This window comes from Mesonia algae (genome assembly GCF_003253545.1).
Lineage (GTDB): Bacteria > Bacteroidota > Bacteroidia > Flavobacteriales > Flavobacteriaceae > Mesonia > Mesonia algae.
The window spans coordinates 1-115,343 of the sequence record NZ_QKYV01000004.1; the positions used below are offsets into that span (position 1 = coordinate 1).

The 115,343-nt window shown below is 33.8% G+C and carries 94 protein-coding genes and 3 tRNA genes (1 of these 97 running past the window's edge); 39 read left to right on the forward strand and 58 right to left on the reverse strand.

The genetic code is table 11. From position 1 onward, the window contains the following. Positions 1-260 (forward strand): T9SS type B sorting domain-containing protein (locus LX95_RS07435; protein ID WP_146240762.1); only part of this gene is annotated, 260 nt, incomplete at its 5' end. A gap of 580 nt (positions 261-840) precedes the next feature. Here LX95_RS07435 and LX95_RS07440 read toward each other — a convergent pair. The 3 genes from LX95_RS07440 to LX95_RS07450 form a co-directional block, all read right to left on the reverse strand. Continuing rightward, positions 841-924: transfer RNA gene (locus LX95_RS07440), tRNA-Leu, on the reverse strand. Between the two features lie 26 nt (positions 925-950). Continuing rightward, positions 951-1,023, reverse strand: a tRNA-Lys gene (locus LX95_RS07445). 37 nt (positions 1,024-1,060) lie between these two features. Then, positions 1,061-1,133 (reverse strand) — tRNA-Lys (locus LX95_RS07450). Between the two features lie 122 nt (positions 1,134-1,255). On the opposite strand from LX95_RS07450, the gene LX95_RS07455 reads away from it, so the two are divergent. After that, on the forward strand, positions 1,256-1,774 hold the full coding sequence (locus tag LX95_RS07455) for a shikimate kinase (protein ID WP_111540826.1): 519 nt from the start codon (positions 1,256-1,258) through the stop codon (positions 1,772-1,774). On the opposite strand, the gene LX95_RS07460 is transcribed toward LX95_RS07455, so the two are convergent. Together LX95_RS07460 and LX95_RS07465 are read right to left on the reverse strand one after the other, a co-directional pair. Further along, on the reverse strand, positions 1,769-2,269 hold the full coding sequence (locus LX95_RS07460) for a phosphoribosyltransferase family protein (protein ID WP_111540827.1): 501 nt from the start codon (positions 2,267-2,269) through the stop codon (positions 1,769-1,771). The two genes, LX95_RS07455 and LX95_RS07460, sit on opposite strands and share 6 nt — an antisense overlap. 3 nt (positions 2,270-2,272) lie before the next feature. Then, positions 2,273-2,665 (reverse strand): RNA-binding S4 domain-containing protein, encoded by a 393-nt coding sequence (locus LX95_RS07465; RefSeq protein ID WP_111540828.1) that lies wholly within the window; start codon positions 2,663-2,665, stop codon positions 2,273-2,275. A 77-nt stretch (positions 2,666-2,742) separates the two neighbouring features. On the opposite strand from LX95_RS07465, the gene LX95_RS07470 reads away from it, so the two are divergent. Together LX95_RS07470 and porQ are read left to right on the forward strand one after the other, a co-directional pair. Further along, positions 2,743-3,684, forward strand: a complete 942-nt coding sequence (locus LX95_RS07470) for an FKBP-type peptidyl-prolyl cis-trans isomerase (RefSeq protein WP_245924737.1) — start codon at positions 2,743-2,745, stop codon at positions 3,682-3,684. Between the two features lie 112 nt (positions 3,685-3,796). Continuing rightward, positions 3,797-4,816 (forward strand): type IX secretion system protein PorQ, encoded by a 1,020-nt coding sequence (gene porQ, locus LX95_RS07475; RefSeq protein WP_111541146.1) that lies wholly within the window; start codon positions 3,797-3,799, stop codon positions 4,814-4,816. 24 nt (positions 4,817-4,840) lie between these two features. On the opposite strand, the gene LX95_RS07480 is transcribed toward porQ, so the two are convergent. Together LX95_RS07480 and LX95_RS07485 are read right to left on the reverse strand one after the other, a co-directional pair. Beyond that, positions 4,841-5,068 (reverse strand): PLDc N-terminal domain-containing protein, encoded by a 228-nt coding sequence (locus LX95_RS07480; RefSeq protein WP_111540830.1) that lies wholly within the window; start codon positions 5,066-5,068, stop codon positions 4,841-4,843. A gap of 51 nt (positions 5,069-5,119) precedes the next feature. Further along, positions 5,120-7,483: a DUF5686 and carboxypeptidase-like regulatory domain-containing protein gene (locus LX95_RS07485; RefSeq protein WP_111540831.1), complete on the reverse strand. Its 2,364-nt coding sequence runs from the start codon at positions 7,481-7,483 to the stop codon at positions 5,120-5,122. A 74-nt stretch (positions 7,484-7,557) separates the two neighbouring features. Here LX95_RS07485 and cmk point away from each other — a divergent pair, with 74 nt between their 5' ends. From cmk to LX95_RS07555, 13 genes are all read left to right on the forward strand, one after another. Further along, entirely contained in the window at positions 7,558-8,253 is a 696-nt protein-coding gene (gene cmk, locus LX95_RS07490; RefSeq protein WP_111540832.1) for a (d)CMP kinase, read from the forward strand. Between the two features lie 237 nt (positions 8,254-8,490). After that, positions 8,491-10,314, forward strand: coding sequence for a 30S ribosomal protein S1 (gene rpsA / locus LX95_RS07495; RefSeq protein WP_111540833.1), 1,824 nt, complete (start codon positions 8,491-8,493; stop codon positions 10,312-10,314). A 1,216-nt stretch (positions 10,315-11,530) separates the two neighbouring features. Next, positions 11,531-12,172: a hypothetical protein gene (locus tag LX95_RS07500; protein WP_146240763.1), complete on the forward strand. Its 642-nt coding sequence runs from the start codon at positions 11,531-11,533 to the stop codon at positions 12,170-12,172. Positions 12,173-15,342: 3,170 nt separating this feature from the next. Continuing rightward, the gene (locus LX95_RS07505; RefSeq protein ID WP_170116592.1) at positions 15,343-17,145 is read left to right on the forward strand and encodes a hypothetical protein; all 1,803 of its coding nucleotides are present in this window, start codon (positions 15,343-15,345) and stop codon (positions 17,143-17,145) included. A gap of 232 nt (positions 17,146-17,377) precedes the next feature. Then, entirely contained in the window at positions 17,378-18,778 is a 1,401-nt protein-coding gene (gene hemN, locus LX95_RS07510) for an oxygen-independent coproporphyrinogen III oxidase (protein WP_111540835.1), read from the forward strand. A gap of 1,041 nt (positions 18,779-19,819) precedes the next feature. After that, positions 19,820-21,322 (forward strand): hypothetical protein, encoded by a 1,503-nt coding sequence (locus LX95_RS07515; protein WP_111540836.1) that lies wholly within the window; start codon positions 19,820-19,822, stop codon positions 21,320-21,322. 7 nt (positions 21,323-21,329) lie between these two features. Further along, positions 21,330-22,289, forward strand: coding sequence for a hypothetical protein (locus LX95_RS07520; RefSeq protein WP_111540837.1), 960 nt, complete (start codon positions 21,330-21,332; stop codon positions 22,287-22,289). A gap of 10 nt (positions 22,290-22,299) precedes the next feature. Further along, positions 22,300-24,828 carry an Hsp70 family protein gene (locus LX95_RS07525; RefSeq protein WP_111540838.1) on the forward strand — a complete coding sequence of 843 codons (2,529 nt, stop codon included), beginning with the start codon at positions 22,300-22,302 and terminating at the stop codon, positions 24,826-24,828. Positions 24,829-24,841: 13 nt separating this feature from the next. Beyond that, positions 24,842-25,387: an SH3 domain-containing protein gene (locus LX95_RS07530; RefSeq protein ID WP_111540839.1), complete on the forward strand. Its 546-nt coding sequence runs from the start codon at positions 24,842-24,844 to the stop codon at positions 25,385-25,387. Beyond that, on the forward strand, positions 25,388-27,151 hold the full coding sequence (locus LX95_RS07535) for an AAA family ATPase (protein ID WP_111540840.1): 1,764 nt from the start codon (positions 25,388-25,390) through the stop codon (positions 27,149-27,151). It begins immediately after the preceding gene. Between the two features lie 12 nt (positions 27,152-27,163). Then, entirely contained in the window at positions 27,164-27,697 is a 534-nt protein-coding gene (locus tag LX95_RS07540) for a tellurite resistance TerB family protein (protein ID WP_111540841.1), read from the forward strand. Continuing rightward, a complete protein-coding gene (locus LX95_RS07545; protein ID WP_111541148.1) occupies positions 27,693-27,977 on the forward strand; it encodes a DUF6804 family protein in 285 nt (94 codons plus the stop codon). The genes LX95_RS07540 and LX95_RS07545 overlap by 5 nt, the downstream gene beginning before the upstream one ends. A gap of 1,772 nt (positions 27,978-29,749) precedes the next feature. Beyond that, positions 29,750-30,472: a hypothetical protein gene (locus LX95_RS07555; protein WP_111540843.1), complete on the forward strand. Its 723-nt coding sequence runs from the start codon at positions 29,750-29,752 to the stop codon at positions 30,470-30,472. Positions 30,473-30,507: 35 nt separating this feature from the next. On the opposite strand, the gene LX95_RS07560 is transcribed toward LX95_RS07555, so the two are convergent. From LX95_RS07560 to LX95_RS07590, 7 genes are all read right to left on the reverse strand, one after another. Beyond that, entirely contained in the window at positions 30,508-31,038 is a 531-nt protein-coding gene (locus LX95_RS07560) for a thermonuclease family protein (protein ID WP_111540844.1), read from the reverse strand. Position 31,039: 1 nt separating this feature from the next. Further along, positions 31,040-31,357 (reverse strand): DUF6804 family protein, encoded by a 318-nt coding sequence (locus LX95_RS07565; protein WP_111540845.1) that lies wholly within the window; start codon positions 31,355-31,357, stop codon positions 31,040-31,042. Between the two features lies 1 nt (position 31,358). Then, a complete protein-coding gene (locus LX95_RS07570) occupies positions 31,359-32,045 on the reverse strand; it encodes a hypothetical protein (RefSeq protein WP_111540846.1) in 687 nt (228 codons plus the stop codon). Between the two features lie 2 nt (positions 32,046-32,047). After that, complete coding sequence (locus LX95_RS07575) at positions 32,048-32,386, reverse strand: thermonuclease family protein (protein WP_111540847.1); 339 nt, start codon at positions 32,384-32,386, stop codon at positions 32,048-32,050. Positions 32,387-32,650: 264 nt separating this feature from the next. Next, positions 32,651-34,027 (reverse strand): hypothetical protein, encoded by a 1,377-nt coding sequence (locus LX95_RS07580; RefSeq protein ID WP_111540848.1) that lies wholly within the window; start codon positions 34,025-34,027, stop codon positions 32,651-32,653. Positions 34,028-34,376: 349 nt separating this feature from the next. Next, a complete protein-coding gene (locus tag LX95_RS07585) occupies positions 34,377-34,583 on the reverse strand; it encodes a hypothetical protein (RefSeq protein WP_111540849.1) in 207 nt (68 codons plus the stop codon). Positions 34,584-34,675: 92 nt separating this feature from the next. Further along, on the reverse strand, positions 34,676-35,320 hold the full coding sequence (locus LX95_RS07590) for a hypothetical protein (RefSeq protein ID WP_111540850.1): 645 nt from the start codon (positions 35,318-35,320) through the stop codon (positions 34,676-34,678). Positions 35,321-35,778: 458 nt separating this feature from the next. Here LX95_RS07590 and LX95_RS07595 point away from each other — a divergent pair, with 458 nt between their 5' ends. The 6 genes from LX95_RS07595 (at position 35,779) to LX95_RS07620 (ending at position 45,636) form a co-directional block, all read left to right on the forward strand. Further along, positions 35,779-36,951: a PD-(D/E)XK nuclease family protein gene (locus LX95_RS07595; protein WP_111540851.1), complete on the forward strand. Its 1,173-nt coding sequence runs from the start codon at positions 35,779-35,781 to the stop codon at positions 36,949-36,951. Between the two features lie 55 nt (positions 36,952-37,006). Next, the gene (locus LX95_RS07600; RefSeq protein WP_111540852.1) at positions 37,007-38,557 is read left to right on the forward strand and encodes a type I restriction-modification system subunit M; all 1,551 of its coding nucleotides are present in this window, start codon (positions 37,007-37,009) and stop codon (positions 38,555-38,557) included. After that, complete coding sequence (locus tag LX95_RS07605; protein WP_111540853.1) at positions 38,554-39,789, forward strand: restriction endonuclease subunit S; 1,236 nt, start codon at positions 38,554-38,556, stop codon at positions 39,787-39,789. Before LX95_RS07600 ends, LX95_RS07605 begins: the two co-directional genes overlap by 4 nt. 7 nt (positions 39,790-39,796) lie before the next feature. Further along, a complete protein-coding gene (locus LX95_RS07610; protein WP_111540854.1) occupies positions 39,797-41,440 on the forward strand; it encodes an ATP-binding protein in 1,644 nt (547 codons plus the stop codon). A 322-nt stretch (positions 41,441-41,762) separates the two neighbouring features. Further along, complete coding sequence (locus LX95_RS07615; RefSeq protein WP_111540855.1) at positions 41,763-44,954, forward strand: type I restriction endonuclease subunit R; 3,192 nt, start codon at positions 41,763-41,765, stop codon at positions 44,952-44,954. Continuing rightward, positions 44,947-45,636 carry a M48 family metallopeptidase gene (locus tag LX95_RS07620; protein WP_111540856.1) on the forward strand — a complete coding sequence of 230 codons (690 nt, stop codon included), beginning with the start codon at positions 44,947-44,949 and terminating at the stop codon, positions 45,634-45,636. The genes LX95_RS07615 and LX95_RS07620 overlap by 8 nt, the downstream gene beginning before the upstream one ends. Positions 45,637-45,760: 124 nt before the next feature. Here LX95_RS07620 and LX95_RS07625 read toward each other — a convergent pair whose 3' ends face one another. Continuing rightward, positions 45,761-45,997, reverse strand: a complete 237-nt coding sequence (locus tag LX95_RS07625; protein ID WP_111540857.1) for a helix-turn-helix domain-containing protein — start codon at positions 45,995-45,997, stop codon at positions 45,761-45,763. Positions 45,998-48,105: 2,108 nt separating this feature from the next. On the opposite strand from LX95_RS07625, the gene LX95_RS07630 reads away from it, so the two are divergent. Genes LX95_RS07630 through LX95_RS07640 form a run of 3 tightly spaced genes read left to right on the forward strand, consistent with a single transcriptional unit; the run spans position 48,106 to position 55,306 of the window. Further along, the gene (locus LX95_RS07630) at positions 48,106-51,054 is read left to right on the forward strand and encodes a SusC/RagA family TonB-linked outer membrane protein (RefSeq protein ID WP_111540858.1); all 2,949 of its coding nucleotides are present in this window, start codon (positions 48,106-48,108) and stop codon (positions 51,052-51,054) included. Positions 51,055-51,091: 37 nt separating this feature from the next. Beyond that, complete coding sequence (locus LX95_RS07635; protein WP_245924738.1) at positions 51,092-52,468, forward strand: RagB/SusD family nutrient uptake outer membrane protein; 1,377 nt, start codon at positions 51,092-51,094, stop codon at positions 52,466-52,468. 42 nt (positions 52,469-52,510) lie between these two features. Further along, positions 52,511-55,306, forward strand: coding sequence for a M16 family metallopeptidase (locus tag LX95_RS07640; protein WP_211307648.1), 2,796 nt, complete (start codon positions 52,511-52,513; stop codon positions 55,304-55,306). Positions 55,307-55,362: 56 nt separating this feature from the next. Here the strand turns inward: LX95_RS07640 and LX95_RS07645 are convergent, their stop codons facing one another. Then, positions 55,363-55,626 (reverse strand): DUF6520 family protein, encoded by a 264-nt coding sequence (locus LX95_RS07645; RefSeq protein ID WP_111540861.1) that lies wholly within the window; start codon positions 55,624-55,626, stop codon positions 55,363-55,365. Positions 55,627-57,119: 1,493 nt separating this feature from the next. Here LX95_RS07645 and LX95_RS14800 point away from each other — a divergent pair. After that, positions 57,120-57,248, forward strand: a complete 129-nt coding sequence (locus LX95_RS14800; RefSeq protein WP_262509665.1) for a hypothetical protein — start codon at positions 57,120-57,122, stop codon at positions 57,246-57,248. A gap of 632 nt (positions 57,249-57,880) precedes the next feature. Here the strand turns inward: LX95_RS14800 and LX95_RS07650 are convergent. From LX95_RS07650 to LX95_RS07675, 6 genes are all read right to left on the reverse strand, one after another. Continuing rightward, the gene (locus tag LX95_RS07650; protein ID WP_111540862.1) at positions 57,881-58,273 is read right to left on the reverse strand and encodes a DoxX family protein; all 393 of its coding nucleotides are present in this window, start codon (positions 58,271-58,273) and stop codon (positions 57,881-57,883) included. A 9-nt stretch (positions 58,274-58,282) separates the two neighbouring features. Then, a complete protein-coding gene (locus tag LX95_RS07655) occupies positions 58,283-58,816 on the reverse strand; it encodes a carboxymuconolactone decarboxylase family protein (RefSeq protein ID WP_111540863.1) in 534 nt (177 codons plus the stop codon). 60 nt (positions 58,817-58,876) lie between these two features. Beyond that, entirely contained in the window at positions 58,877-59,746 is an 870-nt protein-coding gene (locus LX95_RS07660; RefSeq protein ID WP_111540864.1) for a helix-turn-helix domain-containing protein, read from the reverse strand. A gap of 262 nt (positions 59,747-60,008) precedes the next feature. Further along, positions 60,009-61,151, reverse strand: a complete 1,143-nt coding sequence (locus LX95_RS07665) for an Atu1372/SO_1960 family protein (protein WP_111540865.1) — start codon at positions 61,149-61,151, stop codon at positions 60,009-60,011. A gap of 116 nt (positions 61,152-61,267) precedes the next feature. Then, a complete protein-coding gene (locus tag LX95_RS07670) occupies positions 61,268-61,870 on the reverse strand; it encodes a DUF417 family protein (RefSeq protein ID WP_111540866.1) in 603 nt (200 codons plus the stop codon). A gap of 75 nt (positions 61,871-61,945) precedes the next feature. Next, positions 61,946-62,776: a helix-turn-helix domain-containing protein gene (locus LX95_RS07675; protein ID WP_111540867.1), complete on the reverse strand. Its 831-nt coding sequence runs from the start codon at positions 62,774-62,776 to the stop codon at positions 61,946-61,948. A gap of 690 nt (positions 62,777-63,466) precedes the next feature. Here LX95_RS07675 and LX95_RS07680 point away from each other — a divergent pair. Continuing rightward, positions 63,467-64,126, forward strand: a complete 660-nt coding sequence (locus LX95_RS07680; RefSeq protein WP_111540868.1) for a class I SAM-dependent methyltransferase — start codon at positions 63,467-63,469, stop codon at positions 64,124-64,126. Here LX95_RS07680 and LX95_RS14830 read toward each other — a convergent pair whose 3' ends face one another. Both LX95_RS14830 and LX95_RS07690 read right to left on the reverse strand, forming a co-directional pair. Beyond that, positions 64,127-64,972, reverse strand: a complete 846-nt coding sequence (locus tag LX95_RS14830; RefSeq protein WP_111540869.1) for a YqiA/YcfP family alpha/beta fold hydrolase — start codon at positions 64,970-64,972, stop codon at positions 64,127-64,129. A gap of 10 nt (positions 64,973-64,982) precedes the next feature. Beyond that, entirely contained in the window at positions 64,983-65,927 is a 945-nt protein-coding gene (locus tag LX95_RS07690; protein WP_111540870.1) for a helix-turn-helix transcriptional regulator, read from the reverse strand. Between the two features lie 112 nt (positions 65,928-66,039). Between LX95_RS07690 and LX95_RS14745 the strand changes: the two genes are divergently transcribed. Both LX95_RS14745 and LX95_RS07700 read left to right on the forward strand, forming a co-directional pair. Next, the gene (locus tag LX95_RS14745; protein WP_245924739.1) at positions 66,040-66,876 is read left to right on the forward strand and encodes a 5' nucleotidase, NT5C type; all 837 of its coding nucleotides are present in this window, start codon (positions 66,040-66,042) and stop codon (positions 66,874-66,876) included. Further along, positions 66,876-67,175 (forward strand): hypothetical protein, encoded by a 300-nt coding sequence (locus LX95_RS07700; protein ID WP_111540871.1) that lies wholly within the window; start codon positions 66,876-66,878, stop codon positions 67,173-67,175. The genes LX95_RS14745 and LX95_RS07700 overlap by 1 nt, the downstream gene beginning before the upstream one ends. 62 nt (positions 67,176-67,237) lie before the next feature. On the opposite strand, the gene LX95_RS07705 is transcribed toward LX95_RS07700, so the two are convergent. The 17 genes from LX95_RS07705 to LX95_RS07785 all read right to left on the reverse strand — a co-directional run bounded on the left by LX95_RS07705 (position 67,238) and on the right by LX95_RS07785 (position 86,871). Further along, the gene (locus LX95_RS07705; RefSeq protein WP_111540872.1) at positions 67,238-67,603 is read right to left on the reverse strand and encodes a hypothetical protein; all 366 of its coding nucleotides are present in this window, start codon (positions 67,601-67,603) and stop codon (positions 67,238-67,240) included. A gap of 187 nt (positions 67,604-67,790) precedes the next feature. Continuing rightward, positions 67,791-68,798, reverse strand: coding sequence for a phosphotransferase (locus LX95_RS07710; RefSeq protein WP_111540873.1), 1,008 nt, complete (start codon positions 68,796-68,798; stop codon positions 67,791-67,793). 244 nt (positions 68,799-69,042) lie between these two features. Further along, a complete protein-coding gene (locus tag LX95_RS07715) occupies positions 69,043-69,915 on the reverse strand; it encodes a DUF808 domain-containing protein (protein ID WP_111540874.1) in 873 nt (290 codons plus the stop codon). Positions 69,916-69,952: 37 nt separating this feature from the next. After that, a complete protein-coding gene (locus tag LX95_RS07720; RefSeq protein ID WP_111540875.1) occupies positions 69,953-71,923 on the reverse strand; it encodes a DUF349 domain-containing protein in 1,971 nt (656 codons plus the stop codon). A gap of 94 nt (positions 71,924-72,017) precedes the next feature. Next, positions 72,018-72,746 (reverse strand): shikimate dehydrogenase family protein, encoded by a 729-nt coding sequence (locus LX95_RS07725; protein ID WP_111540876.1) that lies wholly within the window; start codon positions 72,744-72,746, stop codon positions 72,018-72,020. After that, on the reverse strand, positions 72,743-73,765 hold the full coding sequence (locus LX95_RS07730) for a DUF368 domain-containing protein (protein WP_111540877.1): 1,023 nt from the start codon (positions 73,763-73,765) through the stop codon (positions 72,743-72,745). Before LX95_RS07730 ends, LX95_RS07725 begins: the two co-directional genes overlap by 4 nt. After that, on the reverse strand, positions 73,743-74,687 hold the full coding sequence (locus LX95_RS07735; protein WP_111540878.1) for a DUF368 domain-containing protein: 945 nt from the start codon (positions 74,685-74,687) through the stop codon (positions 73,743-73,745). Before LX95_RS07735 ends, LX95_RS07730 begins: the two co-directional genes overlap by 23 nt. 74 nt (positions 74,688-74,761) lie before the next feature. Next, on the reverse strand, positions 74,762-76,153 hold the full coding sequence (locus tag LX95_RS07740; protein WP_111540879.1) for a tetratricopeptide repeat protein: 1,392 nt from the start codon (positions 76,151-76,153) through the stop codon (positions 74,762-74,764). An 86-nt stretch (positions 76,154-76,239) separates the two neighbouring features. After that, on the reverse strand, positions 76,240-77,433 hold the full coding sequence (locus tag LX95_RS07745; protein ID WP_111540880.1) for an aspartate aminotransferase family protein: 1,194 nt from the start codon (positions 77,431-77,433) through the stop codon (positions 76,240-76,242). After that, positions 77,430-79,169 carry an OstA-like protein gene (locus tag LX95_RS07750; RefSeq protein WP_111540881.1) on the reverse strand — a complete coding sequence of 580 codons (1,740 nt, stop codon included), beginning with the start codon at positions 79,167-79,169 and terminating at the stop codon, positions 77,430-77,432. Before LX95_RS07750 ends, LX95_RS07745 begins: the two co-directional genes overlap by 4 nt. Before the next feature lie 106 nt (positions 79,170-79,275). Next, positions 79,276-80,550 carry an adenylosuccinate synthase gene (locus LX95_RS07755; protein ID WP_111541150.1) on the reverse strand — a complete coding sequence of 425 codons (1,275 nt, stop codon included), beginning with the start codon at positions 80,548-80,550 and terminating at the stop codon, positions 79,276-79,278. A gap of 7 nt (positions 80,551-80,557) precedes the next feature. Continuing rightward, on the reverse strand, positions 80,558-81,013 hold the full coding sequence (locus LX95_RS07760) for a Fur family transcriptional regulator (protein ID WP_111540882.1): 456 nt from the start codon (positions 81,011-81,013) through the stop codon (positions 80,558-80,560). 22 nt (positions 81,014-81,035) lie between these two features. After that, entirely contained in the window at positions 81,036-83,243 is a 2,208-nt protein-coding gene (locus tag LX95_RS07765) for a RelA/SpoT family protein (RefSeq protein ID WP_111540883.1), read from the reverse strand. 22 nt (positions 83,244-83,265) lie between these two features. After that, entirely contained in the window at positions 83,266-84,498 is a 1,233-nt protein-coding gene (locus LX95_RS07770; protein ID WP_111540884.1) for a M48 family metallopeptidase, read from the reverse strand. A gap of 191 nt (positions 84,499-84,689) precedes the next feature. Next, positions 84,690-84,929, reverse strand: coding sequence for a four helix bundle protein (locus tag LX95_RS07775; RefSeq protein ID WP_317047023.1), 240 nt, complete (start codon positions 84,927-84,929; stop codon positions 84,690-84,692). A 31-nt stretch (positions 84,930-84,960) separates the two neighbouring features. Then, on the reverse strand, positions 84,961-85,758 hold the full coding sequence (locus tag LX95_RS07780) for a TrmH family RNA methyltransferase (RefSeq protein ID WP_111540885.1): 798 nt from the start codon (positions 85,756-85,758) through the stop codon (positions 84,961-84,963). 45 nt (positions 85,759-85,803) lie between these two features. Further along, positions 85,804-86,871, reverse strand: a complete 1,068-nt coding sequence (locus LX95_RS07785) for a DUF3810 domain-containing protein (RefSeq protein ID WP_111540886.1) — start codon at positions 86,869-86,871, stop codon at positions 85,804-85,806. Between the two features lie 88 nt (positions 86,872-86,959). Between LX95_RS07785 and LX95_RS07790 the strand changes: the two genes are divergently transcribed. Then, a complete protein-coding gene (locus tag LX95_RS07790) occupies positions 86,960-88,417 on the forward strand; it encodes an aminoacyl-histidine dipeptidase (RefSeq protein WP_111540887.1) in 1,458 nt (485 codons plus the stop codon). Between the two features lie 148 nt (positions 88,418-88,565). Here the strand turns inward: LX95_RS07790 and LX95_RS07795 are convergent, their stop codons facing one another. Next, positions 88,566-89,519: an aldo/keto reductase gene (locus tag LX95_RS07795; RefSeq protein ID WP_111540888.1), complete on the reverse strand. Its 954-nt coding sequence runs from the start codon at positions 89,517-89,519 to the stop codon at positions 88,566-88,568. A 67-nt stretch (positions 89,520-89,586) separates the two neighbouring features. Continuing rightward, positions 89,587-90,492, reverse strand: coding sequence for a site-specific tyrosine recombinase XerD (gene xerD / locus LX95_RS07800; protein WP_111540889.1), 906 nt, complete (start codon positions 90,490-90,492; stop codon positions 89,587-89,589). Positions 90,493-90,606: 114 nt separating this feature from the next. Between xerD and LX95_RS07805 the strand changes: the two genes are divergently transcribed. Next, complete coding sequence (locus LX95_RS07805) at positions 90,607-91,248, forward strand: porin family protein (RefSeq protein ID WP_111540890.1); 642 nt, start codon at positions 90,607-90,609, stop codon at positions 91,246-91,248. A 72-nt stretch (positions 91,249-91,320) separates the two neighbouring features. Here the strand turns inward: LX95_RS07805 and LX95_RS07810 are convergent, their stop codons facing one another. Further along, positions 91,321-91,914: an outer membrane beta-barrel protein gene (locus LX95_RS07810; RefSeq protein ID WP_111540891.1), complete on the reverse strand. Its 594-nt coding sequence runs from the start codon at positions 91,912-91,914 to the stop codon at positions 91,321-91,323. Positions 91,915-92,271: 357 nt separating this feature from the next. Here LX95_RS07810 and LX95_RS07815 point away from each other — a divergent pair, with 357 nt between their 5' ends. From LX95_RS07815 to LX95_RS07835, 5 genes are all read left to right on the forward strand, one after another. Further along, positions 92,272-92,802 carry a hypothetical protein gene (locus tag LX95_RS07815; protein ID WP_111540892.1) on the forward strand — a complete coding sequence of 177 codons (531 nt, stop codon included), beginning with the start codon at positions 92,272-92,274 and terminating at the stop codon, positions 92,800-92,802. Positions 92,803-92,915: 113 nt separating this feature from the next. After that, entirely contained in the window at positions 92,916-93,398 is a 483-nt protein-coding gene (locus LX95_RS07820) for an outer membrane beta-barrel protein (protein WP_111540893.1), read from the forward strand. 9 nt (positions 93,399-93,407) lie between these two features. Beyond that, entirely contained in the window at positions 93,408-93,833 is a 426-nt protein-coding gene (gene aroQ / locus LX95_RS07825; RefSeq protein WP_111540894.1) for a type II 3-dehydroquinate dehydratase, read from the forward strand. After that, positions 93,820-94,551 (forward strand): Dph6-related ATP pyrophosphatase, encoded by a 732-nt coding sequence (locus LX95_RS07830; protein WP_111540895.1) that lies wholly within the window; start codon positions 93,820-93,822, stop codon positions 94,549-94,551. The genes aroQ and LX95_RS07830 overlap by 14 nt, the downstream gene beginning before the upstream one ends. Before the next feature lie 133 nt (positions 94,552-94,684). Further along, on the forward strand, positions 94,685-95,236 hold the full coding sequence (locus tag LX95_RS07835; RefSeq protein WP_111540896.1) for a hypothetical protein: 552 nt from the start codon (positions 94,685-94,687) through the stop codon (positions 95,234-95,236). A gap of 190 nt (positions 95,237-95,426) precedes the next feature. On the opposite strand, the gene lpdA is transcribed toward LX95_RS07835, so the two are convergent. From lpdA to msrB (LX95_RS07855), 4 genes are all read right to left on the reverse strand, one after another. Continuing rightward, positions 95,427-96,818, reverse strand: coding sequence for a dihydrolipoyl dehydrogenase (lpdA, locus tag LX95_RS07840; protein ID WP_111540897.1), 1,392 nt, complete (start codon positions 96,816-96,818; stop codon positions 95,427-95,429). A 120-nt stretch (positions 96,819-96,938) separates the two neighbouring features. Beyond that, a complete protein-coding gene (locus LX95_RS07845; protein WP_111540898.1) occupies positions 96,939-97,478 on the reverse strand; it encodes a collagen-like protein in 540 nt (179 codons plus the stop codon). A 3-nt stretch (positions 97,479-97,481) separates the two neighbouring features. Continuing rightward, on the reverse strand, positions 97,482-97,883 hold the full coding sequence (gene msrB / locus LX95_RS07850; RefSeq protein WP_111540899.1) for a peptide-methionine (R)-S-oxide reductase MsrB: 402 nt from the start codon (positions 97,881-97,883) through the stop codon (positions 97,482-97,484). A 5-nt stretch (positions 97,884-97,888) separates the two neighbouring features. Beyond that, entirely contained in the window at positions 97,889-98,371 is a 483-nt protein-coding gene (gene msrB / locus LX95_RS07855) for a peptide-methionine (R)-S-oxide reductase MsrB (protein WP_111540900.1), read from the reverse strand. Positions 98,372-98,501: 130 nt separating this feature from the next. Between msrB (LX95_RS07855) and LX95_RS07860 the strand changes: the two genes are divergently transcribed. Beyond that, positions 98,502-99,329: a M48 family metallopeptidase gene (locus tag LX95_RS07860; protein WP_111541151.1), complete on the forward strand. Its 828-nt coding sequence runs from the start codon at positions 98,502-98,504 to the stop codon at positions 99,327-99,329. A 44-nt stretch (positions 99,330-99,373) separates the two neighbouring features. On the opposite strand, the gene LX95_RS07865 is transcribed toward LX95_RS07860, so the two are convergent. Continuing rightward, the gene (locus LX95_RS07865) at positions 99,374-99,601 is read right to left on the reverse strand and encodes a putative signal transducing protein (RefSeq protein ID WP_111540901.1); all 228 of its coding nucleotides are present in this window, start codon (positions 99,599-99,601) and stop codon (positions 99,374-99,376) included. Between the two features lie 73 nt (positions 99,602-99,674). Next, positions 99,675-100,883 carry a diaminopimelate decarboxylase gene (gene lysA / locus LX95_RS07870; RefSeq protein ID WP_111540902.1) on the reverse strand — a complete coding sequence of 403 codons (1,209 nt, stop codon included), beginning with the start codon at positions 100,881-100,883 and terminating at the stop codon, positions 99,675-99,677. 402 nt (positions 100,884-101,285) lie between these two features. Here lysA and LX95_RS07875 point away from each other — a divergent pair, with 402 nt between their 5' ends. Further along, complete coding sequence (locus tag LX95_RS07875) at positions 101,286-101,837, forward strand: fasciclin domain-containing protein (protein WP_111541152.1); 552 nt, start codon at positions 101,286-101,288, stop codon at positions 101,835-101,837. A 69-nt stretch (positions 101,838-101,906) separates the two neighbouring features. Here the strand turns inward: LX95_RS07875 and pheT are convergent, their stop codons facing one another. The 8 genes from pheT to LX95_RS07915 form a co-directional block, all read right to left on the reverse strand. Beyond that, the gene (pheT, locus tag LX95_RS07880) at positions 101,907-104,333 is read right to left on the reverse strand and encodes a phenylalanine--tRNA ligase subunit beta (RefSeq protein ID WP_111540903.1); all 2,427 of its coding nucleotides are present in this window, start codon (positions 104,331-104,333) and stop codon (positions 101,907-101,909) included. A 143-nt stretch (positions 104,334-104,476) separates the two neighbouring features. Then, positions 104,477-104,686, reverse strand: coding sequence for a PID-CTERM protein-sorting domain-containing protein (locus LX95_RS07885; protein WP_111540904.1), 210 nt, complete (start codon positions 104,684-104,686; stop codon positions 104,477-104,479). Between the two features lie 11 nt (positions 104,687-104,697). Next, positions 104,698-108,513: a T9SS type A sorting domain-containing protein gene (locus LX95_RS07890; protein ID WP_111540905.1), complete on the reverse strand. Its 3,816-nt coding sequence runs from the start codon at positions 108,511-108,513 to the stop codon at positions 104,698-104,700. A gap of 411 nt (positions 108,514-108,924) precedes the next feature. Further along, a complete protein-coding gene (locus tag LX95_RS14805) occupies positions 108,925-109,740 on the reverse strand; it encodes a M23 family metallopeptidase (protein ID WP_111540906.1) in 816 nt (271 codons plus the stop codon). Between the two features lie 286 nt (positions 109,741-110,026). Then, on the reverse strand, positions 110,027-110,350 hold the full coding sequence (locus tag LX95_RS07900) for a DMT family transporter (protein WP_111540907.1): 324 nt from the start codon (positions 110,348-110,350) through the stop codon (positions 110,027-110,029). Positions 110,351-110,352: 2 nt separating this feature from the next. Further along, entirely contained in the window at positions 110,353-112,359 is a 2,007-nt protein-coding gene (uvrB, locus tag LX95_RS07905) for an excinuclease ABC subunit UvrB (protein ID WP_111540908.1), read from the reverse strand. A 72-nt stretch (positions 112,360-112,431) separates the two neighbouring features. Then, positions 112,432-114,693, reverse strand: coding sequence for a T9SS type B sorting domain-containing protein (locus LX95_RS07910; RefSeq protein WP_146240765.1), 2,262 nt, complete (start codon positions 114,691-114,693; stop codon positions 112,432-112,434). A gap of 164 nt (positions 114,694-114,857) precedes the next feature. Further along, positions 114,858-115,343: the 3' portion of a gliding motility-associated C-terminal domain-containing protein gene (locus LX95_RS07915; RefSeq protein ID WP_111540910.1), read on the reverse strand. Its footprint extends 1,896 nt past the window's final position; the window shows 486 of its 2,382 coding nt (coding positions 1,897-2,382); its start codon lies off the right edge, out of view — the gene reads right to left on this strand; the stop codon is at positions 114,858-114,860.

The following is a 115,343-nucleotide window of genomic DNA, read 5'->3' on the forward strand; positions in this document are numbered from 1 at the left end:
CAGCTTTTTTCACGCCTAATGAAGATGGTTATAATGACCGTTGGAACATTCAAGGGATCTCAAACCAGTTAGACGCTAAGATTTATATTTTTGATCGTTACGGAAAGCTTTTAAAGCAGTTGAGTCCAAGCAGTGAAGGTTGGGACGGAACCTACAATGGTAACCCTATGCCATCCAATGATTATTGGTTCAGAGTGGAGTATACCGATACAGATGATAAACGCAAAGAGTTTAAGGCTAACTTCACCTTAAAGCGCTAAAAAGTTTATTTCCGCGAAAGCGAAAAACATCAAAATAAAACCCCACTACATCTTACAAGGTGTAGTGGGGTTTTTTGTTAATAAATGATTGGGAAATTGGGTGGAAGAGGCTGGTCTTCTAAGTCCTAGATTTAATATTTACACTCGTTCTGTTTGAAACCTTCCAGAATTAATTAAAATGAAAGCGTCAATCTATCTTATAGGATATATAAATCATCTAGAAAAGAATTTGAAAAAAGTTTAATAACAGTAAATTTAACGAAATAGTTAGTTATTAAAGAACGAGTTGTGGTCAAATACCAAACAAAATACCTTCATTTAAAAGTATATAAGCTTATAAAAAACAAAAATTATCCTTGATAGGTGAGCTTAAAAATATTATTGAAAAAATGAAATGTGATAAATGAAATTCATAGTCTTTAGTTAAAAAATTAACTAAGCTCTGCGTGAGTAATGTTGCTATTTATGAAGAGATTTGAAAAGTAAGATCTTCGGTTAAAATAAAAGTAATTACTTTCCCCTTTTGTTTCTCCTGAATTTTAAGAAGTGAGTGTTTGTAGTATGTGAAAGAGTATAAAAGTGCCCAGAATGGGAGTCGAACCCACACGCCCTAATGGACACATGGCCCTCAACCATGCCTGTCTACCAATTCCAGCACCTGGGCCGAGGATTTTGAAGAGAATTAAAAAGTGATCTGGCTGGGGCTCGAACCCAGGACCCTCTCCTTAAAAGGGAGATGCTCTACCAACTGAGCTACCAGATCATTTTTAAAAATATATATTTAAGAACTAAAATCTTTGTGATCTGGCTGGGGCTCGAACCCAGGACCCTCTCCTTAAAAGGGAGATGCTCTACCAACTGAGCTACCAGATCTAAATAACATTCTTTCCTTGAACGCGGGTGCAAATATAAGATGTATTATTAATTTATCAAGTAAATCATCAAACAATTTTTAATATCTTTAAAAAAAAATAAATTCTCATTAATTTAAGCTTATGAAAATTGTCTTGTGTGGATATATGGGATCTGGAAAATCTCAAGTTGGAAGGTTGTTAGCCAGTAAATTAGGTTTGGTTTTTTTTGATCTGGATGATCAAATTGAAAAAAATCAGCAAAAATCAGTAAAAAAAATATTTTTAGAAAAAGGTGAAATATTTTTCAGAAAAAAGGAAAATGAAGTGTTAAAAGAGCTTTTAGATGCTCCCGAAAGTTTCATTTTATCGCTAGGAGGGGGAACGCCATGTTATGCAGACAATCTAGAAATTTTAAAAAACAATAAAGAAGTACGACTTATTTATTTAAAGGTAGAGCTAAATGAACTCACTAAGCGTTTATTTAATGAAAAAGAGAAGAGACCTCTTATTAGTGACCAAGAAAGTCGAGAAAGCTTAAATGATTTTATTAGAAAACATTTATTTGAACGTCAGTATTACTATTTGCAAAGTGATGTGGTTTTAGATGTTTCTACATTAAGTATAGAAGAAACTGTTAATTTGCTTATAAAACAGCTATAATAGTTCTGCTTTATATTCTTTGTCTAAAGACACTTTTACATTTTCACTTAATGAAGTAGAAAGAGATATCCCTTTAAAATCGGCTTTAATAGGAAATCTTTTGTGACTTCTGTCTACCAAAACGGCAGTTTGTAATTTTTTTAGAGGAACGTTTAAAAAATATTTGATACCGTAAATTAAGGTAGCTCCAGAGTTTAATACATCGTCTACCATAACGATAGATTTATTAGTGTAAAGATCTTCACCTAATGATGTTGTTACCGTGTCTAAAGGCTTTTTTTTATTTACTTTAACTTCACAAAGGTTAATCGTAATAGGAGAGATATCTTCTAAGCAATCTTTCAATTTTTGAGCAAAAAGATATCCACTGTTAGCGATTCCGGCAAGGATAATTTCATCTTCATCAATGTTGTTTTCATAGATTTGAAATGCTATTCTTCTTATCTTATGCTCTATTTGAGTGTGGCTTAAGATTAATGTGGCTTCTTTTTTCATAGATTATTCTTTATTTTCTTTGTCCGTTGCTGGGATTTCAAACCAATCATCAATATCTCTACGATCTTTTTTAGTGGGTCTTCCAGTTCCTTTTTTTCGATAGTAATCTTTGGAATATTTTAAAAGATCTAATTTTTCTAAATTCTCTTTAGGAGTAATATCGGTAATATAAATGCTCACCAACTTAGCACCTACCCGAGATGGAGGTAAATCTAAAACTTCAATTTTATAATTAATTTGGTTTTTTCTTACTTCAATTTTATCTGTAGGAAAAACATCACGAGAAGGTTTAACACTATCTCCATTTATTTTTACGTGTCCTTTTTTACAAGCATTAGTAGCAATACTCCTAGTTTTAAAATAACGAACACACCATAAAAACTTGTCTACTCTCATAGTTGTTTAATTTTAAACTTTAAGTCAAAACAAAAATATAAGAAAATTGTATCTTGCACGCTTAAAAAGCATAAATGATGAAATATAAACTGATTTTTACATTAATGATTGCCGCAATTGCTCTTGTGTCTTGTAATGACGACGATGACGGAGGGAGTGGAAATAATTACAGAGATAGAGCTGAAGTAGCTGCAGAAAATCAACAAGAGATTTTAACTTTCTTAGAGACTCACTTCTACCGTTTAGAAGATAATCCAGATAACGCAAATTACCAAATTATGGTTTTTGACACCATTGCTGGCGAGAATGCAGGAGAAACAGCACTCATAGATTCGGAGTTATTAAAATCTAAATCAGTTTCTGATGGAGAAGTAGACTATACATTGTACTATCTGCAGGTAAGAAAAGGTTTTGAACAAGAATATCAGCCTACGTTTGCCGATCGTGTCTTAGTGACTTATAAAGGAGAACTTTTAGATGGAGAGCTTTTTGATCAAAGTATGAATCCTACTAATTTTAATTTAGCCGATATTGGAGATGGTGGTTTTATAACTGGTTTTATTGAAGGTATTAATGAATTTAAAGGAGCTTCTGGTTTTGTATCTAATGAAGATGGTACAGTTGCTTATAATGATGATTTCGGAATCGGAGCGGTATTTATTCCTTCTGGATTAGGTTATTTTGCTGAACCACCAATAGCATCTCCTATACTGGCTTATGAATCCTTAATTTTTTCATTCCAGTTATATAAGGGGATTCAGATAGATCATGATAATGATGGTATTCCTTCATATATGGAAGATGCTAATAATGATTCTTATTTATTGAATGATGATTTTGATGGAGATCGTTTGGCCAATTTTTCTGACACCGATGATGATAATGATGGAGTGTTAACTATAGATGAAATTGAAGTGAATGATGCTAATGGGGATGGTTGGATTTCTCCAGATGAAATTATTTTAACAGATTCTAATAACGATGGAACTCCAGATTATTTGGATCCTGATGTATTTTAAAAACAACTTTTAAAAAGCCTCAATTTTTTAATTGAGGCTTTTTTATCTTCTATCCCTGAAAATAAAAACCTTGCTATTTCGTTTCCTATCATAAATGGTTACTTTTGCCGCTATGCAAAAAATAGGGTTATTACTCTTTATATTCTTATGTTCGTTCAATTTGTCAGCTCAAATTGGAGGGCAATCCACTTACCAGTTTCTTAATTTGGTAGCTTCTCCAAGACAAGCTGCATTAGGAGGAAAGAATATTACAGCCTATGATTATGATCCTACCGCAGCTATTTACAATCCTTCATTGATAAATTATAGAATGGATAATCAGCTATCGGTTAACTATGTTAACTATTTAGGTGATGTGAACTATGGTACAGCTTCGTACGCTTATTTGTTTGACAGAAGAACTCAGGTTTTTCATACAGGGATTACCTATGTAAACTATGGTACCTTTGATGGATATAATGAATTTGGAGAGGCTACAGGAGAATTTAGTGGTGGGGAAGCTGCACTTTCATTTGGTTATGCTTATAATATACCGTGGTCAGATTTTTATGTAGGCGCTAATGTGAAATTGATTTCTTCCAAATTAGAGCAGTATTCTTCTTTTGGAGGTGCGGTAGATTTAGGAGTAACTTACTTTTATGAAGACTGGGATTTGGTGGTAGCAGGAGTCATTAGAAATATTGGTACTCAATTTACTCCTTATGATGAAATTTACGAAAAAATCCCGCTAGAAGTCAATTTAGGGATTTCACAGAAAGCTAAAAACATTCCTATTCGTTGGCATGTTACATTAGAGAATTTACAAGAATGGAATATTGCGTTTAGTAATTCGGCGAGGAACGAGACCGATTTAGAAGGAAATGTAGAAGAAGATGATCCTAGTTTCTTTAACAATGTACTAAGACACACTATTCTTGGTGCAGAAATTTTCCCTGAAGGAGGTTTTAATTTGAGATTAGGATATAGCTTTAGACGCGGCGAAGAACTAAGAATAGTAGATCAGCGTTCGTTTGCAGGAATTAGTGGTGGTTTGTCGGTTAAATTTAATAAAATCCGCTTAAGCTACAGCTATGCAAGATACAGCAGTGCGGCAAGTTCTAGCTTTTTTGGAATGCAAATTAATTTACAGTAATTAGTCAAAAACTGATAAGTCTTTTTAGTTAGCAGAAGTGATTTTTTGTTTTCTGCCGATAGAAAAATAAAGCAAAGTTCCTATTAAGTTTAAAAAGAGTACGACTAGTACCCAAATGATTTTATCATTTCCTTTAAAGTCACTCTTTAAAATATCGATTAAAGCTATTACAGGTAATAAAAAACCTACAATAAGCAAAACGATTAAAATTGTCTGCCAAATTCCAATAATTTCCATTCCTATGTAAATCATTTAGTTAGTATGTAATTTTTGCAATATATTAAAATAATATAGTTGTGGAGACTAATTAAAACTAAATCCGAGACCTATTTTAAAAGTAAAATTATCATCAAAGCTGTCGAGATGATACGCTCCGTAGCGATAAAAAGCTCCGGCGTTGATGCTAAAATATCCCATATTAAAGTAATTGATCTTTACTAATCTTCCAAGTTGTAAACCTGCTTCTAAGTATATATTTTTTTTGGTTTTGAAATTTAGAGTATGATCGTCTAGATTTCCCCAACCAAAATTATGATGTATAATAATTTCAGGATTAAAATCTCCTTTCTTAAAAAGTAAAGATCCAAAATTATGAGAAAGAAAGAGATCTACATATTCTTGAGATAAAAACTCATACGGAGTTTGAGTTTGAAACGTGTTCTCAATTAAAAATAATATATCTGGATCATAGCTGCCTTCTCCCGTAAACATAAGTCCGTTTGGTAAAACTTTATTGATGTACCCTGCTTGTAGTCGGTAAGAGGTTTCTCCGAAATTGCGAAGAAAGAAATCTTGTTCTACTCTAAATTCAATTTTTTGGTAATCAAGCTCTCCCTCCAAAATATTATCAAAACCTTTGGTGTAATTGAGCGTAAAAACGGGGTAAGAAGTTCCTAAACTTACATTTTGATGTGGAGTTTGAATCAATTTCTCCCTAAAAGCATATCTCAATCTCACACTAGCGGCAGTATGTTGATAGTCGTTGGGAATAAATACTGGGGTTTCAAAACCATAATTTCCTAACGGAGAAATTTTATCTTGCTGGCCTGAAACATTTACTTTTAAATATTTGAAAATTCTAAAACCAGTTTCTATTTTATATTGCTGTAAATGATCCATTTTTGAAGCCATAAAATCTCGCAAACCACCAAAAATTTGATTAGATATTGGTAACCCATAACTTCCAATTTCCTTTACATTGTTTTGGTAAGAGGTTTTTATAAAAAACTCATTTTCTCTATTTATAATATGTTTTGCTTCTAAGCCGTATTTCCAACGATTATCTTGTAATCCGTATCCAAAAAAGCCTCCAAGACTCGTGTCTTTAAATAGTTTTTCATTCGTATAAAGTCCGGTTCCTAATCGATAACCCTCAAACTGATTGTAAATAAATGTTTTGGTAAGATCGATATCTATAAATTTCACGGGGATTCTACCTTGTGGTAGTTTTTCCATATAAGAAAGAATGCGATCAAATTTATATTTTTCTCCCAAGCTATCCATTACTTGGTAGGTGATTGCTTCTTTATTCCGTAAAGGGTCTACACGATATTGAGTCCAAAATAAGCTATCTCTTTTTGCGGCTTGCTCTTCAATTTTTACGCTTAACGCGGAAAACTCTTTCTTCTTGATTTCTGAATTAAAATCAACCTCATTAATATAGCTTTTCCCATTTACTTTTAAAATATCTCCATCTTCAGAGACCGTATGGACTTGAAGCTCGTAATTCAACTGTTCGGGAAACCAATATTTATTTTCTAAAAATTGATATTGTTGCTGAATTTTTAAATCCATTTTAAGCCCATTTGCAGGTTCTGCAATTACGTTTTGTAAGGCATAATTATTTGTATTAATGTAAAGAACACCTTTTAAACCTTCAAAGTTTTTATTGGGAATTGGTTTAAATGAAATTAAGTGAATTTTATCTTCTCCTTTATATAGAGTTTCCGTTAAACGGAATTCATATTTTTTTAAAGCACCATTACTAATAGGATTAAGGAAAGGAATTTCTAAAAGCTTAATGTTTTCATCATAAAATGAAAAGGGTTGCATATCGGTAGCTAAAGTTGCGAAATACGGATTCTTAAAACCAGAAACCTTATTGCCAATTACAGTTTCTTCACTTAAATTGGGAGCAATAAATTTTTTCTGGGTAACCGATTCCATCACAGTAAGATGTCCTCCTTTAAAAACACTGTTCATAACAGAGTCTGTCTCCTTATCTGTGGCGACAAAATCGAAAATAGTTTTGTTGTAAGATGTGTATTGAAAAGACTTAATGTTATTAGGGTTGTTTTCTTCTCGTTTAGCAATCACTTTTTCTATAATTGCGTGAGCAGGATTTTTGGCAGAGAGAATTACTTCTTCTAATTGATCTTCTTTAGGAGAAAGAGAAATCCTTAAATAATTATGACCGCTTATTTGTAAGGTTTTAGATTCAAAACCTAGATAACTACACGTAATTGTATTAATTTTTTCATTCTGTTTTATGGTAAACATCCCGTCAATGTCTGTAATAACCCCTGTTTTTGTGTTGTGGTTAATGGTGATGTTTACAAAAGCTAAAGGCTCTCTGGTTTCTTCATTAATAATAATTCCGCTAAGGTCAGCTTGTGCGCTTAAAGAAGAAACGATAAAGGCTAAGCATAAAAAAAGAAGCTTTTTCATAGAGTAGGTGTGGCAAATTAATTATATTTTCGTGCTAAAGCCATATTGATTAACGAATATAAACAAACCTACTTTTGAAAAAAATAATAATTGCCATAGACGGTTTTTCGTCCACAGGAAAAAGTACTGTTGCTAAGCAACTTGCGAAAGCATTAGGATATGTTTATATAGATACGGGAGCGATGTATCGTGCCGTGACGTTGTTTGCGATGAATCATAATTTAGTAGGACAAGGCTATTTACGCGAAAAAGAACTAGAAGAGAAATTAAGCGAAATACAAATTCATTTTAAGCTCAATCCCACCACCGATGTTGCTGATGTTTACCTTAATGGAGAAAATGTAGAGAGAAAAGTAAGAACGTTAGAGGTTTCTCAATATGTAAGTCCTATCGCTACAGTTTCTGCGGTAAGAAGAAAATTGGTAGAACAACAACAAAAAATGGGAGAGGAGAAAGGTATTGTGATGGATGGTCGTGATATTGGAACAGTAGTTTTTCCTAAAGCCGAATTGAAATTATTTATGACTGCTTCCGCGGAAAAAAGAGCAAGACGTCGTCATGACGAATTGTTAGAACGAGGAGAACATGTAAGTTATGAAGATGTATTAGAAAATGTAGTCACTAGAGATAAAATTGATGTTTCTAGGGAAGATTCGCCATTGGTGAAAGCTGAAAGTGCTATAGAAATTGATAATAGCAACCTAACTTTACAAGAACAGTTTGATAAAATACTCAGTTTGTCTAAAAAGAGTATTTCAGAGGCATCTTAAAAACTATTTTCTTTCAATAGAGAGGATTATTTCTCATATTAACTTCGTTAAAAATCATAAATCTATAATTTAGGTTTAAAGGTTTGAATATCAAAAAATAAGTTGTATTTTTGCACTCCTTTTTGCAACGTTTCGGAAAAGAGAAAGGGAATATATAATCTATTTTTATAAACACTTCTGTGTTTCAGTTGTTTAAATCTTCCGAAGAGATTACAGAATACAAATTTATAATCAGCAATGGCTGAAGAAAAAAACACTCCTGAGGTAGAAGAAGTAGCAGGTATGGCTACCAAATCTCAACCAGCTCTTAGTGAGCAACAAGAAAATCCTGAAAAATTCTTATCAGATTTTAACTGGCACAACTACGAAGAAGGAATTGATCCTATCGACGATGAAAAGCTAGAAGAGTTTGAGAAATTAGTAGCAGAAAACTTTGTAGATACTTTGGATGATGAAGTAGTAGAAGGTACGGTAATTAACATTACAGATCGTGATGCAATTATCGATATTAATGCAAAAAGTGAAGGGGTAATCTCTTTAAATGAATTTCGCTACAATCCTAATTTAAAAGAAGGAGATAAAGTAGAGGTTCTTATTGATGTTCGTGAAGACTCAACAGGTCAATTAATACTTTCTCACCGTAAAGCTCGTGTAATCAAAGCTTGGGATCGCGTTAATGCAGCACACGAAGAAGGGACTATCGTTAACGGATTCGTTAAATGTCGTACTAAAGGTGGTATGATTGTAGACGTATTTGGTATCGAAGCTTTCTTACCAGGTTCTCAAATTGACGTGAAGCCAATTAGAGATTACGATGCTTACGTAAATAAAACAATGGAATTTAAAGTTGTGAAAATTAATCACGAATTTAAAAACGTTGTAGTTTCTCATAAAGCGCTTATTGAAGCAGATATAGAGGAGCAGAAAAAAGAAATTATTGGTCAATTAGAAAAAGGTCAAGTATTAGAAGGTACTGTGAAGAATATTACTTCTTACGGTGTGTTTGTTGATCTTGGTGGAGTTGACGGATTAGTTCATATTACAGATCTTTCTTGGTCTAGAATCAACCATCCAAATGAGATTGTTGAGTTAGATCAGAAATTGAATGTTGTAATCTTAGACTTTGATGAGGCTAAAACAAGAATTCAATTAGGTCTTAAGCAATTAAGCAAACATCCTTGGGAAGCTTTAGATGAAAACTTAAAAGTTGGAGATAAAGTAAAAGGTAAAGTAGTTGTAATCGCAGATTACGGTGCATTTATCGAAGTAGCTGAAGGTGTTGAAGGATTAATCCACGTTTCTGAAATGTCTTGGTCTACACACTTACGTTCGGCTCAAGATTTCGTTAATGTTGGAGATGAGGTAGAAGCGCAAATCTTAACTTTAGATAGAGAAGAGCGTAAAATGTCTCTTGGTATTAAGCAATTAACGCCAGACCCTTGGACAGATATTACTACTAAATACCCAGTTGGTTCTCGTCACTCAGGTATCGTGAGAAACTTCACTAACTTTGGTGTATTCGTAGAATTAGAGGAAGGAATTGATGGTTTAATCTATATCTCAGACCTTTCTTGGACTAAGAAGATTAAGCACCCATCAGAATTCTGTAACGTAGGAGATAAATTAGACGTTGTAGTTCTTGAGTTAGATGTTGATGGACGTAAATTAAGTTTAGGTCACAAACAAACTGAAGATAATCCTTGGGATAAGTATGTAACTGAGTTCGCAGTAGGAACGAAGCATACGGCTACTATCGATGAGATGGTAGACAAAGGAGCTACAATCGAGTTTAATGAAGATATTACAGCATTCGTACCAACACGTCATTTAGAGAAAGAAGATGGATCTAAATTAGGTAAAGGAGACGAAGCAGAATTTATCATCATTGAATTCAATAAAGAATTTAAAAGAGTAGTTGCTTCTCATATGTCTATTCATAAAGAAGAAGAAGCTAAGATTGTAAAGCAAGCAGCAAAAAAATCTCAAGAGGAGAATAAACCGACTCTTGGTGATGCAAATGCAGACTTACAAGCTTTAAAAGATAGAATGGAAGGAAAATAATTTTCTAACTATTTATTCTAATAAATTAAAAGCCTTCTCAATTAGAGAAGGCTTTTTTTATGGGAGAGAATAAGGTAATAGTATAAAGATTAGTGTAATTAATAATGTCTAAATTTTTCTTAATCAAACACTTACTGCACTGCTAATTTGACGAGTAATTTTCGATAGGCCGAACACTTTTTAATTTTTTTTTTCAATTATTAAAATAATGCAAATTTTTCTTAGAAAGAGAAGTGACCTACTTTTCATGAGCGTAGTAAAATCAATAAAAAACTTAGCGGGGGATGGGGAGGATAGCCTAGCGAAGCGGTTTGCTATCCGCAGGATAAAGTTTTTTTAGCTGATTTTCAAGTTCAGGAAAATTTAGCCTCATTAATATTCTTTTCTTTTGCATTGCCCAAAAGAAACAAACCCGACCGACCGGTACGGGCAGGAGTCTAGGCTGACGAAACTATTCTTAAATTTATCAACCGAGGTCTAAATTTTAGGAACTCCCTGCGGTTAAACAGCCTAAAATTTAACGACCATCGATTTTCAAATTTCACAGAATACCTTCGATATGTCACATCAAAATATACTTGAAAATTTAGAAGTAAATTGATTATTTACATAGCTTAACGTCATGCTGAACCTGCCCGAATTAAATAATTCATTTAGGCGGGCTTGTTTCAGTATCTCATACAGTTTAGCGTCTTATCTTTGCTATTTCGAGCCGAGTCGAGAAATCTAATATCTTAAGTCCTACCTCTTATTTTATATTCTTGCATTTTACATAAAAGTTGACCTATCTAAAAATATATTGAAAATCAAGGAAGCAGCGGTGGATAGAAAATGAAAAGCTGTTTGAGACTGACTGGTAAGGAGATTGAGTTCTTTTTATTTGTGGCTGGGGATTCCGTAGTATTTTCTTATAAATTTCTATTGCATAAAAAAAGACCTCTTCAGATAAATCCTTAAAATTTTACTAGCGATTTCTGATAAGCCGAATGCTTTCTAAGAATATTATATATTTATTAATAGAGCAACTTCTTATGTCTTAAGTCCTATGTCATACATCTTATCTCGTTAAACTAAACTTAAGTCTCTAATTCCGAAACAACAAAACTTCTTTGAAGTAGAATTATAGCAGCTCTTACGGGTTTCCGTAATATTCTTATAAGACAGGATGGTATTTTAGCTGGGTATCATAGTCTATATAATATGAAGCCAAAAAGAGGTGAAAAATATACATCAAATTAACATGTCTAGTGTAGCTGAAAAATATATTCAAGAAAGAGCATTACGTTTTTTAAAAGAATTTTATAAAGAAGAATATAATTTAGAAAATGTCCATACCCACCTCGAAGAAAGTGCTTGCCAACATCATGAAAACGATGATTTTCTTCAGTCTCATAAAAGGTATAAAGAAAGACTTAAATCAAAACCATCACATCCTTTCAATAACATTCGTAATTATTGGAAAGAAGCTAGGTTTGCCAACTTCGCTATTTTCATCGCATTAATGGCGGGAGTATTATCGCTTTATTTTACGCAAGAAATGCTTTGGTATTATAGAGGCTTATTTTTTTGGACTAGCGTCCTCCTGATATTTGGGTTAGTATTGGGAGGTCTCGCTGTCCTCACTTCAAGCTCTTATAAGTTTTTAGATTTTGCCATTCAGATCCATTTATACCCTACAGATGAAAAATGGATAGCCATTTCAAAAGAAAGTTTAAACTTACCTTACAAACTAGGTTTATTAGCGTTCTATAAGCCGAGAGATTGTAAACGATTTTTACAAGCCTGTCAATCTAAGGAGGTAGGTGTATTGGTAATTTCAAAAAGAAAAACAAAAATTATCTATCGTCCAAAGTTTTAAATCTTAAAGTTGAGGTGAAAACGAAATTTTTTTTGTTTACTAAAGCTTAGTAATAGGGTAGGTGTTGTTAGAAAGAAAAATGGATTTCCCAAACCGTTTAAAATTTGACGTTCATTTATTTTCAAACCTGCCAGACGAGCAGGCTGGTTTCACAGAATACTTTCGATATGCCACCTCATACTATATTTGAATACTTAGAATCAAATTGAGTATTTTACACAGCTTAACGTCATGCTGAACCTGCCCGAATTAAATAATTCATTTAGGCGGGCTTGTTTCAGTATCTCATCCAGTTTAGTGTCCTATCCTTGTCATTTCGAAGAAGGCACGACTGAGAAATCTTATTATTACTTCGTTTTATTTCGTAAGCATTCATTCATTGATTGTTCTCTTCTTTTTTGCATTGCCCAAAAAAGAACCAAAAAAGTCTAGGCTGACGAATCTTACTCTAAATTTATCGTTCGAGGTCTAAATTTTAAGAACTCACTTCGTTCAAACAGCTTAAAATTTTACGCCCTTTTCACTTTAAATTTCACGAGTAATTTCCGATAGGCCCTATCAAACTATATTTGAATGCTTAGAATCAAATTGAGTAATTACACAGCTTAACGTCATGCTGAACTCGATTCAGCATCTCATCCAGGTGTATCGCATTTTCTTTAATCTTACTCATCTTTATTATTTTGAGCGAGTCAAGAACCAATCTTATATTCCTAAATACTAATCTACCTTCTTGTCATTTCGAGCGGAGTCGAGAAATATATTTATTACTTCATTATATATTATAAACATTTATTGATGTTCTCTTCTTTTCCATCGCCGGAAAAAGAAGCAAACCCGCCTGACCGATACGGGCAGGAATCTAGGCTGACGAAACTATTCTTAAATTTATCAACCGAGGTCTAAATTTTAGGAACTCCCTGCGGTCAAACAACCCAAAATTTTACGACCATCGATTTTCAAATTTCACAGAATACTTTCGATAGGCCACGTCATACTATACTTGAATGTTTAGAGTTACATTGAGTATCTCATCCTTGTCATTTCGAAGAAAGCACGACTGAGAAATCTTATTATAGCTTCATTTTATATTATAAACATTTATAGATGCTCTCTTCTTTTTCATTGCTAAAAAGAAGCAAAAATCTAGGCTGACGAATTTTACTCTAAATTGTAGGTTTGCAAGCTAAATTTTAGGAACTCACCCGATTGCCATCGGTCTCAAACAGCCTAAAATTTTGCGCTTACTGCACTGCCAATTTTACGAGTAAATTTCGATATGCCGAATGCTTTCTAAAAATATTATATATTTATTAATAGAGAGACTTCTAATATCTTAAATTCTACCTCTTATTTTGCATTCTTGTATCTTTCGTAAAAGTTGACCTATCTAAAAATATATTGAAAATCAAGGAAGCAGCGGTGGCTAGAAAATGAAAAGCTGTTTGAGACCGACTGGTAAGGAGGTTGAGTTCTTTTCATTTGTGGTTGCGGGTTCCGTAGTATTTTCTTATAAATTTTTAGTCAGTCTTGATCTTTTGCTTCGTTTTGTATCAAGATAAATCGATTTTAGAGATTCACGAATACTTAAGTAATAGTAAAGTGAATGAGTAAAATGAAGGAATCATTAATGTAATTTCTATCTCACAAGTGAAAGTTCAACTTCCATTGGTATTTGATTTTTTTTAGCTCCTTGATTTTTATTTTTAATTGGTACTCGTGAATTTCCCACGTCAATTTGCATTGCCCAAAAAAGAACCAAACCCGCCCGACCGGTACGGGCAGGAATCTAGGCTGACGAAACTATTCTTAAATTTATCAACCGAGGTCTAAATTTTAGGAACTCCCTGCGGTCAAACAGCCTAAAATTTTACGACCATCGATTTTCAAATTTCACAGAATACTTTCGATAGGCCGAATGCTTTCTAAAATTTTTTTTCAATTATTAAAATAATGCAAATTTATCTTAGAAAGAGAATTGACCTACTTTTCATGAACGTAGTAAAATCAAGAAAAAACTTAGCGGGGGATGGGGAGGATAGCCTAGCGAAGCGGTTTGCTATCCGCAGGATAGAGTTTTTTAGCTGATTTTCAAGTTCAGGAAAATCAGTCTAGACTCCTGCCCGTACCGGTCGGGCGGGTTTGTTACTTTTTGGGCAATGCAAAAAGTAAAATAGGTTTGATGTAATCTAGAATTTAATGAGGAAGTGTGAAGTTTAAGTTTCTGTATTTAGATTAGGAAGGGTTGGACTGTAAATCTCAAACTTGTCATTTCGAAGAAGGTACGACTGAAAAATTTGTTTAAAGAGAGTTGGTGTTTTTATTGAAGTTAAAGATACTTCGACTCCGCTTTACTACGCTCAGTATGACAGTAATTTTTTGATTTCGTTATAATTGTTCTAAAAGTAATTTTGAGTTTTAAAATAAAAATTTTTACTGCCCTGCGTTTTGTTCTAGCTCAGGTTATTTGTCATTTCGGATAAGGTACGACTGAGAAATCTGTTTAAAAATGAGTTGAGCTTTTTTATTAGAAACTGATTTATTAAGTAAGAGTATTTCTATTTTGAATGTATCATTTTACTTTTCCAATCGCTGGAAAAAACCTCTTCGGTGGAAGATGAACAAACTCCAGTAAAATAATAAAGGGTTTACTTTCTATAATCGGGAATCAAATTTCTTCCTTAATGAGAGGATAAAGGGCTATACATCCATACCCTTAAAATAAAAATATAAATTTTCTTTAATAGAATCAACCCTAATCAACGCTCGATTATTAATTTAATAACGGAATGAAAAATCCATAAAAGGATAAAAATACACCTCATCTCCACCTTTACCCTATAGATACCCCATAGATAAGCCCTATCCAGTCCACACTAAGACCAGAGCGCTCACACGTCCTAACCACAATATTCCACGATATAGTGCGAGCATAGTGGAGTAAGGCTATGCGAGGTATTTATTGTAAAGGAATTAAAATAGGCAAGGCTAGTTGGTATTGTTGTATCTAAACCCTCTATCGTATCAATAAACTCTAAGTCCTACTTCATCCGACAAGTTTTTATGATAGATATTTATTCCTATTTAATGAAAGCAACTATGATTTAAGTCAGTTTTTGTTAACATAGTAAATGTCATATTTGTAGCTGTTTAATTTTCAACATAAAAAGATGAAATTATCTCAACCTATACATAGCTTTCATATTCCAGTCATGGGATTAGCCTTTACGATAGACAGTCCGATTCGGGTTGCTCATTACGGAATTTCTTCAGTCATCTCCATTATTGACGATGAGCTTATGGAAAAAATGAATGCATTATACTCCAAAAAGTTCAACTTTCCTTATCAAGAAATATCAAAAAAAGAACAGGATTATCGCGCCAAGCGTATTACTTCTTATCTCAATTTAGTAGGGAAAATCGTAAATTTTAAATTCTCAAAATTTAAAACAGAGCTTGCGGAAAATACTTCGGCTTTGAAAAAGTTGATCACTATTTTACCAAATCAGTCTAATTTTAAGGCTGGTCTTTCTAGTTTACTTGCAGAGAGCCCTACATCAAAGTCTACTATTGCAAGCTATTTAGAAAATCATCTTATACCTGGTGAAATCGATGTCAACATCATGACCAAAGTAGATAAAGATAACTTTGCTAATCGGGAGCAATTACCTGTTGAGTTTAATGATGCCCATGCTTCATTACGTGGATTCGCTAATAGCAATCTAAGCTCTTCGGTAGTTCTTTCTGCAGGTATGAATCCCAGGTTATACAGTTATTTTGAAAAGTTCAGAGATTTTTTTCCAGATAGTAACGGACGTTTAAAAAAGAGAATTATCCTTAAAGTGAGTGACTATCGTTCGGCTATCATTCAGGGTAAATTCTTGGCGAAAAAAGGACTTTGGATTTCTGAATACAGAATTGAATCTGGGTTAAATTGTGGAGGTCATGCTTTTGCTACAGAGGGTTTTTTATTGGGACCAATTCTAGAAGAATTTAAAAATAAAAAGGAGGCGTTAATACAAGAAACGCACGCTCTTTTAGTAAAAGCTTTAGGACAAAAAGAATATCCAACCCCAATACATCATTTAGATTTAAAGATTACCGTGCAAGGAGGGGTAGGAACCGCCACAGAACATAAATTTTTACAAGATAGCTATCAAGTAGATTCCGTAGGCTGGGGAACTCCGTTTTTATTGGTTCCAGAAGCAACTTCGGTAGACCCATATACCCGTAATTTACTAGCCAAATCTAAGGAGCGTGATTTGTATTTAAGCAATATTTCACCTTTAGGCGTTCCATTTAATACCATAAAAGGGACCACCAACGAATACCACAAACAAAAGCGTATAGACGCTAATAAAGCAGGAAGTTCGTGCCCTAAAAAATACCTTGCCTTAAGTAAAGAGTTCGGACCTGAAGGGGTTTGTACCGCTTCAAAAAAATATCAGACAGAAAAATTACAAGATTTAGAAGCTAAGAAGGATAAGGTCTCTTCAAGCTGGTATGAGAAAGAAAAAGCTATCATCAACGAAAAAGCATGTTTGTGTGTAGGTTTAGCCAACGCCTCTTATATGGAACATGAGATGGATATAAAAGGACAACAACAAGGGGTAGTGATTTGTCCGGGTCCTAATATTGCTTATTTTGATAAGAAGATATCCTTAGCGAAAATGATTCAACATATTTATGGCAATGATTCTGTTCTCGCACCCACGAATCGTTCTCATATGTTTGTCAACGAATTAAAAATGTATATAAGCTACCTAAAAAATGAAATAAAAGATACTTCCGAAGACATTACGGCTAGACATATCAAGAAATGGCAAGCATTTAAAAACAATCTGAGTTGTGGAATTGATTACTATCAACAATTATTTCAAACCCATATATCTTCAGAATACACCCATGTTCAAGAAGAATTGTTATTCTATAAAGAGCAACTCAAGGCTTTACCAATTCCTGTTTTAGTATAATTTTTTGATTATAAAGGTTATATTCTTAAGGTTTAAAATGTGTTATTTATAGCGTGTCTTACTCCTGAATTTTCAAATTATTTAATTAAAAAATATAATAAATTCGAATGCATGTTGGTAAGAGATATGAATCTTATAAGTCAGTAATGTTTGTTGGTAAAGCTGACTTAAGTCATAAAATACCATGCCTCTACGTACTAGATTTGCCACTCAATAACATATATGGGTTGATATGAAAAGTGATGCTTATTTAGTTTCAAAATACAATGTTCCAGGTCCGAGATATACAAGCTACCCCACGGTACCTTATTGGGATGAGGACAGTTTTTCGGTTACGAGATGGAAAGAGAGTTTGATACGGGGATTAGGCTTTCGCGGAACCTGTGCTGAACGCAGTCAATTAAGCGAAAAACGACCAAGTATCAGTTTATACATTCACTTGCCATTCTGCGAGAGTATGTGTACGTTTTGCGGCTGCACCAAGCGCATTACAAAAAATCATTTGGTCGAGAAACCCTATATTCAAGCTTTACTAAAAGAATTGGGAATGTATGCCGAAATCATTGGCCATCGACCATTAATACAGCAACTTCATTTGGGAGGAGGAACACCCACGTTCTTTTCTGCTGACAATCTGGAAGACTTATTAATTGGTATCTTTGACATTGCCGATATGGCTGATTCAGTTGAATTTAGTTTTGAGGGTCACCCTAACAATACAACACAGGAACATCTTAAAATGTTCAGCCGTAATGGATTTAAAAGAGTTTGTTATGGAGTGCAGGATTATAACGAGACGGTACAAAAGGCGATACATCGTATTCAGCCTTTTGAAAATGTACAACGTGCCACAATAGATGCGCGTGCAATGGGGTTTACATCCGTAGGACACGATATTATTTTTGGACTTCCGTTTCAAACTCAAGAGGACGTCATCAATACCATTAACAAGACCATAGAATTGATGCCAGACCGCATCGCATTTTACAGCTATGCGCACGTACCGTGGATAAAAGGAAACGGTCAGCGTGGTTATAGCAAAGAACATTTACCCTCACCAAAACAAAAACGAATGCAATATGAGATAGGTAAGAAAAAGTTATTGCAGGCAGGCTATGTAGAAATAGGAATGGACCATTTTGCACTTAAAACCGATGCGCTCTACAAGGCACAACAAACAGGTAACATTCACCGTAATTTTATGGGTTATACTTCCTCAAAAACGGATGTTATGATTGGTTTGGGTGTTTCTGCTATAAGCGACAGTTGGCATGGCTTTGCACAGAATGTAAAGACCTTAAAAGAGTATTATGAGCTATTGCGTAATAGTGAATTACCCGTAGTGCGTGGTCATATATTGACAGAAGAAGACCTCACTATTCGTCGACATATTCTGAACCTTATGTGTAATTTTGAAACCTCGTGGGAGAATAATAACCAATTTTTTCAAGAACTACCCAATGTTTTGGTACAGATTAAAGAGCTCGAACGTGATGGCTTAATTAGCATTGAATCCCAGAAACTTTTGATCACAAATAAGGGGAAGGCCTATGTAAGAAATGTATGTATGCCTTTTGATTTGCGCTTAAAGCGAAAGAAACCCGAAACTCAGCTATTTTCAATGACGGTGTAAGGATCTTTTAATGATATTATAAAGAAGTGGAATCGAGAAATCTTGCAATTCAAAATTCAACTCTCTTGTCATTTCGAAGAAGGCACGACTGAGAAATCTTATTATTACTTCGTTTTATTTTATAAGCATGGATCAAATAATGCATTGCTTTTTATTTATATCCTTTACTTTTTCCCATCGCCGGAAAAAGTAACAAACCCGCCCGACCGGTACGGGCAGGAAAGTCTAGGCTTACGAAACTATTCTTAAATTTATCAACCGAGGTCTAAATTTTAGGAACTCCCTGCGGTCAAACAGCCTAAAATTTTACGACCATCGATTTTCAAACCTGCCAGACGAGCAGGCTGGTTTTACAGAATATCTTCGATATGCCACATAGACTATACTTGAAAATTTAGATTTAAATCTAACATCCAAGGGAGTTCAATTCGACTCTCAACAATTGCTGTCATGCTGAACTTACAAGAACGTCATGCTGAGCCTGACTCAGCATCTCATTTTATATTGACCCTACTCATCCTTGTCATTTCGAAGAAGGCACGACTGAGAAATCTCTTTAAAAAGGAGTTGGGTTTCTTATTCATAGCTTTTTCTTCAAAAAAAGCATTTTCACGAATCGATTGTGAGGAGTGTACTAAGTTTTATCGGTCATATTCAAAGTTAAGTCTCATATCTACTCTTTTACCTCTATTCTTTTACGTATTTACCCACAATACATAATTAAGTCCTAACTCAATTATAAATCTTCCCAACCCTCTTAAAATTCTGGGATTTTTCAGCTTAACCCACTAAGATTAAAACATTAAACAATGAGTGCTGATTTATTATTGAAACATATCAAAACGAAGCTTTTTATTCTCACTTTAGAATACCAACTGTTTATTAAGGTTGTATTTAGATTGAATGCATACAAATTATAGAAGAACACATGAGGGTTTTATAAGTACACTCAAATTGAAAAATTTATTGTGTTACGGGAAGCCGTAATGAAAGTAGTTGAATCAAAAGTATTTTTAAGGAATTGAAACCATCTAAAAAAATATGGAGTTAATAAATAATAATCCTTATCGAATTGCAGGAATTTTATCTAATGCGACAGCAAGAGAGTTACAGAAGCAAAAAGCTAAGATAAAAGCCTATGTAAAAGTGGGTAAAGAAATTAAATCTGATTATGATTTTCAAATTCTTGAAAGTATAAACAGAACGGAAGATTCCATTGATAAAGCATTTTCAACTATTGAACAAAACCAAGATAAGGTAAACTTCGCTCTGTTTTGGTTTTTAAATGAAAACCCTTTTGACAGTACGGCAATTGAATACTTAAAAAATGGAGATGCAGAAAAAGCGGTTGAGATTTGGGAAAAGATAACCAACAACAAAGAAGTAAACGTTAAAAATTTCTCTTCATTCAATAATTTAGGAACATACAAAATTTTAAGCAGTAATACATTCGATATTAAATTAGGGATAGAAGCCAAAATAAAACTAATTGAGTCGGAATATTTTGAAAATTTTGTTCATTCTGTGGCAGACGAAACTTTTACAATTAACCCACAAAAACAATCTGAAAAATTAATTGATGGATTGCTTAGACAGTTTAAAAACCAGTATTCAAGTTCAGAAACTTTACAATTGTTCAGCGGTTGTAATGGAACAACTCAAAAATACCTTTCTAAAAAATTTACAGAAGAACCCTTACACAAAATCGAAAACCAAATTGAGAGTTGCAAAAAAAGCCGAAAAGCTAACAAAGCTAATGCTTATGAGTTTGGGTTAAAACTCTACTCCAATACGAAAGACGATTTAACACTTCTCAAATCATTACTCGGTACTAGCGACTTAACATACAAGACAGTTGCAGACCAATTAGCTAATGAAATCCTGCAATGTGGAATAGATTATTTTAATGAAAGTCTTCAAATTGATTCTAATGAAAACTATCTTGAATCATCTCAGAAACTAACAAAATTAGCTGATTCGATTGCTGTCGGAAAACTAACGAAAGATAGAGCAAAAGATAGTCTAGCAACTCTTGCAGATATGAAAGACCAAGAGGTTAATCAAGCAATTGATTTGCTAAAATCTATAAAAGATGCGTACAAAAATAATGAAAGGCAAATATTACTACAAGTAAAAGAACAACAAGCCTCTATGGGGTATGGTCAATCTATAAACTGGTCTAAAGTTACTGAGCTGATAAGAAATTCTATTGATTGGGATAAAGCAATAGAACTCCTTCAAAACACCATACCGAGAGATAATATTAGAAAAATTAAGAATGTTCAAAATGCCTCTAAAGTAAATGAGTATAAGGAGTTAGTTGACTTTATATTAGATAAACTCAGTTATTCTCGTAAAAGCAGTATTGAATACCTGCAATACTGGAAAACAACAAACAAAACAAGTAGCTCGACCACGAGGGAAACAACTTCCTCAAGAACATTAGCTTCCACCCATTATTCGAATGATGAAGGTATTCCTAGTTGGTTAAAATGGGTTGGCGGTATTATATTATTTATCATTTTAATCAAAGCCTGTAATTAAAAAAAATATGAAGAAATTTATACTCATAACACTCTTTTTTGGAGCATCAAATCTTTTTGCACAACAGCAACAAGATTCACTTTTGGTAAAAGAAATACCAACAATAAAGAATAATGTATTTATACAAAGGCAAGAAATAGATGATTTGACTAAAAGATTAAAAAGTCAAGAAATTATAAATGGTAAACACAACCGATCTATTAATTCGCTTCAAAATGAAAATCAAGATTTAAAAGCACTCAATGATAGTCTGTCTCAACTTATCACGCTTAATCACCAGAATATAACTTCAAATAGTAAAAATATTATAACTAATTCAACAGAATTAGGAACTAAAATTAAACAAACTGGAGAAAACGCAAATTCTAAAATTACTGAATTGGATAGCAGTTTAGACAAAAACCGTTTGTATTGGATCATTGCCACTTTGGTAACTCTTTTATTAGGTGGTTTGGTGTATTGGTTATTGGGCAAACGTATCAAATCAAGTAAGATTGATGTGGAAACTCAAATCAGAAATACCAAAGCTTCATTAGAAGAAGAAAGTGTGAAATTGGATAACAAATTAGTTGAAGTTTTAGAAACACAACTAAAACTTAAACAAGAAGAAACCAAAGTACAGCCCACAACAGCAAATGAAAAAGCAGACCATTTTCTAGCGTTAAAAGTGGCAGATGAAATTATAAGAATACAAAAGAATTTAAGCAGAATGGATGAAAGCACAAAAGGTTTAAAACAGTTAAACTCTTCTGTTAAACGTATTCAAGACAACTTTGCTTCAAACGGTTACGAATTAGTTGAAATGCTAGGTAGAGAATATAATGAAGGAATGAAAGCAACAGTAAACTTTGTTCAAGATGAAGATTTTGAAGAAGGAAAAAGGTTAATAACCAGAATAATAAAACCGCAAGTGAATTATAGGGGAACTATGATTCAAACAGCACAAATTGAAGTTACAGAAGCATAAAACATTGAAAATGGCAAGAACAAAAATTGATTACGGAATTGACTTAGGAACAACTAATTCCGCTATTTCTAGAATGGAAAATGGAGAACCAACCATAAAAAAAACAGACACTTTAAAAGACACAATGCCTTCGTGTGTTTATATAAATAAGAAAAAAGCAATACAAGTTGGAGATAGTGCTTATAATGCTCTAAAACGTGATAGATTAAAATCAATGAAAAATTGGAATTCTGAAAATTCTAATGCTTTCATTGAATTTAAAAGAACAATGGGAAGTGATAAATCCTATTCAAGCTCTAATCTAGATAAGGAATTAAGTTCTAAAGAATTATCGGCAGAGGTATTGAAAACATTAAAGTCTTTTGTTAAAGATGAAAACGTCAATTCAATTGTTATAACAGTTCCAGCAGCTTTTAAAAACAATCAGAAAGAATCAACAAGAGAAGCAGCAAAACTAGCAGGATTTGACCATATAGAATTATTACAAGAGCCTGTTGCCGCATCTATGGCTTATGGTTTATTTGAGAGTTCAAAAGATAAAAAAGATGGTTTTTGGCTTGTATTTGATTTTGGTGGAGGAACTTTTGATGCAGCACTTTTAAAAGTTGAAGAAGGAATAATGAAAGTGATTGATACCGAAGGCGATAACTATCTTGGTGGTAAAAACTTAGATTTCGCAATTGTAGATGAAATCATATTGCCATATATAGAAGAAAATTTTGTTATTGATTCCATTTTAGCTGACGATGCAAAAAAACAGTCACTTCGAAATTCAATGAAATTTTATGCGGAAGAAACCAAAATAAAACTATCGTTCAATGATACACATAATATACTTTCAGATTTAGGAGATATTCCTGGAGAAGATGATGAAGGAGAAGAATTTGAATTAGATATTACTGTTACACAAACTGACATATCAAATGCGCTATCGCCTGTTTTTCAAAAAGCTATTGACGTTAGCAACAATCTTTTAGAAAGAAATAATTTAAAAGGATCATGTTTAGATTCTTTAATACTTGTTGGTGGACCGACATTTTCTCCTGTATTGCGCAAAATGTTAGAAGCACAAATTTGTAAACCTGATACAAGTGCAGACCCAATGACTGTAGTTTCAAAAGGTGCAGCTTTGTATGCTTCAACGGTTAATATTTCAGATGAAGTAAGAGAACAAACAAGAGATAAAACTAAAATTCAGTTAGAAATAGCAAACGAATCTTCAACTGTAGAAACGGAAGAATTTGTACCAATTAAAATTTTAGCCGACAAAACAGAAGGCGAAATTCCTGAAAAAGTATTTGCTGAAGTTACAAGAGGAGATAAAGCTTGGTCTAGTGGGAAAATTGAAATAAATACTATTGGCGAAATTGTGGAAATTCAATTGAACGAAGGCAAAACAAATATTTTTGATGTTGTTTTATATAACGACAAAGGAGATATTTTAGAAAGTGAACCCTCAAGTTTTAGTGTCATTCAAGGTTCAAAAATTGGTAGTGCCACTTTGCCGTATAATGTTGGAATAGAATTAAAAGACAGAACCACAGGAAAAGTGCGTTTCAAAACTATCAAAGGTTTGGAAAAAAATCAATCAATTCCTGCAATTGGAACAAAGAATGGATTGAAAACTCAAAAACAAATTCGACCAGGAATGGATTCCGATTTCATTAAAATACCAGTTTATGAAGGAGAACACGCTTCAGAAGGTACAAGAGCTATTTATAATGAACACGTTAACACTATAAAAATTACTGGTCTTGAATTACCTTCTTTATTACCTGAAAACAGTGATGTAGACTTAACTGTAAACATTGATAGGTCAGAAAAAATAACTGTTACCGCCTATTTCCCTTATTTGGATTTTACCCACGAAACGGAAGTTGAAAGTACAACAAAAGCCACAGATGCAAATTCGTTAGAAAATGAAATTCGAAAAGCAAAAGGAAGTTTAATAGAGTTAAAGGAAGAAGGGAATTCTGATACTATGAAACTTCAAAAAATTGAAAGTGAATTACAGGGGATTGAAAAATTGTTTGATGCAGATAAGGAAGGAAATAAAGACCAAGTTTTGAATGAATTAAGAAAGTCGTTAAAAACAATTGATGAACTCAACGACACCACAGAATGGCCAAAATTGGAAGAAACTTTAAAGGAAGAATTTTATAAATTAGAAAAAGCCAATACTGATTTAGGTAATGAAAAGACTACACAAGTAGTAAATCAATTTCGTTCCCAGTTAGATCAAGTTATCCCTTCCCAAGATGTCAAAATTGGAACTGCACTTTTAGAAGAAATGGATATGTTCTTTTTTAAGCTAACTGAAATATATCAATTTATGGGAATGATTAAAAACTTCAATAATAATTTTGGTAGTTACTCTTGGAATAACCCTACTAAAGCAAGGCAATTGGTTAATTCAGGAATGGATAAAATAGCAAACAACCCAGATAAAGAAGAATTAAGACAAATTCTAATTTCACTTTACGATATGTTACCAAATAATGAAAGACCAAGTGGAGATGATTCAGTATTAGTCGGCTAAAAATTAAAAAAAAATGTATAAATATATATTAACGTTGGTTTTATTTTTAAATTTAATTACAGTTTCAAATGCTCAAAGCTATTTGGGGTATGTAACTAAACAAGTAAACTTTAGAACTGAGTCAAATACTACTTGCAAGGTTATTTCTTCTTTACCAAGGGGAGCAGCCTTATTTGTTATCTCTAAAGATAAAATCAATGGTTTTTATCAAGTTTTAGATATTGACACTAACAAAGAAGGTTTTGTTCATTCGAGTTTTGTTCAACTCGATAGAATATTGCCAAAAAATAAAGATGGAATCTTTACACCAGTAGGGAAAACTAGTTCAGAAAAACCAGTCATTAAAATTTTTAATAATACAGTTAAAACTTTAACCTTAAAGTTAAACGATAAATTATATTCTTTTTCTCCAAAAGAGAGAAAGACTTTAACACTATCTTCTGGTTCATATTCTTACAGAGCTTCTGCACCTGGAGTGTTACCTGACTATGGTACCGAGTTGATGAAAAATAGCTTTGAATATGAATGGAGTTTCTATATTTCAACAACTAGAAATTAGATGATTAATACACAAAACATATTATCCAAAGGTCAAAAAATAGGCGAGAAGTACACAGTAACTTTCTTTCTAAAAAAAGGAAGTTATGCCGAAACCTATCGAGTCAAAGACCCAGAGGGGAAAACTAAATTATTAAAACTGTTTTCATTTTCAAAATTGGATAGAACCCAATTTGATGAAAATAGTAATATTTTAGAAATTGAAGTTTTAAAGAAGATAAATCACCCTAACTTGGTTAAGTACCGCGATAGTGGTGAGTTGCTTTTAAAAAATCAAAAATATGCTTTTGTAATTCTCGATTTTATCAGCGGTGAAACATTAGCCGATAAAATGAAGCGAGATAATACGCTTAATTTATATGAAACTAAAGATATTATTTCAGGCGTTTTAAATGGATTGAATTATTTACATCATCTAGAAAACCCAATCATTCATAATGATATTACGAATCTGAATATAATGACAGATTTATCAGGTAAAGTAACGGTGCCAAGAATAATAGATTTAGGTTATGCACGCTATATAAGTCAATCTAACAAAGACTTTTTAAAAGATGGCTTAAACCCTTTTTATCAAGCAAATGAAAGCTTTAATAAAATTTTTTCAGTTCAAAGTGATGTATTTTCTGTAGGCGCATTGTATTATCATTTATTAGAAGGTTTACCACCTTGGTTTGTAGAAATATCTAAATACAAAGCAGATATAATAAGATTAGAAGATGCTGTTTTGGAAGAACGTAAAAAAACTTTAAAATTTGAAAGGAATATAGATGAACTAACAAAACAGAGCATAACTAAAGCTTTACAACCGAATACAGAAAATCGTTTTAAAAGCGTTAAAGAGTTTATTCAAGCTATTAACGGAGAATTAGAAATACAACAACTTTCAGAAGCAAAAGAAGTCTCCAAACCAAAAATCAGGGAAATAAAAAACGGACAGGGTTTTAATGCAATTGCAGGAATGCAAGAGCTAAAAGAAACGATACAATTAGATGTTATTGACGCCTTGAATGATAAAAAACGTTATGCAGAGTATGGTCTAACGATTCCAAATGGGATGTTACTATATGGTCCACCAGGTTGTGGAAAAACTTTTTTTGCAGAACGAATGGCAGAAGAAATAGGATTTAATTTCTATCAAATAAAACCTTCTGATATTCAAAGTAAATTTGTTAACGCTTCACAAGAAAATATTAAAAAACTCTTTGACGAAGCTCGTGAACATGCCCCAAGTATCATTTTTATAGATGAATTAGATGCAGTAGTTCCTAACCGAAATAATACTGGTGTAAATCATATGAATACAAGTGTGGTTAATGAGTTTTTGGCACAAACGAATAATTGTGGAGATGATGGCGTTTTTATTATTGGAGCAACAAATAGACCTAATTCAATTGACCCAGCAATATTAAGAGCAGGACGTTTAGACAAAGTAATTTATTTGCCACCACCAGATTTTGAAGCACGTGAGTTAATGTTTAAACTGTATTTAGAAAACAGACCAAGAGAGGTTGGTTTAGATTATTCAGCTTTATCAACCGCTACAGAAAACTATGTTTCAAGTGATATCAAATTTTTGTGTGATGAAGCATCAAGAAAAGCACTTAAACTTAAATCTAGAATTTCAAAAGAAATTTTGCTAGAGACTATCGAACGTAATAAACCCTCAATTTCTCTTAAAGAATTACATGGTTATATTACTCTTCGTGCACAAATGGAGGGTTTATCAGAAAATACTAACAACCGATCACGAATCGGGTTTTAAGAATAATTAGATATGAAGACAGTAAATTTTGACAAACTATTACTCAAGACAGCGTTTTCTTGTATGGCTTGTGATGGAGATATTGATAAAAATGAGATAAAACTGATCAAGAAGTTACACAGCGAAAACAAAACTTTTGGTGAAATAGATCTAAAAGCAGAATTAGATATTCTACTAGCTGCAATAAATAAAAACGGGCGTCAATTTTTAAAAAGTTACTTTATAGAGCTTACCAATTTTGAATTATCAGAAGAAAACGAATTAAAGCTAATTGAAGTAGCCATTGATACTATTAAAGCAGACAAAAAAGTTGAATATAGCGAAATTAAGTTCTTTAAGGTCATTCGTTCAAAATTAAACATTGAGGACGGACCAATTCTTGAACAACATCCAGACTTTGAAGATTATTTAGAACAAGATATAATTAGTGAATCTTATTTGTCAAAGCTTCAAGAAGACTTTTTTGATACTCACAGTTACAATAAATTTGAACTGATTGATGATGATATTTTAATGAATTTGAGAGAGAATAATGAAAAAGATTGAAACAATAATAAAAATAATATTAGCTGTTTTAATGTTCATTTGCTTATTGGATATGCCTTATGGTTTTTACCAATTTGTGAGATTTATAGCTTTATTAGGGTTTGGAATTTTAGCTTATCATGCAAGTCAGCAGAAAATACAAACTGAAATGATTATTTACGCTAGTTTAGCATTATTGTTTCAACCCTTTGTAAAAATAACACTGGGAAGGGAAATTTGGAATATTGTAGATGTAATAGTTGGCATTGGGTTGATTGTAAATCTGATATTTAAAAAGTGAAATTATTGTTTAGCCGTAATAAAAACTATATTTAATATATAAACAAAAGGGCAACTTTCGATAGGCTACGTCAAACTATACTTGAATGCTTAGAATTAAATAGAGCATTTCAAATAGTTCAATTCAACTCTTGACATTCGACATTTACTGTCATGCTGAGCTTGACTCAGCATCTCATCCTGTTTAATCCAGTAAACAATGTCAGTTCGAGCTCGCCTGAATGACTAGTCGGGCAGGTGATCACCGAAATGCAATTGAGGGGATTGTATCGAGAACCAGTATTAAGTTCCTAACCCTTCTTATCCTTGTCATTTCGAAGAAGGCACGACTGAGAAATCTTATTATTATTTTGTTTTATTTTATAAGCATGGATCAAATAATGCATTGCTTTTTATTTATATCCTTTACTTTTTCCCATCGCCGGAAAAAGTAACAAAAAGGTCTAGGCTTACGAAACTATTCTTAAATTTATCAACCGAGATCTAAATTTTAGGAACTCCCTGCGGTCAAACAGCCTAAAATTTTACGACCATCGATTTTCAAACCTGCCAGACGAGCAGGCTGGTTTCACAGAATATCTTCGATATGCCACATAGACTATACTTGAAAATTTAGATTTAAATCTAACATCCAAGGGAGTTCAATTCGACTCTCAACAATTGCTGTCATGCTGAACTTACAAAAACGTCATGCTGAGCTTGACTCAGCATCTCATCCTGTTTAATCCAGTAAACAATGTCAGTTCGAGCCCGCCTGAATGACTAGTCGGGCAGGTGATCACCGAAATGGAATTGAGGGGATTGTATCGAGAACCAGTCTTGAGTTCCTAACCCTCCTCATCCTTGTCATTTCGAAGAAGGCACGACTGAGAAATCTGTTTAAAAAGGAGTTGGGTTTCTTATTCATAGATTTTCATGAAAAAGAATATTTACACGAATCGATTGTGAGGAGTGTCCACCTATCTTGATCATGAAAATATAAATCTGACATCTCATCACTAATATAAATGTAGAAGCTTATGAATCTCGGTTTAATTTATTGTTCAAAATCTAAATTTTAGGAACTCACTTGCCCCAAACAGCCTAAAATTTTACGCCCTTTTCACTTTAAACCTGCCAGACGAGCAGGCTGATTTCACGAATAATTTTCAATAGGTGTAATGGTTTTAAGGTATGTTTTATTAACTGTAGGTGTATGTTTTAAAATATACTACTTCCAGCAAAAAAAAAGAGGAACAGTAAATTTTTACCATTCCCCTAAATTTAAATAAGCGTATTTATTTTAGCCTCCTTGTTGAGTACTATCGATCACTGTAGGAGGAATATCTCCTTCTTCATCACAACATTTTGTTGCTCTCGGATTTTGTTGTTCATCCATCTGTTGGGGTGTACATGAAAATAAAGTGATATTGAGGAAAACCGTAACTACTATTACATATATTTTTTTCATTTTTGTTTGAATTAAAGATTAGACATAGGACCATCCTCCTCCTTTTTAGGTGGTTATTAGAATGGTAGGTAAGAACAGGACGTCTCTATTCTTGTTGAGAAGTAGCGTGATTAAGCAAAGAGCAAATACTTCTCTACTTTGCCTTTTACGTTAATCACGCAGTTGTATATGATTTTCGCAAGCCTCTGCGATAAGGCACTAATCATAGACAAGACAAATAAAAAAAATGATGATGTAACTATCTGGAAATTAGCTGGAAGAGTTTTGGAAAATACTTGGAATTCAGATTTCCAAGTCAGTAATAAAAAATTGAAGGGAAGAATATGGCACATAAATACTTAATCATTAAAGCTTTTGAAAAGGCGTTTGTAGAATTGGAGCAACAAGGCATAAAAAAGCCTTCCAAACAAAAAAGAGCTGAACTGCTTTCAGATTATGTGAAAGAGGTCAGTGATTTTCATTTAGGTGAAAAAACCTACCGTAATTATTATAATGATGCTGTAAAAAAATTAGAAGAAGTAGATGATATCCAGATTAATTCTGAGGTAGTAGCTGGACTTTGTGCTTATTTAAATTATAAGTCTTATCAGGAGTTTTTAAAAGAGACCCCACTACAAATAAAAAAATCTAAATTTCAATTACTTAAGCCGCATCAAAAATATTCGTGGGTTTTGGCACTTATCTTGTTATGTGTTACTTTTTTTATAGTTGCTTATTGGACACATCCAGAGCAGCGCTGGATGATTTGGAATGAAGATCATTACGAGGAAGTAAATTTTGATCCGAAAATTTATAAGGCTGGTATGCTAGAAATCTATCACGAAGAAAATCTCAACAACTTTAAAAAATTAAAGGTGAATTGTGATACTCGTTTTTTCTCGGCAGAAGGTGATGTAATGGTATGGTATGGTAAAAGTAAGGAGGGTGCACTAGAATGTTTTACAGCTCCTGGTTTACATCCTAAAACAGGGAAGACTCTTAAAAAGATCACTCATTATATGATTGATAAGTATATTTGTTCTTCAGATTTAGATGATCTGAAATAGCCAAACATTTAAGCATTTAGAAAGTTTTATTTATGCTAGCGTTTTCTAAAATCCCAAGGAGCCATAGGAGATTCAAGTCTCCATAAACCTAAGTTATGTTGGGAAGCTTCTTTTTCTAAGGTTGCATAGGTAGTATTCTTAGAGTACTTCTTAAAATGCCACGCATAACCTTTTTTTACCATTTCTTGATTTACATTGATACCATTTGCATTTATAATCTCCCCAATAATTCTACCACCCATATCAAATTCTGCACGAGTAATTAAAGTAACTTCTTGCCCTAAGCACAATTCTTCCAATACCTGTTTTGCCTCTATTCCATAGGGTTGATTTCCTCTAATCTCTGGAGCATCGATATGTTCAAAACGAATCATTAAGGGGAGTTCATTATTATATAGCATTTCTGCAGTATCGCCATCTACCACACGTAATACTTTTCCATTTAAATGATAAATAGAGTCTCCCTTGTATTGGATTCCAGAAGTAGTGGAATCTTTTGTATTTAGAGGACTTTTACAGCTTATGATTAATGAAAGTAAGCCATAAATAATAAACTTATAAGTCATTTTATTTACATTTATTTTGGTCAGCACTAAAGTCTATAAATATACTTACAATAAGTCCAATTCCAACGATCACATCTACAATGTTCCAAATTTCCCTACCAAGAGCTACTTTAAAAAACGGTTGAAAGAGTAGGACAAGACTGGCGTAAATGATTACCGCAGTATTCTTATTTTGAACATTAGCCTTATATGCAAAAACACCAAAAATTACTAATGCAAGAAACCTCACAAATTCGTAATATCCATAAGGCATATCCAATAGACAAACAAAAAATAATACAGCTAAAGCAATTTTTAAAATAGGTTCTAAATATCTCATTCTAAAATGCTTCTTCAGAATTACTTGGGCGTGTACTAAAATTTCCGTTTTGTTGTAAAATCAGTTCATATTCTAAAATATTATTACTTAAACTTTGAGGACTATCTTTTCCAAAATGTTCATCAGCAATAAAGCCACCTTTAAGAGTACCGCAATCAGTTTCTTTCATAACTTTATTAGGGTTCCATCCTCTACCATAGTAAAAGAACGCCTGATATGTTCCATTTGGAAATTCAAATGTATATTGACTTCCAGCATTTATATAAGCGTGTCTAAATACTTTGTTATTTTTCTTAATTGTAACTACTACATCTGAATTAGAAGGTGTTCTCACTTTTATTTGTGAACAGCCGTAACTTGAGCAAGATTTATTTCTTCCAAAACAATAAGAATAAGGTGTAGAGCCTGTATATAAGGATTTATTTATGTACTTATCATAAAGTTCTTGCTTTTTTCTTTGTGCTTCAAGTTCGGCTTCGCGCTTTATGCGTTCAATTTCTTCTCGTCTTTCACGTTCTATACGGTCTTTTTCTTCTTGAAATGCAAGTTCTTCCGCTTCTTGTTGGTGTTGGGCTTCTATTTCAATTCTTTGCTGTTCTTCTTTAGCCTCACGTTTCTTTTTATCTGCTTCACTTTCACAACTTGTAAAAGCGATAATAGTAAACAACAAAATTATTTTTTTTATCATGATTATCTCTTTTTTCTATAAGTCCACGGCTCAATTATGTTCGGATCACTCCACATTCCAGTTTTTTTACGGCGTGCCTTAGCCTCAAGCTTATCATAAGACATATCAGATGAAAACCTTTTAAAATGCATACCCAGACCATTTTCAACTATCGCTTTATTAAGGCTTTTACCCTGTTCGTTATAAAGCACAGCAATTAATCTTCCCCATCTATCTTTTTTTCCTTTTGAAACCACACGAGCATTTTGTTGAAAAATAAAATCTGAGGTGAATTGTTTTGCCTTAGCACCAAATGCTTGTTTTTTCTCCGGACAATCAATATGTTCCAGACGTGTTATTATTTAGTCATTTCATGAGCGTTTGTTTCAGGAAGAGGAAGACTTGTGCAAGAAATTGGCTTTAATTACAGTATACAACAAGCTATTAAAATAAACTTTTGCCATAGCAAAATCAGGGCTCCTTTATAATGATTCTCGTAGAAGTACTTTAATGAGAAATTAATTAGTTTTTACTTGTTTTTCACCACAGTATTTTTTGAGCATAGTTTTTTTAACAAATATTTCTCCAAACTTATATTTAAAACCCAAAATTGTAAAAATTCCAATTTAGACAAAAATGAATTCATCGACAGGTTTAAAGCCGTCCATTTTCTTAAAGTCCATTCTATGTTCAAAATTAGACATACTATCAGAAGGGTCAAGCAATTCAAAATTCAATTCAGCTAATTTTGAGCGATTGATTTTTGCAGAAACTATTGTTTTTTCTTCGTGATTTCCCGTTGAAGTATTCATTACTGAACCTTTAGCGTTTACTTGCACATTATCAATTACTGGCAATAACTGAAAGACTTCTTTTGATATTCTTAATATGCAACTACAAACGTAATCTTGATAAATTTCATTAAATCGAGAAGTTGGCATTTGTTCTTCCTTAACTTCGACACCTTTTCTTATCGTCTTTTTTGTGGTATTAGGTATCACTTCTTCACTATGCACGAAGTAGTCAACGTTGATTGAATTTGAATTAACGGTAAAAGAAATATCAGAACCGTATTGATTTACATCCCTAAAAGGATTGAAAAAGTTAATTGCATAAGTATAAGATTGTGAATTTTTACTTTCAATTCCTTTTGCAATTTCCAAAACCTTCTTAAAATCTTCTTTTTCGGTTAAATATTGTTGGTGTAATTCTTCTTGTTCTGTAAGATTTTTTTTAATCAATATTGATCTGCTATATTCAAGTTCCTCAATTTTATCTTCAAGCGCGACACCAACATTAAAATCTTTTGCACCTTTTTTAATTAAATACACTCCCATAAAGATAATAGCAGAAAGAATTAAAATAAAGTATTTTGAAAACCCGGACAATGATGTAGAATATATTGCGCCCATTAAACATAAAAGTCCTGTTATTACAAAAAATGTTTTATTGCTTGCAATTTTAAAAATCCAAGAATATTTTTTCTCATAGAGTTTGCCAATAACTAATCTCGCTAATGAAAGTTTAGAATTTCCCTTTGCTTCTGTGATTTGGTCATCTATATAATCATTTGTGAATTTTGTTATTTCCTTCTTTAGTTCGCTCGAAGTTTGAACATACTCAGGTTCTTCACTTTCAAGTATCTGTTGCCAATTCATTTCTTTAGAATAATCTTTGTGAACCGACTGAATTACATTTATATAATTGTTGTGGTCTTCAACTTCAGAATTATTGGACTCGATCATTTGCTGTTTTTCTCTTTCAGCCATTGCTTTCTCTTGTTGAGCCAACCTTTTATCACGTTCCCGTCTGTTACGTTCAAGTTCTTTCTGTTGCACTCTATAATTTTGTGCATTATCTCTTTCAACTCTTGCTTTTTCTCTTTCTCGTGCGTGAATTATTTTGTGAGGTGTTGCATGTCCATCTCCAAAGACTTTATTGCTAACCCATTTTCCTGTACTTTTTCCAATTTCTCTCGTGAATGTTTTTCCGAATGTTCCCATTAATTATTTCTTATTTTGTTTGGTTTTAATTTTTTTTAAATAAATGCCAACGGTCTAGTAATAGTAGCGGTTTAAAAAGCACTAACTTTTCGGTTAAACAGAGACCTTATTTATATTTACTTACTTTCGTTTTAGTGTTAAAATCGCTAATATTTTTATACATTGTTTTAAGTTAGCTTTCCACGTCTTGCTTGGTTTTTCCGAAGTTTAAATGCTTGCTAGAAAGTGAGCGTTGGCAAGAAATTCTCTTTTACAGTATTTGATGATGCGTTGGCTGGGGTAAATTGCAAATGTGTATTGCTTTTACCAAGTTTATTTTTCTTAAATCCAAAATTTAGATTTTTGATTTTTAAGAAGTATGACAGGGTAGGCAGCAGTAATAACAACCGTTAGTTTGATTGTAGTATTCTTTAGATTTTTGTACAGCACTATCACAATTACTGTATTTTCCTAAAAGAATTAAATTTTTATCATTGGGTAAGTGGCTACACGATTCGATATGTACTTCGTGATCGCCGTTTGTTTGTGCATTTTTATTTACATAATAAGTTTTCATAAGAAATGGTTTTAGAATGAGGTGGAAAATTAAATGTTTTGATAGTGAGTTAATTACGGTTAACCGTAATTAACTCATTTATTTAAGCCCATTTATTCTAGGCTAGTACCATCTGTGAAGATTATTTTTTCAGGAGTCCATACGATGATAAGATCATCTAAGTCTTTAGATTTAAGTATATTATCTTCATCTTTAAATTGATTATAATCAGTGGTGTAAGTTCCTTTGTAAGTTTCACCAGCAGGAATAGGATCATCTATAGTTAAACTAATGGATTTGATTTCTTTTTCAAAAAGATTTTGAATAGATAATGTACCTGTAAAAGCTCTTATATCCTGAGCTGCTTTATTTTCAAAAGCAAGACTATAGGTTAAATACTCTTCATAATTATATTTTTCGTAACCTTTATCGTACATAGCTAAGGTAAGTGCTGTATTTAAGCGTTGTCGCTTTTCCTCTTCTTCTTTTTTAGTTTTTTTAGCTAAAATTTCTTCTTCTTTTTTGTAGTCTTTAGCTTCCTCTAAAATTTCTCCATACGTTTTTCCTTTTAAGTCGATATCTTTAAATTTTGCACGAATCATCCAACCTGCCAACAGTTGAGTATCCTCCTCACTTAAACCTGATTCTTTTAGTGCTTTCCCGTCTTCTTCGAGCATATCTTCGTTGTATTCTCTATCTAAAGGACCAGAGCAAGAAACGATAAGGCTAATAACGAAGAGTAGTAAAATTTTTTTCATGAGCTTCTAATATTTAATGAATATTTGTTTTTGTAAAAATTTAAAATATTAGGAAGTAATCCTTACGGAATACCGTAATGTGTTGAATTTGAGTAGTGAGAAGCGATCTTTGATGAGAAATAAAAATAGCCCTATGATCAATTTTGACAAGATAGTAGAGGAGAGGTAGAAATCTATGTTTAAATTTTTAGCAATAGATATATGAGATTCATCATAAAACTATTTTAGGCCAATACAACATTGATTTTTGAATGGCTGTTTGTAACTCTATTCAGCATAATACTGTCGAGATTATAAATTTAAATATGGTTTCCCGTAAACAGCAATCAATTAGTTTAGTTAGTATTGATGTTGTGTAGCAATACCTATAAGATCTTTCTTATTTATTAAAAACCATTTAAGTATAGTATGATATCAACAGTTTTAGGATTAAGTCAAATAAATAAACCCTAAGTTTTATGAAGAAAAAGTTAAATAAAAAAAAGAAAACACTTGAAGATTTAAAAAAGTTTTTACTTGAAAATGATATCCCTAAGCTAAGAGGAAAACCACAAACTTTTTTTGGGATAGCTAAGCAACCGCATTATGAAGATGTTCTTACTAATTGGTATGCTTTTTTCTTAGATGAAAATGAAGAGCATAATTTTCATGATCTTTTTATACAATCACTTTTAGAACTTATTCAAGAGAAAATTGGAGATATAGAATCAAACACACAACAAAAAAAAGAATTAAGATTTGATACGGGTTTTACCTGTGTGACTCAAAAAACTACACTTAAGAACGGCAGAATAGATTTAGTAATAGAGTCTACAGGTGCAGCCATTATTATTGAAAACAAGGTATATCATTTCTTAGCAAATGATTTGGAAGATTATTGGAGCTCAACCCAAAAGCAAAGTAAAAATAAAATAGGAATCGTCTTAACTTTACAACCTAAACCATACATAGATCATCCTCACTTTATTAACCTTACTCACGTAGAGTTACTTGCTAAAATCTATAATAATATAGGAAGTTATCTGGTAGAGGCAACACCTAAATATATAACTTTTTTAAATGATTTTCATCAAAATATTATCAACTTAAGCGCACCTGTAATGAACCCAAAAAACTTAAATTTTTATTATCAATTTCAACAAGAAATTAATGAATTAGTCACTTATAAAAATAAGGTTAGAGAATATATTGAAGAAGAAATCAAGAAAAGCTTTTCTATCTTAACAGAAAAAGAAAAATTAAATGTAAAACTCAATGAGTCTAAAGGAAATTTAGGAAAGCGGATTACCTATTTTGAACATAAAGAAAATAAAGACCTTATGTTTACTATAAGTTACCATGGCTTACTAGAAGAAGAGCATTTAATCAGGTTAATTGTAGAGCTTAAGGGAAAAGCTTTAAAAAATAAAGAGGTCTACGGGAAAATTAAATTTAACGATCAAGAAAAGGAACTCATTAGTGATAGTTTTTATACCTCTACAAATAAAGCTTACGCACATTTCGCAATTGAAAAGTATCATTTACAAGAATCTGAAATAGAAAATTTAGGAGAGTATATTGCAGAAAAATTAGAAGAGAAAGGTTTTATTTCTATCTTCAAAAAATTAGAAGCAGAGCTAGAAACCGCTTAATCTCACTACTTTTTTCTATTTTTACAACAGCCTATATAAAACATATATACAATACATGAATTTAAAACTAGATACGCTCGAATCCTGGTTATGGGAGTCGGCTAATATATTACGTGGATCCATAGATTCGTCGGACTTTAAAAATTACATTTTTGGTCTTTTATTTTTAAAAAGAACCAACGATACTTTTGAAGAAGAAGTAGAGCAATTAATGGAAGAAGATGGTAGTAGCCGTGAAGATGCAGAAGACGACACTTATTTTGCCTTACCGCCAGAGGCACGTTGGGAGTATCTAAAAACAGTAACCGAAAATATAGGGATAGAACTAGACAAAGCCTTTGCTGCCATTGAGCGTGAAAACACCTCTTTAGAAGGCGTGTTAACCACTACTAAGTTTGGTGATAAAGACAAACTATCAGACGATGTCATTAAACGTTTACTCAGTCATTTTAATCAATACTCGTTGCGTAATGCAGATTTAGCATCGCCGCATATTTTGGGAGATGCTTATGAGTATTTGATAAAACAATTTGCAGATGATGCAGGTAAAAAAGGAGGCGAATTTTATACCCCTCGTGGTGTGGTGCAGCTTATTGTACAACTTATAAAACCACAACCCAAGCAACGGGTTTACGACCCAACAATGGGGAGTGGTGGTATGCTTATAGAGGCCGCCAACTATATAGCTCAATTACCCGAAGGTAAAGTAGGTAAAAATATAAATGTTTCGCTTTACGGTCAAGAAAAAAACCTAAGCACTTGGGCTATAGGTAAACTAAATATGTTGCTGCATAATTTTACCGATGCTAGTTTAGAGAAAGGCGATACCTTGGTAACTCCCAAACATATGGAGAATAACGATTTAATGTTATTTGATAGGGTAATTGCTAACCCTCCATTTTCTCAAGGCGAATGGTGGACTCCTGCCGAAACCAATGTAGAAGTAAAACTAGATAAAGACGGTAAAGAGAAAAAAGTAACCCCAAAATATAACACCCAGGTTACAGATCCTTACGGGCGTTTTCAATATGGTATTCCTCCAAGAGGGTATGCAGATTTAGCTTTTTTACAACATATGATTGCCGTTTTAAAACAGGACGGTAAAGCAGGTGTGGTCTTACCGCACGGCACACTGTTTAGAGGTTCTAGCGAGGGTAAAATACGTAAAGCCTTATTACAGGCAGATTTGGTAGAGGGTATTGTAGGTTTACCGTCTAAGTTATTTTATAATACAGGTATTCCTGCTTCTATCTGGATTATTAATAAAAATAAAACCGAAGCTCAAAAAAATAAGGTAGCCATTATAGATGCTAGCCAAGCTTTTAAAGAAGGCAAAAACCAAAACAGCTTAGAAGAAGAGCATGTGGCTAAAATTGTAGCCGCTTATAATGCTTACGCGGAAGTAGATAAGTATATGCGAGTGGTAGATGTAGAGGAGATTGCAGAAAACGACTATAACCTGAACATCTCTCGTTATATAGATACCACAGAGCCAGAACCAGAAGTAGATATTGCTGCGGTAAAAGAAACCATAGCCAACTTAGAACAGCAAGAAGCCGACATAGATAAAAAACTAAGTTCATTTTTAAAGGAGTTGGGAATATGAAAATTGAAAATGAAGCAATTCCTGAAAATTGGGAGGTAATTAAATTCAAAAATAATGTAGGACTTCTTGGCGGATATCCATTTGACTCGAAGAAATTCAATGAAGATGGGATAGGTTTACCATTAATCCGAATAAGAAATATTTTGAAAGGCTATAGCGAGACTTTTTTTAATGGAGAATATCTTAAAGATTATCTTATAGAGAAGAATGATATCTTAGTTGGAATGGATGGGGACTTTCATATTAGCAGATGGCAAGGTAACAAAGCACTTCTTAATCAACGAATTTTAAAATTATATCAAATTCCTAATAGCCAAATTAACTTAGATTTCTTTTATTATTTAGCTCAACCATTTTTAGATAGGGTTCATTTTAGGACAGCAGGAACTACAGTTAAACATCTTTCAAATAAAGATTTTTACAATGCTAAATTTAAACTCCCACCCCTCCCAGAACAACAAAAAATAGCAGAGATATTAAGTACGGTAGATGAGAAAATAGCGGTCATCGATCAACAAATTACAGCTACCGAAGAACTTAAAAAAGGCTTAATGCAACGCCTGCTCACTAAAGGCATCGGGCATACCGAGTTTAAAGACTCACCCCTTGGGGAAATTCCTAAAAGTTGGGAGGTGAGAAAGTTGGAAGAAATTGCAGAAATAAAAGGAGGAAAGAGGCTTCCAAAAGGAAAGTCATTAATAGAAACAAAAAACTCACATCCATACATAAGAGTAGCTGATATGAAAATGGGAGGTGTAGATATTTCTAATATTTTATATGTTCCTGATGATGTATTTCCAAGCATAGCAAGGTATATAATTAATAAAGGGGATTTATTTATAACCGTAGCAGGTACATTAGGTTTAGTTGGGGAAATTCCTGAGGGGTTAGATGGTGCTAATCTAACAGAAAATGCAGATAAAATAACAAATATAAAAGTAGATAAACATTTTTTGTTATATGTATTATTGAGTCCAATTATTCAGAATGCAGTGGAAAGAGAACAAACAAATAATGCACAACCCAAGTTAGCATTGACAAGAATAAGAACATTTAAAGTGCCAGTTCCTCCACAAGTTGAACAGCAGAAAATTGCAGGAAGTTTAAAGTGTGTTTTTGAAAAGATAGAGAATCAAAAAGACAAAAAACAAGCTTACTTACAACTTAAAAAAGGTTTGATGCAGCAATTGCTTACGGGTAAAGTTCGGGTAAACCAATTGTTAGAAGCTTAATGTAGTTATGGAAGAAAACAGTCATTTCGATAAAAAATCCTTAAAACTTATACAAGGCAGTAAAGCCAACTGGCAGGAACTTGCCAAAGATTGTGTTTGTTTTGCCAATGGCGTGGGTGGTGAAATACATATAGGTATTGAAGATGATAAAAAACTTCCAGAAGCTACACAAAAGATTTCCCCTTCTTTAGTAGATAAAATAAATAAAAAAATACCGCAGCTTACTTTAAATGTGGGGATTATTCCTACCATAGCAACGGCAGAAAACGGGGGAGAGTTTGTTAATTTAAAAGTATTACAAAGTAAACAAACCATAGCTTGCACTTCTAACGGTAAATATTATATGCGTGTAGCAGATGAATGCAGACCATTAATGCCAGAAGATATGTCTAGGGTTGCTGCAGACAAACAAGCCTTTATTTGGGAAGAAAAAGTAGTACGTAAAGTAAAGTTAGAAGCTGCAGATTATCAAAAAAGAGATACTTTATTATCAGATATTATAAACTCAGAACGGGTAAGTGGTTTTGTAAAAGATATGTCTAGGGAGGAGCTACTAGAATATTATTTATTAACTGCAGACGAGTATTTAACCAATTTAGGTGTTTTATGGTTTGGTAGTAGAAAAGACAGAGCTTTACTGCATTATGCACCTACCATTCAGTTTATTAAATATGATGAAACAGGTAATAAAATAAATAAATTACTTTGGGATGATTTTACAAAAAACCCAAAAGAATTATTAAATGAAATTATAGCTCTACCAGACTGGAAAGAGTCGGTTGAAATTTCAGATGGTATTTTTAGGAAAACAATCCCTAATTATGATATAGAGGTAATACGAGAGATTATCGCCAATGCGCTAGTGCATAAAGTTTATACCATGCGTGGTGATATTTTTATCAATTTATATCACGATAGATTAGAGGTGCATTCACCTGGCAGATTGCCTTTAGGGGTAACGCCTTCTAATATTATATCTAAATCTGTACAACGTAATCAACATTTATCAAAGATTTTTCACGATTTAAAACTGATCGAGAAAGAAGGTAGCGGTTATGATAAGGTTTTTGAAATACAGTTGTTTAACGGTAAACCAGAGCCTATTGTAGAAGAATGGGATGATCGGGTAATTGTTACTTTAAAAAAACAAATTATAAGTAAAGAAGTAGTTAGGCTAATGTCTAACGTAAATGATGAATATAATTTAAACCAAAAAGAAATTATTACGTTAGGCTTAATTGCACAAAGTGGTGTTTTATCTGCAATTAACTTGTCTCGTAAACTCTCGTTAAGAAATAAAGATTCTATTAAATATTGGTTGGGGAACTTACTTAAAAATGATATTGTATTAAGTAAGGGTAAAACAAAAGCTACCGAGTACTATGTAAACCCAAAGTTATTAAAGAGTGTCGATTTTAAAGGAAAAACAGATTTAAAAAAGATTGAACCGCACCGTTTAGAACATTTAATTTTAGAAGATTTAAAGATATATGCTCCAGCAGCTAAGGCTGATATTCATACAAGAATAGGTTTAGAGATTCACGAAAAGAAATTAAAACGTTCTATAGATAAATTAATAGAAGATGAAAAAGTTATAAAAATTGGAGAAAAACGAGGTACACAATATAAGTTATCGGACAAAAAGCAATAAATAATCCATCAATGTCCGATAAAGTGTCCAATAAAATGTCCGATAAAAAGAAATATAGTAGTGAGTTTGCCAATTATATTTATCGAACAAAATGTAATAAATAGTCAACAAATGTTAGTGGTAATAAAACCGAAAAAACAATAGCTTTCTGTATAATAAATAGACTGTGAGGGTTTTAAAATAAAATAAGAAATAAAATTTACGATTTGATTTCTACATCTTATGCAGATTTTAGGAGAAAGAGAATCACAAAATATTTTATCGACCAAAAATTAATAAATAATCAATAATTGGTCGATAACTGTACAATAACCATAATAGAATGAGTGATACTAGCCAACCAGAATATCTATACAGTGAGTTACCAGCATTACAGCTTTTTGAGCGTATGGGCTATACCTGTGGTACAGCTAAAAATTTAGATACACGTCAAGACATTAGCGAGGTTATTTTTAAAGATCAATTGCTGGCAGCTATCAAACGTATCAATCCGCAGCTTGATGAGAACAATGTGCAAAAAGCATATCACAGCATCACTTCTATTACAGGTACTTCATTAATAGAGATTAATAAAGAAATCTGGGAGCATTTACGCGGTTCTAAATTGAGTTTAAAACAAAAAATTACAGGAGAAGAAGTTTTTATTCCTGTTTATTTTATAGATTATGAATGTATAGACAACAATGACTTTCAGGCTATAAGTCAATTAAAATACAAAGGTAAAACGTGGAATTCTGCTCCAGATATTACTATTTATATAAATGGGTTACCCATAGCAGTTATTGAGTGTAAATCGCCAAAAGCCCAAAACGCTTGGGAGTCTGCTTTTGGAGATCTAAAGCATTACCAAGAAAATTCAGAAAAGTTATTTCACTTTAATCAGTTATTGGTTGGTATCTGGAAAGTAGGAGGTAAGTATGGAGCTATTCAAGCACCTAAACAGTTTTATTCGGTATACAAACCACATAAAGAAGAAGAGCTTAGTTTTTTAGGAGAAGAGCCTACACATCAAGATATTTTACTGTACTCTATTTTTCGTAAAGAACAGTTGCTAGATCTAATTCGTCATTTTGTAATTTTTGAAAATGAAAATGGGCAACTCATAAAAAAACTACCACGTTACCAGCAGTTACGTGCTACTAATAAAACCATTACACGTTTGCAAGAAGGTCGTGGTGGGGTGGTTTGGCATACACAAGGTTCAGGTAAATCTATAACCATGGCCTATGTAACAAGAAAATTGATGGCACCAGAATATGGATTTGATAACCCAACGGTACTTATCATGACCGACCGTAAAGATTTAGATAGGCAAATCACCACCACTTTTCAAAACATAGGATTTAAAAATGTTACCCAAGCATCATCGGTAGCGCATTTAAATACGTTACTATCTAATAATTATGGTAAAATTATAACCACTACATTACAAAAGTTTCAAGAAACCGATACCGAAGATAATTCAATTCAAGACCAAACTGAATTAGAAGAAAATGAAAATTTCAGAATCGAAAAAAAAGTAGATGCTGATAATAACAAACTCATTAAAACAACTAAAGAATTACAACAGGGTAAGTGGGTAGCGATAGATAAAGAAGAAATAGAATTACAACACCTTTCTGATAAAAAGAACTTATATGTATTGGTAGATGAGGCACATAGAAGTCATTATGGCTTCTTGGCAGCTTTTATGCGTTCTATACTCCCGCATGCCAAATTTGTAGCATTTACAGGAACGCCTATTAGCAAGGAAGATAAAAGTACTTTAGGTGAATTTTATGGTGGGCAATATATAGACGTATACACTATTAAAGAATCGGTTGCCGATGGGGCTACCAAAGAATTATTCTATGATGAAGGCATAGCTCAACTAGATGTTAAAAAGAAAGAGCTGGATAAAGAATTTGATGAGCAGTTTAAAGACACTTCCGAAGAAAAAAAGGACGTACTAAAGAGAGCTGCTTTGCGTAAATATCAGTTATCCTACAGCAGAATGCGAGATGTAGCGAAACACATTATTACTCACTACAGAGATAAGATTTATACCGACAAGCATAAAGCGATGTTGGTTACGTCGGGACGGGAAGCAGCCATAAAATATCAAAAGATTTTTAGGGAGTTAGAAAACGAAGGTTTTCATCAATTCACATCGAAAGTGGTTATTAGTTTAGGTTCGCCAAAAACTGATGAAATCGCTAAAGAATATTATACTGCGGTAGAACATAATAAAGAAAACCCCGACAACCCTATGCCTATTTGGCTAACGGCACCCGAAGCGGTGAAAACGGTTACAGAAGATTATAAACTTCCGTTTGGTAATGAAAATGAAAAGGAAAAATCTGGTAAAAAGAAATATGATAATACTGCATTTTTAATTGTGAGTGATATGTTGCTTACGGGGTATGACGCACCTATAGCCAGTGTTTTATATTTAGATAAAGCCTTAAAAGAGCATAATTTACTACAGGCAATTGCCCGAGTAAACCGTTCTAAGAAAGGAAAAGATGCGGGGTATATTGTAGATTATTGCGGTATCTCGTCTTACCTCATTCAAGCAATGGAAATTTTTAATGGTGATTTAAGACCAGATGATATTTTAAAAAATTTGGCAGAAGAGTTACCACGTTTAGCATTAAATCATACAAAATTAGTATCATTTTTTAAACCTATGGAAATTGATCGTCTTTATGAACGTGAAAGGTATATAGATGCAGCGATACGCTTTATAGAACCATTAGATAAGCGAGACGAGTTTAAAGTATTGCTTAAAGAATTTAATAAATCTATACACATTGTTTTGCCTAACATTAAAGCAATGAAATATGAAAAAGATTTTAAGTTATATAATGAAATAAAACTCCAAGCTAGAAATTTTTATCCTGATGATGAAGATTTAAAAGTAAGTAGAGAGGAGAGTACAATGTTACAAAATATGATAGATAGGCACTTGCAATCTAAAGGGATAGAAAACTTATTAGAAGAACCTATTTCTATAATTGATAAGGAGAGGTTTAAAGAAGAAATGATGAACGCTTCTCCATCTACTAAAGAATTAAAAATGCGTAACAACCTAAAGCATACTATTAAAGTTGGTTTAGATAAAAATCCAGATTTTTTTAAACCCTTAGCACAACGTTTAGAAGAGCTTTTAAAGCAAAAAAAAGAACAGAGAATTACAGAAACACAGTTGTTATTAGCTTATGCTGGCTTGGGTGAAGAAATAGCAGTAGAAGATAAAGAAAGTAATGAAAAAGGTTTTGTCACTAACCAAAAGAAAGCAGTTTATAATTCAATGAAAATTATTTTTGAAGAAGGTGCTGAAGATGCTACCCATACTTTATATGATTTAATAGCAGGTGAGTTGAGTATTGTAGGTTGGGTAGATAAAACTAGAGTTCAAAAAGACATAGAGAACAAGATTAAACGTTTCTTACGTAGCAAACTTACTAATATAGAAGCTAAGCTAAAGGCAAAGGATATGCTAGAAATTTTAAAGAAGAATAAAGATGCCTAGTGTAGCTTACGGAAATAGGACTATAGCTTATTCTATTAAGGAAACTAATGGTTTAAAGTCTCATTACATTACAGTAGAGCGTAATAGTGGGGTTGTGCTAAAAGGTGAACGTGTTACAGAAGAAAAAGCACAGCAGCTCATTCTAAAAAAAGCTAAATGGATTTTAGATAAGTTAGACTTGGTTAAAACCATTGAAGATAAGGAAATTGTTACAGGTTCACGAATTCAATATTTAGGGAGAAAATACTACGTACAACTTTTTAAGAACAGTAAAGTATCTTCTGTTATTATTGAATTTACAGAGTCTAAGTTTAAAATTACCGTTCCAGAAAACTACAAAGAAGTTGATATAAGCGAAGCATTAAACAGTTTTTTTAAAAGAAAGGCAGAGGAAAAGTTAAGCCCGCGAATAAAAAAATGGTCTAAAGAAACTGGGTTGAGTTTTAATGAATTGAAATTTAGAAAATTAGAAAAAACTTGGGGCAGTTGTACACCTAGTAATACAATTATTATTAATGTGGATGCGGTCAAACTATCTTGGTCATTAATTGATTACTTAATTGTTCATGAACTCACCCATACTAAAGTCAAAAACCATTCTAAAGAATTTTGGGCAGAGCTTTCAAAACATCTTCCCAATTGGAAAAACCTTGATGAACGTATGTTAGGAATGAAACTTTAAGAATTTAACGGTATAAATAGATATATCATAGTTCACTAAATTATGGTGTGCCCAAGCTAGCTAGAAATTACTATTTCTATTTATTTCCTAATTAAGATTTAATGTTCAATTTTCGTACAAAAAATTACAATGGTTTCTCTGGCCAAAAATCTTTTGGCGAGCAGTTTAAAGCTTTTGCAATAAGATTTAAATGTATAACGTTATATTTTGCTTTTTTAGAAGGTGCTTCAATGTCAGATATAAAGGTAGTGCCTTTTCCTATTGAATGTGATAAACTAGTCTGACTAATACCTTTACTAAGCCTAAGTTCTCGGACTTTATTGATTATATGATGTTCTATTTTCTCTAATGATTCATGCATATACAAATTGAGCCAAAAAAGAAAGAAATAACTAAGGACTATAGTCCTGTAATTTAAATATTTTTACTATATTTGAATCATAATATTATATTTGCGATACTTCTTTAAGTAAAATATTAGAAGCATTCGCTTTGAATTCCGATCTAAAAACTGGTAATTTTTAATGCACGGAATGATAAGTGTTAGTGCTCACGACCCGGGCGTGGGCTCACTTATTGTGCGTGGTATACCAGTACCTTAGATCGATAAGTTGAGTTTCCACGCCTTTTTGTATTTGGCTTTTCTCTTCTATTTTTTCAAAGCATTTTCTTCTTCCTTTTTTTAGAGTACCGCTATGGTTTAGGGTTGAACTTAATAATTTGTATGCCTATGAAATAAAACGAATTAATCATGAGATTTCTCGATTCCGCTCGAAATGACAAAGATGAAATGCTCAACAGGATGAGATGCTGAGTCAAGCTCAGCATGACGTTCGTGCAAGTTTAACATGACAGCAAACGTTGAAAGCTAAGAGTTGAATAGAATTATCTAGAATGCTGAATTTACTTCTAAATATTCAAGTATATTTTGATGTGGCATATCGAAAGTATTCTGTGAAATTTGAAAATCGATGGTTGTAAAATTTTAGGCTGTTTGACCGCAGGGAGTTCCTAAAATTTAGACCTCGATTGATAAATTTAAGAATAGTTTCGTCAGCCTAGACTCCTGCCCGTACCGGTCGGGCGGGTTTGTTTCTTTTGGGCAATGCAAAAGAAGAGAACAATCAATGAATGAATGCTTATGAATTAAACGAATCATGAGATTTCTCGACTCCGCTCGAAATGACAAGAGAGTTGAATTTTGAATTGGAAGATTTCTCGACTCTGCTCGAAATGACAAGGAGGAGAAAATTAAAGGGGATGAAATGCTGAGTCAAGCTCAGCATGACGTCGAACAGGATGAGATGCTGAATTTAATTTTAAGCATTCAAATACAGTTTGAGATGGCCTATCGAAAATTACTCGTAAAATTTGAAGTGAAAAGGGCTTAAAATTTTAAGCTGTTTGAACGAAGTGAGTTCTTAAAATTTAGACCTCGAACGATAAATTTAGAGTAAGATTCGTCAGCCTAGACCTTCCTGCCCGTACCGGTCGGGCGGGTTTGTTTAGCTCACGCTTTGCTATTTTACTGGAGTTCGTGCATCTTCTATCAAAGAGGTCTTTTTCTGGCGATGGGAAAAAGTAAAGGATAAAAATAAATGAATGCCTATGATATAAAACGAATTAATAATAAGATTTCTCGTCTCCGCTCGAAATGACAAGAGAATTGAATTTTGAATTGGAAGATTTCTTGACTCCGCTCGAAATGACAAGAGAGTTGAATTTTGAATTGGAAGATTTCTCGACTCCGCTTGAAATGACAAGGAGGAGAAAATTAAAGAGGATGAGATGCTGAAACGAGTTCAGCATGACGTACGTACAGGTTCAGCATGACAGTAAACGTTGAAAGCTAAGAGTTGAATTGAGTTATCTAGAATGCTGAATTTACTTCTAAATATTCAAGTATAGTATGACGTGGCCTATTTTTAGTTTTCGTAGCAAAACGAGTAAAAGCTGCAGTTTGGGCAGAGGAGTATAGCCTAGCGGAGCGATTGCTATACGCAGGATAAAGCTTTTATGTCGTTTTCAAAAAGGCTAAAATCAGCCTAGATTTTTGCTTCTTTTCAGCGATGGAAAAGAAGAGAATATAAACTAAATGCCTATGAATTAAAAAGAATCATGAGATTTCTCGACTCCGCTCGAAATGACAAGAGAATTGAATTTTGAATTACAAGATTTCTCGACTCCGCTTGGAATGACAAAAATGAAATGTTTAACAGGATGAGATGCTGAAACGAGTTCAGCATGACGTCGAATAGGATGAGATGCTGAGTCAGGCTCAGCATGACGTCAAACTGGATGAGATGCTGCATCAAGTGCAGCATGACAGCAAGCATTGAAAGCTAAAAGCTAGCAGCTAATAGCTAAACGCTAAAAATTAAAAACTAAAACAAAAAAGCCCTCCTAAAGCTTTGCACGGCGAGGAAGGCTAAACATTAATTTACTCAACGTAATTAACAGTACAAAGTTATGAAATTTTCTTACAGGCAGCACCTGTTAAGGATAACTCTTTTATGGATAGGAGTTACTCCCTTAAGCGGGTTCTGCCAACAAATTATCGAGGGACAGGTCACTGGTCCCCAAGATCTCCCTATCCCAGGGGTGAACATCCAAATACAAGGTACTAACCGAGGAACCACCTCTAACTTTGAAGGGGAGTACCAATTGGTGGCTAGACCCCAAGACACCTTGGTTTACACCTATATGGGCTATATCTCGCAAAAAGTAGCAGTGGGAGAGCAGACGCAAATTAACATACAGCTAAAAGAAAACGAGAACTCTTTAGGCGATTTGGTGATCAATGCGGGTTATTACACCACTACCGAAAGGGAACGCACAGGTAATATCGCCAAGATCACAGCCAAAGAGATAGAACTGCAGCCCGTGGTAAGTCCGTTACAAGCTTTGCAAGGAAGAATGGCAGGGGTGGAGATCAGTACGGGAACCGATACTCCGGGGGCAGCGCCCACTATTCGAATTCGCGGACAAAATAGTCTGCGCAGTGAAGGGAATTACCCCTTATATATTATTGATGGAGTTCCTATTAATTCTACTCCTGTAGAGAGTAAGAGTAGTCTGAGTTTTTCTGGAATAGACCCATTGAGTACAATGAACCTAAGTAATATAGAAAGTATTGAGGTGCTTAAAGATGCGGATGCTACAGCGATTTATGGCTCTCGAGGAGCCAATGGGGTTATTTTGATTAGCACTAAAAAAGGGAAAGGGCAAAAAGGAATTCAAGCTAGAGTTTATAAAGGAGTATCGACCGTTGCTAATAAACTAGACCTACTAAATACCCAACAATACCTTGAAATACGACAACAAGCTTTTGTGAATGATGGGGTAGAACCCGATGAATATAATGCCTACGACTTGTTGCTTTGGGATCAAAATCGAGAAACCGATTGGCAGGAAGAGTTCTTGGGAGGTACGGCCGATATTACCGATGTGAATATTTCCGCTCAAGGCGGAAGTGACCAGACGCATTTTAGATTAAATGGAGCATTTCACCAGCAAGGGACAATTTACCCGGTAGATTTACAATACCAAAAATTTACAGGTGGGGCACACCTAGAACATCGTTCTAAAGATGAAAAATTTCAACTGGGGCTGGCACTTAACTATGGAGTAGATCAAAATGAACTGATGGCAGGCGGAGTTAATTTTAGGAGTAAAGCCTTTAAACTTGCCCCCAATGCGCCCGAACTTTATAACGAAGATGATAGCCTAAATTGGGAGACTTGGGGAGAAGCAGGGCTTGAACATCCTTTAGCAGGTCTTTATAATAAGGCGGAAATAAAATCTCACAATTTAGTGTCCAGCCTTAACCTGTCTTATGAAATTATCCTAGGCCTAGCCTTGAAAACCAACTTTGGTTTTACCCATTTCAATAGCGATGAAGTGGTTAAAATGCCCCAACGTTCTTATAACCCTTCTTCCATGCCGTTACACCGATCTTTAAATACCCAAAGTCAGCGTCAGTCTTGGATCATAGAGCCTCAACTTAATTACCAACACCAATGGGGAAAGTTAAATCTTAACGCGCTCTTGGGGAGTACGCTTCAAGAAAATCAGTACGATACCTTTAGCGTACAAGGAGAAAATTATGTGGCAGAAGCTTTGATTGGAAATCTTGGAGCCGCAGAAAGTTTACTCCACGCACAAGCCAAAAACACCCAATACCGTTACCAAGCAGTATTTGCCAGACTTGGAATCAACTGGGACAAAAAATATTACCTGAACCTTACCGGGAGAAGGGATGGCTCTTCCCGTTTTGCTCAAGGGAATCGCTTTGCTAATTTCGGAGCTATTGGTGCGGGGTGGATTTTTACCGACGAGGCATTTTTTAAACAGCACCTGGAGTGGTTATCTTTCGGGAAACTGCGTGGGAGTTATGGAACTACGGGTAGTGATCAGATTCCAGATTATGGATATTTAGATGCTTATGAAGCTACCCCTGGTCCGGGCGGTCTTTATCCCACGGCTTTAGCTAATCCCGAATATTCTTGGGAGGTCAATAAAAAAGCAGAGGTGGGGATGCAGTTAGGGTTTCTAAAGGATAGAATTCATTTGGGGGTGAGCGCCTACCGCAACCGTTCTTCCAATCAATTGGTGGCTTATCCATTACCAGCGACTACAGGATTTAATAGCGTACAAGCCAACTTACCGGCAACCGTAGAAAATAGGGGGTGGGAAGTAGAATTTTCTAGTGATAATATCCGTAAAGGAAACTTTCGTTGGCAGACATCCTTGAACATGAGCTTCCCGAAAAATGAATTGGTTAGTTACCCTGGTCTAGAGCAATCTCCCTATGCCCATACCTACCGAGAGGGGCATCCATTAAATATAGCACTCTTATATAAATATGAGGGTATAGATCCAGAAACGGGGTATTATCAAGTCATAGATCAAAATGGGGATGGCGTCTATGATCAAGAGGATAAGGTGGTGATTCAAGACCGTACCCGCGAGTATTTTGGAGGCATTCAAAATAGCCTCAGCTATAAAGGAATTTCCTTGCAGTTTTTATTTCAGTTTGTCCAACAGGAAGGGAGCTTCGCGGATATTTTTAATGCTGGTTTTCCGCAAGCACTCACAGCAGAAGTCGATCAAAATTTTAGTGCTTATCAACAGGTATCACAAACCTACGAAGCTTCACAGGCTTATTCTCGGGCGGTACAATCTGACCTTACGATAGAGAATGCCTCTTTTATCCGTTTAAAAACCTTGAATTTAAGTTATGAATTTCCCCTAAGCTGGATTGAGGTTCTGAATTTAAGTCAGGCTAAATTCTTTCTAACAGGACAAAATTTATGGACGCTGACCGATTATAAAGGCATGGATCCCGATTCCTCCGTGGGCGGAACAGATTTTTCTAGCCTGCGTACCCTTACCGCAGGGGTGCAACTTAACTTTTAAACACATACCGATGAAAAATAATACATACTTTATCCTAATGAGTACCCTACTTTTAGGGATGTTACTTACTTCTTGCCAGGAATGGCTAGATATTGAAGAACCCGATTATAAACTGGTAAGCAGTAAAGTATTCGACACCGAAGAAACTGCAGAAGCCGCCATGCAAGGGATTTACAATCAACTCTACCAAGCTAGTTTTAGTGCAGGTTGGTTGGGGAGTACCACCGTATTGGCAGGATTATCGGCAGATAATTTAGAGCTGATCAATACCAATACCTTCGACTTATTAGGTTTTCAAAATCACCAGTTGCATCCCGAAAACTCTTACAATGAAGGTTTGTGGGGAAGTGCCTATAATATGATCTATATGGTTAATTCCCTATTGGAAGGACTAGAGGTCTCCACCAAAGTATCGCCAGAAACAGCACAGCGATTGGAAGGAGAAGCTCGTTTTGTTCGTGCTTTTACCTACTTCTATTTGGTGAATTTATACGGAGAAGTGCCCTTAGTATTAGGAACCGATTACCAAGAAAATGCTGTAGAACCTAGAAGTTCTAAACAAGCCATTTATGAAAACATCTTAGCGGATTTAGGAATTGCGGCCAATGCGCTGGGAAATAGCTACTCCTCGGGAGAGCGTACACAAATCAATGCCTATACCGCAAAAGCTTTATTGGCGCGGGTGCACCTTTATTTAGAGAATTGGGAATTAGCCGAAATTTACAGCAGTGAAGTGATCGCCGCCAGCGGAACTTACAGTTTGCCTACCGATTTAAATGAGGTGTTCCTAGCCAACAGCCCTGAGGCCATTTGGCAGCTTTCCCCTATAGGAAACGGAACAGGTTTAACCCATACCAATGAAGGTTCGGTATTTATCATTAATCCCTATATCCCTTCTTTTTCCTATGTAAAACTAACGGCAGATTTGGTGAATTATTTAGACGAGGAAGATCAACGCAAAATAGACTGGATAGGCTATCACGAAGGTCTTGATGTATACCACGCGTACAAATACAAAATCCATAATGCTACAGGAGAAGCTACCGAGTATTCTATGATCTTAAGATTAGCCGAACAGTATTTGATACGGGCAGAGGCTCGCGCTCAACAGAATGATCTTTCAGGGGCCATCGCAGATCTAGATCAGATTAAACAACGAGCGGGGATAGAACTATTGTCAGAAAGCAACCCAGGAATAAGTCAGTCTGCCTTATTAGAGGAAGTGGTAAATGAACGTCGCAAAGAACTTTTTACCGAATGGGGCCACCGTTGGTTGGATGTGAAGCGATGGGATACCACCGAGCAGGTATTTGCTCCTTATAGCCCTGATTGGGAAAGTACCGATGTATTATACCCCCTTCCTGCTACGGAATTATTAAGTAACCCCCAGCTCCTACAAAATGCAGGCTATTAATTTGAAGCTATGAACAAACAATTCTGTAGAATAATAATAGGCTTGTGGGTCTTTATGATGGTATTTTTAGGCTATGGTCAATCTCTCCAACACTCAAGACCGTCGACAGATGTAGTGGAAGGACAACTCAACAACGGACTAAAGTACTACCTCAAACACCTACCCAATGCGGGGAATAAGATACATATGCGTCTTTTGGTCAAAGCAGGAGTAGAGCAAGAACAGGAGGGACAAGTAGAATTAGCACACCTTTTAGAGCATGTAGCTTTTGGTCCTAGTCCTCATTTTCCTAAGGGAATAATGCATCTCGAAAGTATGCGCAGTTTAGGTATGGTAAGGGGCGATATCAATGGAGGCACAGGGATGAAGAGTACGAGTTATTACCTGCGTGTGCCTAAGGAGCATCCTCAATCGGTTGACAAAGCACTGCATTGGTTGAGAGATATAGCGGCAGATGTAAAATTTAATGCCCGGGAGGTTGAAAAAGAAAAAGCATCGGTAAAGCAAGAGATGTTATTTCGAGAAAGTGATGAGCCTTTAATAGTTGCTGCAGTAGAAACATTAGAGGCAAAAATTTACCCTTGTACCCGTTTTACCGATCAACTATTAGAAGGCATAGAGGCTTTAACGCCTCAAGAATTAGAACATTTTTATAAAAAATGGTACCGCCCCGATCGTATGGCTATTCTTATCGTGGGAGATTTAAAAGAAATGAAGAACCTAGAACAACATATACAAAAGCTTTTCGGAGATATCCCACCTGCTCAGCAGATGCAAAAGGTGACGGATTGTGAGGAAGTTTATCAAAAAAAACCTCCACAATTTTATGTAGAAGAACTAGCAGAAGCATCTCATTTTTTGAGGTATCAGCTCTATTACCGAACGCAACTGGCAGAGTGTATACAAATGCCAAAAGGATTTCTAAGCAGTATTGAATTTAACCTTTTCCTTGATATTCTGCGTAAGCGATTAGAACATGTCTATGCGAACCAGATCTCGGTTAAAAATGAATATCAATACGCCTCTAAGCCCATGTCTTATTCCATTCAACTTTGTGGTCAACCACAAAATAGCCAAGAGGTATTATCCGGGATCACCAACGCACTTCAGGTTCTAAAAGCCTACGGGGTCTATCCTGAAGAATATAAAGAGGTGGTAGAACAATATGTATCTCAAGGTTTACCTAGAGCTCATAATTTTTGGATCAAACAATTAGAGAGGCATTTTTTAGAAGGACACCCCTTGTTTGCTTCTCCGAAGGCCTTAGAAACGCAGCTCAGAGATATATCCTTAAGCGCTTTTAATGAGCATTTAAAAGAATTTGTACAAACACAACCTCAGGATATTGGGGTAATAACTGGAAGCAAGCTTCCATCGTATTATAAAAATGAAGACTGGGTAAGAAAACAGCTGTCCGAGCTATCCAAAAATCAACTCCAGCCGTATGTATTGCCAGTGGTGACAAAGGAGCTCATACCCGCCGCTATAAAAAATGAATTGAAACCTGTTAGTTTTATTGAAGTGGAGCCGCCAATAAAAGACAGTCAAGCTTTCGTTTTAGAGAATGGAGTAAAGATTATACTAAAGCCTTTCCAACCTACCTCAGGCATAGGCGCTAAAGACCTATATGTGCAAGGATTTAGACCACAGGGTGCTTCTGCTTTTTCTATGGTGGACTATGCTAGTGCTGTCGTGGCTCCTCGTTGGATACAGGAAAAAGACTTAAGAGATTATTCTTCCAAAGCGTTGAATAGTTTTAAAGAAACCCATGGCATACATCTGAGTGAGCCATTTATTGATTATCGGGAAACTGGAATGGCAGCCAGAGCACCTTTAGCCTCCACCGAAGCGGTATTGGAGTGGATTTATACACTTTTTCAAGCAGTTTCTTATTCGGCTGAAAAAGTTAAAGCCTGGGAGATTTTATATAAAGAAAGAGAGCCTTATGTTCCTTCTTCAGAAGAAGAAATAAAATCTTATATACGAGAATTTTATGGAGATACGGTGATACCTCGTTATTATGGGTATAGAAATGTAAATCCTTGGCAAAACGCCAAATTCTTACGGCAGCATCAAGCAGAAAAAAGCATAGAGATATACAATCGCTTGTTTAATGATGCGAGTCAGTGGACGTTTATTTTGAGTGGTGATTTTAATGCTGAAGAAATGATGCCATTATTACAGCAATACTTAGGTAACCTCCCCGAGGAATCAGTTTTAACTACAAGTCGACCTAAAGCTTCCTTTCCAAAGCCCCTTTTAAAAGGACCCTTGGTAAGAAGAATCAAAACACAAAAATTGATGTCTAATGAAAAATATTACTTACAATATATCCAACCGACTAAGCAAGTTCTATCTTGGCAAGAAGAGGTATTGGTGCAGACTTTAGGAGAGTTGATAGAAACAAAGCTACAACGATTAAGACAAGAGTTGGGGTTGAGTGTTTATGACCTTTGGTCGGACGGGTATTATGATCTGGAAGAAAATCGTGTACAAATAAAAATTGAGATCAGTGGTATTCCAAAGGAAATCGAGGCTATTCGAAAGGAGTGTCAGCAAATCGTGGAAGAACTGAAAAAAGGAGATATCTCTGAAAAATACTTGGAAGCTGCGGTGGAGCGTATAAAGCTAAAATATACTGAAGCCTATTTGCAAACTCATGAAAAGATGCAACAGCGTCTTTACGATGTACTCGGTAACAAACGACCCTGGGTTTCTCATCAGGAGTACCTTAGTTATTTGAATGGACTCGATCCCAAAGCAATTCAACAGGCAGCTCAACGTTATTTAATAAAAGAAAATCAATTTGAATTTATTGCAGGTAATATAAGTCCGTAATTAAAAACAGAAGCACACGGAGTTAGCGTGTGCTTCTTCTTTTTTAAGGGTTAATTTTACAATTGAAACGGAACTTTACTTGCGGTTTTCTTAAGAGAACCGAAGTTATTAAGGTCATAGACGCTGTACACTGTACCGTCTTGAAGTCTTACTTGACATTCTCTAGCTCCTGGTGTGCCACAATTAATTTCTGGAATGGCCATCCAAGTGCTGCCGTTATGAATATAATCTACGGCCTGCTTATTCTTCTCTGCCGTGGCAAAGGAGAGTCCCGTTGCGAATATCATCGCTAACACAGGAATTAAAAATTTATTTTTCATAATTTCTAAATTTAAATTAATATATACGCCTACTCTTTTTTACAGGTTTTCGGTTACCCCTAGCGTGTTGCGCAACACTTATAGTTTCTTTCTTTGAAATACAGTATAAAGATCAGCCATATTATTTATTCATAAGGGATAAAGAGTTGTCTGTCAGGTATTTTTTAGGTTGAGATATTTTTATAGACGAGAAAATAAAGCTAAAAAGTGATTTACATGTTGTGTATTCATAAGTTACGGATTTAGAATACTAAGGTAAACAGTAGGTATGCTTTTACACTAAGGTTTTAGCTTAGTATATGTATGTGAAAACCTTCAAAAAAGAATAAAAAAAAATTACATATTACACCTTAGGTTTAATAAGGTGAAATGCTGAATTTATATCTAAATTTTCAAGTATAGTTTGACGTGGCATATCGAAAATTACTCGTAAAATTTAAAGTGAAAAGGGCGTAAAATTTTAAGCTGTTTGAACGAAGTGAGTTCTTAAAATTTAGACCTCGAACGATAAATTTAGAGTAAGATTCGTCAGCCTAGACTCCCGCCCGTACCGGTCGGGCGGGTTTGTTTAGCTCACGCTTTGCTATTTTACTGGACTTCGTGCATCTTCTAAGAAGAGGTCTTTTGGGTAATGCAAAAGAAAAGAACATCAATAAATGTTTATAATATATAATGAAGTAATAAATATATTTCTCGACTCTGCTCGAAATGACAAAGATAAGACGCTAAACTGGGTGTGATACTGAAATCGCAGATTCAACGTAGTTAATCAAGCTCAGCATGACGCTGGACTGGATGAGATACTGAAACAAACCCGCCTAAATGAATTATTTAATTGGGGCAGGTTCAGTATGACGTTGAGTTTTGAAAATGCTCAATTTAATTCTAAATATTCAAGTATAGTATGAAGGGGCCTACTTTTAGTTTTCGTAGCAAAACGAGTAAAAGCTGCAGCATTGGGCAGAGGAGTATAGCCTAGCGGAGCGATTGCTATACGCAGGATAAAGCTTTTATGTCGTTTTCAAGAAGGCTAAAATCAGCCTAGACTCCTGCCCGTACCGGTCGGGCGGGTTTGGTTCTTTTTTGGTCAATGCAAAAAAGATCAAATACCAATGGAAGTTGAGCTTTCATTTGTGAGATAGAAATTAGATTCGTGCTTTCTTCATTTTATCTTGATACAAAACGAAGCAAAAGATCAAGACTGACTAAAAATTTATAAGAAAATACTACGGAAACCGCAGCCACAAATGAAAAGAACTCAACCTCCTTATCAGTCGGTCTCAAACAACTTTTCATTTTCTATCCACCGCTGCTTCCTTGATTTTCAATATATTTTTAGATAGGTCAACTTTTACGAAAGATGCAAGAATGCAAAATAAGAGGTAGGACTTAAGATATAAGAATTCTCGATTCCGCTCGAAATGACAAAGATAAGACGCTAAACTGGGTGTGATACTGAAATCGCAGATTCAACGTAGTTAATCAAGCTCAGCATGACATATGTAGGGAAAATACGACCTCTTTTTAATTCTGTAGTAATTGCAGAGAATTTAGCAGCGATGGCTTTGGAGCAAGGGACTAGTGAAACGGTTTCCCTTGCGCAGGATAAGAAATTCTCGTAGCAATTCAAGGAAATAAAAATAAGTCTAGACTTTTTTGGTTCTTTTTTGGGCAATGCAAAAAAGAAGGGAACAATCAATAAATGAATGCTTATGAAATAAAACCAATCATGAGATTTCTCGACTCGGCTCGAAATGACAAGAGAGTTGAATTTTGAACTGCAAGATTTCTCGACTCTGCTCGAAATGACAAGAGAGTTGAATTTTGAACTGCAAGATTTCTCGACTCCGCTCGAAATGACAAAAATGAAATGCTTAACAGGATGAGATACTGAAACGAGTTCAGTATGACAGCAAATATCTAATTGATTTTTCGACTCTTGCTCCAAACCGATTTAAGTTAAAACTTGTTGGAGTCCTTATAGAATCACCTGAAATGTAGATAAAAAAAGGGCAAAAATTTAAATTTATAAATTCTTGCCCCAACTAAAGGGGATCCCGAAAATTAAAATCCTTGTTAGATTTACCCCCTTTTTTATTTGAATTGTACTATGTTTTTCCAAGTCTGTTTTAGAAATATCCATCTCTTGTTCACTAATTTTAAAAAGACTTAAACCTATATGAGTGACCTATTTATGAATCGGTATAACACAAAAAATATATAAGCTTTTTATCTCAAAAGTGGTAGACAGTCATTACTTGCCTTTTTTATCGCTAAAATTTTCTAAAGCCAAGCCTAGTAAAGTAGTAAATAAAGCTATATGAATCATACTGTTCATCCAGCTTCCTGAAGGGATATGAACCATTATTAAGGCCATAAGCATAGTAAAGGCTAAGAAACTATAAGAATATTTAAGTTGTTGATTAGCAAGAACCAATACCCCAGCCACTAATTCTAAAAGGGCTAAGAGAAAACTTACTACGTATGTACCGCTATCTCCTAAAAATCCTAAGCCACTATTTTTTAAGGTGTGAGCCATATTTTCAAGTCCGACACCTCCTAAAAATCCTTCAAAAAATTTTTCAAGTCCTCCCCATATAAAGAGCAAACCAAAACCTATACGGATAATTAAATTGCTATATTTCATCGTGCTAATTTATAATTTAGGTGCTATTGGAAAATCTATGGCAAACCCCGTTAGGTTGTGGATATAATTACTAATAACTTTGTCCCCAATTACAATTACTACATCTATAAGGTTTGATTCGGTGTAACCTGCATCAAAAAATTCTTGTTTTGATTTTTCATTAGCATTGCCTCTGTTTTCTACCACAGACGCTGTGAATTTAGCAAGCGCATCTAATTTAGAATCAAAAGAAGCAGTACCTTTACGTAACTCAATAATTTGTTCATCTGTAAAGCCATTCATTTTACCTAATTCGGTATGAGCAGATTGGCAATAACGACAGTCATTAATTTGACTGGTAACTAAATTAATTACTTCGCGTTCTTTTGCTCTAAGGGTACTTTTTCTATTTTGCAGCGCCAAATAGTCACCTAAAGCGGTTTCATTTTTTGCATAGTAAGCATACAAGTTGGGAACAAACCCCAATCCTTTTTGAAGGTTGTCAAAAATAGCTTGATTATTTTCCGATACTTCTCCTCGGGTAGGAACTGTGAATTTTGTCATCGTTAAAATTTTTATTTGTTATTTAATAATGCAAATATCCGATAAGAATAAAGGTGGGAATTAGGCTTTTGTTCCCGATGATGTGGCGATAGTTCCCAAAGTTGTATTTTTAAAGTCTGATGGGCTAATATGTTCCATCTTTTTAAAAAACTTACTAAACGCATGGATGTCCTCAAAACCTATTTCGTAAGCGATCTCTTTAATGGATTTATCTGTATATCTTAAAAAACGTTTAGCCTCAATACATTTTCGTTGATGAATTATTTGTAAGGGTGTTTTTTCTGAAACTTTAGAAAATAAATTTGAAAGCGTTTTAGGAGATTTATTTAAAAGACTAGCATAATCCTTAACACTATGTACGGTCTTAAAATTCTGCTCGACCAAAAAATTAAATTCTCTTACTATGTCAATTTCTTCTGTGTCTAATTTAATTAATTGGTTTTGTACTTTAAACATTCTGGTGCACAAAATAATAAACCTTTTTAGCATAGTCTGAAGCATCTCTAATTGTAATTTATCTTTTGATTGCATTTCAACTTCAAACATTTTCCAGAGTGTTTCAAATTTGTCAACTTCTTCTTGTGGAATTTGAAAATTGGGTAGTTGATTGGTTCCATAAAACAATATACCCTTGCAACTCACGTCCTTATCGTGATCTAAAACACAGTAAAATTCACGGTTAAACTTAATGATTCTAGCATTATCAAGATTTGTAAATTGAATTTTATCAAATGAATTTAAGCATAGAATTGTATTGCTCACTATTCCAATTTTAGATCCTTCAAATGTAATATTTGATTTTTCCCCTTTTACCCATATAAATATCAATGGCGATAAATGTTCTTGGTTAAAAGAAATGGAATTTCCATTTTTTATTTCTTGAAGTTGAAGAAATTCATTGTTTATGCCTCTAAATGTTTTCTCGTACATGCTTTTTAATGCTAAGTTAGGCAGGATGGTTAAAGATTAAAATTGACTGATGTTCATCATTTATAAATCTTTTGGGTTATTTATAATCTAAAGGTAAGTTTAATTTTCTTTATTTCTTAACTAGCATTACAGTGAAAGCTAGTTAAGAAATATTTGGAGCCTTTGATTAAAGCTCTAAATCTTAATAAAGAAAAAAAACGATATTAAATATGGGGGTGATTGACTATTAAAAATTTTGTAAATGTTGATTTGGTAATGATAATTATTCTACTTCAAAAATAGCTTGAATCTCTACCGAAGAATTTACAGGAATGGATGATGCACCATACGTAGCTCTTGCGTGCTTCCCTTTATCTCCGAAAATTTCGACCAATAAGTTAGAGGCAACATTCATTAAATCTGCGTGTTGAGTATAATCTGCTTTGGTATTGAAAATACCAGTTAGCTGGACGCATTTTTTTACTTGATTTAAATCTCCGCCCACCGCATCTTTTAATACCGATAACACATTAAGAATGGTAGCTCTGGTAGCTTCATTTACCTGCTTCTCATTGATATCTACTCCTAATTTTCCTGGATTTACGATTTTTCCATTCTTTAAAGCGACTTGATTTATAAATATTAAATTTCCTGTTCTCACATAAGGCTCATAACTTCCGGCAGGTTGGGGAACTGTCGGTAACTCTATTTTCTTTTCTTTTAGTACTTCATCAATATTTTTTTCTTGATTATCTCCTTTTGTTATTAATGAGCTTTGATATGTACCTTTTAAAGCTAAAGCTATTTTACTAAGGTTTTGACCTTGAATTTTAGCAAGATAACGTTCACTCTTAGTAGGTCTTTCTACATTTTTTAAAGAAGCTAAACTAGTGGTTCCCAAAACGGTATTTCCTTGAGGGACGGTTTTATCAATACTTTCATTCCCCATAATTCCACTAGGTACTAAAATCATTCCGTGTACTGCTAAACTATTCCAAAAAGACTGTATGGCTAGTTCTTTTCCTGCCCCGCTACCGGCAGACATGAATACGGTTGCAGGCATGCCTTCTAAAGCATGATTACTCCATAGGTCTACCGTCTTTGATAAAAACTCACTCATCGCAGTACTAATATTTCCAAAGTATATGGGTGATCCAAAAGCAATACCATTATAAGTGGTTAACTCTTCCACTGTTGCGACAGGTATATCTTTTAAAGATGAATTACTTGATGACTTTACTAGTTTTATATCAGCTTTGACTTTACCAGTAGACTCAATACCTTTTGCTACTTCTTGAGCTAGGGTATAGGTTCCCCCATTATCTGAATGGATTAAAACGAGAATTTTTGTTTCTTGGGCGTGAATGTGTTGTGACATACATAAGATAGATAAAAGTAAAACTGTAGATTTAAAAAGCTTTTTCATAATATTTATAAATGAGGGTAATTACTGAATAGGGTTAAATAAGTTGAGAATTTTTTAAATATGAATGGTCGGAACTAAAAAATGCTGCGATAATTGCATATAATAGTTTTCATAAGCTATGATGATTGTATTTTTTTTGCCGCATCTGATGCAATAATCAGGCCTGCTGACAACATAATAATATCTTTTAAAACTAATCTCCCCGCTCCAGATAGAAAGGGAAATCCATAATGAGGTGTAGGGATATCTCCTCCAAGGTTAGGAACATAAGCTTCGGGAGTGGTAATAAGAAAACTTAAGGTAACAATAGACATGCCAAATGTGAGTAATCCACCCCAAAGTCCAATTTTTGGAAACCAAATACCTAAAAGGGTTAAAAAACCTATAAGGACAATTATACTACCTAAGCCCAGAGAAAATACGTAAGTATGGTTTAATTTATGCCAGGCTATATTTTTTTCGTTCATTTTTCCTTCTGGATTTTTATGAAGTGTATATGCTTTCACAGGTATCCCCTCTTTATTAATGATCGTTTTATTGGCATTCGCATAAAAAAAACTCATAAAAGGACTATTAGCTACAAAAGGAACGATTCCATCAGCTTCATATTGATATGCTTTTAAACCTCCAATCCAAACCATCACTATAAAAATAGCCATGCGGATCATATTGATGAAATGATTTTGACCTTTCGCTAATGCGGTAAGAAGCTTGTCCATAAGTATACAAGTTTAAATGTAAAATTATAGATTGCTATCGGACTAAAGGATGGATTAAAAAGGAAGTATAATGGATTATTTTGCCATTATTGAAAGTCCAACTTTTTTGCGAAAATGAGTTGGAGGTAAGCCAACTTCTTTTTTAAAATACCGACTAAAATAAAATTCGTCATCAAAATTAAGTTCTATAGCAACTTCTTTTATAGTCTTAGAAGTTAAGTGTAATAATTTTTTAGCTTCTAAAATAACGCGTTCTTGAATGAGCTGTGTGGGAGTTTTTCCAAATTGAGATTTTATTTTCTTGCTAAATGAAGAAAGAGACATGGATAGCTCATTCGCATAAAATGAAGAATTTCGTTCTTTTTTAAAATTTAATTCCAATATATCTTGAAATTTAAGTAATTCATTACTCTTAGATTGTTGTATGAAATGATTTTCTAGTTGGTCATTCTTTTCACGGCTACAAATTGCTAGTATAAGCTGTAGATAAGATTTAAGAACAGATTCTGAAAATGGTTTATTGACTTCAAATTCTTTCTCCATTTTATCTATGAGCTGAGATATTTCTTGAAATTTATCTTTATGGAGCGAAATGTAAGGTTGTAAATAGATATTGTTAAATAGAAACCCGTTACAAGCCACTTCCTTTTTATGATATTCAATACAATAAAAATCTCCGTGAAATTGTAGTAATTTTATTTGTGAGGATGTAGGACAGAGCCATTTTAAATTTTGATAAGGGGAAAGGAATAAAATAGACTTTCGTTCCGTTTTATATTTTACAAAATTAACAGAATAATGTGCTCCTGCGTCCAATAAAAATATGGAATATAAAGGAACATTGTAGTTTTCAATGAAATTTTTGTCTTCTAAATGTTGTATTGATAACAGGTTATGTAGCTGCATACAAGGTTCTAACTTAAAAAAAACGTTGAAATTAATTAAGTTTCTAAGCTACATCTTTCAGTTGAAAAGACATAATTTATAGAATACCAATTAAAAATAAAAAAATGAGAAAGGTTAAAAACGATGAGATACTGAAATTGCAGATTCAACATAGTTAGTCAAACCCGCCTAAATGAATTATTTAATTCAGGCAGGTTCAGTATGACATACGTGCAAGTTTAGCGTGACAGCAAATGTTGAGAGTTGAAAAGAATTATTTGAGATACTCAATGTAACTCTAAACATTCAAGTATAGTATGAAGTGGCCTATCGAAAATTGCTCGTAAAATTTGAAGTGAAAAGGGCGTAAAATTTTAAGCTGTTTGAACGAAGTGAGTTCTTAAAATTTAGGCCTCGAACGATAAATTTAGAGTAAGATTCGTAAGCCTAGACTTTTGTTTCTTTTGGGCAATGCAAAAGAAAAGAATATTAATGAGGCTAGACTTTCCTGCCCGTACCGGTCGGGCGGGTTTGTTTAGCTCACGTTTTACTATTTTATTTGAGTTCGTGCATCTTCTATCGAAGAGGTCTTTTTCCGGTGATGGGAAAAAGTAAAGGATATAAATAAAAAGCAATGCATTATTTGATATATGTAAATGAAAAGACTGTAATGAAATTCCTTTTATCTTTACCGCTTCAGTGGAGAAAAGAATGAAGAAGCAATCAAAAACACCTTGGCCTACCAAAAAGGCGATGATACAAGTTTATGAAGAGAACCTTTGGGGTGGAGGGGAAACAGAATTTTATTCTGGTTTAGGATCGCATCATCCTAAAGTGGTCGAGCCTTATATTAGCGTTGTGTCTCAGTTTTTTAAAACTCTGACATCGCCTCCCGTAGTTTGTGATTTGGGCTGTGGAGATTTTAATATAGGAAAGCAACTGCTAGCCTTTGCAAAAACCTATAAGGCTATCGATATTGTTCCCGATTTGATTGCTCACCATAAGAAGACATTTCAGCAGAAACATCTAGAATTTTATGCGCTAGATATTGCTAAAGATGAATTGCCTTCTGGCGATTGTGTAATTTTAAGGCAGGTGTTACAACATTTATCGAATGCCGAAATTCTAGCAATTGTTGAAAAACTATATCAGTTTAAATATGTGATTCTTACCGAACATTTGCCTGATCAAGATTTTGAGCCTAATGCCGCTATTATTTCTGGACAGGGTATCCGACTTAATAAGAAAAGTGGAGTTCAATTGTTAGCGGCACCTTTTTACTTTAAAGTGAAAGCAGAACAAGAGTTGTTGTCTATTCCCTCTCCAGGTTTTAAAGGTAAATTAGTAACGACCCTCTACCAAGTATTTTGATTATTCCTTACTTTTTAAAAATTTAATATAATTATGAAGCAGCCCTCTAATCTGTTCCGCAGCGACGGGATTGGCAGAATGAACCGCAAATTGTAGATTCTTTAAATCCAAACCCGATTCATACACCAACCATTTGGCTGCCGCATAACCATCTGGGGCTACACTATCATTGTTGTCTAATCCCAGGTCATTATCAAAACTAATAAAATCTGGGAGTCCGTTTCGCTTAATATATTCTACAAACTTCTTATAGCTTCTTACCACATCAAAATGTTCCGTAAAGACAGGTTCGTATACCATATCTACAGTTCTAATATCATCTAGAAATAAGTACTTCTTAGGAGAAGAGGGAGCCTTGAATAGCGACGCGAAAAAATGAGTGGTGGCCGACTTAAATGTAGGTAACGGAATGCGGTGGGCTAAATCTTGCTGAATGTGAAGCTGGTAATTTTGCGTCACTGGAAAATGCGTGGCAATAAATCCCAATGTTTCTTTAGGGTTTACTACTTCATCTTGAGCTCCCAAAGTGAAATATACAGGATGTTGATGGGTCGGAAGTGGAGATGGAATTTCTTGATGCACCGAACGATGTGCTAAAGCAGGATTAAATAATAAGGCAGGCGTTTGTAAAAGCCGACTTAGGTAATAGCCGGTAAAACCACCCATACTGCTGCCTATGACGACTTCTATCTGCTTTTCCTTATAAGTTTGGTAAAGCCAATCAATACAAGCTGATTTGCTTTTATACGGAATCGTGGGTGCATATACAGTCCCGTATTTTTCTAATACCTTCCTCTTTTCTGGGTTGAGTGATCCTAAAAGTCCGTGTAAGTATAAAATGTTCATAGATGATAACTTAGTCGTTTTGATATTTTAATTGAATTTTATCTATTTCTTCTTTGATGTATTTTCGATACCATTGCGGTGAGATCACTTCAGCATGAATACTCATTTTTAATATTTGTATACTAAACTCATAATTGGGAATAAGTCGGTAAGAAACTAAGGAATAACCAGGTTCTTCACTGGTTTGGATTTCCTGTGATGAATGCAAGGGTAAACTCTCCAAATATTTGGTGTGTAAATGGGTCACCTTAAGTTGAATTTTTTCAGGTTGCTGATCCGTAAACATCAATCCGATGATATTCTCAAACTGTTGAGTTTGTTGGTAATATTTTTGTTTTTTAAGCGTACTGAGTTCTCCCAATTTAATATACGTAATGCGTTCAATGCCATAGGTTCTAATTTCTTCTTCGCCTTTAGGGACACCAATTACATACCACCGGTTGAGGTATTCTTTTAAGATAATAGGAGTAATTAGTTTTGTTTTATAGGTGTCTTTATGAAAGTTATAATGGGTGAATTCTAGCTCTCGCTCTTGTTTGATGGCTAGTAAAATAGGGTGTAGGTTTTCAACGCCTTTTAATTGACTGGAATCATCAAAAATTACATATTCTAAAATTTTATGATTGTTTTGTAAGCCATCGCTAAACACATCCGCTAAAGTAACCAGTTCTAAAAACTTAAAAAAAGACTCTACTTTTACACTTTTATCTTTATCTATAAAATAACCTCTATGCGATTTGCAATAGCTAAGTTCGATTCCGAAATCGGCTTTAATTTTTTCAAAATCACGCTCTAATGTCCGTGACGAGATATAAAATTCTTTTTGCTCTAAAAAGGATAAAATCTGATCTTTAGACGCATAATGCTGATCGTGAATATACTGGATCACAAATTGAATTCTTCTTGAAATGGAATAATTAGACATAGGTTCAAAATTAGAAAGTAAGTCCGCCATATAGTGACGATGCTTAAAAATAAAAGAATAATTCTAGTTCGACATGTTTTGACGGACATAAATTTTAGATTTGTAGGACTATCAACAACGAGTATTAACTTAACGGCTTTGTATGAAACATTTATCTATCGGACAAATTTTTAAAAATTATTCAGATCACTTTACGGAAAGGGAATTAAAAGCGCTAAAGGAGATCCAAAAAAAATCTAGTTCTTTTGAAGCACAGGTCCAGGCTTTAAAGGCTATCTTATTTGGAGAAGAAACCGATTTTATGTTAGATTCTGGTGCCGATGCCAAGGATCGGGCTATGGGGAAAAATCCTATGAGTGTAGAGTATACAGAACGTATCAACCTGAAGAGGAAAGCATTTGGCGTGAGCGAGTTAAATGAAGCGGGCTATGCTAGTGATGATTCTGCTCAGAAATTCTGTGAGGAGGTAGTGCGACAGACTAAAAATTATAAAGAGTTAATTGACATAAGGAAAAGTGGACGTAAACAAATTGTGTATGTAGATATGGATAATGTCTTGGTGAACTTTCAATCGGGTATCGAGAAAATTTCAGCTGAAGATATAAAAACCTATGGTCCTGATGATTTGGATGAGGTGCCTGGGATTTTTGCTTTGATGGAACCTAATGAAGGCGCGGTTGAAGGTTTTAAGTGGCTAAGTAAACATTTTGATGTGTATATTCTCTCTACGGCACCATGGGAAAATCCTTCTGCTTGGCAAGATAAATTGCTTTGGGTACAACGCTATTTGCCCAAAGTAGCTTGGAAACGTTTAATTTTAAGTCATCATAAAAACTTATTGAAAGGCGATTTTATTATTGATGATCGTACCGCTAGGGGAGTAGATCAATTTAAAGGAAAACATATTCATTTTGCTGAAAATGGCGCGGGATTTGATCATTGGAATGACGTCATCACTTATATGAAAAATTTAATATAATGCGTCCAGGAAATTTAATAGAGCTTACAGGTTTAAACGTCGATTGGGAAGAAATAGATACGATGATGCTTTATGCTTGTTTTAGCTTATTGGAGCGATTTGTGCAAGAGGAAATGCACCTTACTGATTGGGAGGTTTCTGTGAAGCAACAACAGATAAAGAAAGAGATTGATGATTTATCAGCTTGGTGGAATCAGCGAAAGCTAGCGCATCAAGATCTTGAAGAAGAGGAGCAACAACAAGAAGACACCGAAATGCTCTTGCGACTAATCCAAATACGGACCTATTTATGGTCTTGAAAAATATTAAATGGATTTAAGGGTGAGGAACGCTATGGGTATCATTACACAAGATTGTATTTTTACTCAAAATTTGGGGCACAACCAAGATTTTGATTGTAAGGGTGTATATACTTCCAAAAAGCTTTTCCCGCACTCTTCATATAATTTAGAGAGTAGTTCATTTTGGTGTTCGAACTGACTAAGTAAATATATTCGTTACAAGTATATGCGTATTCTTTTTTAAAGCAAACGATAGCGAAATAATAGGTTTTATAATCTATCATTATATCGTAAAATGTTACTTTAGATATTGCAGTACTTGTATAACTAGTGTAGGTTGTCCCATAGTCTTTAGATTTTACAAGTTCAATATATTCTTCACAGGATTGGGCATTTACGAAAAAACCACTTATCGCGAAGCATAGTATGAGTAAGGTCTTTATCATAGCGTTTACAATTATTTATACAAAAATGATGATTAAATATGTAAACTCTTTACGGGTTTTCGTAATCTGATTTTTTGTGCTAAACTTAAGTGGGAAACTAGAAGAGAAATTAATAATGTGGCAAGAAAATTCTTATTCATAGAGCGGGTTTTTATTGACTTATCCTTTAAAACAAGATGGTTTGACCCTATTGAGGTTGTTTAATACAGTTTAATTCTTTAGTTTTATAATATTCTAACCAAGTGTTTATTCTTCCCACAAACATATTTAAATAGTTCTCTGTTAGGAATATATTTGACCAATCAAATCTTTTTGCTTGTACCCCCAAATAAAAAATAAAAATAGATGCGGCGTATGATGGAATGAGATTTATCTCATCAGAATAAAGTTCTCTTTTTTTATTGTAGCCTTTTAAAAAGTGATCTAATTTTAATTCATATACTTCTTTATTATTTTCTATAAAGAATAATTGAATACAGAAATAGGCAACGTCTAAAATTAACACTCCGTTTCCGCAGTTATCAAAATCAAATAAGGTGATTTCGTTTTCATCATTTATGTTTAAATTATCATACCAAATATCAAGATGAACGATACCATTTGGGAAAGATGTTTCAGGTATTTGAGCTAAAGTTTTTGTAAGTTCATTTCCTATTTTCTTTAACAATTTCATTACAGGCAGATCTTCAGTAAAATAAAGCTTTAAGTTTTCATAAGATGTATTAATTAATATTTCAGAATTATATTGTACTCTATCAATTCTTTTATTTATAGTGATTTGGTGCATTTTGGCCATCACAGATCCTATAGCGACACATGTTTTATTCGACATAGAACGTATTTTTTTTCCTTTAGCAAATGAAAAAAGTGTAATATAACGTAGACCTTCTGGAGCTTCAATTTCTTGTATATACGCTCCGTTTTTATCGGCTATCCCATAAGAGACTCCAAGCCCCTGATCTTTAAGTAGCTTTAAAAGCTGTAACTCTTCTTTAATTTCATTTTTAGTTCTCCAATTATGACAATATACTCTGGCAACAAATTTTTTGTTCTCATATTCGAGAAAATAGGTATGATTTAAGCCTGTTCTAAATAGTTTGCATTGATAGTCTTCATTGAGATGATATTTTTCTTTTAGAAAATTACCTAATTCTAAGGCTGATAAAGTCGAAGCTTGTACAGGAAATGTATTCATGGTTAGTATTAAATTGACTTTGGTAGAAAATTTAACTTAGAAAAAACTTCACGATTTCTCCATTTAAATTTATAAAGTGTCGATTTCTAATTGGTAATTAAAGTATCGAAAAGAAATAAGGCGTAACTTTATAACCTTTGGTATGCTGAAAAAAAGCCTGAAAAAGCTATATGATAATATCCAGGTAACTTATCTTTTAATTGATAGTAATGTATAAGTATCGCTTAACTTCGAATCAGATTTTTTAAAAACTCTTTTTTATTTTCATAAATAATTTCACCAACAATAAGCAAGCAAAACCAGCGATTAAACCTACAATAAACTCTCCCAATATAGAGGGAATAGCTTCTGGAATAAGATGATGTATATACTCTACATTATGTACAAAAATTCCTCCTGCTACCAAAATAAGAGCAATGGTACCAATAACACTAAGACTTTTGATCACTTTAGGTAATGCAGCGACTAAAATTTCTCCGAGTTTCTTTTTAAAGCTTTTTTCACCTTCACTTTTCTTGATAAGGTAATAACCTGCTTCATCCATTCTAATAATTAGAGCTACAATACCATAAACGCCCACCGTTGCAATAAGGGCGATGATACTAACCACTAAGATTTGTGTCGTAATTTCTTCTTGCACTACTGTTCCTAATGCGATGATTACAATTTCTACTGAAAGAATAAAATCGGTGACTATAGCCGATTTTACCCGCTCTTTTTCAACGGCAAGGATCTCTTCTTGAGTTTTGGCTTCTTTTAATTCTTCTTTTTTAGAATGCTGATGCGGAACAAAAAAATGATAAATTTTCTCGGCTCCTTCAAAACCTAAATACAAACCACCTAGTAACAAAATAATCGTAATGGCCACGGGAAGGAAGGCACTCAACAAAAAGGCAATGGGCAGAATGATAAGCTTATTTAATAGAGAACCTTTGGTAATCGCCCAGAGTACAGGAATTTCTCTAGACGAAACAAATCCCGATGCTTTTTCGGCATTTACCGCTAGGTCATCTCCTAAAATTCCTGCTGTTTTTTTGGCAGCTACTTTACTCATCACCGCTACATCATCCATGAGTGCAGCGATATCATCTAAAATTGCAAAAATTCCTGAAGCCATAAATTAGGGTTGAAAATTGAAGTTTAAAAGAAAGAAACTATAGAGCTTTTAACTTTTTTAATTTCGCTTTCCAAGTTTCCAAGTCTTGCTTATGACGTTCTATATTCTTTAATACTTCTTTAAATAAAGGATTAGACTCATCGGCATTAGAGAAAAACTGCATGTTGTTTTCTAACTGTCTTATTTCTGCATTGGTTTCATCTATTCTCTTGCGAATAAAAAATTGTTCTTTTCTTATTTTCTCGGTATCATCGGCATCATCTAAAGCTTGTAAACGATTTTCGTATTTCAGCATTTCAGATTCCTTTTTACTCATATCGAGGTCATTGAACAAATGGTCTAATGTTTTATTAAACTTTCCTTCAATATACTTCATCTTATAAGGTACTCGACCTAATTCTTTCCACTCAGATATCTTTGTTTTAATAATAGCTAAAGCTTCCTTGTGGTCTTTTGGTAATTGAAGTTCTTTTACCTCTTCTAACATTTGTTTTTTCTTCTCAAATGCTTCGATACCTTCTTTGTTTTCTTCGTCTTGTTTGGTATGCAAACGATCAAAATAATGGTTACAAGCTTTTTTAAAGCGTTTCCAAATCTTATCGCTGTCTTTTCTAGGAACGTGACCTATTTTTCTCCATTCGCTTTGAACCTTTTTCATAATAGGTGTAGTAGCCTCCATATCATTATTGTCCTTATTATCTTCAGCAATTTCAACAAGGTTCAATTTCTTTTCTAAATTTTGATATTGTTCTTTTTTAAGGTCTTTATAATAAGCGTTCTTTTTACGGTTAAATTCTCTTACCGTTTGTTTAAAACTCGACCAAGTTTCTTCATTCACATTTCTAGGCACTTTTCCTGCCTTAAAAAATTTCTCACGTAAAGCCTCTATTTTCTTAATACGTTGCTGCGCGTGGTTGTGAGATTCAATTTCTAAATCTGCAATTTCTTTAATCTGACTGATCAGCTCTTTTTTTACTTCTAGATTTTTTTCTTTTTCTTGATCTAGTTCTGCGAAATGTGCTTGTCTATTTTCGTGTATTTTTTTGGTCGCTTCGCTAAATTTCTCCCAAATGTCTTCTCTGTATTGTTTTTCAACTGGGCCTACATCTTCTTTCCACATTTTATGAAGCATTTGTAGTTCTCTAAAGGCTCTATTGATGTTGGTTTCTTGTGCCAACTCTTCCGCTCTAGCGATCATTTTTAATTTTTGCTCTAGATTGTGTTTAAAGTCCATGTCTCTAAACTCTCTATCTAGGTGTAAGAAATCATAAAAATGCTCTACGTGGTGGTGATAATTGTTCCAAACCGTATTGTATTGATCTCTAGGAATAGGACCTGCTTTTTTCCAACGGTCTTGCAGTTCTTTAAATTCTTTAAAGTTAGCATTCATGTCGGCTCCAGCGCCCACCATTCCTTTTAATTCTTCAATGATGGCAAGTCTACGCTTTAAATTCTCGTTTAAATTTTGCTTTAACTCTTGGTAGTGCTGATTACGTTTTTCTTTATAATCGAAGTAAGCAGAATTGAATTCTTTTTTTACAGGAGTAGAGTAGTGAAAATCTATAATATTACCTCCTTCTTCCAAGAAATCTTCCTTCTTTTGCTCCATTTCTTCCTCAAACTTCGCATTAAATTCGGTTTTGATTTCTTCTACATGATCTTTTATGGCTTGAATTTTTTCATTTTTTACTAATGAATTTAATTCGCCTATCAACTCTTTCATGCTCATGGCATGATAGTCTTTCATTTCAATATCGTGTCTTTTCCCCGAATCTTCATCTTCACTATCTTCGGCGATAGCGTCATCCATTTCTTTATGCATGTCGTTTGCTTGAGGTTCGTCATCCTCAGAGGTTACAGGGGTTTCCGCAAGTTTTTCGCTATCGGCCTCTTCTACCATTGCATCTTCTAAATCGGCATTTTTTTCATCGCTTTCTTTAGCTTGTGGGGTGGAGGCTTGCATTTTTTGCTCTTCGTTTTCTTCGTTGCGGGTTTCCTTGTCAGACATGTCTTTCAATGTTTAAGTTCATATTATTACAAGTTTGAAAGATAGTAACTAGGAGTTGTTTCTGCAAGAAAAAATAAAGGGAAGCAAATTCTTGTTATTCGTTCCAGATTTGCCAAGCTCTTTCGGCTTGATATTCTAACATTTTTTTTCCATTATAAATACTACATCCACGTATTTTTCCTTTGGCTAAAAATTCGGTTATAGGTGGATTGTAAACAAGATCATAAAGAAGATGACTGCTTTCTAAAAATTGATAGGGTAGGGCTGGAGATTCCTTTACTTTAGGATGTGTGCCTACAGGAGTACAATTAATAATTAATTGATGTTCTTGAATGATAGTCTCATCTAAATCCGCGTAAGCGAGATCTTGCTGCTGCGAATTTCTAGAAACGAAACGATATTCAATACCCATAGATTTTAAGGCGTTTGCCACCGCTTTAGAAGCGCCTCCCGTGCCTAAAATAAGAGCGTGGGTATGTTGCTTTTCTAGTATAGGAAATAGAGATTTCATAAAGCCAAAAGCATCGGTATTATAGCCTATAAGTTGATTGTTGCTGATTTTAATGGTATTTACCGCTTGTATTTGCTGTGCTTCTGGAGATAACTCATCTAAAAAAGGGAGAATACTTTCTTTATAAGGAATAGTAACATTAAGTCCGTTTAAGCTTTTATTTTTCTGAAGCACTAACTTCAATTCTTCTATATGTTGAAGATCAAAATTCTCGTACGTAGCATCGATTTGAAGCTGATTGAATTTCTCCTGAAAGAATTTTCTAGAAAAGGAGTAAGATATATTTTTACCTATTAAACCAAATTTTTTCATGTTTGTTTTTCTTTTGAAATTCTGCCGTAACGTTCTAAACCAATCACAACTATAACACCTACTACAATAAAAATAAAGGCGATATAGGTTTGGGAATCCGTTAAACTAGGCAAATAACGGTCGTAATTATCGAGAATGCGATTGCCATTGGCATCGGTTAGAAATTTACCGCTATAATTAGTTTTAAAAATTTTCTCTTTCCAAGGCCAAACGACTCCTAAAGACCCTGTAATAAAACCAATAATAATAGCATAGGTGATGTTTTTGTAATGATTGAGGACATAGCCTAAAACGTGAGATAAGGTGACTAAACCTACCACAGAACCTGCGGTAAAACTAGTGAGTACTTGCAATAACCTTACTCTTTCTTGATTATTGGTAAATGAAAAATCTAATTTCATCAAATCGGTTAAGGTATCAAAAAGCGCATTCACCGAGTCTACTAATAACAAAACATAATTACCAATAAGGATAAGGATAAAAGATCCCGAGAGTCCTGGTAGCGTCATCCCCGAAACACCAATAATGCCACAAATAAATACAAACCAAAGGTTATCATTTTCGGTAGCAGGTTCTAACAAGCTAATACCAATCCCAGCCAGCATTCCGACAAGAATAAACAGAAGGTTTTTAGAAGACCTAAGGTTAAAATCTTTAGCGATATAATAAATAGAACCTAAAATCATCCCGAAGAAAGTGGACCAAACATAGAGTTCATAATGAACAATTAGATAGTCTAAAATTTTAGAAACACTAAAATAGCTAATGACCATACCCAACACCAAAAGTCCTAAGAATTTCCCGTTGATGTAATGATAAAATTCTTTAAATTTTCCTTTGATCAAAAATTGAAAGGAGCGGTAATTGATGCGTTGTAGCGAATGAATAAATTCTTCATAAAAACCAGCTACAAAAGCAACCACGCCCCCAGATACCCCAGGAACTTTGTTGGCAGCTCCCATGGCAAGGCCTTTAAGTACTAAAAATAATTTATCGCTAAACGTTCGGGTTTGCTGCATTCCCTTCTGGTTTTTCTTCGGCTACTTTTTCTAATATGATAATCAATAAAAAGCCTGCTAACATTAATAATCCAGCATATAGTAAATAAGATTCTCCATTGAAATTCCAAGGGAGAACCGACTCTTCGTTGATTATTTTTTCTTTATCACCAAACATTTTGGTTTCTAACACGTGCTTCCACGGCCAAATTTTATTTAAGGAACCCGCAATAAATCCGGTAAGGACGGCTAAGGTTAAATTTTTATAATGCTGAAAAAGCCATTTTAAGACTTTAGAAAATAATAACAAACCTGTAATAGCTCCCAAGCCAACTACAGCTACTTTTTTTAAATCGAAGTCGTGAACTGCTTTGGTGATAGTTTCGTAAGCGCCTAAAAGCACTAAAATAAAAGCTCCACTAATACCGGGTAAAATCATAGCACAAACCGCAATAGCCCCCGACATAAATAAATACATATAGCTATCATTAGAGGCGCCAACAGGTAAGGTGGTGATATAAAAAGCAAGAATAGCTCCTAGTATTAAGCCTATAAAATTAGCGATTTTCCATTGTGTAATTTGTTTGGCGACAAACCATATACTGGCGATTACCAAGCCAAAAAAGAAAGACCATATAAGAATAGGATGATGCTCTAATAGGTAGCTCGCTAAGCGCATAAAGGTAAATACGCTAATTAATACACCCGTTAAAAGCGCTACGATAAAACCGCCGTTTAATTTTTCCCAAAAGGCTGCAAAACCTTTGTTTTTCCATTCCGTTACTAGAGCGTAATCTACATTACCAATGGTGGTGATTAACTCTTCATAAATACCTGATATAAAGGCGATGGTTCCTCCAGAAACACCTGGGACAGTATCTGCGGCTCCCATAGCCATGCCTTTTAGTCCTATAGTGAAATAGTCTTTAATTTTTCTACCCATGAAATTGATTCGATTCTATAAAAGTAAAAATACTAAAATAGAAAAGAAGGGACTAATTTTAATGCGACAATTGATTAAGCTTTATACTTATTAATAAGGCTTTGAATGCTAGGACGGTCAAAGATATTAGGAAATAGGTATTCTATAACCATCACATACTCCTCATCGATTTCTAATCCATTTTTGAGGTGATGGTAGCCTTTTTCACCCTCATTGATGGTAAAATGTAAACCAGATAAACGGTATTCAATTTCTGCGGTATCTGGATAAAATTCTATGGCTTGAAACATGGTTTCTATCGCCGTTTCATATTCTCCTAAATTAATAAGGAGATCGCAGCGAGTTACCCAAGTTTCTAATTCATAGTTTCCTAGTTCTAAACTTTTCTTTAGGCCTTTTTCTGCTTCTTCAATAAAATTGAGTTTTTTATTGATCTTAGCAAAGCGTTTCCAATAAAGCACATTTTCTTCATCGATTTGAATGGCTTTGTTGATGTAGTATAAAGCTTTTTGGAAATTGAGTTTGCGGTAATGAAAATCGGTGATCGCAATCCAAGCTTTATCTAACAACGGATCTTCATGCGTTGCCTTTTTGTAATAATGAATCGCCAAATCTTCAACCTCTAACTTCTCATAACATTTACCAATGCGTAAATAAGCAAAGGCGGTTGGGTCATCCAACTCTAGCGTTATTTGATAGTTTTGTATGGCCTCCTTATACTTTCCTAATTTTTCAAAAACTTTACCTTTCTCAAGGTAAGCACCAATAAAAAGTTCGTCAGATATAATGGCGTATTCAAAAGCATCTAAAGCTTTTTCGTATTTTTTTAGATCGAAATATTGTTTCCCTATTTGATGCCAAGCTACTTCACAATATGGATTTTGCTCAATGAAAGAAAGAAGGTATTTAATAGACTCCTTGCTTTCCTCTAGCATATCAAAACAATAGATGATATTGTATAGCGCGCTATAATCTTCTTGATCTATAGCGAGACACTCCATGAAATTCTTTTTGGCATTTTCGTAATCTTCCAAAAACATATATTCCATGGCTAAAAGTGAATATACATCGGCGGCATCTGTGGTGTTTTCTAAGGCTATTTCTAGCATTTGAATGGCCTCTTGATGCGCATCTTTTTTAGATAAAATATTAGCTTTTTGTATATAGATCTCTTCGTTAGAAGGTTCAATTTTATGTAAGCTATTTAAAATAAAATCGGCTTCTTCTAATTTGTTTTCGAAAATGTAAATTTCAACCTTAAATAGAAGTAAGTGAATAGAGTTAGGGTGTTGCTCTAAACCTAAGCGTACTGCTTTTTTTGCCAATGCAATTTTCCCCACTTCTAAATAATGAAAAATAATAGATCCAAATTCGTCGGCATCAAAAAACAAAATATCATTTGTTTTGAGCATCGACTCAAACTTTGAAAGAGAAAAATGGTGTTCTTCGTTTTGACTTAACTGCATACACGAATGTTTACTATATCTACATTACTAAAGTTAGTCAGTTATTTTAAGAAAACTTACAGTAGTAAATGATTGTTGTTAACAAATTAATTAACAGGTTTTTTTTCGATTTCGTCTAAAAGCTGAATAATTTTTTTACAACCTTCTCTAATTTCTTGATTTGAAATAGTTAAAGGCGGCGTAATACGTACTGCTCGTTTTTCAAACAGTAACCAAAAGAGGATAAGTCCTTCTTCTTGTGCTTTTAAAACCAAATCATTGGCAACTTCTTCTGAAGAAACAATTAAAGCCAACATGAGACCCGTTCCTCGAATTTCTTCAATGAGCGAATGTTGTAATAATTTTCTAAATAGAGCCTCTTTTTCTAAAGTTTCTTGCATTAAAAAGGAAGAGGTAATTTCTTTTAAAGTCGCTAAAGCCGCCGCTGCTATAATTGCATTGCCGCCAAAAGTGGTTATATGTCCCATTTTTGGGTGATCACTTAAGCTATTGATGATTTCATTTTTAGCGACAAAAGCTCCAGCAGGCATTCCTCCAGCCATACCTTTACCAATAACTAAAATATCTGGAGTGACCTTGTATTTTTGGAAAGCAAATAAATGTCCTGTTCTTCCAAAACCAGGCTGGATTTCATCTAAAATCAATAAAGCTCCCACTTCTTTACAGCGTTCTTTTACCTTTTGGAGGTAATTATTTTGTGGCTCGATAAACCCAGCGCCACCTTGAATGGTTTCTAAAATTACGGCCGCTGTTTTTGTAGTGATCTTAGAAATATCCGCGACAGCGTTAAAATGAAGGTGACTAATATTTGGAATTAAAGGATAAAATGGCTTTTTGCGTTCTTCAAAATCCATCAAACTTAGAGAACCCATCGTATTACCGTGATAGGCATTATGAGCTGAAATGATTTCTTGTCTTCCTGTATATCTGCGAGCCAATTTGAGTGCTCCCTCAATAGCTTCGGTACCACTGTTTACCAAATATGTGGTGGCATTTTCAATTTCTATATGTTCTGCCAAGAGTTTAGAAAATGCTATCGCCGGTTGTTGTGCATATTCGCCATACACCATTACATGCATATATAGGTCGAGCTGCTCTTTTATGGCATCTACTACTTTTGGGTGTAAATGACCTAAGCTGCAAGCAGAAACTCCCGCAACAAAATCTAAATAAGCTTTTCCTGAAGTATCATAAATATAACTTCCTTTGGCACGCTCTACTTCAATTCCTAGAGGATGTGGTGTAGTTTGCGCTTGGTAGGTGAGAAAGTCTTTTTTCATTCTTCAGACTTTAAGGTAGGTTGATCTTCTTTTAATTGCGGAGCGTTGGATTGCTTGAGTTGTAAAGTATCCTTTTCTCGATTTTGAAGTATTTTTGGAGTTAGCCTAGAATTTTTGTTGAGCATCATTTCTCCGTTTTCTTCTCCCTCTTCTTTTTCATCAAAAAATTCGTCCTCTTCTTCCGGTAACGGGATTCCTGTAATTTTGGGTAGATCTAAAGGAGGGTCGTTGAGAAACAAATCTTCTTTTTTTAGCAATTGTTCTTCGCCTCGCCAATTGAACCCTTTTAGTTCTCTCGCGTTTGCAGGAAAATCTTCTTCTTTATAAAGTATACTTTCTACATCGGTATAATAGTAGATATCGGTAATGGCTTTTTGTTGAAATAAAATTTTAATTGATGAAGAGATGGCTTTATCAATTCCGATAAGGGTACCATCATCATTTCTGCTGTAGAAAATGGTTTCGGTGTTTTTAATAAAGTTGGTTTCGGTGATTTCGTTATTTTCAAATAAACCAAACATCTCTTTTCCTTTTACCTGATTAAAACCACTAATAGAGTCCTTTTGAATCATAAAAGCACTTTGAAATACTTTTAAGGAATCTAGCTTGTTGGTGGTCACATTGTTTAGTAAGTGAATGGTATCTCCAGTCATTTGATTGTCTCCCGTCCACACCACAGGTTCGCCTAACATTTCGGTTAAGCCTGTATATTCGTTTACCACAACAGAATCACATTTACCACTCATATCAGATTTGTAAAGGCGGGTGTTGTAAAAACCTTTAATGAGGCGACGTTCTGGTTTCCCAGTAATCATTAAGGTATCGCTATGTATGTGAATAGAATCTTGTTCTTGCTTCATAGAAGCCAAGGCTCTTTTGGTAATAAAAACCGAATCTTTTGCTCGAAACACTTCGGCATAATGACCTGTGATTAAAGATTGGTTGGCGGTATCGGTAACTTTAATATTGTTGGTGGCCGAGGCAAAACTATTCTCTCTGTTAAAATAAATACTGTCTCCTTGTAGTTTTCGGTTGTCGTAATAAATCGTGGAGTTTTTTACAAAATGGCCTTTGTCATTTCGCGTATCATAAAATCCCCGTTCACAATAAACTTCGCTAGCTTCTCCAGTAATAGTTGAAGGTCCGTAAAGGTAGGCGTGTCCTGTTTCTGAATAAAAATCGATTTGCTCGGAATTGATCACGTATTCTGGATTGGTCACCACGACATTTTGAATAAAGGAAAACTTATCTTGTTCCATAAAAAACCTTCCTACTCGGCTTGTAATTGTACTAGCCGTGTCTTTTACGGTTCCGCCACTGCGATAAAAAGCTTGTTGCTTAGTTCTATCAAAAAATAAGGTATCGGTGGTAAGGCGGTTGTTGGGTGTGGTAAGCAATACGTTAGTACTAGCAAAAGCGAATTTGGTTTTTCCGTTATATTCGGCATACTCACTCACCATATTGACGGTATCGCCTTGTACCATTTTTACATTTCCGAAAGCTTTAAAGAAATCATCTTCTTTGTAGAAAATAGCTTGATCGCACCATACTTCAATCCCTTCATGATTAAAATATACCTGTTCGGTTACTTTACTTAATAAAAAAGCTCCCGGGTACTTTTCCTCGTTTTTAAGCGATCTTTCACTGGTGTAGTCTATTTTTTTGGTTTCATCTTGGGCTTGAACGGAGAAGCCTAAAACAAAAAATCCGAAAAGAAAGAGAAGGTAATTTTTCAATGCTTTAATTTTTGTCAAAAGTAATCATTAATATAATAACGAATATAGGGTCTTTAATCAAAAAACGCTCCAAAAAGGAGCGTTGAGTTGTATTTTTAGAATTTGATTAATTTCTAATAATAGTTTGTTTTCTATCGGGTCCTAAAGAAACAATACTAATAGGTACGCCAATAAAGTCTTCTATATATTTAATATAGTCGCTAAAGTTTTGCGGAAATTGGTCTTCTGAAGTCATTTGAGTTAAATCTTCTTGCCAACCTTTTACCTCTTCATAGATAGGAGATACATTTTCTTCTTCTATATTAAAAGGTAGGTGGTGAATTTCTTTTCCTTTATAGTTGTATTTGGTACATACTTTTAAGGTATCAAAACCGCTTAACACATCACCTTTCATCATCATCAACTGTGTTACCCCATTGATTTGAACCGTGTATTTTAAAGCTACTAAGTCTAACCAACCGCAACGTCTAGGTCTCCCTGTTGTAGCTCCAAATTCATTACCTACTTTGGCCATTCTTGCACCATCCTCATCAAATAATTCGGTAGGGAAGGGACCGCTACCTACACGTGTGGTATAAGCTTTAAAAATACCATACACTTCTTTAATTTGATTTGGCGCAACTCCTAAACCTGTACAAGCTCCTGCTGCAGTGGTATTACTAGAAGTTACGAAAGGGTAAGTTCCAAAATCTATATCGAGTAAAGAACCTTGAGCTCCTTCTGCTAAGATAGTTTGACCACCCTGTTGTGCTTTATGTAAATAATCTTCAGAATCGATAAAAGTAAGTTTCTTTAAGGCTTCAACAGCTTCAAAAAATTCTTTTTCTAACTCTTCTAAACTATATTGAATATCGACATTATAGTAAGAAATCATCGATTCGTGCTTATTGGCTAAAGAACGGTATTTGTCTTTCCAATCGCTTAATTCTAAATCTCCAATACGTAAACCATTTCTACCGGTTTTATCCATATATGTAGGTCCGATTCCTTTTAAAGTAGAGCCTATTTTAGCTTTTCCTTTAGCGGTTTCTGAAGCTGCATCTAAAAGTCTATGGGTAGGAAGAATGATATGTGCTTTTCTAGAAATTAAAAGCTTCGACACGAAGTCGATATTAAATTTCTCTAAATTGTCAAGTTCTTTCTTAAAGATGACAGGATCAATCACTACACCGTTACCTACCAAATTAATGGCTTTATCGTGAAAAATCCCAGAAGGGATGGTGTGTAATACGTGTTTTATTCCGTCAAATTCTAGGGTATGCCCAGCATTGGGTCCGCCTTGAAATCTTGCAATAATATCATAATTCTTTGTAAGTACGTCAACGATTTTTCCTTTTCCTTCGTCTCCCCACTGTAGTCCTAATAGCAAATCTACTGCCATAAAATGTTTATTTGGATGGTTTTTTATTTCCATAAAAGTATAAAGAGTGCTTGCTTATTTCTATATCAAACACTTCTTCTATGGTTTTTTTAATGGATTCTATTCTTGGATCACAAAACTCTATCACCTCTCCGGTATCGGTTAAGATGACGTGATCGTGTTGTTTGTCAAAGTAAGATTTTTCATATTGAGCTTGGTTTTTACCAAACTGATGCTTTCTAACTAGACCACAATCTAAGAGAAGTTCTATGGTATTGTATAATGTAGCTCTACTCACACGATAGTTTTTATTCTTCATAGTGATATATAGAGATTCAATATCAAAATGTTCTTCGTGGTCGTAAATTTCTTGAAGAATAGCAAAACGCTCTGGGGTTTTGCGGTGTTTCTTATCTTCTAAAAACTTGGTAAATACGTTTTTAACTACTGCTTGATCGTTATTTTCTTTCTTTGTGCCTTCCATATGTTGGTTGCAAATTTAAGCTTTATTCACGGGTTACTTTATCAATTCCGTTTATTTTTTTTAATCTCGTCATTAATTTTTTGAGAATGGTTTTATTCTTTACGATGACCGTTATTTTTCCTTGAAAAACGCTGTCGTGACTATCAAAGGAAATATTACGCATATTAACGTGCAAGTTATTAGAAATCTCTTTAGTGATTTCGCTGACCAATCCTAAATTGTCTAAGCCATTGAGGTTAATTACCGCTCTAAATTCTTCTTGAGAAGAATCTATCCATTTGGCAGAAATAATCCTGTAAGCATAATTACTTTGCAGTTGTATAGCATTAGGGCAGTCTTTTTTGTGTACTTTAATACCTTCGTTTACGGTTACAAAGCCAAAAACAGGATCTCCAGGAATGGGGTTACAGCAATTAGCTAACTTATACTCTAATTTATCTTCTTCTTTTCCAAAAACCAATAAATCAAAATTAGTGGTGATCTCTTCCTTATTGAGGTCTTCAGAGATACTCGGTTTTCGAATTTTATTCTTAAAGAATGAAACCAGCGCATTACTTCTAGAAGCGTTATACTGTTTTAAGGCAATATTGTCTATAGTACCTATTCCTACGCGGTAAAATAAATCTAAACTGGTTTTTAGTTTAAAAAACTTTACCAGCTCATTAATAGTCTGTTTGCTGTACGGAACTTTAAGAGAACGTAGTTTTCTGGCCAGAATGGCTTTTCCTTCTTCAGCTAATTTCTTACGCTCTTCCTTTAGAGCATTTTTAATTTTAGATTTAGCACGTGCGGTATTGGCATAATCTAACCAATTGTTATTGGGTTTTATATTTTCTGAAGTGATAATATCTACTTGATCGCCACTTTTTAATTTATGACTTAACGGAACTAATTTTCCGTTGACTTTAGCTCCTCGTGTTTTTAATCCGATTTCTGTATGAATGCTAAAGGCAAAATCTAATGGAGAAGAACCCTTTGGTAGCGATTTTAAATCTCCTTTTGGCGTAAACACAAAAATCTCTTTAGAATACAGATTAAGTTTAAACTGCTCTACAAAATCTACCGCATTGGCTTCACTGTTTTCTAGTGCTTCTTGAAGCTTATTAAGCCATTGCTCTAAATTTTCATCTTCTTGTTTGGCGCCATGCTTATATTTATAATGAGCTGCATATCCTTTTTCTGCAATCTCATTCATGCGCTCACTTCTTATTTGTACTTCTACCCAGCGTCCTTTAGGGCCCATTACAGTAATGTGTAAAGCTTCATAACCCGTAGATTTAGGAGAAGAAATCCAATCTCTTAAGCGAATAGGATTGGGGCGAAAATGATCGGTTACAATTGAGTAAATTTTCCAAGCCAGAAATTTTTCTTCTTCTGGAGAACTTTTGTAGATGATTCTAATCGCAAATTTATCATAGATCTCATCGAAAGTAACATTTTGCTTTAAAATTTTCTTTCGAATGGAGAAAATGGACTTAGGCCGTCCTTTAATTTCGTAAGCTAAATTTTCTTTATCTAATGTATCTGCAATTACTTTAGAAAAGTCTTTGATATATAAATCCTGCTCCTCTTTACTATCTTTAATCTTGTTTAAGATATTCTTGTAAATATCTGGTTCGGTATATTTTAAACTAAGATCTTCTAATTCTGTTTTAATATTATAGAGACCTATTCTGTGGGCAAGGGGAGCGTAGATATAGAGCGTTTCTGAAGCAATTTTAACTTGCTTGTCTTCTCGCATTGAATCCATCGTTTGCATATTATGCAATCGATCGGCGATTTTTATTATGATTACTCGGATATCATCATTCAGTGTCAATAACATTTTTCTAAAGTTTTCCGCTTGAAGCGAAACATCTTTATCGTGCTCTAAATGACTTATTTTGGTGAGACCTTCTACAATCCTAGCAACGACCACACCAAACATATCTTCCATATCTTGAAGCGTAAAATCGGTATCTTCTACCACATCGTGTAAAAGTGCCGCTGCAATAGAGGTAGCATCTAAGCCAATCTCTGAAGCCACGATTTTTGCTACCGCGATAGGATGAAATATATAAGCTTCTCCAGATTTTCTACGCTGGTCTTTGTGAGCATCTACAGCTGTTTCAAAAGCTTTTCTAATGAGAATTTTATCATCATCAGATAAGGCTCTGTAACTTATACGCAGCAACTCTTTATATTCTTGTGCTATTTTCTTGTTCTCGATGCTTATTTCTTGTTCTGTCATAACTCTAAGATACTAAATATCTTTATTTTTTTAAATTAAAAATACGCTGACCTAAACTAGGATGTGAATAATGGAAAAACACATAGCTAGGATGCGGAGTTAAATTGCTGAGGCTGTTGCTAGAAAGTTTTTTTAAACTGCTAATTAAAGGCGCAGCAGCATAAGTTTCTTTAGCAAAATCATCGGCTTGGTATTCAAATTTTCTACTGAGAAGGTTCATTAATAAACCTGTAATTTCTGAAATTGGCGTATATAATATACCAAATACGATTAACCCAATATGGAAACTGGTCTCTTCCACACTTAGGGCTTGCGAAAAAATAGGATTGCTGACAAATAGTGATAAAATCCATAAGGTTAAACCTGTAGTAAGAATACTTAAACTAAGATTATAAATGATGTGTTTTCTTTTATAGTGACCAACTTCATGGGCCAAGACCGCCACGATTTCTTCTTCTTCTAAATCGTTAACTAAGGTGTCGTAGAGTGTAATTCTTTTCTCTTTTCCAAAACCAGAAAAGTAGGCGTTAGCTTTGGTACTGCGTTTAGAGCCATCGATAATAAAAATTTTATCGATTTGAAAACCTACGTTTTTAGCATAAGCTTCAATTTTTTGTCTTAGACTTCCATCTTCTAAGGGCGTTTGTTTATTAAATAGAGGAACAATGAGTTTGCTGTAAAACATATTCATAAAAATAGAAAAGATGGTGACGATGATCCAGGCGTAGATCCAAAAATCATTTCCCGTAAGTTGATAAAACCAGACGATGAGCGCGAGAATTCCTCCGCCAAGCAAAGCTCCCATGAGCCAACCTTTAAGCTTGTCTAAAAAGAAAGTAGCTTTCGTGGTTTTGTTGAAACCAAATTTCTCTTCAATTACAAAGGTGCTGTAATAAGAGAACGGAGTGGTTAAAATATCGCTCGCTAATAAAATAATTCCGAAGAAAATGAGTGCAATTACAATGGAGTTGTCGCTTATACTTCTAGCTATATCATCAACATAAGCAAAGCCTTCTAAAAAGAAAAAGGCAAGGGTAAGTACCAATGAAAATGTACTGGTAAGAATCCCAAAACGATAGCGTGTTTTTTTATAGGCTTGCGAGCGTTCATACTCTTTGTCATCGTAAACATCGCTTAATTCTTCAGGTAAACTGTCATTAAAATGCTTAGCATTTAAAGCATCTAAAAACTGATCGAAAATAAAGTTAGCGATTATAATTCCGATAAGGATATAAAAAAGGAGTTGTGGAGTCATGAAATTAATTAGTAATGATCAATTATTAATGTGTAATTATAGATGAGTAATTAGCAATGCTAATTTTTAATAAGCTGTAATCTAAATTATTCTTTTGAAGAATCAATAATTTTAAAGAGGATTTTTAGAATGCTGGTAAGATTGTTGTTGAGAGACTTAAATTCAGTTTGAGAAATGTAATGTGTGTCTTTTCATAAACGGAGCCAGTAATTTGTCTCACGAGCTTCTTTATAGGCAATCGATATCTTAACGCGAAAATCTTTTTTAGCAATTCCACCAATCGCCTCTTCTACATTAGCTCCGATAGAGGTTCCCGGTTTTAAAATTTGTTTTGATAAAATATATTCATTCTGAGTTAAAAGTTTTTTATAAAGTTCTACGATGAGAATAGCGAAAGCGTAACTTTTAACTGCAATGATATTTTCTTTCATGATTCATTAATTACTAATTAATAATTGTTAATTATTGAAACCCGCGCTGTCTTTTAGCTTCATAAATTAAAATTCCTGCCGCTACCGAAACATTCATAGAGTCTATTTCACCTTGCATAGGTATGTAGATGTTTTTAGTAGCTTTAGTTCGCCATTGTTCGCTTAATCCATCGGCTTCGGTTCCTACAACGATCGCCGTAGGTTTTGTAAAATTTTCTTGAGTGTAAACATTTGCATTTTGTAAAGTTGCCGCATAAAAATGAATGTTGTTTTGTGCTAAGAAATCGATGATTTCTTGAGTGCTACCCGTGGCGATTTGATTGGTAAATACACAACCTACGCTAGAGCGGATGATATTAGGATTGTATAAATCGGTTTTTGGGTTAGCGATGCAAACGGCATCTACTCGAGCAGCATCAGCGGTGCGGAGAATGGCACCGATATTTCCAGGTTTCTCTGGAGCTTCAGCAATTAATAATAAGGGATTCTTTTGCTGAAATTTTAACTCTGCTAAAGAATGATTTTTAGGCGTAGCAAGAGCAATGACACCTTCGGTACTTCCGCGATAAGCGATTTTCTTATACACTTCTAAACTCAGCTGATAAATATCATGAGTAGGAATAGACAAGTCTTTAAGATTTTCGAAAGGCATTAGGTCTTCGCAGTAGTACAGAATTTGAAGCTGGTAATTACCTTTAAGAGCGAGTTGTAATTCTCGAAATCCTTCAATCACAAAAACGCCTTCTTTTTTTCTATTTCTAGATTTCTCTTGTAATTGTATAAGTCGCTTAACGGTTTTATTTTGAGTACTGCTAATTTGAAGGTGCATAGAGTCTTTTTAGAATGACAAATTTACATGAAATTATAGAGGAACTTACTTTAAGTTTTTTTGATGCTGATTCACCAGTAAAGCTACGACGTAACTGTAACTTTTAATTCCTTGTGGCTGGTTGTTAGCCTTAAGGTAATTTCCATAAAAAAGTTTAAAAAACGGTTCTAGAGGATTGTTATGGTCTTCCCAAAATAATCGCACCTCTCGATAATCTTTTAAAATCCCTGTATTGATAGTACCTACTAAATTTTGCCCTACACAGGGTTGGGTTTTTAGCACTTCACCTAAAGAATATTGTAAAGCAAAGGTATAACCGGCATAACGCATATAAATATCGGGATGGTTCATCGTTGTTAAACAAGCCATATAATTGGCTTCATTTTCTTTGGCGTAACCCAATTGATGTCCGATCTCATGACTTGTGGTACTCGGCAATTTAAATAAAGGGATTTGTCTATTGTATTGCGCTTCATTGGTAAGCGGATTTAAATAACCATTAAAACCCATATACGTAAGAGGAATACTAAACAAGGAGGGTTTTAAACTTCTCTGGGTATAGGTTAACTCTGGAAATTCCTTAGAAATATTTTCGTAACCTTTAATAGTCATTTCATCTACTTCTAATTTTGTAAAAGGAAATTTGACTTGTAGAGTATCATTTTGAGTAATCTCCTTATGTAATCGGTTACTCTCTTTAATGAGGTAAGTGGTATAAGTGACTAATTCCTCGGGAGAATAATCTGTTTTAATTTCTAAAGAAATATGTAGGGGTAAACGGTAATAATTATATCCCCAAAATAAATTAAAGCATCCATAAATAATCGATAAGGTCGCTAAAGCGGAAAAAATCCATTGTTTTGGTGCTTTAAATTTGGTTTTTATACGAATGTAGATCCATCGCATCAATCCCAAAATAAGCAACGCATATAAAAAATCACCTATAGAAAAAGGGATCCATCCCAACAAGACTCTTAAGCTTTGTGAGACATAAGGATAAAGGCCCTTACTGTAAAAGTGCTCTATCCAAACAGGGTTGGTTTTTAAAAGCTCAATAAGTACAATTTGTACAGGAAGCAAGATGCTTAAAGTAATGTTTAATTTCTTTTTCACTGGCTAAAAATACAAACTAAATCTAGGCAAGCAAATTTTATAGTTGCAAGAGAAACCAATACCTTTGTAAGACTTTAAAAATTACGATATGAATCAAGAGATAAGAAACTTAGAACCCAAAGCGGTTTGGAATAAATTTGCCGATTTAAATGCAGTGCCAAGACCTTCTAAAAAAGAAGAAAGAGTCATTGCTTTTATGAAAGAATTTGGTAAAAATTTAGGCTTAGAAACCTTAGAGGATAAAGCAGGCAACGTCATCATCAAAAAGCCAGCGACTGCAGGAATGGAAGATCGTAAGACCGTAGTTTTACAGTCCCATTTAGATATGGTTCATCAAAAAAATAATGATACCGATTTTAATTTTGATACTCAAGGTATCGTGATGCATGTTGATGGAGATTGGGTGCGAGCAAAAGGAACTACCCTTGGAGCAGATAATGGTCTAGGAGTGGCTACCATTATGGCAATTTTAGAAAGTAATGATATTGAGCACCCTGCTATTGAAGGTTTATTTACCATCGATGAAGAAACGGGAATGACAGGGGCTAAGAATTTAGATGATAGTATCCTTAGCGGAGAGATCTTATTAAACTTAGATACCGAAGAAGATGATGAGATTGGAATTGGTTGTGCAGGAGGTATAGATATTACTGCAACAAGATCTTACGCAGGTGATAAACCTGGTGTAAACAGTAAAGCATTTAAGATTACGGTAAAAGGCCTTAACGGAGGACACTCTGGGATGGATATCATTAAAGGTTTAGGAAATGCTAATAAAATTATGAACCGTGTGTTATTTGAAGCTGCAAATGTAGGAATGCAAGTAGCTGAAATTAACGGAGGAGGTTTAAGAAACGCAATTCCTCGTGAGAGTAACGCTGTAGTGGTGGTAGCAGAAAAAGATGTGGAAGCGTTTAATTCTTCAATAAAAGTATTAAGTAAAGCCATACAAGAGGAATACGCAACCCTAGAAGCTAATTTAACAGTAGAAGTTAATGAAGCAGAAATGCCAGCAAAAGTGATGCTAGAAAAAGATCAAAGTGAACTTTTAAGAAGCATCTATGCTGCTCATAACGGAGTTTTTAGAATGAGTCCGGCTATTGAAGGTTTAGTAGAAACTTCTAACAATATTGCTAGAGTAGAAGTAGCAAATAGAAAAATAGAGGTAATGTGTCTTACTAGATCATCGGTAGAATCTGGGAAATGGGATTTAGCCAATACCTTAAAATCTACGTTTGAGTTAGGAGGTTTTGATGTAAATCTAAGCGGAGATTATCCAGGTTGGGCTCCTAATCCAGATTCTGGTATCTTAAAAGTTATGGAAAACTTATATAAAGAACAAAATGGAGAAGAGGCTCATGTAGCCGCTTGTCACGCTGGCTTAGAATGTGGTATTTTAGGAAGTCACTATCCAAAAATGGATATGGTTTCTTTTGGTCCTACTATTCGTGGAGCGCACTCTCCAGATGAAAGAGCTAGCATTTCTTCTATGCAGAAATTTTGGAAATTTACTTTAGCAGCTTTAAAGGAAATCCCTAAAAAGTAATTAAGATATTAAAAATATAAAAACCTATACAAAGATGTTTGAAGTCTTTGTATAGGTTTTTTTTTGAAATAGATTCTAGAATCCTAGAGTGAAACCCCGAAACAAGTTCAGGACGTTTTAATTTCTTGAAGCATCTGGATTCTAACTTCTATTTTTCATCATATATATCTTCGTAAGAATTTCCTTTAGTAACAAAAAACTCTCCCGTTACATATCTAAAATGACGATCTAAGTCTGCTATCTCTTTAAAATCATCTTTATTTAAATTCACTCCCGTACTCTGAATATTTTCTTCAATTCTTCCCTCATTGGTAGATTTTGGAATCACAGCCGTACCACGAGATTCTGCCCATTTTATTAAGACTTGACCTGGAGTAGCGCCGTGTCTTTTAGCAATTTTATTAATAGTGTCGTTTTCTAAAAGAGAAGGCTCATTATCGGCTTTCATAGCATCGCTACGATCACCACTTCCTAAAGGGGAGTAACCCGTCATTAATATTTTATTTTTAGAGCAATACTCTATTAAATCATCTTGTTGTAGATAGGGATGAAGCTCTACTTGATTCATTTCTGGTGCTTCATCTACTTCTTTAGATAAGTCGTCAAGTTTTTTAGCACTAAAGTTAGATACTCCTACGTGTTTAACTAGTCCTTGTTTTTTAGCTTCCAGCATAGCATTGTATGTTTCTGCTAAAGGAACTTCCTCTAAAGAAAGATAGTCTTCATCATTTTCTGGAAATCCTTCTAAACCCGATTTGAAGGCTACCGGCCAGTGCATTAAATATAAGTCTAGGTAGTCTAATTGTAAATCTTCTAACGTCTTTTTTAGAGCAGGAATAACATCTTCTTTTCGGTGGGCGTTGTTCCAAAGTTTAGAAGTAATAAACACATCTTCTCTTTTTACTTTTCCTTCGCTAAAAACTTCTGCGAAAGCTTTACCTACTGCATCTTCATTCCCATAAGTAGCTGCACAATCTATATGTTTATAACCATTATTTAAGGCGTGTTTTACTGCGTTGGTAACATCTTCTGGAGCAGATTTCCAAGTTCCTAATCCTATCGCGGGCATCGTGTCGCCATCTCTAAATGTAAGTGTTTTCATTGTTTTTTCTTTAAAGATAGGAAGGGATAAAGAGCTGAGAAAATAATGCTAGGCTTTTAGCATTACTTTAATAGTTATGACTTCTAGGGTGAAAATTATCTAAAACCTCTTTTAAATGACTGCGATCTACATGCATGTAGATTTCTGTGGTGGTTATGCTTTCGTGACCTAACATTTGTTGAATGCTTCGTAAATCGGCCCCGTTTTCTAATAAGTGGGTTGCAAAAGAATGTCTAAAGGTATGCGGACTTATTTTCTTTTGAATGTTTGCTTTTTTGGTGAGTGTTTTTACGATGGTAAAAATCATGGCTCGTGTTAGCTTTTTTCCCCTTCGATTAAGAAAGAGAATGTCTACATCATCTTTAAGCGGATTAAGGTGTATGCGAATATGATCTTTATAGATGTTAATGTATTTCTTTGTGAGTTCGCTTATGGGTACAAAACGTTGTTTATTTCCTTTTCCTGTCACCTTAATAAAGTCTTCCTCAAAGAAAAGATCAGAAATTTTAAGTTCGGTAAGTTCAGAAACTCGCAAGCCACAACTGTATAAGGTTTCAATGATTGCTCTATTTCTTTCCCCTTGCGGGTGACTTAGATCGATAACGTTGATAAGTAAATCGATTTCTTTTGTAGTAAGCGTATCGGGTAACTTTCTTCCTATTCTTGGAGATTCTATAAGCTCAAGCGGATTTGTTTCTCGGTAATCTTCAAAGATTAAATAATTAAAAAAACTTTTTAACCCCGATATAATCCTGGCTTGAGAACGGGCATTCATTTTTTTTGCTAAATGATAAATAAATCCCTGAATATCTTCTTCGGTTACCCGAATGGGAGACATTTCTATATTATGCTCTTCTAAATACTTGATGAGTTTAACAATGTCATAAGAATAATTTTGAATTGAATTAGCAGATAAACCCCGTTCTATCTTTAGGTAACTCTGGTAATCCTTAAGGGCTTGGCTCCATTTCATAGGCTAAAAGTAAGGATATTTCTTAAAATTTCCTTTAGTACAACTTTAATCTTTACTTGGGAAAGCTTTAAGGAAGCAACCTATAGATTTGCAGTAAACAAAAAAACAAATATTATGAAAAAATTAGTGCTAACCGTAGCTATCGCAGCTACATCAATTTTCGCCGCAAATGCTCAAGCCGATTCAGATTTGGTACAATTAGGTGTTAAAGGAGGGGTAAACTTCGCTAATCTAACTGGAGATGATATTGGTGACACAGAGTCTAGAACAAGTTTTCATGCTGGTTTTGTAGCTGAGGTTCCTTATTCTGAACGCTTTTCTATGCAAGGTGAAGTAATGTATTCTGGTCAGGGATTTGATATAAATAACTCAGGTCAAGATAACTTTTTAGATAATGACGATAATATCGAATATCAATTAGATTACATTCAAGTGCCTATTATGGCTAAGTATTATGTAGTTGAAGGTTTAAGTGTATTAGCTGGACCGCAAATTGGTTTTAAAATCAATGAAGAAATTGATTATCAACCTAACTCAGATGCAGGAGATATCAATATTGAAGATACATCATTACCAGAAGCTGAAGATATTGAATTTAGCGTGGTAGGTGGATTAGAATATAAATTTGATAACGGATTTTTCGTGCAAGGAAGATATATCTATGGTGTATCTAAATTATTAAAAGAATCTGATGTATTTGGAGACCCAAGTGTACATAACTCTGTAATACAAGCTGGAGTAGGATTTATGTTTTAAATCTAATAAAAGAAGATATAAAAAAGGAAGGCAAAATGCCTTCCTTTTTTTTTGTTGATGAATTTAAAATAATTAGAACTTATAAATAAGACCTAAATTAATATCATCCATATTTAAACCAAAATCGAAAGAATCTGTAGATTCAGCTCCACTTTCATCTTTTTTTACGCTATTGTAACCTAAAATTCCAAATGTAGCTTCTAAAGCAAAATGTTTAGATACAAAATAGCTTAAACCAGGAGCTACCGCGATATTCACACCATTCACTTTGTTGTCATCAATATCTTCAGTAGTTCCGTAACCTAAACCAAGTTCTCCAAAGAAAGAAAATTTTTGAGCAGGCATTAAGTAATATCTACCAAAAGCACCAATAGTAAATGTAGAATTATCTACCACATCATCACCATTTGCATTTTCTTCTTTCTGCTTGCTATAACCTGCTTGCACACCAACAGCTATAAAATCGTTTAAAAAATATCCAAAACGAGGAGAAATGTTAAAAGTGTTTTCTTTAGAATCGTCTGGGAATTTTGTTGATCCTATACCAAATGATCCAGAAACAAACATGTCTCCTTCATTAAAACCATAGGTTTCTACTTCTTGTTCTTGAGCGCTTGCAAAAGTAAAAGTTGCAACAGCAGCTAGTGATAAAATTAATTTTTTCATGCTTTTTAATTTAAGTGTTTTGAGCAAAAGTACTTCTTTTTTTAATGCAAAAAAGAAGTGTAAACAGTGTATGATATAGCTTTAGATATGATTTTATCAGAAAAGAAATAGATATGTTTTGCAAAATTAAACTTGAAGCTTAATAGAATTGTTAGAAGTACTTATAATATGTGAAAATCCTACTTTAATCACAATTTTTATAAAGTTTAAATTTTTCTTGAAATTATATTAATCTATTATAGGTAATAGTGTAATATTTTATATATAATTACAAATAAAACATTGTTTTTTATGCTTTTTAATGTCTATTGTTAAAAAAATTATATATTTAACGATGTATAACTAAACTAATTTACAATGAAAAAATTATTACTTACTGCTGCTATTGCAGTTTTTGGAATTATTGGAACACAAGCTCAAGAAGGTTTTAAATTAGGAGCTCATTTGGGTTTACCAATCGGTGATATTGATGAGGCAACTTCTTTGAATTTAGGATTAGATGTGTCTTATCACTGGAATATTTCTGGAGGATTTGATTTAGGAGTAACTACAGGGTATACTACTTTTACAGGTAAAGATTATGATGTGCCTGGAGGAGAAATCGAAGGAGACAACATTAGTTTTATTCCTATTGCGGCTTCTGCAAGATATAGTTTTAATGAGCAATGGTTTGTTGGAGCAGATCTTGGTTATGCTGTAGCTACTGAAGATGAAATAGACGGTGGAGTTTACTATCAACCTAAAGTGGGTTACAAATTCTCATTTGTAGATTTATTTGCTTTTTACAAAGGAATAAGCATTAAACAAGAATACTCAAACGGTTTTGCTACAGTAGAAACAACAACTACAGCAGGATCAGTAGGGATTGGAGCAGCCTATAGATTCTAAAAAAATAAATTATTATTTGAAAAAGCGAAAACTTTTGTTTTCGCTTTTTTTATAGGATACATTTAGCTTTAGGGATTAAATCAGTATTTTAGCTTCACAAAAAAAGACAACCAATGAAAAAAATTTTACTTTTAGTAGCATTCGCTATCGCTACACAATTTGCTAATGCACAAGTAGGAATTACAGGAGGATATCTTAATGTGAAAACCGACGGTGCAAATGAAGGAGTTTCAGGATTTTATGCAGGAATTTATTCAGACTTAGACATCTCAGAAAGTTTTCATTTTCAACCAAGTTTACTTTACGGAAATGCAGAAGACACCAACTTTTTATATGTACCCTTGATGTTTAAATATTACGTAGCAAACACCGATTTAAATATACAATTAGGACCACAAGGAACAGTGATTTTAGAAGACTTAGGAGACTTTAAAAATCAAGTAGGTTTAGATTTAGCTGTGGGTGCAGGTTTTGACCTTTTTCATAATGTGTTTATAGAAGCTCGTTACGCATTTAAGCTAGTGAATGAAGATGTAGCAGGAGTAGGAAGTACAAATTTTAATACCTTTATGGTAGGATTAGGAATTGGTTTATAACAAAAACACATGAAAATTTTAATCCTTAACGGTCCTAACCTTAATTTATTGGGAGAAAGAGAACCCTCTGTTTATGGAGATGTTTCCTTCGATCAATATTTTACGCAATTAAAAGATAAGTTTAAAAGCGTAGAGCTCAATTATAAGCAAAGCAATCATGAAGGAGAGCTTATAGACGCTTTACATATAGCTTCAAGACAAGTAGATGCGGTAATTCTTAATGCGGCAGCTTATACTCATACCTCTATAGCTATAGCCGATGCAGTTAAAGCCATTCAAATTCCAGTAATAGAAGTGCATATTTCTAATGTTCATGCACGTGAAGATTATAGAAAACATTCTTATATAGCACCTTTTGCGAAAGGAATAATATCTGGATTTGGTCTTCAAAGCTATGAATTAGCTTTACAAAGTTGTTTATATGAGCAAAAATAAAAAAGCCTATTTAAATTGGAGTTCTGGTAAAGACGCCCTTATGGCGTGGCATCATATTCTTCAAGATGGCAATTACGATATTCAAAAATTAGTAACTACAGTAAATAAAGATTTTAAACGGGTTTCTATGCATGGAGTTGCTATAGAATTATTAGAAGCCCAAGCTGTATCTCTTCAACTTCCTCTACATCAAATCGCTTTAAGCGGAAATGTTTCTTTGCAAACCTATAATGAAACAATGCAAATACATACTGGCCAATTGATAGATGAAGGCTTTACGGAAGCAGTTTTTGGAGATATTTTTCTAGAAGATTTAAAGAATTATAGAGAGAAAGAACTCCGCAAAATCGGTTTAAACGCTATATTTCCCCTGTGGAAAAAAGACACGACGACATTAGCTAAAGAGTTTATAAACTTAGGCTATAAAGCAATTGTAGTTTGTACAAGTGCAAAAGAGTTAGATGCTTCTTTCTGTGGAAGAGAATTTACCCATGACTTTTTACAAGACTTACCAGAAGGAGTAGACCCTTGTGGTGAAAATGGTGAATTTCATACTTTTGTTTATGACGGACCTCTATTTAAGCAACCCGTAAGGTTTGAGAAAGGAGAGAAAATCATGCGCAGCTATAAACCATCTAACAAGAATGAGGAAGATGATTGCTTTAAGGGGCAAACTTATTGGGACAATCAATTTTGGTATCAAGATTTATTGAAATAAATTTCACATAAAAACAGAGGTTTTTAACTTTTTTAAAGAAATTTTGAGGTTTTCCGTCCTTATGTTAACAGCTCTTTGAGAGTTTTTTCTAGTTGTTATTTTGTTCTTTGTATCAAACAAAAAAACAACTATTATGAAAAAGATTTTTTCTTTATTACCAGTATTTTTAATGACTATTTTTTTAACTTCTTGTAGTGATGATGACGATGTGGTAGATCGTTTGAGAACCATTAGTGATGTTCCTGCAAGTGCAGAGGTGAGTGTGGATTATCTACCTATTAATATCTTTGAAATTCCTGTAGAAACAGATTTGGACTTGCGTCAACTCATCGAAGATGAATTGGGGACCGATGAGGCCTTAAACCAGGTGAAAGAAATAGAATTAGACGATATGGATATCGTTTTAATGAGTGCAGATGATCAAGAGAATTTTGATTTTGTGAATTCAGTAACTCTAGGAGTTAGAACAGATGATTTAGATTACAAAGAAGTTGCTTTTTTAGATGAAATTCCATCAGGTGCTACAACTTTAGATTTAAATACTATCGATGATGTTTTTATTGATGATTACGCGAAATCTGAAAGCTTAAAGTTAGTTATACAGTTTGAGAGTACAGAAGACGCTACCAATTTAAATTTAAATATGGAGATGGAATTTGATGCTAAATTAGATCCTTCTCTTTAATAATTAATTAATCAATATATAAAAGCTCTGCAGTTGTTGCGGGGCTTTTTTTTATATAATTATTTAAATAAAAACTCATTTCAAAAAATAGAAAGAGTTTAATACTATTAGAATTATCTAGGATACTAATAGCAATAAAAAAAGCCTCGTGAATTTCACGAGGCTTTCTTGATAGTTTAATCTTATACTTTTATAAGTGGATTACTTCATCATAAGCTGCTGCTGTAGCTTCCATCACTGCTTCACTCATCGTTGGGTGAGGGTGAACAGCTTTTAATACTTCGTGTCCTGTAGTTTCTAACTTTCTACCTAGAACGGCTTCAGCAATCATATCGGTAACACCAGCACCAATCATGTGGCATCCTAACCATTCTCCGTATTTTGCATCGTAAATTACTTTTACAAAACCTTCTTTTTTACCAGAAGCACTTGCTTTACCAGAGGCAGAGAAAGGGAATTTCCCGATTTTTAATTCGTAACCTGCTTCTTTAGCTTGCTTTTCTGTCATTCCTACACTAGCAATTTCAGGAGAAGCATAAGTACAGCCTGGTATATTACCATAATCTAAAGCTTCTACGTGCATTCCTTTGATTTTTTCTACACACAGTATTCCTTCCGCGGAAGCGACGTGAGCTAAAGCTGCACCTGGAGTAACATCACCAATTGCATAATAACCTGGTACGTTGGTTTGGTACCACTCGTTTACAATAATTTTATCTTTATCGGTTTTGATACCTAGATCTTCTAAACCAATATTTTCTATATTGGTTTTAATTCCCACAGCAGAAAGAACTACATCTGCTTCGATGGTTTCTTCGCCTTTTTTTGTTTTTACTTTTGCCTTTACCGTATCTCCAGAAGTATCTACACTTTCTACAGAGGCATTAGTCATTACTTTAATTCCTGCTTTTTTGAAAGATTTTTCAAATTCTTTAGAAACATCTGTATCTTCTAATGGAACTAAGTTTGGTAAATATTCTACGATAGTAACTTCGGTTCCCATAGCATTATAGAAGTGAGCGAACTCAACTCCAATAGCTCCAGAACCTACTACGATCATTTTCTTAGGTTGTTTCTTTAAGCTCATTGCTTCGCGATAGCCTATTACTTTTTCACCATCTTGTGGTAAATTAGGCAATTCTCTTGAGCGAGCTCCAGTAGCAATCACGATATGGTCTGCTTGGTAATCTTTAGTATTACCTTCCTCATCTTTAACTTCTACTTTCTTACCAGCTTTTACTTTTCCGAATCCATTGATAACATCAATTTTATTCTTCTTCATTAAGAATTGAACCCCTTTGCTCATTCCGTTAGCTACACCACGGCTTCTATTTACAACGGCATCAAAATCTTTATCGGCTTCTTTTACAGTAAGACCGTAATCTTCAGCATGTTTTAAGTAATTAAATACCTCGGCACTTTTTAGAAGTGCTTTAGTAGGAATACATCCCCAGTTAAGACAAACCCCACCTAAGCTTTCTTTTTCTACTACGGCAGTTTTTAAACCTAATTGAGAGGCACGAATAGCAGTAACGTAACCACCAGGACCACTTCCTAAAACAATAACATCATATTTACTCATATCTTTATTTTTTATGCTGAATTTTGAATTGCGAATTTAAACAAATATCCCCATAACTAAAAGTGAACGCTTAAATTTAAGCGCTCACTCTTTTATATTCCTTTAAATTTTAATATAGTTTTACTGAACTGCAAATTCTTTTAATTGAAAATCTTGCTGAAGTACGGCTTTTTCAAGTTCATCATAAGTTTCAATATTAATTTTTGGATCTTTTGCAAAATCTGAAGGAACCACTACAAATCTAAATACTTGATTGGTTGTAAATCCCGCATCTAAAGTACTCAAATCGAAATTACCATCTATTAAAAGTTCTACGTCTGCTGCAGTATGGTTATATACATATTGCATTGTTCCCTGAGGTAAGAAAAAGTTTTGAGGGATAAGGCTCCAAGTTTCTATAGGACCATTATCGCCTGAAACTTCTTCTAATCGATAAACTAAAATAGCATCAGATTCTAATACTTCAATTTCTGAAGGTACTTCTAAAAGTCTAGAATATAAATTGGCTGCAGGTTCGTAAGTAAAATCTACATTTTCATATTCATAAGTTTGTCCTATTATGGTTAAACCATCTTGCCCTGGAGGGCCCTGTGGACCTCTATCGCCTTCGCAAGCCATTAACCCAGCGGCGATCAATACTCCTAATAATAATTTTTTCATCTTTTATTGTTTTTCGTTAGTAAAATCTATACTTGCTGAATTCACGCAAAAGCGTTCACCAGTTTCTGTTGGACCGTCATCAAAAACGTGACCAATATGTCCGCCACAATTGGCACATAAAATTTCAGTACGAATCATACCAAATGTGGTATCCTTTATAAACTCAATACTGCCTTCTATAGCTTGATCAAAACTGGGCCAGCCACAATTGCTTTTAAATTTAGCTTCACTTTCAAATAGCTTAGCGTTACACGCAGCACACTCGTAAGCGCCATCATCAAAATGTAAGTTATATTTACCTGTGTGGGGTGCTTCGGTGCCTTTTTTTCTTAATATTCTATATTGCTCTTCAGTGAGTTGATCTTTCCACTCTTCATCAGATTTTTCAATGGTATATTTTTTCATTTTATTTAATTTTTAGTAGGAATAAAATCCATCGCATCTCCATTCATACAATATCTTTTTCCTGTAGTTTCCTTAGGTCCGTCATCAAAAACGTGTCCTAAATGTCCGCCACAATTAGCGCAAAGAACTTCATTACGAGTATAACCTAATTTGTTATCCGTAGAGAAAAACACGCCATTTTCTATAGGTTGGTCAAAACTAGGCCATCCTGTTCCGCTTTTAAACTTATTTTTAGTTTCATACAAAGGATGACTGCAAGCCGCACAAATAAATGTACCCGATTCTTTAATGTTATTCAATGGACTAGAAAAAGGTCTTTCGGTACCCGCTTCTCTTAAGACATAAAATTCTTCTGCAGAAAGCTCTTTTTTCCATTCAGTTTCTGTTTTTTGAACAGGAAACTGTTCTTCTTTAGATTTTTTTTGAGCGTTAGAATTACAACTCATTAAGAGTGCGGAAGATATAATAAGGAAACAAAGCTTTTTCATAATTTTTTATGATAAAATTACAAAGACCTTGCCATATTTCACTATTTCAATTGTTAAAGCGATGATAAACTTTTTAAAACTAAGTATTGCTTTTGTAATTTTAACACTTGTAAATAATACACTAACCGTTATGAAAAGAGAGAATATAATATTGTACACAGCAACATTTTTAATGTTGTTCTCGTGTGCTCAAAACCCGTTTACCGGAAAAAAAACATTAGCGCTTGTACCTAACTCTCAGATATTGCCGATGGCTTTTCAAGAGTACGATGCATTTTTATCAGATAATAATGTGGTAACAGGAACAGCTGAAGCTAATATGGTAAAAAGTGTGGGGCAGAAAATTGCAACGGCTTCAGAACGCTGGTTAAACGCTAATGGATATCAAGGCTATTTAGAAAATTATCGTTGGGAATATAACTTAGTAAAAGATGATCAAGTAAATGCGTGGTGTATGCCAGGAGGTAAGATTGTAGTTTATACAGGAATTTTACCGATTACACAAAGTGAAACAGGCTTAGCTGTTGTTATGGGGCATGAGGTTGCTCACGCGCTTGCTAATCATGGGCAACAACGTATGAGTGCTAGTCAGTTACAGCAAGTAGGAGCAGTAGCAACGGCAGTAGGAACTCAAGCTGCAGGAGTAGATGAAGAAACCGCTGGTTATTTTAATATGGCATATGGAGTAGGATCTCAAGTTGGAGTTATGCTTCCTTTTAGTAGAAGTCATGAAACAGAAGCAGATAAAATAGGACTTAATATTATGGCTATTGCAGGTTACAATCCTGATGAAGCTGCAGAGCTTTGGAAAAGAATGAAAGCCAATAGTGGAGGTGGAGCACCTCCAGAAATATTGAGTACGCACCCTTCTAATGATACCCGTATTAATAATTTAACCCAGTTGGCTGCAAGTGCTAAAGCTGAAGCTCGAAAATTTGGAGTGACTTCATTTAAATAAAAAGATATTATTAAAAAAAAAAGCCCGATTTAATCGGGCTTTTTTTAGTTTGGGAAAGTAGCTTTTACAATTTTTTCGGCTTCTTCTTTATGTGATATATGTACTAATAATTGAACCTGCATAGCATCTCCACCATAAAAACCACCGCGAACACCAGATTCATGATTGTTTTTAACAATAGAAGAAATTCCTGCTTTATCTAATACGCTTTGTAGGTATTGAATATTAACTTCAGTACCGGTGTAAACATTTGTATATTCTGTATTGCTCATAACTTATCTTTTTCTTAAAGATAGTTGAAAAAGACTAAAAAAAAGAAAAGGTCAATTATAATTTCAGAAAAAATTAACTCAATGAAACCTGCACTTGATTTTTTAAAATATCGTCCATAGTTTCTCGCTCTCTAATTAGATGTGCTTGATTATTGTGCCAAAGAATTTCGGCTGGTCGAAATCTAGAATTGTAATTACTAGCCATAGAATAACAATAAGCACCAGCATTTTTAAATGCCAGAATATCACCTTCGGTAATTTCACTAATTCTTTTATTGCTTCCAAAAGTATCGGTTTCACAAATATAACCTACGACAGAATAGAAGCGTTTGTGTTTTTTTGGATGAGAAATATTAATAATTTCATGAGTAGAATTATAAAACATAGGTCTTATAAAATGATTAAATCCAGAATCTACGTGAGCGAAAACAGTAGAAGTGGTTTGTTTTACGGAATTAACTTTCACTAAAAAGTAACCAGATTCACTTACTAAAAATTTTCCGGGTTCAAAAACCAAGGTAAGTTCTCGTCCGTAATCTTTACAGAAATCATTAAACTTTTTAGAAAGCTTTTTTCCTAATTCTTCAATATTGGTTTCTATATCATTTTCATGGTAGGCAACTTTGAATCCGCTTCCAAAATCAATAAATTCCAAGGCATTGAAATTTTTTGCTGCATCAAATAAAATTTGAGATGCATATAAAAAGACTTCAATATCTAAAATATCACTTCCAGTATGCATATGAATACCATTCACATTCATATTTGTATTTTCTACGATACGTAGTAAATGAGGCATTTGATGAATTGAAATACCAAATTTTGAGTCTATATGTCCCACTGAAATATTGGTGTTTCCTCCTGCCATTACGTGGGGATTAATACGAATACACGCGGGGATTGTGGGGTGGAGGGTTCCAAATTTTTCTAGAATAGAAAGATTGTCAATATTTATTTGAACACCAAGTTTTACGGCTTCTTCAATTTCTATCATTGAAACTCCATTTGGTGTGTAAATAATCTCTTTAGCGGGAACTCCTGCAGCTAAGCCTAATTTTATTTCTTGTATAGAAACCGTATCTAAACCGCTTCCGCAGTTATGCAAAAGCTTTAAGATGTTAATGTTAGATAATGCTTTTACAGCGTAATTAATTCTTAGATTTTTTACTTGTTTAAAAGCGGAGGTAAGTCGCTTGTATTGAGAAACAATTTTAGCACTATCATAAACATAAATAGGACTACTGTAATCTTCTGTAATTTTTAATAAATCTGAATTTTTCATGGGTTAGATGAAGGTTTGAGGTTGAAAATTTTTATATGGGTGGTTGAGCTGTAAAAAGTAAATTACTTTTTTACAACTATGGGTTTGACAATCTTTTTATTCAATAAAGATGTATACTTAATAGAATAAGTATAAACAAATAAAACAGCCAATAGAATAACTGCAATCATTGAATAATTGATTTTTAATAGCATCATAGAAAACGCTAAGTAAAAGATGCTAAGAATATTAACTTTCATAAGTGCTGCAATTTAATACATATATAAAATAGTTGCTCCATTTTTTTTAGTTTTTTAAAGATTTGTCTGTTTTGTTAAAGTATTCCCAAATTGAGCTCTTCAAAAATCCCAAAGGATGTATTCAACGTTTATGTTAGAAATCAAATCAATTAAAAAATTTATTATGAAAAATGTAAAAAGATTATCGGTATTAGTATTAACTATTGCTTTATTTACAGGGTTCAACTCTGTAGCACAAACAAAAATGGTAGGAGGTGCAGAAATGTATCCCACAAAGAACATTGTAGAGAATGCAGTAAACTCTAAAGACCACACTACTTTGGTTGCCGCAGTAAAAGCTGCTGGTTTGGCAGAGACTTTACAAGATAAAGGTCCGTTTACGGTTTTTGCTCCTACAAATGCTGCTTTCGACAAATTACCAAAAGGAACTGTAGATAATTTATTGAAAGAGGAAAACAAAGCAAAGTTACAGGCAGTACTTACATACCATGTAGTTGGTGGAAAGTGGACTGCTAAGGATCTTATGAAAATGATCAAAAAAGATGGAGGAAAGTCTACCATTAAAACGGTAAATGGAGAAACTCTAACTGCTTGGGTGGAAGGGAAATCTGTGAAAATCACAGATAATGCAGGAAATACAGCAATGGTAACTATTGCAAATGTAATGCAATCTAACGGAGTAATTCACGTAATTGATACGGTGTTATTACCTTAATTACTCAAAATTAAAGTAATAAAAAAGGCTATTTCGAAAGAAATAGCCTTTTTTATTTATCATAGATGGTTAACGAAGTTCGGCATTCAATTGTTTTTCGAATTGTTGCTGAAGCTTAGCCATTGTTTTATCGATTTGCTTATCGGTAAGGGTCTTGTTTTCATCTAAAAAGATAAAACTTACCGCATAACTTTTCTTTCCCTCAGGAAGGTTTTTTCCTTCGTATACATCAAAGAGATCTACTTCTTTTAAAAGTTTTCTCTCTGTCTTATGAGCAATCTCATAAATATCATTAAAACTTACTTGTTGATCTAATAATAGCGCAAAATCTCTTCTTACGGAAGGGTACTTAGGAATAGGTTTAAAAACAATCTCTTTGTTTTTAACCACTTCAATTACAGCTCCCCAATCAAAATCGGCAAAAATAACTTCTTGATCGATGCCAAAGTTTTTCAGGACTGCATTTTTAACAACTCCAAATTCTACGATTTTTTTCTTTTGGTAACTCACTTGTAAACCTTCAGAAAAAATATCGCTAGTTAAAGGCTGAAAATTAACTCCTTCGGCAATATTTAAACGTTCTAATATGCTGTAAATAGTTCCTTTAGCAAAGAAAAAATCATTCTTTTGAGCTACACTGTTCCAACGTTCCCTGTTTTTATTTCCGCTAAGGCATAACGTAAGATGTTTATGTTCTTCTCTTCCATTAGGAAAATTATGGTAGGTTTTACCAAATTCAAATAATTTTAGATTTTCATTTTTTCGGTTAAGATTATAAGCTGTAGACTCTAAAGCGCTAAAGAGTAAAGACTGTCGCATGACGTTTAAATCTTGACTCAAAGGGTTTAAAATCTCTATATTATAATCTTTCTTAAGGGTTTCGCTTAAAGCGGAATAATCTTTTGTTAGAGAATTGGCCATCATCTCGTAGAATCCTTGTCCTACCAATTGTTCGGCAATTACATTTTGAAGTTTATAATCTTCAAAACGAGTAGAGTTAGAAATGGAAGCATTTAGCTTTTCATTAAACTCAATATTATTATACCCATACACTCTTAAAATCTCTTCGATAACATCTACTTCTCTCTGTACATCTACTCGATAAGCGGGAATGGTAAGTCCTAAACCACTTTCGGTAACATTGTTCACACGAATATCTAAAGAAGCTAAAATAGATTTTATGGTTCCTGGGTCAATTTCTTGACCAATAAGTTTGTAAATTTTGTCAAAAGTTAAAAAGACCTGAAAATCTTCAATTTTTTTCGGATAAAAATCATCTAAATCACTAGTGACATATCCTCCTGCAGTTTGCTGAATTAAAAGAGCGGCTCTTTTTAGTGCATACTCTGTAATGTTAGGATCTACTCCTCTTTCAAACCTAAAAGAAGCATCGGTATTTACTCCGTGTCGCTTAGCGGTTTTGCGAATACTTACGGGATTAAAGTAAGCACTTTCTAAAAAGATAGAAGTTGTTTTTTCGGTTACTCCAGAATCTAACCCGCCTAAAACGCCCGCAATACAAAGAGGTTTCTCGTTGTCACAAATCATTAAATCATCTTCGTGTAACTCTCTTTCTACTTCGTCTAAAGTTGTAAACTTAGTACCTTTTGGTAGCGTTTTGACTTTAATTTTATTTTCTATAATATGATCGGCGTCAAAAGCATGTAGAGGTTGTCCTAATTCGTGTAAGACATAATTTGTGACATCTACTACATTGTTCTTAGGAGTTATACCAATTGCTTTTAATCTATTTTTAAGCCAATTTGGAGAAGGAGCTATTTTAACCCCAGAGATGGTTACACCACAATAACGCGGAGCCAACTCATAATTATCAACTTCAATAAGCATTTTTTTGCTTCTATTCTCCACATGAAAGCTACTCACCGAAGGAGTATCTAAACTCGTATTAATTTCACTTTGAAGTAAGCCTGCTTTTAAATCTCTGGCCACACCAAAATGACTCATAGCATCTGCTCGGTTAGGAGTTAAGCCAATTTCAAAAACCTGATCTTTTTCAATTTCAAAAACTTCATTTAAAGGAGTGCCAGGTACCAAATCTTCGCTGAGCACCATAATACCATCGTGGCTTTTTCCTAAGCCTAGTTCATCTTCGGCGCAAATCATCCCAAAACTGTATTCTCCTCTAATTTTTCCTTTTTTAATTTTCCAAGCTTCACCTTTATCATCATAAAGTGTAGTCCCTACTGTTGCTACGGGTACTTTTTGACCTTCAGCAACATTAGGAGCTCCACAAACAATTTGTACAGGTTCTTTTTCTCCTATATTAACAGTTGTAAGCTTGAGCTTGTCTGCATTTTCATGAGGTACGCATGTAAGCACGTGCCCTACAACAATACCTTCTAAAGCGCCTTTCACGGATTCAAAATTTTCAATACCTTCTACTTCTAGTCCTAAATCGGTTAGAAGTTTGCCAGTTTTTTCAGCATCCCAGTCGGTTTTAATAAATTGCTTAATCCAGTTGTATGAAATCTTCATAAAATACAGTCTTTTTTACGGTGGGCAAAGATAGAATTTATTTTGTCATTTTTGTAAGGGAAATGAGCTATAGCATAGAAAAAAGAAAATAAAAAATGGCTACTCATACAGGTAGCCATTTTTATTTATCATCTAAAATTAGGTTATTTCTTACGTTGTAATTTTTTTACTCCAAAATATGCGCCTGCAGCCAAAAATAAACTAATAAGACTATCTATAGGCGCAGCAATAGGATCTGCGTCATTCATTCCTGTTTCGAATAAAATATCATCTAAGTCTTGCGCGTTTACACTGCTAACAGCAATTAAACAAAATAATAATAAGATTAATTTTATATTTTTATAATTTCTCATCGTTGTTTCTATTACTGAATTATTAATTTTTTGTTAGTAGATTTTCCTCTTATATTAAATTTGATGATGTAAGAACCGCTATGTAATCTATTAACGTTAACACTAGATTTTTTACTATTTAAATTTTTATAAAGTACTTCTTGTCCTAAAATATTATAAACTCTCATATAATCATCCTCAGAAAATTGCCCTTCAATAAATAATTGTCCGTTTGTTACAGGATTGGGATAAATATTTACTGTTGACGTAAGCGGGTTATCTAAGGCTAGTACTTTGGCTTTGAAGATAATTTTGAATCTATTGTAATCTATGCTTTCATCAACACTTTGATCAACCGTAAAAGCGATAAAATTTTCTTGATTAGGTTGTAGCAGAATTTCAGAATCTAAATAAACATCTTTTAAATATGTATTTACATTATCAAAGGCAGGTACCTCTATACTTAAAGTGTAACTATTGCTTTTGTAATTGTTAACGAATAGTTGTAAAACCTCTTCTTCTATAGGTAAATCACGGTATTCAATACTTAAAAGTTTATTGCTGTTATTACGAGCCATATTTTCATTTAGGTTCCCAAATTTTGGAGCATCCTTTAAATTAACTCCATTATTTTCTCCATCTATAAAATTTATTTTAAGACCATCTGTTGAAATTCCATTGATAAATTGTTCTTGTGTATATAAGTTTACGCTAATTTGCTCTGGCATATTGTTGTATAAAAATACATTAGTAGATGAGTTTGTAGTAGCTTTATTGTTTTCTTCAAAACCTATAGATGCATTTCCATTCTCGGCGGTAGTCACAAAAAATGCCTGTCCTGGCTGCAAGTATTGATTAGCCTCAGAAGACGCTACATTAGATGAACCATCACTTAGATCTACAACTGCATAAGCACCTTCTTCGCTTAAATTTGGATCCCAAACGTAATAAAAGTTGGTATTTACATTATTTGTAGAAGTGTTGCTCATTACGGTATTCATATCTACAATAGCCTGGTAAGGGTTTCCTACTAAACTAAATTTATCTTTAACTGTATTAAGCGTACTGTTTACATAACTTCCAGTATGTAATATTCCTGTAGATTTTAAGGTAGTAATATTAGCTGGAGAGTTATTACTAGAAAGGTCTATAGTTCTATCTCCTCTAACAACGATGCGATAGCCTCTTCCCGTTTCTAAATTACTAGCAGTAGTATTGGTAATCGCTTGCCAAGGGTTTTGGCCACTAGTATAGGTATTATTAAATGTAAACATAGAAGGATTACCAGTAATAGTGGCATCAAAACCATTATCTCCTTGAACAGAACCTGTTATGTGCGTATCTTGCTGCCAAGAATTAGCAAAACTCTCTCCGCTTACGGGGCTACTTAATAAACGGAAAGCTCGACGCGCAGGAATATATCTTTGTATGCTAACATCACCACTTCCGTTAAGGTTACCATTAAATTCTTCTAATTGAGCAGTACCTTGTGCGTTACTCATAAAAATAATATTTCCATTATTTGTGATATCTCCAAGAACATTAACTATTCCTTCTATTTGTAATACGGCACCATTGGCTATAGTTAAGTTATTTAACTGCGTGTCTAGAGTAAAACTTGCTATACCATCTAAAATTTCAATATTATCTGTAGCTGTTGCTATACCGCTAGGATCTTCTGGAGACCAAGCACCTGCAGTATAAGTGTAGTTTGCAGATAAAGGATTAGAACAAGTAGCTTCGTGATTTCCTAAGTTACTAACATCGTTTTGATTTAAAACAATCCACTCTGACTCCAAAGTAGGAAAGCCACATCCTGTAGTAGTATTACTAGTAACACCTTGGCAAATTGTAGTTTTTCTAGTTAATGTTTTGTTTTCTGTGGAATGATTATTAGAACTCCATCTAGATCCAGGATCACAACCTACTTGTCCTATAATATCTATAATATTACCATTGTGTTTTAATACAATAGCATCGTCACCGTTAAAATTACATACTGAGCTTTCAAGCACATTTCCGTTATAAATTGTAGCATTGAAATTAGACAATACAATTACTTCATTGTTTGCTAATGATGGTGAGTTTTCATCTAAATCTTGTGTGTTATTTGGAGAAGATGATCCGTTACTATATAATTCGACAGTATATTCCGCTAGATTTACAGCTTCTCCCGTACCATTAAAAATTTCTAAATACTTATTATTACTAGACCCTTCGACATATTCTGAAAAGAACAAGTTTAGTGCTCCTTCTGGAGCTTCTGTAGTACTTATATTATTAATTAATGGTAAACTTGTATTATAATTTGGACCATTTAAACACTCCATATCATTATAAGAAAAGATATAGAAGTAGTAAACAGTAGACGGGTTTAAACTAGGTGCTGTAATAGTGGTGTTATTAGACGCTTCTATCACTATTGCATTACCTAAAATTTCGTTTGTAGAATACGTCACGCCGTTTATAGGCAATTGAGATAATGAGGAAGATTCACTTACTAATGCTAAATATTTATCTGCGGTAGTAGCAGTAAAGTCACCACTTATAGAACTACTTGAAACATTATTTAGAATAAGATTTGTTGCTTGATCACTAGGTGCTATGCAAGGTTCTGGAGCTGCAGGTGCAGTTACTTCTATGGTAAAACTATCTTCTGCAGCTGTATTGTATGCCGTAACATTTATAAAATAGGTGCTGCCAGATATAAGTTCTTCTGTAATCGTTTCTGTTAGGTTAGTAGTCGCAGAATTGTATATATCATCTGGGTTTGATAATGTTGGGCAAGAGTTATAGATATATAAATCGGCATCTCCAGAAAAGTTAGAAAGCGAAATGGTATAAGATTCGTTATAAGTAGGAGTAAAGCTGTACCATACATCATTCCCTTCATCAAAAGGATCTTCAAAGTTAGAATTTTCTAGAGTGCCTATCACCTCTCCCGTATTTACCGAAAGTGCGATTGCGTTTGCACATTCGTCATTTGTGGGTGGACTGGCTATTACTTTACCGTTTAAATTTAGAACTACATCGTTAGCACTTCCTCCAGAGATAGTGATAGCATCATTATATTCTGCAGTTGTTAATCCACTTTTAAGACGTGCATATAACGTAGTTGTGGTTCCATCGTAATTAGTTAAGGTTATGTTACTGCTGTAACCTGAAGTTTCAGTTTCTGAAATTTCAAAATTACTATTCGTGGGTAGGTTTAAGTTAACATTACTTCCGTCAAGGTTATTACCTGTGATTTCAAAAGATTGAGCTTGAGAAGGGCCGTTGTTTTCTATGTAAGTTAAATTGTTTATGGGGTTAGGGTTAACATTTATAACTGAAGTGTTAGAAACTCCTTCGGCTATTAATTTTAAATTTCGTAATCTAACACCTCGTCCTGAAATACTGTTATTAGAAATTTTTAAAACTACCGTGCTAGTAAGATTATTTAATGAAAAGGTACCTCCATCAATATAACTAGAACCAGTAGTTGTAGTTGAAGTTTCTGTTTGAGTATAAGTGACACCTCCATCATAAGAAATTTCTATTTTAGCTTTATTGTGACCTCCACTACCATAAGATGCTACATTTAAACTAAATTCTACAGAACTATAAGAGGAGAGGTTATAAGAAGCTGTAATGATATCATCACTAGGATTTCCTGCTTCTACTAACCAATAACTACCTTTATTTGTAGCTTGATTCCCGGCGTTCTGATTGAAAGTCCAGCCGGTAGGTTCTGATCCCCCACCACTTTCATTAAAAATTTCTGTTTGTCCCCAGCTTATTTGTGATAAAGAGAGTAAAAAACAAAATAATAATACTCTAAAATTAAAGTTTAGTAAATTTATATTCATAATAAGTTTGTTTTAAAAAGCTAAATTATGATTTATCTACAGAGGTTTTATTATCTAAGTTTAGGTTTTTGTTACCAAATTATTTATTTAAAGTTTATTAATGCGCTTTATCGATACTATGTGTTTTATGTCGGAATAATGAGGTGTAGATCCCCATTTTTAAGTTTTTGAACAGTATTAATTTGAGGTGAGAGAAGCTAAATCTTAATTAAAAAAAGTCTATCTAAATAATTTGTAGAATAAACATAATTAAAAGTTTTTACAGATAATAAATATAAATGTTAACTGTAGAAATGCTAACCAAAATATTTATAGGATGATTACCTCTCTAATATGATCCTTTTTAAAAATTAATTAATACTTTAAACCTTTTAGGAAAAGAAATGGTTTAAATTCTCAACTATAAGATTTTTAATAGGACCTAAGGTAAGTATTTTCCTTTTTCAGATGAAAAGAGTTTTTACCATCATTTATTCTGAATTTTACAGGAAGGGTTTTTCTCGCGTGAATATTTTGCATAAAAACCTCTAAATGTAAATGAGGTCCGGTGGACCATCCGGTATTTCCGCTATAAGCAATTATATCTCCTTTTTTTATTTTTTGTCCTTTAGAAACAGTGGCTCCTTTGTATTTAATATGTGCGTACTCTGCGAACGAACCATCGGCATGATAAATTACGATATAATTATTAAATCGGCTACAACTTGAAGTTGGACAAGATCTATTATTATTATCAACTACTTTTATTATAACACCATCTCTTATTGCTAGTATTTCAGATCCAATAGGCATATCAAAATCTAAAGCATTTTTATTTTGGTGTGAGAATTCTCCATTATAACCTTGTAAAATTGAATAAGATTTATTTGTGGGAAAAGGCAAATCATAATTAAAAGTAGATGAAGTCTCTTTCAAAAAATGGTTTCCAATTGTGTAGGTAGTTTCATAATTAAATCCATACGCTTTATGGTTTTGTATGAGTTCTAATTTAGTAACCTCAAACTTTTTGGTTTGCGCCGGAATAACAAAAATATTTACTTCTCCCTTGGATGATTTAAGATTTTTGAGATTAAAATTAAACTCTACCGAAACCGGGCACGACTCTTTATTGTCAGCATAAATAATATATCCATTTTCTACATTTAACTCATAAATTTTCAATTCAGTTTGACTAAAAGAAATAATATGAAAAAAGAGAAGCAAAAATAAAGGAGAAGAGCTTTTCATTTTTTTAAATAGATATTTAGATGAGTTAATTAGCTTTTTTTATAATTACTGACATAATGACAATCTTATTTTTAAATTTGTTTATGTTGTTTTTAACCAGTTTTTTAAAGCGTAATGATTAACCCATTAGTTTAATGTATTAATTGGGTTTTAAATTGTTTTTCGAATGCTAATAATCAGAAATAAAAAATTGTAAAAAGTAAAAATTAACGAAAATTTGTTTGCTTTAGGTTTCATTCTATGGCTAAATTCTTACGATTTGATTTATAATATTACACATTAAAAATTAAGAAACTACTTTTAAGCCTATAATACTAATGATTAAAGTGGTGATAAAAAATATTCTCCAAAAAGTAGCTGGCTCTTGAAAGTAAAATATTCCTAATAAAACAGTTCCTATAGCTCCAATTCCTGTCCAAGTAGCGTAAGCAGTTCCTATAGGTAAATGTTGAGTTACTTTAACTAATAAAATCATACTTATACTTAAGCAAATGATAAAAGAGCCATACCAAAATAAGGCTGCATTTCCACTTAATTCTTTTGCTTTCCCTAATGAAAACGCAAAACCTACTTCAAAAAGTCCGGCAACGATTAATAAAAACCAATTCATAACTAATCTTTTTTATCCTTTTTCTTTTCTTGTAACATCTTAATCTCGTCTCTCAATTGTGCTGCAGTCATAAAGTCTAACTCTTTTGCTGCTTTTTCCATTTCTTTACGCACTTTACGAATGCGATCTTCTAATTGGTTTTCTGTAAAATAAGTAACTTCTTCTTCAGCAGCTTGTAGAGTAGGAGCTTTTTCAAATTTATAAGGTTCTACTTTTTTACCTGCTAGAGCACTGTCTAATGACTTGTTAAGTGCTGTGGGGGTAATGTTATGTTTAGTATTATAATTAATTTGTTTAGTTCTTCTGTAGGCAGTTTCATCTATAGTTTGTTGCATACTATTGGTAATTTTATCGGCATACATGATTGCTTTTCCTTCTAAATGTCTTGCCGCTCGGCCAATGGTTTGCGTAAGTGAACGATTGCTTCTCAAAAAACCCTCTTTATCTGCATCTAGTATTGCGACTAAAGATACTTCAGGCAAATCTAAACCTTCTCGTAGTAAGTTAACACCTACCAAAACATCGAATATACCTTTACGTAAGTCGTGCATGATTTCTACCCGTTCCAAGGTATCAATATCACTGTGAATATAGCGACAGCGGATATCGATTCTGCTTAAATATTTGGTAAGTTCTTCTGCCATTCTCTTGGTAAGCGTAGTAACTAAGACACGTTGGTCTTTTTCTACACGAACTTGAATTTCTTCTATTAAATCATCAATCTGATTAAGACTAGGTCGAACTTCTATAATAGGATCTAATAGCCCTGTAGGTCTAATTACCTGTTCAACATAGACTCCATCAGTTTTATGGAGTTCATAATCTGCTGGGGTGGCACTAACGTATACAACTTGGTTTTGAAGCGCTTCAAACTCTTCTGCTTTTAAAGGTCGGTTATCCATTGCAGCGGGAAGTCTAAATCCGTATTCTACTAAGTTTTCTTTTCGGCTACGATCACCTCCGTACATCGCTCCTACTTGAGGAATGGTAACGTGACTTTCATCTACGATCATTAAATAATCGTCTGGAAAATAATCTAGTAAACAGAAAGGTCTAGTGCCAGGAAGCCTTCCGTCAAGGTATCGAGAGTAATTTTCAATACCTGAGCAATAACCTAATTCTCGAATCATTTCTAAATCAAAATTGGTGCGTTCTTCTAATCGTTTTGCTTCGAGTGGTTTTCCTGTATCTTTAAAAAATTCTACTTGTTTACCTAAATCTAAACTTATTTGATTGATAGCTCCATTTAATACATCTGGAGATGTCACGAACATATTGGCAGGATAGATATTTAAGCGATCGTATTTTTCTAGAATTTCGTTGGTTTTTACATCAAAAGCTTCAATTTCTTCAATTTCATCTCCAAAAAAATGAATTCTAAAAGCATCATCGGCATAACTAGGGAAAACATCTACCGTGTCTCCTTTAATTCTAAAATTCCCGTGGTGAAACTCTGCTTCTGTTCGCGCATATAAACTTTGAACCAAGCGATGTAAAAGTTTGGTTCTTGAAATTTCTTGATCTTTATGAATAGAAATCACATTCTTTTGAAACTCTACTGGGTTTCCTATACCATAAAGACAACTTACCGAAGCTACTACTAAAACATCTCGACGACCAGAAAGAAGTGAAGAGGTGGTGCTTAAACGCAACTTTTCAATCTCTTCATTGATAGATAGGTCTTTTTCTATATAAGTTCCAGAAGAAGGTATAAAAGCTTCGGGTTGGTAGTAATCATAATACGAAACAAAATACTCTACTGCATTGTTAGGAAAAAATGCTTTAAACTCTGAATATAACTGAGCTGCCAATGTTTTATTATGTGCCAAAACTAAGGTAGGTCGTTCTACTTGTTCTACCACATTGGCCATTGTAAAGGTCTTTCCCGAACCTGTAACTCCCAACAAAGTTTGGTAACGTTCATTAGAGTTAATACCTTCAACTAATTTTTTAATAGCCTGGGGTTGATCGCCCGTAGGTTTGTAGTTAGATTCTATATTGAATTTCATGGAATATCCAATTTAATTCCGTTAAACGGAAATCATGACATAAATAAAAGTGAGGATAAATTTACTTAAAACCTACCGCTTTAATGTGAAATGTGACTTAAAATTAGAACCATCTATAAGTTCTGCACTAAACCAATAATCATTTGAAGGTAAGTTTTTTCCGTTGTAGGTTCCGTTCCATGAATCGTAAGGAGAAAGTACTTGAAGAATTTTACCAAATCTGTCAAAAATAATGACTTTCTTTATTATTCTATTACCTCTATCGATACCTAGAAGTCTCCACGTATCATTATTCCCGTCTTGATTAGGGGTGAAAAATTTCATATAACCAATGACATAGATTTGCTTAGAGCTAATCCCACAACTGTTTTTATCTTTAACATAAATAGTGTGCTCACCAGGTTGAAGATTGAATATAGGAGATGTGTAATAGGGCCCGTATAAATTATCTATGGCATAGCTATAATTACCTGTTCCCGAAGCTAAAACTTCTACTTGATAACTACCAAATTCTCCTAGTAAATTATATGAAATAGTAGCTTTTTCTGAAGAAAAAACTGTTATAATGTTGGTGATAGTGCAAGAATAAGTTATACCGTTAATTTGTGTTTCTTGTGTTATATTAACTTCATAAGTCCCAATTTCAAAAACTTCAATTTCTGAAGTTGTTTCTCCATTTTCCCATAAGAAAGTATAATCATTAGAATCTCCAATTACCCCTGAATTTATCGATACTGAATTTTCTTCACTACAAAGATAAAAAGTAGTGTTTTCTTCAGCTTGTGGAGTAGGGGCTTGATCTAAAATTACTTCTACAATTCCTTGGCAACCTAAAGGTGTCTCAGCTCTGGCAAATATACTGGTAGGTAATTCTGAATTTAAAAGTTCTAAAGTATCTTCTAACGTGTTTTCTTGAGTTATGGCATTTTCCGCAGTAGCGAAAAATTCTACATAAAGATTACTCATTCCTATTTCATTCTCTATGAGTGGGATGGAATTGTTTAAACTAAAAACAATAGAGTTTTCATTACTACACTCTACATAACGAATTGGGTTGTATTGACCTGATGGAGTAGATAGAGTGATTTCTATAACTTTATAGCAACCTCTTTGCGTTTGGATACGCGCATAAATAATTTGATTTGGACTAGTATTTTGAAATGAAGCAGGATTAGGAATAGAATTTATTTCATTTTCTGCATCATTTGATGAAGTATAAAAACCCGATACTGTATAAAGAGAGTTATTATTAGTAAAAGTATTATTATTACTACTTAAATCATAAATACTTAAGCCGTCATTATTATCATCACACTCGCTAATTGTTCTATTGGTAATATTAGAGAAATTTGTATAAGTAACAAGAATATCGTCTTCTGCCGTACAACCATTACCATAATCTAAAACCACCTTATAAACTCCTGGTGTGGAAACAGTATATGTTGTTTCTGTTGGACCTGTGGTTAGTACAATTTCGTTACCATTATTATCAACTTCTAACCAAGTATAATTTTGTGGGATATTACCATTGTCAAAAACTTGCAGAGTAAAAGTTTCATTTTCACAAAGCGCATTTGCTCCTACTAGATCCTCTCCTAAATCTGCTCCAATATTAAAGCTTCCACCTTCTAAAAATACCGCAGAATCATAACGATAATTTTGTTCATCGGCAATAATTAATTTTATATGGTAAGTCGTATTTTGAGTTACAGCAGCAGTAGCTGTAAGCGCTTTGGTTTGGCCATTAAAATTAATAGGAACATTGACATCGTTAAACGAACCAAAATACTGCTCGTTTTCTGCATCACAACCACCAGGAATTTCAGGGTGAACTGTAGTGACTTGTACGGGAATATTAGTGCTCGGGACTACCGCAATATTGGTATAACTTCCCCCTTGTGGTTTAATTAAAAATGCAAAAACATCTGAGTAGATACACGTATTTGGGTCACCTTCTTGATATTCTTCGGAGGCAAAAATATATCTAAACTGCACTATATTAGCATTTGGAGTAAAATCAAACTCTAAAACAGTGGCATTGGTTGTGTTCGATACCCCTAAAACATTTTCTAAATCTTGATCACTTCCCCAACCAGAAGCATCATCATCACTTAGATTGTTATTAGGTCCAGGAACATTCGAAATTCTTCCAGTGCTCATTACAACTCCATTGTCAAAAGGAAAACTGGAGTTATTGCTTTCAAAATATCCGAAACTACTATCATTAGCCCCAAAGTTTCCCGAAACAGTATTAGTAACGTTAATATTTTCAATGCAACCACTATCTATCAAAATGTCTTCAATAAGTTCTTGTGGGGTATAATTATTATTCACTGTTATATTTTGTGCCTGTAGAGCAAAAGATATAACACTTATAAAAATAAAAAGAAAGTACTTCAATATTGTATTTTTTGGGAGTGCAAAAATACACAGTAAAGTTGATTTACATACGTTTATAATTATTTTTTAACAGTAATATAATCTACTTTAACAACTGTTTATCTATTTAAATAAACCCAACCTTTATAGGGGCCAAATTTTGGATCTTTGAGATTTAATAAATAAAAATAAGTTCCTGTCGGTAATTTTTTTCCAACATTATTTAAACCTTTATTACTGGTGCCATCCCAAGGATCTACGTTGTTATTACCTTTATAAATTAGACTTCCGTAGCGGTTAAATATTTGAAGTTCAAAATTTTCAAAAATATCATAGAGTCCTTTAATAAAAAAAGTATCATTGATGCCATCTCCGTTTGGGGAGAATCCTTCAGGAATAAATGGTTCACAATGTTCTGTAGAAACATTGAAAAAGTAAATTTGCTGACACTTATTTGGTAGATTACTATCTATTCTTACATAAATAGTTTGCGGATTTATGATATTACTAAATGATAAGGGTGAATTAATAGCATTTTCAAAATTGTTTGCATCTAAAAAATTTAAAAAATATCCTGAAATCCATTCATCTGAGGATAAAATAAT

Bases quoted from the DNA above. Each gene is read 5' to 3' on its own strand.
- LX95_RS07455 (WP_111540826.1), top strand. From the start codon at position 1,256: ATGAAAATTGTCTTGTGTGGATATATGGGATCTGGAAAATCTCAAGTT.
- LX95_RS07460 (WP_111540827.1), bottom strand. From the start codon at position 2,269: ATGAAAAAAGAAGCCACATTAATCTTAAGCCACACTCAAATAGAGCAT.
- LX95_RS07465 (WP_111540828.1), bottom strand. From the start codon at position 2,665: ATGAGAGTAGACAAGTTTTTATGGTGTGTTCGTTATTTTAAAACTAGG.
- LX95_RS07470 (WP_245924737.1), top strand. From the start codon at position 2,743: ATGAAATATAAACTGATTTTTACATTAATGATTGCCGCAATTGCTCTT.
- porQ (WP_111541146.1), top strand. From the start codon at position 3,797: ATGCAAAAAATAGGGTTATTACTCTTTATATTCTTATGTTCGTTCAAT.
- LX95_RS07480 (WP_111540830.1), bottom strand. From the start codon at position 5,068: ATGATTTACATAGGAATGGAAATTATTGGAATTTGGCAGACAATTTTA.
- LX95_RS07485 (WP_111540831.1), bottom strand. From the start codon at position 7,483: ATGAAAAAGCTTCTTTTTTTATGCTTAGCCTTTATCGTTTCTTCTTTA.
- rpsA (WP_111540833.1), top strand. From the start codon at position 8,491: ATGGCTGAAGAAAAAAACACTCCTGAGGTAGAAGAAGTAGCAGGTATG.
- LX95_RS07505 (WP_170116592.1), top strand. From the start codon at position 15,343: ATGAAATTATCTCAACCTATACATAGCTTTCATATTCCAGTCATGGGA.
- hemN (WP_111540835.1), top strand. From the start codon at position 17,378: ATGAAAAGTGATGCTTATTTAGTTTCAAAATACAATGTTCCAGGTCCG.
- LX95_RS07515 (WP_111540836.1), top strand. From the start codon at position 19,820: ATGGAGTTAATAAATAATAATCCTTATCGAATTGCAGGAATTTTATCT.
- LX95_RS07520 (WP_111540837.1), top strand. From the start codon at position 21,330: ATGAAGAAATTTATACTCATAACACTCTTTTTTGGAGCATCAAATCTT.
- LX95_RS07525 (WP_111540838.1), top strand. From the start codon at position 22,300: ATGGCAAGAACAAAAATTGATTACGGAATTGACTTAGGAACAACTAAT.
- LX95_RS07530 (WP_111540839.1), top strand. From the start codon at position 24,842: ATGTATAAATATATATTAACGTTGGTTTTATTTTTAAATTTAATTACA.
- LX95_RS07535 (WP_111540840.1), top strand. From the start codon at position 25,388: ATGATTAATACACAAAACATATTATCCAAAGGTCAAAAAATAGGCGAG.
- LX95_RS07540 (WP_111540841.1), top strand. From the start codon at position 27,164: ATGAAGACAGTAAATTTTGACAAACTATTACTCAAGACAGCGTTTTCT.
- LX95_RS07555 (WP_111540843.1), top strand. From the start codon at position 29,750: ATGGCACATAAATACTTAATCATTAAAGCTTTTGAAAAGGCGTTTGTA.
- LX95_RS07560 (WP_111540844.1), bottom strand. From the start codon at position 31,038: ATGACTTATAAGTTTATTATTTATGGCTTACTTTCATTAATCATAAGC.
- LX95_RS07565 (WP_111540845.1), bottom strand. From the start codon at position 31,357: ATGAGATATTTAGAACCTATTTTAAAAATTGCTTTAGCTGTATTATTT.
- LX95_RS07570 (WP_111540846.1), bottom strand. From the start codon at position 32,045: ATGATAAAAAAAATAATTTTGTTGTTTACTATTATCGCTTTTACAAGT.
- LX95_RS07580 (WP_111540848.1), bottom strand. From the start codon at position 34,027: ATGGGAACATTCGGAAAAACATTCACGAGAGAAATTGGAAAAAGTACA.
- LX95_RS07585 (WP_111540849.1), bottom strand. From the start codon at position 34,583: ATGAAAACTTATTATGTAAATAAAAATGCACAAACAAACGGCGATCAC.
- LX95_RS07590 (WP_111540850.1), bottom strand. From the start codon at position 35,320: ATGAAAAAAATTTTACTACTCTTCGTTATTAGCCTTATCGTTTCTTGC.
- LX95_RS07595 (WP_111540851.1), top strand. From the start codon at position 35,779: ATGAAGAAAAAGTTAAATAAAAAAAAGAAAACACTTGAAGATTTAAAA.
- LX95_RS07600 (WP_111540852.1), top strand. From the start codon at position 37,007: ATGAATTTAAAACTAGATACGCTCGAATCCTGGTTATGGGAGTCGGCT.
- LX95_RS07605 (WP_111540853.1), top strand. From the start codon at position 38,554: ATGAAAATTGAAAATGAAGCAATTCCTGAAAATTGGGAGGTAATTAAA.
- LX95_RS07610 (WP_111540854.1), top strand. From the start codon at position 39,797: ATGGAAGAAAACAGTCATTTCGATAAAAAATCCTTAAAACTTATACAA.
- LX95_RS07615 (WP_111540855.1), top strand. From the start codon at position 41,763: ATGAGTGATACTAGCCAACCAGAATATCTATACAGTGAGTTACCAGCA.
- LX95_RS07620 (WP_111540856.1), top strand. From the start codon at position 44,947: ATGCCTAGTGTAGCTTACGGAAATAGGACTATAGCTTATTCTATTAAG.
- LX95_RS07625 (WP_111540857.1), bottom strand. From the start codon at position 45,997: ATGCATGAATCATTAGAGAAAATAGAACATCATATAATCAATAAAGTC.
- LX95_RS07630 (WP_111540858.1), top strand. From the start codon at position 48,106: ATGAAATTTTCTTACAGGCAGCACCTGTTAAGGATAACTCTTTTATGG.
- LX95_RS07635 (WP_245924738.1), top strand. From the start codon at position 51,092: ATGAGTACCCTACTTTTAGGGATGTTACTTACTTCTTGCCAGGAATGG.
- LX95_RS07645 (WP_111540861.1), bottom strand. From the start codon at position 55,626: ATGAAAAATAAATTTTTAATTCCTGTGTTAGCGATGATATTCGCAACG.
- LX95_RS14800 (WP_262509665.1), top strand. From the start codon at position 57,120: ATGACATATGTAGGGAAAATACGACCTCTTTTTAATTCTGTAGTAATT.
- LX95_RS07650 (WP_111540862.1), bottom strand. From the start codon at position 58,273: ATGAAATATAGCAATTTAATTATCCGTATAGGTTTTGGTTTGCTCTTT.
- LX95_RS07655 (WP_111540863.1), bottom strand. From the start codon at position 58,816: ATGACAAAATTCACAGTTCCTACCCGAGGAGAAGTATCGGAAAATAAT.
- LX95_RS07660 (WP_111540864.1), bottom strand. From the start codon at position 59,746: ATGTACGAGAAAACATTTAGAGGCATAAACAATGAATTTCTTCAACTT.
- LX95_RS07665 (WP_111540865.1), bottom strand. From the start codon at position 61,151: ATGAAAAAGCTTTTTAAATCTACAGTTTTACTTTTATCTATCTTATGT.
- LX95_RS07670 (WP_111540866.1), bottom strand. From the start codon at position 61,870: ATGGACAAGCTTCTTACCGCATTAGCGAAAGGTCAAAATCATTTCATC.
- LX95_RS07675 (WP_111540867.1), bottom strand. From the start codon at position 62,776: ATGCAGCTACATAACCTGTTATCAATACAACATTTAGAAGACAAAAAT.
- LX95_RS07680 (WP_111540868.1), top strand. From the start codon at position 63,467: ATGAAGAAGCAATCAAAAACACCTTGGCCTACCAAAAAGGCGATGATA.
- LX95_RS14830 (WP_111540869.1), bottom strand. From the start codon at position 64,972: ATGAACATTTTATACTTACACGGACTTTTAGGATCACTCAACCCAGAA.
- LX95_RS07690 (WP_111540870.1), bottom strand. From the start codon at position 65,927: ATGGCGGACTTACTTTCTAATTTTGAACCTATGTCTAATTATTCCATT.
- LX95_RS14745 (WP_245924739.1), top strand. From the start codon at position 66,040: ATGAAACATTTATCTATCGGACAAATTTTTAAAAATTATTCAGATCAC.
- LX95_RS07700 (WP_111540871.1), top strand. From the start codon at position 66,876: ATGCGTCCAGGAAATTTAATAGAGCTTACAGGTTTAAACGTCGATTGG.
- LX95_RS07705 (WP_111540872.1), bottom strand. From the start codon at position 67,603: ATGATAAAGACCTTACTCATACTATGCTTCGCGATAAGTGGTTTTTTC.
- LX95_RS07710 (WP_111540873.1), bottom strand. From the start codon at position 68,798: ATGAATACATTTCCTGTACAAGCTTCGACTTTATCAGCCTTAGAATTA.
- LX95_RS07715 (WP_111540874.1), bottom strand. From the start codon at position 69,915: ATGGCTTCAGGAATTTTTGCAATTTTAGATGATATCGCTGCACTCATG.
- LX95_RS07720 (WP_111540875.1), bottom strand. From the start codon at position 71,923: ATGTCTGACAAGGAAACCCGCAACGAAGAAAACGAAGAGCAAAAAATG.
- LX95_RS07725 (WP_111540876.1), bottom strand. From the start codon at position 72,746: ATGAAAAAATTTGGTTTAATAGGTAAAAATATATCTTACTCCTTTTCT.
- LX95_RS07730 (WP_111540877.1), bottom strand. From the start codon at position 73,765: ATGCAGCAAACCCGAACGTTTAGCGATAAATTATTTTTAGTACTTAAA.
- LX95_RS07735 (WP_111540878.1), bottom strand. From the start codon at position 74,687: ATGGGTAGAAAAATTAAAGACTATTTCACTATAGGACTAAAAGGCATG.
- LX95_RS07740 (WP_111540879.1), bottom strand. From the start codon at position 76,153: ATGCAGTTAAGTCAAAACGAAGAACACCATTTTTCTCTTTCAAAGTTT.
- LX95_RS07745 (WP_111540880.1), bottom strand. From the start codon at position 77,433: ATGAAAAAAGACTTTCTCACCTACCAAGCGCAAACTACACCACATCCT.
- LX95_RS07755 (WP_111541150.1), bottom strand. From the start codon at position 80,550: ATGGCAGTAGATTTGCTATTAGGACTACAGTGGGGAGACGAAGGAAAA.
- LX95_RS07760 (WP_111540882.1), bottom strand. From the start codon at position 81,013: ATGGAAGGCACAAAGAAAGAAAATAACGATCAAGCAGTAGTTAAAAAC.
- LX95_RS07765 (WP_111540883.1), bottom strand. From the start codon at position 83,243: ATGACAGAACAAGAAATAAGCATCGAGAACAAGAAAATAGCACAAGAA.
- LX95_RS07770 (WP_111540884.1), bottom strand. From the start codon at position 84,498: ATGACTCCACAACTCCTTTTTTATATCCTTATCGGAATTATAATCGCT.
- LX95_RS07775 (WP_317047023.1), bottom strand. From the start codon at position 84,929: ATGAAAGAAAATATCATTGCAGTTAAAAGTTACGCTTTCGCTATTCTC.
- LX95_RS07780 (WP_111540885.1), bottom strand. From the start codon at position 85,758: ATGCACCTTCAAATTAGCAGTACTCAAAATAAAACCGTTAAGCGACTT.
- LX95_RS07790 (WP_111540887.1), top strand. From the start codon at position 86,960: ATGAATCAAGAGATAAGAAACTTAGAACCCAAAGCGGTTTGGAATAAA.
- LX95_RS07795 (WP_111540888.1), bottom strand. From the start codon at position 89,519: ATGAAAACACTTACATTTAGAGATGGCGACACGATGCCCGCGATAGGA.
- xerD (WP_111540889.1), bottom strand. From the start codon at position 90,492: ATGAAATGGAGCCAAGCCCTTAAGGATTACCAGAGTTACCTAAAGATA.
- LX95_RS07805 (WP_111540890.1), top strand. From the start codon at position 90,607: ATGAAAAAATTAGTGCTAACCGTAGCTATCGCAGCTACATCAATTTTC.
- LX95_RS07810 (WP_111540891.1), bottom strand. From the start codon at position 91,914: ATGAAAAAATTAATTTTATCACTAGCTGCTGTTGCAACTTTTACTTTT.
- LX95_RS07815 (WP_111540892.1), top strand. From the start codon at position 92,272: ATGAAAAAATTATTACTTACTGCTGCTATTGCAGTTTTTGGAATTATT.
- LX95_RS07820 (WP_111540893.1), top strand. From the start codon at position 92,916: ATGAAAAAAATTTTACTTTTAGTAGCATTCGCTATCGCTACACAATTT.
- aroQ (WP_111540894.1), top strand. From the start codon at position 93,408: ATGAAAATTTTAATCCTTAACGGTCCTAACCTTAATTTATTGGGAGAA.
- LX95_RS07830 (WP_111540895.1), top strand. From the start codon at position 93,820: ATGAGCAAAAATAAAAAAGCCTATTTAAATTGGAGTTCTGGTAAAGAC.
- LX95_RS07835 (WP_111540896.1), top strand. From the start codon at position 94,685: ATGAAAAAGATTTTTTCTTTATTACCAGTATTTTTAATGACTATTTTT.
- lpdA (WP_111540897.1), bottom strand. From the start codon at position 96,818: ATGAGTAAATATGATGTTATTGTTTTAGGAAGTGGTCCTGGTGGTTAC.
- LX95_RS07845 (WP_111540898.1), bottom strand. From the start codon at position 97,478: ATGAAAAAATTATTATTAGGAGTATTGATCGCCGCTGGGTTAATGGCT.
- msrB (WP_111540899.1), bottom strand. From the start codon at position 97,883: ATGAAAAAATATACCATTGAAAAATCTGATGAAGAGTGGAAAGATCAA.
- msrB (WP_111540900.1), bottom strand. From the start codon at position 98,371: ATGAAAAAGCTTTGTTTCCTTATTATATCTTCCGCACTCTTAATGAGT.
- LX95_RS07860 (WP_111541151.1), top strand. From the start codon at position 98,502: ATGAAAAGAGAGAATATAATATTGTACACAGCAACATTTTTAATGTTG.
- LX95_RS07865 (WP_111540901.1), bottom strand. From the start codon at position 99,601: ATGAGCAATACAGAATATACAAATGTTTACACCGGTACTGAAGTTAAT.
- lysA (WP_111540902.1), bottom strand. From the start codon at position 100,883: ATGAAAAATTCAGATTTATTAAAAATTACAGAAGATTACAGTAGTCCT.
- LX95_RS07875 (WP_111541152.1), top strand. From the start codon at position 101,286: ATGAAAAATGTAAAAAGATTATCGGTATTAGTATTAACTATTGCTTTA.
- pheT (WP_111540903.1), bottom strand. From the start codon at position 104,333: ATGAAGATTTCATACAACTGGATTAAGCAATTTATTAAAACCGACTGG.
- LX95_RS07885 (WP_111540904.1), bottom strand. From the start codon at position 104,686: ATGAGAAATTATAAAAATATAAAATTAATCTTATTATTATTTTGTTTA.
- LX95_RS07890 (WP_111540905.1), bottom strand. From the start codon at position 108,513: ATGAATATAAATTTACTAAACTTTAATTTTAGAGTATTATTATTTTGT.
- LX95_RS14805 (WP_111540906.1), bottom strand. From the start codon at position 109,740: ATGAAAAGCTCTTCTCCTTTATTTTTGCTTCTCTTTTTTCATATTATT.
- LX95_RS07900 (WP_111540907.1), bottom strand. From the start codon at position 110,350: ATGAATTGGTTTTTATTAATCGTTGCCGGACTTTTTGAAGTAGGTTTT.
- uvrB (WP_111540908.1), bottom strand. From the start codon at position 112,359: ATGAAATTCAATATAGAATCTAACTACAAACCTACGGGCGATCAACCC.